110 protein-coding genes and 1 other RNA gene (1 of these 111 running past the window's edge) are annotated in these 108,688 nt (G+C 65.6%); 50 read left to right on the forward strand and 61 right to left on the reverse strand.

Going from position 1 to position 108,688, the window contains the following annotated elements; all coding sequences use genetic code 11:
• On the reverse strand, nt 1–1,520 hold the 5' portion of the coding sequence (gene phaC / locus ACOHWE_RS04510) for a class I poly(R)-hydroxyalkanoic acid synthase (RefSeq protein WP_420664441.1). 283 nt of this gene lie to the left of the window's left edge; the window shows 1,520 of its 1,803 coding nt (coding positions 1–1,520); the start codon lies at nt 1,518–1,520; its stop codon lies off the left edge, out of view.
• 133 nt (nt 1,521–1,653) lie between these two features.
• On the opposite strand from phaC, the gene phaZ reads away from it, so the two are divergent.
• Entirely contained in the window at nt 1,654–2,928 is a 1,275-nt protein-coding gene (phaZ, locus tag ACOHWE_RS04515; protein WP_420664442.1) for a polyhydroxyalkanoate depolymerase, read from the forward strand.
• A 4-nt stretch (nt 2,929–2,932) separates the two neighbouring features.
• Nucleotides 2,933–3,535 (forward strand): DUF6151 family protein, encoded by a 603-nt coding sequence (locus ACOHWE_RS04520; RefSeq protein ID WP_420664444.1) that lies wholly within the window; start codon nt 2,933–2,935, stop codon nt 3,533–3,535.
• A gap of 219 nt (nt 3,536–3,754) precedes the next feature.
• On the opposite strand, the gene ACOHWE_RS04525 is transcribed toward ACOHWE_RS04520, so the two are convergent.
• The 3 genes from ACOHWE_RS04525 to ACOHWE_RS04535 form a co-directional block, all read right to left on the reverse strand.
• Complete coding sequence (locus ACOHWE_RS04525) at nt 3,755–4,180, reverse strand: VOC family protein (protein WP_420664446.1); 426 nt, start codon at nt 4,178–4,180, stop codon at nt 3,755–3,757.
• Nucleotides 4,181–4,268: 88 nt separating this feature from the next.
• Nucleotides 4,269–5,018 carry an alpha/beta fold hydrolase gene (locus ACOHWE_RS04530; protein ID WP_420664447.1) on the reverse strand — a complete coding sequence of 250 codons (750 nt, stop codon included), beginning with the start codon at nt 5,016–5,018 and terminating at the stop codon, nt 4,269–4,271.
• Between the two features lie 80 nt (nt 5,019–5,098).
• The gene (locus ACOHWE_RS04535) at nt 5,099–6,346 is read right to left on the reverse strand and encodes an MFS transporter (RefSeq protein WP_420664448.1); all 1,248 of its coding nucleotides are present in this window, start codon (nt 6,344–6,346) and stop codon (nt 5,099–5,101) included.
• Nucleotides 6,347–6,457: 111 nt separating this feature from the next.
• Between ACOHWE_RS04535 and thrS the strand changes: the two genes are divergently transcribed.
• The 5 genes from thrS to ACOHWE_RS04560 all read left to right on the forward strand — a co-directional run bounded on the left by thrS (nt 6,458) and on the right by ACOHWE_RS04560 (nt 11,213).
• Entirely contained in the window at nt 6,458–8,404 is a 1,947-nt protein-coding gene (gene thrS / locus ACOHWE_RS04540) for a threonine--tRNA ligase (RefSeq protein ID WP_420664449.1), read from the forward strand.
• 223 nt (nt 8,405–8,627) lie between these two features.
• The gene (locus tag ACOHWE_RS04545; RefSeq protein WP_420664450.1) at nt 8,628–8,933 is read left to right on the forward strand and encodes a BufA1 family periplasmic bufferin-type metallophore; all 306 of its coding nucleotides are present in this window, start codon (nt 8,628–8,630) and stop codon (nt 8,931–8,933) included.
• 96 nt (nt 8,934–9,029) lie between these two features.
• Nucleotides 9,030–9,884 (forward strand): MNIO family bufferin maturase, encoded by an 855-nt coding sequence (gene bufB, locus ACOHWE_RS04550; protein ID WP_420664451.1) that lies wholly within the window; start codon nt 9,030–9,032, stop codon nt 9,882–9,884.
• Nucleotides 9,881–10,654 carry an HvfC/BufC family peptide modification chaperone gene (locus tag ACOHWE_RS04555; protein WP_420664452.1) on the forward strand — a complete coding sequence of 258 codons (774 nt, stop codon included), beginning with the start codon at nt 9,881–9,883 and terminating at the stop codon, nt 10,652–10,654. Before bufB ends, ACOHWE_RS04555 begins: the two co-directional genes overlap by 4 nt.
• 4 nt (nt 10,655–10,658) lie before the next feature.
• The gene (locus ACOHWE_RS04560; RefSeq protein ID WP_420664453.1) at nt 10,659–11,213 is read left to right on the forward strand and encodes a DoxX family protein; all 555 of its coding nucleotides are present in this window, start codon (nt 10,659–10,661) and stop codon (nt 11,211–11,213) included.
• A gap of 104 nt (nt 11,214–11,317) precedes the next feature.
• Here ACOHWE_RS04560 and ACOHWE_RS04565 read toward each other — a convergent pair whose 3' ends face one another.
• Both ACOHWE_RS04565 and ACOHWE_RS04570 read right to left on the reverse strand, forming a co-directional pair.
• Nucleotides 11,318–11,686, reverse strand: a complete 369-nt coding sequence (locus tag ACOHWE_RS04565; protein WP_420664454.1) for a hypothetical protein — start codon at nt 11,684–11,686, stop codon at nt 11,318–11,320.
• A gap of 42 nt (nt 11,687–11,728) precedes the next feature.
• Nucleotides 11,729–12,046, reverse strand: a complete 318-nt coding sequence (locus tag ACOHWE_RS04570) for an arsenate reductase family protein (RefSeq protein ID WP_420664456.1) — start codon at nt 12,044–12,046, stop codon at nt 11,729–11,731.
• A 194-nt stretch (nt 12,047–12,240) separates the two neighbouring features.
• On the opposite strand from ACOHWE_RS04570, the gene ACOHWE_RS04575 reads away from it, so the two are divergent.
• Entirely contained in the window at nt 12,241–12,447 is a 207-nt protein-coding gene (locus tag ACOHWE_RS04575) for a cold-shock protein (RefSeq protein WP_420664457.1), read from the forward strand.
• A gap of 132 nt (nt 12,448–12,579) precedes the next feature.
• Here the strand turns inward: ACOHWE_RS04575 and ACOHWE_RS04580 are convergent, their stop codons facing one another.
• Both ACOHWE_RS04580 and ACOHWE_RS04585 read right to left on the reverse strand, forming a co-directional pair.
• Nucleotides 12,580–13,059 (reverse strand): dihydrofolate reductase, encoded by a 480-nt coding sequence (locus ACOHWE_RS04580; RefSeq protein WP_420664459.1) that lies wholly within the window; start codon nt 13,057–13,059, stop codon nt 12,580–12,582.
• Between the two features lie 34 nt (nt 13,060–13,093).
• Nucleotides 13,094–13,927 (reverse strand): thymidylate synthase, encoded by an 834-nt coding sequence (locus tag ACOHWE_RS04585; RefSeq protein WP_420664460.1) that lies wholly within the window; start codon nt 13,925–13,927, stop codon nt 13,094–13,096.
• Between the two features lie 243 nt (nt 13,928–14,170).
• On the opposite strand from ACOHWE_RS04585, the gene ACOHWE_RS04590 reads away from it, so the two are divergent.
• The 3 genes from ACOHWE_RS04590 to ACOHWE_RS04600 all read left to right on the forward strand — a co-directional run bounded on the left by ACOHWE_RS04590 (nt 14,171) and on the right by ACOHWE_RS04600 (nt 17,025).
• The gene (locus ACOHWE_RS04590; protein WP_420664462.1) at nt 14,171–15,097 is read left to right on the forward strand and encodes a HupA family protein; all 927 of its coding nucleotides are present in this window, start codon (nt 14,171–14,173) and stop codon (nt 15,095–15,097) included.
• Nucleotides 15,098–15,208: 111 nt separating this feature from the next.
• The gene (locus ACOHWE_RS04595; RefSeq protein ID WP_420664464.1) at nt 15,209–16,528 is read left to right on the forward strand and encodes a hypothetical protein; all 1,320 of its coding nucleotides are present in this window, start codon (nt 15,209–15,211) and stop codon (nt 16,526–16,528) included.
• Between the two features lie 68 nt (nt 16,529–16,596).
• On the forward strand, nt 16,597–17,025 hold the full coding sequence (locus ACOHWE_RS04600; protein ID WP_420664465.1) for a VOC family protein: 429 nt from the start codon (nt 16,597–16,599) through the stop codon (nt 17,023–17,025).
• A 487-nt stretch (nt 17,026–17,512) separates the two neighbouring features.
• On the opposite strand, the gene ACOHWE_RS04605 is transcribed toward ACOHWE_RS04600, so the two are convergent.
• The 3 genes from ACOHWE_RS04605 to ACOHWE_RS04615 form a co-directional block, all read right to left on the reverse strand.
• Nucleotides 17,513–18,010, reverse strand: coding sequence for a MarR family winged helix-turn-helix transcriptional regulator (locus ACOHWE_RS04605; RefSeq protein ID WP_420664466.1), 498 nt, complete (start codon nt 18,008–18,010; stop codon nt 17,513–17,515).
• Nucleotides 18,011–18,086: 76 nt separating this feature from the next.
• Entirely contained in the window at nt 18,087–18,344 is a 258-nt protein-coding gene (locus ACOHWE_RS04610) for a succinate dehydrogenase assembly factor 2 (RefSeq protein ID WP_420664468.1), read from the reverse strand.
• 3 nt (nt 18,345–18,347) lie between these two features.
• On the reverse strand, nt 18,348–18,755 hold the full coding sequence (locus tag ACOHWE_RS04615) for a helix-turn-helix domain-containing protein (RefSeq protein ID WP_420664470.1): 408 nt from the start codon (nt 18,753–18,755) through the stop codon (nt 18,348–18,350).
• A gap of 96 nt (nt 18,756–18,851) precedes the next feature.
• Here ACOHWE_RS04615 and ACOHWE_RS04620 point away from each other — a divergent pair, with 96 nt between their 5' ends.
• Both ACOHWE_RS04620 and ACOHWE_RS04625 read left to right on the forward strand, forming a co-directional pair.
• Entirely contained in the window at nt 18,852–20,054 is a 1,203-nt protein-coding gene (locus ACOHWE_RS04620; RefSeq protein ID WP_420664472.1) for a pyridoxal phosphate-dependent aminotransferase, read from the forward strand.
• 12 nt (nt 20,055–20,066) lie between these two features.
• Nucleotides 20,067–20,480, forward strand: coding sequence for a hypothetical protein (locus ACOHWE_RS04625; RefSeq protein ID WP_420664473.1), 414 nt, complete (start codon nt 20,067–20,069; stop codon nt 20,478–20,480).
• A gap of 23 nt (nt 20,481–20,503) precedes the next feature.
• On the opposite strand, the gene ACOHWE_RS04630 is transcribed toward ACOHWE_RS04625, so the two are convergent.
• The gene (locus ACOHWE_RS04630) at nt 20,504–21,118 is read right to left on the reverse strand and encodes a hypothetical protein (protein WP_420664475.1); all 615 of its coding nucleotides are present in this window, start codon (nt 21,116–21,118) and stop codon (nt 20,504–20,506) included.
• Nucleotides 21,119–21,512: 394 nt separating this feature from the next.
• Here ACOHWE_RS04630 and ACOHWE_RS04635 point away from each other — a divergent pair, with 394 nt between their 5' ends.
• Together ACOHWE_RS04635 and ACOHWE_RS04640 are read left to right on the forward strand one after the other, a co-directional pair.
• Nucleotides 21,513–22,382, forward strand: a complete 870-nt coding sequence (locus ACOHWE_RS04635) for a delta-class carbonic anhydrase (RefSeq protein WP_420664477.1) — start codon at nt 21,513–21,515, stop codon at nt 22,380–22,382.
• A gap of 169 nt (nt 22,383–22,551) precedes the next feature.
• Entirely contained in the window at nt 22,552–22,923 is a 372-nt protein-coding gene (locus tag ACOHWE_RS04640) for a DUF1428 domain-containing protein (RefSeq protein ID WP_420664479.1), read from the forward strand.
• A gap of 9 nt (nt 22,924–22,932) precedes the next feature.
• On the opposite strand, the gene ACOHWE_RS04645 is transcribed toward ACOHWE_RS04640, so the two are convergent.
• Nucleotides 22,933–24,318: an MATE family efflux transporter gene (locus ACOHWE_RS04645; RefSeq protein WP_420664480.1), complete on the reverse strand. Its 1,386-nt coding sequence runs from the start codon at nt 24,316–24,318 to the stop codon at nt 22,933–22,935.
• A 100-nt stretch (nt 24,319–24,418) separates the two neighbouring features.
• Nucleotides 24,419–25,837 (reverse strand): pyridoxal phosphate-dependent decarboxylase family protein, encoded by a 1,419-nt coding sequence (locus ACOHWE_RS04650; protein ID WP_420664481.1) that lies wholly within the window; start codon nt 25,835–25,837, stop codon nt 24,419–24,421.
• A 345-nt stretch (nt 25,838–26,182) separates the two neighbouring features.
• On the opposite strand from ACOHWE_RS04650, the gene parE reads away from it, so the two are divergent.
• The 6 genes from parE to ACOHWE_RS04680 all read left to right on the forward strand — a co-directional run bounded on the left by parE (nt 26,183) and on the right by ACOHWE_RS04680 (nt 32,525).
• Nucleotides 26,183–28,141 (forward strand): DNA topoisomerase IV subunit B, encoded by a 1,959-nt coding sequence (gene parE / locus ACOHWE_RS04655; protein ID WP_420664483.1) that lies wholly within the window; start codon nt 26,183–26,185, stop codon nt 28,139–28,141.
• Between the two features lie 10 nt (nt 28,142–28,151).
• On the forward strand, nt 28,152–29,195 hold the full coding sequence (locus ACOHWE_RS04660; protein WP_420664485.1) for a GTP pyrophosphokinase: 1,044 nt from the start codon (nt 28,152–28,154) through the stop codon (nt 29,193–29,195).
• 571 nt (nt 29,196–29,766) lie between these two features.
• The gene (locus ACOHWE_RS04665) at nt 29,767–30,531 is read left to right on the forward strand and encodes a hypothetical protein (protein WP_420664486.1); all 765 of its coding nucleotides are present in this window, start codon (nt 29,767–29,769) and stop codon (nt 30,529–30,531) included.
• A gap of 30 nt (nt 30,532–30,561) precedes the next feature.
• Entirely contained in the window at nt 30,562–31,218 is a 657-nt protein-coding gene (locus tag ACOHWE_RS04670; protein ID WP_420664488.1) for a DNA-3-methyladenine glycosylase I, read from the forward strand.
• A gap of 47 nt (nt 31,219–31,265) precedes the next feature.
• Nucleotides 31,266–31,949 (forward strand): hypothetical protein, encoded by a 684-nt coding sequence (locus tag ACOHWE_RS04675; RefSeq protein ID WP_420664490.1) that lies wholly within the window; start codon nt 31,266–31,268, stop codon nt 31,947–31,949.
• A gap of 141 nt (nt 31,950–32,090) precedes the next feature.
• The gene (locus tag ACOHWE_RS04680) at nt 32,091–32,525 is read left to right on the forward strand and encodes a DMT family transporter (protein WP_420664492.1); all 435 of its coding nucleotides are present in this window, start codon (nt 32,091–32,093) and stop codon (nt 32,523–32,525) included.
• Between the two features lie 47 nt (nt 32,526–32,572).
• On the opposite strand, the gene ACOHWE_RS04685 is transcribed toward ACOHWE_RS04680, so the two are convergent.
• Both ACOHWE_RS04685 and ACOHWE_RS04690 read right to left on the reverse strand, forming a co-directional pair.
• Nucleotides 32,573–33,256, reverse strand: a complete 684-nt coding sequence (locus ACOHWE_RS04685; protein ID WP_420664494.1) for an ABC transporter ATP-binding protein — start codon at nt 33,254–33,256, stop codon at nt 32,573–32,575.
• The gene (locus ACOHWE_RS04690) at nt 33,249–34,535 is read right to left on the reverse strand and encodes a lipoprotein-releasing ABC transporter permease subunit (RefSeq protein WP_420664496.1); all 1,287 of its coding nucleotides are present in this window, start codon (nt 34,533–34,535) and stop codon (nt 33,249–33,251) included. The genes ACOHWE_RS04685 and ACOHWE_RS04690 overlap by 8 nt, the downstream gene beginning before the upstream one ends.
• A gap of 264 nt (nt 34,536–34,799) precedes the next feature.
• On the opposite strand from ACOHWE_RS04690, the gene ACOHWE_RS04695 reads away from it, so the two are divergent.
• On the forward strand, nt 34,800–35,300 hold the full coding sequence (locus ACOHWE_RS04695) for an HPP family protein (protein WP_420664497.1): 501 nt from the start codon (nt 34,800–34,802) through the stop codon (nt 35,298–35,300).
• A complete protein-coding gene (locus ACOHWE_RS04700) occupies nt 35,297–35,854 on the forward strand; it encodes a TetR/AcrR family transcriptional regulator (protein WP_420664499.1) in 558 nt (185 codons plus the stop codon). Before ACOHWE_RS04695 ends, ACOHWE_RS04700 begins: the two co-directional genes overlap by 4 nt.
• A gap of 145 nt (nt 35,855–35,999) precedes the next feature.
• Here ACOHWE_RS04700 and proS read toward each other — a convergent pair whose 3' ends face one another.
• Nucleotides 36,000–37,358, reverse strand: coding sequence for a proline--tRNA ligase (gene proS, locus ACOHWE_RS04705; RefSeq protein ID WP_420664501.1), 1,359 nt, complete (start codon nt 37,356–37,358; stop codon nt 36,000–36,002).
• A 284-nt stretch (nt 37,359–37,642) separates the two neighbouring features.
• Here proS and ACOHWE_RS04710 point away from each other — a divergent pair, with 284 nt between their 5' ends.
• The 3 genes from ACOHWE_RS04710 to ACOHWE_RS04720 all read left to right on the forward strand — a co-directional run bounded on the left by ACOHWE_RS04710 (nt 37,643) and on the right by ACOHWE_RS04720 (nt 41,220).
• A complete protein-coding gene (locus tag ACOHWE_RS04710; protein WP_420664502.1) occupies nt 37,643–38,710 on the forward strand; it encodes an AI-2E family transporter in 1,068 nt (355 codons plus the stop codon).
• Nucleotides 38,711–38,714: 4 nt separating this feature from the next.
• Nucleotides 38,715–39,428, forward strand: coding sequence for an HdaA/DnaA family protein (locus ACOHWE_RS04715; RefSeq protein WP_420664504.1), 714 nt, complete (start codon nt 38,715–38,717; stop codon nt 39,426–39,428).
• A gap of 139 nt (nt 39,429–39,567) precedes the next feature.
• A complete protein-coding gene (locus ACOHWE_RS04720; protein ID WP_420664506.1) occupies nt 39,568–41,220 on the forward strand; it encodes a Ppx/GppA family phosphatase in 1,653 nt (550 codons plus the stop codon).
• Here the strand turns inward: ACOHWE_RS04720 and ACOHWE_RS04725 are convergent.
• The 8 genes from ACOHWE_RS04725 to ACOHWE_RS04760 all read right to left on the reverse strand — a co-directional run bounded on the left by ACOHWE_RS04725 (nt 41,217) and on the right by ACOHWE_RS04760 (nt 48,390).
• Entirely contained in the window at nt 41,217–41,645 is a 429-nt protein-coding gene (locus tag ACOHWE_RS04725) for a hypothetical protein (RefSeq protein WP_420664507.1), read from the reverse strand. The genes ACOHWE_RS04720 and ACOHWE_RS04725 overlap by 4 nt on opposite strands.
• Before the next feature lie 48 nt (nt 41,646–41,693).
• Complete coding sequence (locus ACOHWE_RS04730) at nt 41,694–42,689, reverse strand: endonuclease/exonuclease/phosphatase family protein (protein ID WP_420664509.1); 996 nt, start codon at nt 42,687–42,689, stop codon at nt 41,694–41,696.
• Nucleotides 42,670–43,368, reverse strand: a complete 699-nt coding sequence (locus ACOHWE_RS04735; RefSeq protein WP_420664510.1) for a TerB family tellurite resistance protein — start codon at nt 43,366–43,368, stop codon at nt 42,670–42,672. The genes ACOHWE_RS04730 and ACOHWE_RS04735 overlap by 20 nt, the downstream gene beginning before the upstream one ends.
• A gap of 9 nt (nt 43,369–43,377) precedes the next feature.
• On the reverse strand, nt 43,378–43,902 hold the full coding sequence (locus tag ACOHWE_RS04740) for a GNAT family N-acetyltransferase (RefSeq protein WP_420664511.1): 525 nt from the start codon (nt 43,900–43,902) through the stop codon (nt 43,378–43,380).
• Nucleotides 43,899–44,507, reverse strand: coding sequence for a VOC family protein (locus ACOHWE_RS04745; RefSeq protein ID WP_420664512.1), 609 nt, complete (start codon nt 44,505–44,507; stop codon nt 43,899–43,901). The genes ACOHWE_RS04740 and ACOHWE_RS04745 overlap by 4 nt, the downstream gene beginning before the upstream one ends.
• An 87-nt stretch (nt 44,508–44,594) precedes the next feature.
• Entirely contained in the window at nt 44,595–45,083 is a 489-nt protein-coding gene (locus tag ACOHWE_RS04750) for an MAPEG family protein (protein WP_420664514.1), read from the reverse strand.
• 282 nt (nt 45,084–45,365) lie between these two features.
• Complete coding sequence (gene scpA, locus ACOHWE_RS04755; RefSeq protein ID WP_420664515.1) at nt 45,366–47,492, reverse strand: methylmalonyl-CoA mutase; 2,127 nt, start codon at nt 47,490–47,492, stop codon at nt 45,366–45,368.
• Entirely contained in the window at nt 47,458–48,390 is a 933-nt protein-coding gene (locus tag ACOHWE_RS04760) for a hypothetical protein (RefSeq protein ID WP_420664517.1), read from the reverse strand. Before ACOHWE_RS04760 ends, scpA begins: the two co-directional genes overlap by 35 nt.
• 177 nt (nt 48,391–48,567) lie before the next feature.
• On the opposite strand from ACOHWE_RS04760, the gene ACOHWE_RS04765 reads away from it, so the two are divergent.
• Nucleotides 48,568–49,002: a DUF4174 domain-containing protein gene (locus tag ACOHWE_RS04765; RefSeq protein WP_420664518.1), complete on the forward strand. Its 435-nt coding sequence runs from the start codon at nt 48,568–48,570 to the stop codon at nt 49,000–49,002.
• Between the two features lie 112 nt (nt 49,003–49,114).
• Here the strand turns inward: ACOHWE_RS04765 and ACOHWE_RS04770 are convergent, their stop codons facing one another.
• From ACOHWE_RS04770 to ACOHWE_RS04780, 3 genes are all read right to left on the reverse strand, one after another.
• The gene (locus tag ACOHWE_RS04770; RefSeq protein ID WP_420664520.1) at nt 49,115–49,618 is read right to left on the reverse strand and encodes a hypothetical protein; all 504 of its coding nucleotides are present in this window, start codon (nt 49,616–49,618) and stop codon (nt 49,115–49,117) included.
• A gap of 162 nt (nt 49,619–49,780) precedes the next feature.
• Nucleotides 49,781–51,826 carry an acetyl-CoA carboxylase biotin carboxylase subunit gene (locus ACOHWE_RS04775; protein ID WP_420664522.1) on the reverse strand — a complete coding sequence of 682 codons (2,046 nt, stop codon included), beginning with the start codon at nt 51,824–51,826 and terminating at the stop codon, nt 49,781–49,783.
• 131 nt (nt 51,827–51,957) lie between these two features.
• Nucleotides 51,958–52,161, reverse strand: a complete 204-nt coding sequence (locus ACOHWE_RS04780; protein WP_420664524.1) for a hypothetical protein — start codon at nt 52,159–52,161, stop codon at nt 51,958–51,960.
• A gap of 650 nt (nt 52,162–52,811) precedes the next feature.
• Here ACOHWE_RS04780 and ACOHWE_RS04785 point away from each other — a divergent pair.
• Nucleotides 52,812–53,969: a DcaP family trimeric outer membrane transporter gene (locus tag ACOHWE_RS04785; RefSeq protein WP_420664526.1), complete on the forward strand. Its 1,158-nt coding sequence runs from the start codon at nt 52,812–52,814 to the stop codon at nt 53,967–53,969.
• 95 nt (nt 53,970–54,064) lie between these two features.
• On the opposite strand, the gene ACOHWE_RS04790 is transcribed toward ACOHWE_RS04785, so the two are convergent.
• The 6 genes from ACOHWE_RS04790 to ACOHWE_RS04815 form a co-directional block, all read right to left on the reverse strand.
• Nucleotides 54,065–54,409, reverse strand: a complete 345-nt coding sequence (locus ACOHWE_RS04790) for a hypothetical protein (protein ID WP_420664527.1) — start codon at nt 54,407–54,409, stop codon at nt 54,065–54,067.
• A gap of 69 nt (nt 54,410–54,478) precedes the next feature.
• Nucleotides 54,479–54,619, reverse strand: coding sequence for a hypothetical protein (locus ACOHWE_RS04795; protein ID WP_420664528.1), 141 nt, complete (start codon nt 54,617–54,619; stop codon nt 54,479–54,481).
• A gap of 229 nt (nt 54,620–54,848) precedes the next feature.
• Nucleotides 54,849–55,193 carry a DUF6497 family protein gene (locus ACOHWE_RS04800; RefSeq protein ID WP_420664529.1) on the reverse strand — a complete coding sequence of 115 codons (345 nt, stop codon included), beginning with the start codon at nt 55,191–55,193 and terminating at the stop codon, nt 54,849–54,851.
• A 283-nt stretch (nt 55,194–55,476) separates the two neighbouring features.
• The gene (locus ACOHWE_RS04805; protein ID WP_420664531.1) at nt 55,477–55,740 is read right to left on the reverse strand and encodes a DUF7218 family protein; all 264 of its coding nucleotides are present in this window, start codon (nt 55,738–55,740) and stop codon (nt 55,477–55,479) included.
• Nucleotides 55,741–55,821: 81 nt separating this feature from the next.
• Nucleotides 55,822–56,289, reverse strand: a complete 468-nt coding sequence (locus ACOHWE_RS04810; RefSeq protein WP_420664532.1) for a methyltransferase family protein — start codon at nt 56,287–56,289, stop codon at nt 55,822–55,824.
• 7 nt (nt 56,290–56,296) lie between these two features.
• Nucleotides 56,297–57,829 carry an acyl-CoA carboxylase subunit beta gene (locus ACOHWE_RS04815; RefSeq protein WP_420664534.1) on the reverse strand — a complete coding sequence of 511 codons (1,533 nt, stop codon included), beginning with the start codon at nt 57,827–57,829 and terminating at the stop codon, nt 56,297–56,299.
• 196 nt (nt 57,830–58,025) lie between these two features.
• On the opposite strand from ACOHWE_RS04815, the gene ACOHWE_RS04820 reads away from it, so the two are divergent.
• From ACOHWE_RS04820 to ACOHWE_RS04830, 3 genes are all read left to right on the forward strand, one after another.
• Nucleotides 58,026–59,237, forward strand: coding sequence for a multidrug effflux MFS transporter (locus ACOHWE_RS04820; RefSeq protein ID WP_420664535.1), 1,212 nt, complete (start codon nt 58,026–58,028; stop codon nt 59,235–59,237).
• 64 nt (nt 59,238–59,301) lie between these two features.
• Nucleotides 59,302–60,690, forward strand: a complete 1,389-nt coding sequence (locus ACOHWE_RS04825; protein ID WP_420664537.1) for a helix-turn-helix domain-containing protein — start codon at nt 59,302–59,304, stop codon at nt 60,688–60,690.
• A 92-nt stretch (nt 60,691–60,782) separates the two neighbouring features.
• Entirely contained in the window at nt 60,783–61,277 is a 495-nt protein-coding gene (locus ACOHWE_RS04830) for a GNAT family N-acetyltransferase (protein ID WP_420664540.1), read from the forward strand.
• A 355-nt stretch (nt 61,278–61,632) separates the two neighbouring features.
• Here the strand turns inward: ACOHWE_RS04830 and betA are convergent, their stop codons facing one another.
• The 4 genes from betA to ACOHWE_RS04850 form a co-directional block, all read right to left on the reverse strand.
• Nucleotides 61,633–63,288: a choline dehydrogenase gene (gene betA / locus ACOHWE_RS04835; RefSeq protein ID WP_420664542.1), complete on the reverse strand. Its 1,656-nt coding sequence runs from the start codon at nt 63,286–63,288 to the stop codon at nt 61,633–61,635.
• 214 nt (nt 63,289–63,502) lie between these two features.
• Entirely contained in the window at nt 63,503–64,960 is a 1,458-nt protein-coding gene (gene betB, locus ACOHWE_RS04840) for a betaine-aldehyde dehydrogenase (RefSeq protein WP_420664544.1), read from the reverse strand.
• A 60-nt stretch (nt 64,961–65,020) separates the two neighbouring features.
• Nucleotides 65,021–66,529 (reverse strand): choline-sulfatase, encoded by a 1,509-nt coding sequence (gene betC, locus ACOHWE_RS04845; protein ID WP_420664545.1) that lies wholly within the window; start codon nt 66,527–66,529, stop codon nt 65,021–65,023.
• A gap of 118 nt (nt 66,530–66,647) precedes the next feature.
• A complete protein-coding gene (locus ACOHWE_RS04850; RefSeq protein WP_420664547.1) occupies nt 66,648–67,856 on the reverse strand; it encodes a BCCT family transporter in 1,209 nt (402 codons plus the stop codon).
• A gap of 160 nt (nt 67,857–68,016) precedes the next feature.
• On the opposite strand from ACOHWE_RS04850, the gene betI reads away from it, so the two are divergent.
• The gene (gene betI, locus ACOHWE_RS04855; protein ID WP_420664549.1) at nt 68,017–68,592 is read left to right on the forward strand and encodes a choline-binding transcriptional repressor BetI; all 576 of its coding nucleotides are present in this window, start codon (nt 68,017–68,019) and stop codon (nt 68,590–68,592) included.
• Nucleotides 68,593–68,755: 163 nt separating this feature from the next.
• Here the strand turns inward: betI and ACOHWE_RS04860 are convergent, their stop codons facing one another.
• From ACOHWE_RS04860 to ACOHWE_RS04870, 3 genes are all read right to left on the reverse strand, one after another.
• Complete coding sequence (locus ACOHWE_RS04860; protein WP_420664551.1) at nt 68,756–69,676, reverse strand: DMT family transporter; 921 nt, start codon at nt 69,674–69,676, stop codon at nt 68,756–68,758.
• Between the two features lie 87 nt (nt 69,677–69,763).
• Nucleotides 69,764–70,696 (reverse strand): pirin family protein, encoded by a 933-nt coding sequence (locus tag ACOHWE_RS04865; RefSeq protein WP_420664553.1) that lies wholly within the window; start codon nt 70,694–70,696, stop codon nt 69,764–69,766.
• A gap of 104 nt (nt 70,697–70,800) precedes the next feature.
• Entirely contained in the window at nt 70,801–71,403 is a 603-nt protein-coding gene (locus ACOHWE_RS04870; RefSeq protein WP_420664554.1) for a LysE/ArgO family amino acid transporter, read from the reverse strand.
• A gap of 89 nt (nt 71,404–71,492) precedes the next feature.
• Here ACOHWE_RS04870 and ACOHWE_RS04875 point away from each other — a divergent pair, with 89 nt between their 5' ends.
• The 3 genes from ACOHWE_RS04875 to ACOHWE_RS04885 are packed head-to-tail and all read left to right on the forward strand — an operon-like array spanning nt 71,493 to nt 73,967.
• Nucleotides 71,493–72,377 (forward strand): LysR family transcriptional regulator ArgP, encoded by an 885-nt coding sequence (locus ACOHWE_RS04875; RefSeq protein WP_420664555.1) that lies wholly within the window; start codon nt 71,493–71,495, stop codon nt 72,375–72,377.
• A gap of 41 nt (nt 72,378–72,418) precedes the next feature.
• Nucleotides 72,419–73,111 (forward strand): nitroreductase family protein, encoded by a 693-nt coding sequence (locus ACOHWE_RS04880; protein ID WP_420664556.1) that lies wholly within the window; start codon nt 72,419–72,421, stop codon nt 73,109–73,111.
• 16 nt (nt 73,112–73,127) lie between these two features.
• Nucleotides 73,128–73,967, forward strand: coding sequence for a COG3904 family protein (locus ACOHWE_RS04885; RefSeq protein ID WP_420664557.1), 840 nt, complete (start codon nt 73,128–73,130; stop codon nt 73,965–73,967).
• A 57-nt stretch (nt 73,968–74,024) separates the two neighbouring features.
• On the opposite strand, the gene ACOHWE_RS04890 is transcribed toward ACOHWE_RS04885, so the two are convergent.
• A complete protein-coding gene (locus tag ACOHWE_RS04890; RefSeq protein ID WP_420664558.1) occupies nt 74,025–74,765 on the reverse strand; it encodes a YebC/PmpR family DNA-binding transcriptional regulator in 741 nt (246 codons plus the stop codon).
• A 123-nt stretch (nt 74,766–74,888) separates the two neighbouring features.
• Between ACOHWE_RS04890 and ACOHWE_RS04895 the strand changes: the two genes are divergently transcribed.
• Complete coding sequence (locus ACOHWE_RS04895) at nt 74,889–76,664, forward strand: SLC13 family permease (protein ID WP_420664559.1); 1,776 nt, start codon at nt 74,889–74,891, stop codon at nt 76,662–76,664.
• Between the two features lie 357 nt (nt 76,665–77,021).
• On the opposite strand, the gene ACOHWE_RS04900 is transcribed toward ACOHWE_RS04895, so the two are convergent.
• The 3 genes from ACOHWE_RS04900 to ACOHWE_RS04910 form a co-directional block, all read right to left on the reverse strand.
• Nucleotides 77,022–78,800 carry an SLC13 family permease gene (locus ACOHWE_RS04900; RefSeq protein WP_420664561.1) on the reverse strand — a complete coding sequence of 593 codons (1,779 nt, stop codon included), beginning with the start codon at nt 78,798–78,800 and terminating at the stop codon, nt 77,022–77,024.
• Between the two features lie 178 nt (nt 78,801–78,978).
• The gene (locus ACOHWE_RS04905) at nt 78,979–79,791 is read right to left on the reverse strand and encodes a TIGR00282 family metallophosphoesterase (RefSeq protein ID WP_420664562.1); all 813 of its coding nucleotides are present in this window, start codon (nt 79,789–79,791) and stop codon (nt 78,979–78,981) included.
• Nucleotides 79,792–79,865: 74 nt separating this feature from the next.
• Nucleotides 79,866–80,363: a lactoylglutathione lyase family protein gene (locus ACOHWE_RS04910; RefSeq protein ID WP_420664563.1), complete on the reverse strand. Its 498-nt coding sequence runs from the start codon at nt 80,361–80,363 to the stop codon at nt 79,866–79,868.
• Between the two features lie 112 nt (nt 80,364–80,475).
• On the opposite strand from ACOHWE_RS04910, the gene ACOHWE_RS04915 reads away from it, so the two are divergent.
• Nucleotides 80,476–81,363 carry a LysR family transcriptional regulator gene (locus ACOHWE_RS04915; RefSeq protein WP_420664564.1) on the forward strand — a complete coding sequence of 296 codons (888 nt, stop codon included), beginning with the start codon at nt 80,476–80,478 and terminating at the stop codon, nt 81,361–81,363.
• 7 nt (nt 81,364–81,370) lie between these two features.
• On the opposite strand, the gene ACOHWE_RS04920 is transcribed toward ACOHWE_RS04915, so the two are convergent.
• Together ACOHWE_RS04920 and mgtE are read right to left on the reverse strand one after the other, a co-directional pair.
• Nucleotides 81,371–81,928 (reverse strand): 5-formyltetrahydrofolate cyclo-ligase, encoded by a 558-nt coding sequence (locus ACOHWE_RS04920; RefSeq protein ID WP_420664566.1) that lies wholly within the window; start codon nt 81,926–81,928, stop codon nt 81,371–81,373.
• 34 nt (nt 81,929–81,962) lie between these two features.
• On the reverse strand, nt 81,963–83,354 hold the full coding sequence (gene mgtE, locus ACOHWE_RS04925; RefSeq protein WP_420664567.1) for a magnesium transporter: 1,392 nt from the start codon (nt 83,352–83,354) through the stop codon (nt 81,963–81,965).
• A 141-nt stretch (nt 83,355–83,495) separates the two neighbouring features.
• On the opposite strand from mgtE, the gene guaD reads away from it, so the two are divergent.
• Nucleotides 83,496–84,782: a guanine deaminase gene (gene guaD, locus ACOHWE_RS04930; RefSeq protein WP_420664568.1), complete on the forward strand. Its 1,287-nt coding sequence runs from the start codon at nt 83,496–83,498 to the stop codon at nt 84,780–84,782.
• A gap of 93 nt (nt 84,783–84,875) precedes the next feature.
• Here guaD and ACOHWE_RS04935 read toward each other — a convergent pair whose 3' ends face one another.
• The 3 genes from ACOHWE_RS04935 to ACOHWE_RS04945 form a co-directional block, all read right to left on the reverse strand.
• Nucleotides 84,876–86,216 carry an 8-oxoguanine deaminase gene (locus ACOHWE_RS04935; RefSeq protein WP_420664570.1) on the reverse strand — a complete coding sequence of 447 codons (1,341 nt, stop codon included), beginning with the start codon at nt 86,214–86,216 and terminating at the stop codon, nt 84,876–84,878.
• Nucleotides 86,217–86,331: 115 nt separating this feature from the next.
• Nucleotides 86,332–87,123, reverse strand: coding sequence for a histidinol-phosphatase (hisN, locus tag ACOHWE_RS04940; protein WP_420664572.1), 792 nt, complete (start codon nt 87,121–87,123; stop codon nt 86,332–86,334).
• Between the two features lie 248 nt (nt 87,124–87,371).
• Nucleotides 87,372–87,743, reverse strand: a complete 372-nt coding sequence (locus tag ACOHWE_RS04945) for a helix-turn-helix domain-containing protein (protein ID WP_420664574.1) — start codon at nt 87,741–87,743, stop codon at nt 87,372–87,374.
• A 354-nt stretch (nt 87,744–88,097) separates the two neighbouring features.
• Here ACOHWE_RS04945 and ACOHWE_RS04950 point away from each other — a divergent pair, with 354 nt between their 5' ends.
• Nucleotides 88,098–89,066 (forward strand): NADPH:quinone oxidoreductase family protein, encoded by a 969-nt coding sequence (locus tag ACOHWE_RS04950; protein ID WP_420664575.1) that lies wholly within the window; start codon nt 88,098–88,100, stop codon nt 89,064–89,066.
• Between the two features lie 96 nt (nt 89,067–89,162).
• On the opposite strand, the gene ACOHWE_RS04955 is transcribed toward ACOHWE_RS04950, so the two are convergent.
• Entirely contained in the window at nt 89,163–90,050 is an 888-nt protein-coding gene (locus tag ACOHWE_RS04955) for a LysR family transcriptional regulator (RefSeq protein ID WP_420664576.1), read from the reverse strand.
• Between the two features lie 125 nt (nt 90,051–90,175).
• Between ACOHWE_RS04955 and ACOHWE_RS04960 the strand changes: the two genes are divergently transcribed.
• The 3 genes from ACOHWE_RS04960 (at nt 90,176) to ACOHWE_RS04970 (ending at nt 92,016) form a co-directional block, all read left to right on the forward strand.
• Nucleotides 90,176–90,400 carry a DUF1127 domain-containing protein gene (locus ACOHWE_RS04960; protein WP_420664578.1) on the forward strand — a complete coding sequence of 75 codons (225 nt, stop codon included), beginning with the start codon at nt 90,176–90,178 and terminating at the stop codon, nt 90,398–90,400.
• A gap of 264 nt (nt 90,401–90,664) precedes the next feature.
• Nucleotides 90,665–91,441 carry a Bax inhibitor-1/YccA family protein gene (locus ACOHWE_RS04965; RefSeq protein ID WP_420664579.1) on the forward strand — a complete coding sequence of 259 codons (777 nt, stop codon included), beginning with the start codon at nt 90,665–90,667 and terminating at the stop codon, nt 91,439–91,441.
• Between the two features lie 101 nt (nt 91,442–91,542).
• Nucleotides 91,543–92,016: a GNAT family N-acetyltransferase gene (locus ACOHWE_RS04970; RefSeq protein ID WP_420664581.1), complete on the forward strand. Its 474-nt coding sequence runs from the start codon at nt 91,543–91,545 to the stop codon at nt 92,014–92,016.
• Nucleotides 92,017–92,154: 138 nt separating this feature from the next.
• Here ACOHWE_RS04970 and ACOHWE_RS04975 read toward each other — a convergent pair whose 3' ends face one another.
• The 7 genes from ACOHWE_RS04975 to gatC form a co-directional block, all read right to left on the reverse strand.
• Nucleotides 92,155–92,601 carry a hypothetical protein gene (locus ACOHWE_RS04975; RefSeq protein ID WP_420664582.1) on the reverse strand — a complete coding sequence of 149 codons (447 nt, stop codon included), beginning with the start codon at nt 92,599–92,601 and terminating at the stop codon, nt 92,155–92,157.
• A 226-nt stretch (nt 92,602–92,827) separates the two neighbouring features.
• A complete protein-coding gene (rpmG, locus tag ACOHWE_RS04980) occupies nt 92,828–92,995 on the reverse strand; it encodes a 50S ribosomal protein L33 (RefSeq protein ID WP_008554190.1) in 168 nt (55 codons plus the stop codon).
• Nucleotides 92,996–93,181: 186 nt separating this feature from the next.
• An RNA gene (gene rnpB / locus ACOHWE_RS04985) (RNase P RNA component class A) lies at nt 93,182–93,613 on the reverse strand.
• Nucleotides 93,614–93,752: 139 nt separating this feature from the next.
• Nucleotides 93,753–94,430, reverse strand: coding sequence for an N-acetylmuramoyl-L-alanine amidase (locus ACOHWE_RS04990; RefSeq protein WP_420664584.1), 678 nt, complete (start codon nt 94,428–94,430; stop codon nt 93,753–93,755).
• Nucleotides 94,423–95,202 carry a hypothetical protein gene (locus tag ACOHWE_RS04995; protein ID WP_420664585.1) on the reverse strand — a complete coding sequence of 260 codons (780 nt, stop codon included), beginning with the start codon at nt 95,200–95,202 and terminating at the stop codon, nt 94,423–94,425. Before ACOHWE_RS04995 ends, ACOHWE_RS04990 begins: the two co-directional genes overlap by 8 nt.
• 57 nt (nt 95,203–95,259) lie before the next feature.
• The gene (gatA, locus tag ACOHWE_RS05000) at nt 95,260–96,747 is read right to left on the reverse strand and encodes an Asp-tRNA(Asn)/Glu-tRNA(Gln) amidotransferase subunit GatA (RefSeq protein ID WP_420664586.1); all 1,488 of its coding nucleotides are present in this window, start codon (nt 96,745–96,747) and stop codon (nt 95,260–95,262) included.
• An 84-nt stretch (nt 96,748–96,831) separates the two neighbouring features.
• Nucleotides 96,832–97,119 (reverse strand): Asp-tRNA(Asn)/Glu-tRNA(Gln) amidotransferase subunit GatC, encoded by a 288-nt coding sequence (gene gatC, locus ACOHWE_RS05005; RefSeq protein WP_420664587.1) that lies wholly within the window; start codon nt 97,117–97,119, stop codon nt 96,832–96,834.
• A 213-nt stretch (nt 97,120–97,332) separates the two neighbouring features.
• Here gatC and ACOHWE_RS05010 point away from each other — a divergent pair, with 213 nt between their 5' ends.
• On the forward strand, nt 97,333–98,025 hold the full coding sequence (locus tag ACOHWE_RS05010; RefSeq protein ID WP_420664589.1) for a metal-dependent hydrolase: 693 nt from the start codon (nt 97,333–97,335) through the stop codon (nt 98,023–98,025).
• Nucleotides 98,026–98,139: 114 nt separating this feature from the next.
• Here the strand turns inward: ACOHWE_RS05010 and ACOHWE_RS05015 are convergent, their stop codons facing one another.
• Genes ACOHWE_RS05015 through ACOHWE_RS05025 form a run of 3 tightly spaced genes read right to left on the reverse strand, consistent with a single transcriptional unit; the run spans nt 98,140 to nt 100,073 of the window.
• Nucleotides 98,140–98,763, reverse strand: a complete 624-nt coding sequence (locus ACOHWE_RS05015; protein ID WP_420664591.1) for a DNA-3-methyladenine glycosylase I — start codon at nt 98,761–98,763, stop codon at nt 98,140–98,142.
• Between the two features lie 5 nt (nt 98,764–98,768).
• The gene (locus ACOHWE_RS05020; protein ID WP_420664593.1) at nt 98,769–99,617 is read right to left on the reverse strand and encodes an aminoglycoside phosphotransferase family protein; all 849 of its coding nucleotides are present in this window, start codon (nt 99,615–99,617) and stop codon (nt 98,769–98,771) included.
• Nucleotides 99,618–99,623: 6 nt separating this feature from the next.
• Complete coding sequence (locus tag ACOHWE_RS05025) at nt 99,624–100,073, reverse strand: nucleoside deaminase (protein WP_420664594.1); 450 nt, start codon at nt 100,071–100,073, stop codon at nt 99,624–99,626.
• A 139-nt stretch (nt 100,074–100,212) separates the two neighbouring features.
• On the opposite strand from ACOHWE_RS05025, the gene ACOHWE_RS05030 reads away from it, so the two are divergent.
• The 7 genes from ACOHWE_RS05030 to ACOHWE_RS05060 all read left to right on the forward strand — a co-directional run bounded on the left by ACOHWE_RS05030 (nt 100,213) and on the right by ACOHWE_RS05060 (nt 108,652).
• Nucleotides 100,213–101,331 (forward strand): pseudouridine synthase, encoded by a 1,119-nt coding sequence (locus ACOHWE_RS05030; protein ID WP_420664596.1) that lies wholly within the window; start codon nt 100,213–100,215, stop codon nt 101,329–101,331.
• Nucleotides 101,332–101,666: 335 nt separating this feature from the next.
• Nucleotides 101,667–102,551 (forward strand): DUF2927 domain-containing protein, encoded by an 885-nt coding sequence (locus ACOHWE_RS05035; RefSeq protein WP_420664598.1) that lies wholly within the window; start codon nt 101,667–101,669, stop codon nt 102,549–102,551.
• A 177-nt stretch (nt 102,552–102,728) separates the two neighbouring features.
• Complete coding sequence (gene dtd, locus ACOHWE_RS05040; RefSeq protein WP_420664599.1) at nt 102,729–103,175, forward strand: D-aminoacyl-tRNA deacylase; 447 nt, start codon at nt 102,729–102,731, stop codon at nt 103,173–103,175.
• Between the two features lie 486 nt (nt 103,176–103,661).
• The gene (locus ACOHWE_RS05045) at nt 103,662–105,248 is read left to right on the forward strand and encodes an ABC transporter substrate-binding protein (RefSeq protein WP_420664601.1); all 1,587 of its coding nucleotides are present in this window, start codon (nt 103,662–103,664) and stop codon (nt 105,246–105,248) included.
• A 1-nt stretch (nt 105,249) separates the two neighbouring features.
• Complete coding sequence (locus ACOHWE_RS05050) at nt 105,250–106,206, forward strand: ABC transporter permease (protein ID WP_420664602.1); 957 nt, start codon at nt 105,250–105,252, stop codon at nt 106,204–106,206.
• On the forward strand, nt 106,203–107,018 hold the full coding sequence (locus tag ACOHWE_RS05055; protein ID WP_420664603.1) for an ABC transporter permease: 816 nt from the start codon (nt 106,203–106,205) through the stop codon (nt 107,016–107,018). Before ACOHWE_RS05050 ends, ACOHWE_RS05055 begins: the two co-directional genes overlap by 4 nt.
• A complete protein-coding gene (locus ACOHWE_RS05060; RefSeq protein ID WP_420664604.1) occupies nt 107,015–108,652 on the forward strand; it encodes an ABC transporter ATP-binding protein in 1,638 nt (545 codons plus the stop codon). Before ACOHWE_RS05055 ends, ACOHWE_RS05060 begins: the two co-directional genes overlap by 4 nt.
• Nucleotides 108,653–108,688: the final 36 nt, after the last annotated feature.

Here is a 108,688-nt window from a genome sequence, read left to right on the forward strand (position 1 = left end):
CGCGCCCCCATCTGCTGCACGCCCCGGTAGCAGTCCTTCCAGCGCGCGATATGGTCTGTCTCGCAGGTGACGGCAAGCAGCGGCACGTCGACGTCGCTGACATGCAGCGTCTCGCCCAGCATCTTGAAGCCGTCACGCGCAAACTCGTTGCGCTGGCACAGGCCGCGCAGATACTGCATCGCCATCCGGCCAGGCAGGTTGGCGCCATCGCCGTTCCAGTAGAGCAGGTCGAAGGCGGGCGGGGTCTGGCCCATCATGTAGCTTTTCACCGCCGGGCCATAGACCAGGTCCTTGGAGCGCAGGAAGGAAAAGGTGCGCGCCATGATCCAGGAGCGCAAGAGGCCGTCGCCGGCCACCTCCCGCTCGATGCCGTCGATGAAGTCGTCCTGCAGGAAGGGGGTAAACTCGCCCTGGTCGTCGAAATCGGTAAGCGCGGTGAAGAAGGTCGCCGATTTCACCGGCTTCTCGCCGCGCTTCTTCAGCAGCGCCAGGGTGAGCGCTAGCGTGGTGCCCGCGATGCAGTAGCCCACAGTGTTGACCTGGGGCACCCCGCAAATCTCCTTCACCGTGTCGATCGCGGCCAGGTAGCCCTCCTCAATATAGTCCTCCAGACCGGTCTCGGCATAGCTTGCGTCCGGATTGACCCAGCTCACCACGAACAGAGTGTAGCCCTGCTCGGTCACCCATTTGATGAAGCTGTTCTGCGCCTTCAGGTCGAGGATGTAGAATTTGTTGATCCAGGGCGGGAACAGCACGATCGGGGTCTCGTGCACTGTGTCGGTCACCGGCTTGTACTGGATCAGCTCCATCATCCGGTTACGGAACACCACATCGCCCGGCGTGGTGGCGATGTTGCCGCCAAGCTCGAATGCGTTTTCGTCCGCAAGCCGCACCACCAGCTCGCCGTTGTTGGCCTCGAGATCGGAAACCAGGTTTTCCAGCCCGTCAATGAGCGACTGCCCCTCGGTTTCCACCGCGCGCTCCAGCGCGTCGGGGTTGGTGGGAAGGAAGTTGGTGGGCGACATCATCTCGATGATCTGCTCGGCGAAATAGCCGAGCCGCTGCTTGTCCTTGCCCTCAAGGTCGCTCGCTGTGTTCACCGCCTCGCGGATGGCCTCGGCATTGGTGAGATACTGCTGCTTGACGTAGTTAAAGAAGGGATTGCTGTGCCACAGCGGGTTGGCAAAGCGGGGATCGGCCGGGCCGCCCTCCGCGGCCTCCTCGCCGGCGGCGGCCATCGCGCGCTGCGCCTCGGCGAAATTCATCACCGATTTGCTCCAGTATTCGACCTGGTGCTCCATCAGCTTGGCCGGGTTTTGCAGCGCCTCAGCCCAGTAGGCCGTCGCTGCACGTGCAAAAAGCTCTTGATTCGGAGCGTCCAGAGCCGGGTCGTGCGACGACTTCTGGGCCATCACCGTGATCAGCCGCTTGGAGAGCTCCTCAACGCGTGCCAAGTTTTCCCTAAGCTTTTCAACTTGCTCGGGGTTGGGTGCAGCGGTGAGCTCTTCACTTGTTGTCATTTAAATAAATCCCCCATAGGCTTTCTGCTGTGCAGAATACGCATCTGCTGATTTCAGGGCAAAGCTGCGATTATTCCAGTCTTCCGATTTTTGCGGTCCCTTAACGCCGGTGCGGAGTTCGTTGGAGGCGAGCATGCGATACATGATGACCTACGACCTGATGGAAACGGTCCGCAACACAAACCAATGGCTGGGTGCGACCGCGCTTTCCATGGCATCCTATCCAATTTTCGCGGCCTTGCCAAATCCGGCGCTGAGCTGGATGGCAGCCTGGGGTGAAGTCACCGAACGGACTTATCAGCGCATGGTTGTGAAGCCGGACTGGGGCATCCATACCTATACCGGCGAGGATGGCAAGGACCATCTGGTCGATATCGTGACAGTGGCGGAAAAGCCTTTTGGCGATCTGATCCACTTCCGCGTGAGCGGCCGCGAGGAGCAGCCGCGCAAGGTGCTGCTGGTGGCGCCGATGTCAGGCCACTACGCGACGCTGCTGCGCTCTACCGTGAAGAGCCTGCTGGTGAACTGCGAGGTCTATGTCACGGATTGGCACAATGCCCGGGGCATCCCGGTTTCGGCCGGCAAGTTCGACGTTGAGGATTACACGCTTTACCTCGTCGACTTCATGCGCGAACTGGGTCCCGACACTCACGTGGTCGCGGTCTGCCAGCCGGCCCCGCTGACGCTGGCCGCCACGGCCTACCTGGCGGAACAGGACCCCAAGGCGCAGCCCTCTTCGCTCACGCTGATCGGCGGCCCGGTCGATCCCGACGCCACCCCTACCGAGGTGACCGACTTCGGCCGCCGGGTTACCATGGGCCAGCTGGAGGAGACGATGATCCAGCAGGTCGGCTACAAGTACAAGGGCGTCGGCCGCAAGGTTTACCCCGGCCTGCTGCAGCTCGCCTCCTTCATGTCGATGAACGCGGAGCGCCACAGTCAGGCCTTCATGGACCAGATCCAGCGGGTGTCCCGCGGTGAGGCGTCGGACCATGACGCCCATAACCGCTTCTACGACGAATACCTCGCCGTAATGGACATGCCCGCCGAATTCTACCTGTCGACGGTGGAACGGGTCTTCAAGAAGCGCGAGATCGCCCGCAACGCCTTCGTTGTGAACGGCCACAAGGTGGATATCGGCAAGATCACCGATGTGGCGGTGAAGACGGTCGAAGGCGCCAATGACGACATTTCTGCCCCCGGCCAATGCGTCGCCGCGCTCGATCTTCTGACCGGGCTGCCAGAGGAGAAGAAAGCGAGCCACGTGGAGCCCGGCGCGGGCCACTACGGCATTTTTGCAGGCCGCAGCTGGCGCGACAATATCCGGCCGCTGGTGATCGGCTTCATGAACGCCAATAGCCGCAAACCCGTGCGCGCACGGGCCGCCAACAGCAATACGGCGGCCTGATCCGATGGCGGCGGGAGGGGCGTCGCGGGATGCGGCGGCAGGAGGGCTGGCGTTTTCCTGCCATTGCGGCGCGCTGGCCGGGCATGTCCCGGCGCTGGGGGTGAAGGCAGGCACGCGCATCGCCTGCCACTGCGCCGACTGCCGCGCCAATGAGCTCTATCACGGTCAGCCGGACCCGGCGCCGGAACCAGTGGACCTGTTCCAGCTCTCCCCCGATGCAATCACCATTACCCAAGGCGCGCAGCACTTGAAGGCGATCCGGCTCAGCCCGCGCGGGCCGTTGCGCTGGTATGCGGCCTGCTGCGGCACACCCTTTGCCAATACGCTGGCCTGGCCCGGCCTGCCCTTTGCCGGCATGCGTGCGGATCTGTTTCAGGACAAGGCGGCCCTCGGAAAGCGGCGGGCGGAAGCCTTCATCCCGCAGACCGGCAAGCCGCCGCGCACGAAAGGCGCAGGCGTGATGGTCTGGAGGGTGCTGAGCCGGATGCTCGCGGCGCGGCTTTCGGGGCGCTGGCGGCAGTCGCCCTTCTTCGATGCGGCGAGCGGAAAGCCGGTGGCGGACGTGCATCTCCTGAGCAGGGAAGAACGCGCGCTGCTCTACCGCTGAGGGCTTAGTGCAGGCGGGGCCCGGCCCGAGCGGGCGCCGGCACGGCCAGCCAGCCAAGCAGCGCGCGGCCCGCTGCTCGTGCTGGCCCTATGCCAAAGGCCACCGGCCCGGTTGTTGCCACTGCCGCCCTCGCCTTCCTTTACGACCTGGCTGCCTTCGATTTTGCCGGATGCAGGCGGAAGCCGGGGTGTCCTTCAAGCCGCCGCCTGCGCACCGCAGTCAGTAGCCGTTCCAGCAGAAGGCGCCATCGGTGCCCAGGGCGGAAAACGGGTTGAAAGCGATCTCCCAGATGTGGCCGTCGGGAGCGCGGAAATAGCCGTGATGGCCGCCCCAGAAGGCATCCTGCGCGGGCTTCAGGATCTCTGCCCCGGCGGCCTCGGCGGCGGCAAGCAGTTCCGCCACCTCTTCCCGGGTGCGGGTGTTGTGGCTGAGCGTGATGGCACCAGCACCCAGCGCCGAGGGCGGCAGGCCGATGTCTTCCGCCAGAGCGTCGAGCGGGTAGAGCCCCAAAGTCTGCGACAGGAGGTCGAAGGCAACCACCCCGTCCGGGCTCTGCGCCCGCCGCCAGCCCAGCGCCTCGTAGAACGCCGCGGCCTCCGCCATGTCCGGCACACCCAGCGTGATCAGGCTTACCCGCTGTTCCATCCTTCGACTCCCCCTGGTTGAAATGTGCTAAGAATAGCACCCCCAGAGCCTCGGAACAATAAGAGAACATCAATGGGCCGCCCCAGCGTCAGACCTCAGCAAGCACCTCGCGCACTGCGGTTTCGATCATCTTGAGGCAGGCGGGATCGGAAAAGCGGTGGTCAGCGTCCTTGACCAGCGCCAGCCGCATCTCCGGGCAAGTCGCGTGGTTCAGCAGCCGCAGCGCAGTTTCGGTGGAGACTGCGGTGTCCGCCGTGCCCTGCAGGCAGCGCACCGGGAACGGCAGGAACAGCGGCGAGCGCAGCACCAGCCGCTTGCGGCCGTCCTCGATCATGCGCTTGCTGATGTGGTAGGGCTCCATGTAGTCGCTGGGCAGCTCGACATAACCTTGGGTTTCCAGCTGGGCCTTCTGGCTGCCTGAAAAATTCGCCCAGTAGCCGTCCTCGGTGAAATCCGGGGCTGCCGCGATGGTGACCATGCCCTTGATCCGCTCCGGCATCGCGCGGGCCAGCAAGAGCGCCTGCCAGCCGCCCATAGAGGAGCCGACCGGCACCACTTCGCCTTCGGTCAGCGCGGTGACCACGGCTAGCGTGTCCTCGTGCCAGTCGCCGATGCAGCCTTCCTCGAAGGTGCCGGAGCTTTCGCCGTGGCCGGAATAGTCGAAGCGCAGGAAGGACTGGCCGCGCGCCTTGGCCCAAGCTTCCAGATGCACCGCCTTGGTGCCCTCCATGTCGGACTTCAGCCCGCCGAGGAACACCACCCAGGGCCCCTGCCCTTCGCTGCGGTGGTAGGCAATGCGGCGGCCCTGGGGCGTTTCCAGATAGTCGGGTTTGGTCATGGCGTCCTCTGTCACTGTCACCGCGCCAGACTGCCCTGTTCGGCGCGGCAGGAAAACCCCGTTTGCAATGGTTTAGCGGCTTAATCTCCTTCGGCTTCCTCCAGCCCCAAGGCCGCGGGCAGGGCGGCAAGCGCCATGGCGGCAAACAGGAGCAGCACCGCCTGTGGCCCCAGGAGCGACAGCGCGCCGCTGAGCGCGCCCGCAGCGAGGAGCAGCGTGCCGATCACCGTGTTGGCGACCGCCGCCCAGGCGGAGCGTGCGTCCTCGGGCGCAATGTCCACCAGGTAGGTCGAGCGCCCCTGCCGCACGCCGTGGTAGGCGATCATCAGCACAAACAGCACCGCGGGCATCGCCCAGACCTGCTGCGCAAGCCCGGCCCAGGCCAGCGCCACCGCAGCAACCATTGCTGCCGCGCCGATCGCGCTCACCGCCATCAGCACCCGGCGCGAGGAGCGGTCGGCCAGCCGCCCCCAGACCCAGGAACTCACCAGCGAGGCAACCGCCGAGGCCAGCACCAGCGCGCCAAGCTGGCCGAGCTGGCCGCCCTCTCCGCCGGTGAGCATCACCAGGTACGGCGGCGCGAGCGCGGTAGAGACCAGAAGCCCGCGCACCAGAATGAACCGCCAGAGGTTGCGGTTGCCCTTCAGGATCGAGAAGTCGAGTCCGCCCCCGCCCTCCGCCGGTTCGCTGTCCTCTTCCTCCAGGGTGGAGAACAGCGCCGCCGCGGCGAACCACAGGCAGGCGGCGAGGCCGATGGCGCCCGCCACCAGCGCGACGCTGCGGCCCAGGCCGCTGAGCAGCAGAAGCGCAAACAGGATCACGCCCGCCGCCGCCGCGGAACCGGCCAAGCCGGTGATCGCGCCGCGCCGGGTCTCGCCCACGGTCTTGCCAAGGATGTCCTTGTAGGAGACCGAGCACATCGCCCGGGCCAGCGCCAGAAGCGCGAGCGCCGCGCAGACCGCAAGCCCCGCCGCCCAGCCTTGAAGCAGCAGCGCCACCATCGCAATCCCCGCCGCCGCCGCACCCTGCACCGCCGACCCGCCGGCCCAGGCCCATTTACGCTGCTTCATCCGCGCAACCCAGCCCGCGAGGATGATCTGCGGCAAGAGCGCCCCCGCCTCGCGAAGCGGCACCAGCGCTGCAATGAAAACGGAAGGAGCACCCAGCGCGGTCAAAAGCCAGCTCAGCACCAGCTTGGGGTCGATCAGCCCGTCGGCGACCTTGGTCATCGCAAGGGAGGCCGCATGGCGCAGCCCGTTGCGCGCCTCGGCCGCGTTTGACGCCTCCCCGTCGCCGGTAAGCCTGCGAAAAACTTCAATTGCCGCCATCCCCTAGCCACCCTCCGGCTTGACTTGCCTGCGCCCGGGCTTCACATAGCGCGCAGACCAAAACCCGCAACCGGGCGTTCAGTGGGCGCCAAACCGACGAGGAGAGCCGAATTGGCCCAGATCTCTCTCACCTTCCCCGATGGCAATGCACGATCCTATGACGCAGGCGTTACGCCCGCGCAGGTGGCCTCCAGCATTTCCACCTCGCTGGCCAAGAAGGCCATCTCCGCCACCGTCAACGACCAGCATTGGGACCTGCAGTGGCCGATCGAGACCGACGCCACCATTGCCATCCACACCATGAAGGATGAGGCGCAGGCCAACGAGCTTATCCGCCACGATCTGGCTCACATCATGGCGCGCGCGGTGCAGGAAATCTGGCCCGACACCAAGGTCACCATCGGCCCGGTGATCGAAAACGGCTGGTATTACGACTTCGACCGCGAAGAGCCCTTCACCCCGGAGGATCTTGGTGCCATCGAGAAAAAGATGAAGGAAATCATCAACCAGCGTGATGAGGTCCGCACCGAGGTGTGGGAGCGCGACCGCGCGATCCAGCATTACACGGACAACAACGAACCCTATAAGGTCGAACTGATCGAGAGCATCCCCGGCGATGAGCCGCTGCGGATGTACTGGCACGGCGACTGGCAGGACCTGTGCCGCGGCCCGCACCTGCAGCACACCGGCCAGGTGCCCGGCGACGCCTTCAAGCTGATGTCGATTGCGGGCGCCTACTGGCGCGGAGACTCGTCGCGCGCCATGCTGCAGCGGATCTACGGCGTTGCCTTCACCGGCAAGGAGAAGCTGAAGGCGCACCTCACCATGCTGGAAGAGGCCGCCAAGCGCGACCACCGCAAGCTGGGCCGCGAGATGGACCTGTTCCACATGCAGGAGGAAGCCCCGGGCCAGATCTTCTGGCACCCGAACGGCTGGACCATCTACACCGAGCTTCAGAACTACATGCGCCGCAAGCAGCGCGCCGACGGCTATGTCGAGGTGAATACCCCGCAGGTGGTCGACCGCAAGCTGTGGGAGGCGTCGGGCCACTGGGACAAGTATCAGGAGCACATGTTCATCGTCGAAGTGGACGAGGAACACGCGCGCGAGAAGACCATCAACGCGCTGAAGCCGATGAACTGCCCCTGCCACGTCCAGGTCTACAACCAGGGCCTCAAATCCTACCGCGACCTGCCGCTGCGGATGGCGGAATTCGGCTCCTGCAACCGCTACGAGCCCTCGGGCGCGCTGCATGGCATCATGCGGGTGCGCGGCTTTACCCAGGACGATGCGCATATCTTCTGCACCGAAGACCAGATCGAAGCGGAATGCGCCAAGTTCATCGACTTCCTGTCCTCGGTCTACAAGGATCTGGGGTTCGAGGAATTTGAGATCATGTTCGCCACCCGTCCGGAAAAGCGCGTCGGCAGCGAAGAAAGCTGGGATCATGTCGAGGCAGCGCTGGAAAACGCCATCAAGAAGACCGGCAACGCCTATACTCTGGACCCGGGCGAAGGCGCCTTCTACGGCCCCAAGCTGGACTTCAAACTGACCGATGCCATCGGCCGGGTCTGGCAGTGCGGCACCTTCCAGGTGGACCCTAACCTGCCGGAGCGTCTGAATGCCAATTACATCGGCGAGGACGGTGCCAAGCACCGCCCCTACATGCTGCACCGCGCCTGCCTGGGCTCCTTTGAGCGCTTTATCGGCATCCTGATCGAAAACCATGCAGGCAAGCTGCCGTTCTGGCTGGCCCCGCGGCAGGTCGTGGTCGCCTCGATCACTTCGGATGCGGATGACTATGTCCAGGAGGTTGTTGCCAACCTGCAAAAGGCCGGCGTGCGCGCCGAGGCCGACATCCGCAACGAGAAGATCAACTACAAGGTCCGCGAGCATTCAGTGGGCAAGGTTCCGGTCATTCTCGCCGTCGGCCACCGCGAAGTGGAAGAGCGTACCGTCTCCGTCCGCCGCCTGGGCGAGAAGCAGACCAAAGTCGAGAGCCTTGAGAATGTTACAAAGACCCTGGCGGCGGAGGCGACCCCGCCCGATCTTCTGTAACAATTCTTGCCAAACCGGCAGCATGCGGCCCCCATCCGGGGGCCGTTTTGTTGCGCAGGGGCGAAAAACTGCCTGAAGACAGCCCGCTGCGCGCGCCCGCGCCATAACAAATGCTGACACGGGCGTGAGACACAGGGTCGTGACTTAAGTTCGCTTCAACCGCGCGCTAGGGTTTCCGTGTCATACCCGACACCGCAAGCAAAACCGAAAAGGACTTACCGAGATGTCGAACACCGCAAAATCCCTGGCCGTCGCAGGCGCCGTCGCCGCCGCCATGGCTGCCGCATCGGCCGTCCCCGCTGCCGCGGGCACCAAGGAAAAGTGCTACGGCGTTTCGCTGGCAGGCCAGAACGACTGTGCGGCAGGCCCCGGCACCACCTGCGCCGGAACCTCGACGATGGACTACCAGGGCAACGCCTGGACTCTGGTGGACGCAGGCACCTGCGAGGAGATCGAGCTGCCCCAGACGGCGGACGGCACCGAGCGCAAAGGCTCGCTCGAGCCGCTGGAACGCGACCTGCCCGCATAGGTGCGCAACGGTTCAACAGGGGGCGGGAGACGGCAATTCCCGCCCTTTTTGCATCTGCCCGCCCGCCATTGACCGATCCTTGCGACAGGAGCCGACATGCTGGACGCCGCCGCACGCAAACGCCTCCCCGCCGCGCCGGGCGTGGGCTACAAGCCGCAGCATTTCTCCGATCTGCTGGCGGAGCCGGGCGCGGTTGAGTGGCTGGAAGTCCACGCCGAGAACTACATGGGCGGCGGCGGCCGCCCGCTGGCCCAGCTGCGCCACCTGGCCGGCCGCTTTCCCATTTCGGTGCATGGCGTGGGCCTGTCGATCGGCGGCGAGGGCCGGCTCGACGCAGACCATCTGGCGCGGCTGAAGCACCTCATGGGCTGGCTGCAGCCTGCCAGCTTTTCCGAACACTTGGCCTGGTCCACCCATGACAGGCATTTTTTCAATGACCTGCTGCCCCTGCCGTACACAGACGCCACGCTGTCGCGGATCTGCGGCCACATCGCTGAAGTGCAGGAAGCGGTCGGACGGCAAATGCTGCTGGAAAATCCTTCGAGCTACCTGAGCTTTGCGGAAAGCACCTGGTCCGAGCCGGAATTCCTTGCCGAAATCGCCCGCCGCACCGGTTGCGGGCTGCTCTTGGATGTGAACAACGTCTTTGTCTCCGCCACCAACCTCGGCTTCTCGCCGCAGGGCTATATCGACGCCTTCCCGCTCCAACAGGTGGGCGAAATCCACTTGGGCGGTCATGACGAGGATGAGGACGGCGCCGGCGGCCCGCTCCTGATCGACAGCCACGGGCGTGAAGTGGCTGATCCGGTCTGGGCGCTTCTGGACTACACGCTTGCCCGCTCCGGCCCAAAACCGGTGCTGATCGAATGGGACAACAACGTGCCGGAATGGGACGTGCTGGCGGCCGAGGCAGCGCGCGCGGCGGCGGCGCTGGAAAGGGTGCCCGCATGAGCGTCAGCCAATTCCAGTTTGCCCGCGCCCTTATGGACCCCGGCGCGCCGGTGCCCCAAGGCTTGCTGGATCACCGTGCCCGCCCTGCGGGCCGCCGGTTCGACGTCTACCGCAACAATGTCACCGTCTCCCTGATCGAAGCGCTGCACAGCGCCTTTCCGGTGATTGCCAAACTGCTGGGCAAGGAGAATATGGATGGGATCGCACGGCTTTATGTGCGCGCGCATCCGCCCGCCTCGCCCCTGATGATGTTCTATGGCGCCGAGTTCCCCGCCTTCCTGGAAGCGATGCCGCAGGTGGCGCATCTGGGTTATCTGGGCGACGTGGCCCGGCTGGAACTGGCCCTGCGCCGCGCCTATCACGCCGTCGACGCCGATCCGATCCTGCCCGAAACCCTGGGCGCGCTTGCACCCGAAGAATTGATGGCGGCGGCCATGGCGTTTGCCCCGGCGGTGCAGGTCCTGCGCTCGCGCTGGCCGGTGTTTTCGATCTGGCGCTACAACACCGAAGATGGCGCACCGAAACCGCAGCCGGGCGGAGCGGATGTGCTGATCACCCGGGCGGAATTCGACCCCGCCCCGGCCCAGCTGCCGCCCGGCGGTGCTGCCTGCGTTGAAGCGCTGATGGCGGGCAAAAGCCTTGGCGCGGCGCTGGACCGCGGCGCGGCGGCAGACGCCCCCGGCTTCGACCTCGGCGCCACGCTGGCCCTGCTCCTGCAAGGCGGCGCGATTACCGCACTGAACACTTCCGGAGAGACCACTGAAGGGTAAACCCATGCACGCACTCGTCTCCTTCCACCAGGCCATCTTCACCCCCGTCGAGCGGGCAGGAGACCGGCTATTGCCGCTGGCTGCGCGCTTCGTCTTTGCCGCGACGCTGCTGGTCTACTTCTGGAATTCCGGACTTACCAAGCTGGGCGGCGGGCTTTCGGGACTGTTCACGCCTTCGATCGGCGCTTACAGCCAGATCTTCCCGAAACAGCTTGAGGCCGCGGGCTATGACGTCTCCCAGTTCGGCGCCTTTCACACCCTGGTGGTGCTGGCGGGAACCTATGCTGAGTTCCTGCTTCCTCTTTTGATCGTGATCGGCCTGTTCACCCGGCTGGCCGCGCTTGGCATGATCGGCTTCATCGTGGTGCAGTCGCTCACCGACATCTTCGGCCATGGCGCTACCGACACCAAGACGCTCGGCGCGCTGTTCGACCGCTTCCCGGACGGGGTAATCCTGGATCAGCGGCTGTTTTGGGTATTCCTGCTTACCTATCTGGTGGTGCGCGGTGCCGGGGCGCTGTCACTCGATGCGCTGATCAGCCGCCGTGTCGAGGATTGAGGCATGGGATCCGGCAGGCCAAGAGCCCCCCGCCCGGCTGACCGCGGAGCCGTTTGCTTCGCGGAGCAGTGAATGAAAAGTCATGGATCACCGGGGCGCACGGTTCAGAAATGCGCCTTGGGCTCGTCCGGCTTCCCTGCGGCCAACGCCAGCAGCCCCGCCGCCAGCGCAAAAGTCAGCGGGAAGATGGTGAAGACATTGAAGCCGAACCCCGCATACATTGCAGCGGCAGAGCCCAGCAGAAGCACCCCGCCCCACAGCGCCCGCGCCGTCGCCATCGCGCCGCCCGCGATCGCCAGCAGCGGCGCCAGAACCGCCATCAGCCGCAGCTGAAAAACATTCTCCACCTGCCCTGCCAGGCCCTCCACCGGACCGAAATACTCAACCGCCGCGGTATAGCCGTAGCCCGCGAAACCCACGATCATGGCGAACAGCCCCGCCACGATTCCCAGCACCAGCGCCGCATTGCGCATGTCTCTTCTCCCGCTGTTCAGACAGGCGACATAAGCACGCGCTCAAGCCACGCCAAGGGCCGCTTGCGTGGTCTTGTCCCACCCAAGATAGAGCCTACCCCCCGCGTCGATCAGCGGCCGCTTCATCAGAGCAGGGTGCGCCTCAAGCAGCTCCAGCGGCGGGCGCACGCGCTCGGATTCTTCCAGGCTGCGCCACGTGGTGGAGCGTGTATTGACCAGTTTTTCACCAAATTCCGCCAGCGCCGCCTGCAATAACGGCGCCGGGACCGCCTCTGCCCTGACGTCAACCAGATCGGCTTTCGGAAATAGTTTCAATGCCTTGCGGCAGGTATCGCAGTTTTTCAGCCCGTAGATCTTCATGCTTGCTCCAACTTCCGCCGCCGGCGGCTCACAATTTACGGTGGAATACACCAGTTTTCCTTGATTTTTGGCCAACCCGTGTAAAACTCGAAGGCGTCTGCCCCATTGCCATTCGCAACGCAGGCGTGCGGCGGGGCAGTGCGTGCCCATTTGGCATGCCAAGGCGAAGTGCAAAGTAGAAGGAGACACGGGAAATGCCAAGTGGCACCGTGAAATGGTTCAACACCACCAAAGGCTACGGCTTTATTGAGCCCGATGAGGGCGGCAAAGATGTGTTCGTGCACATTTCCCAGGTTGAGCGGTCCGGCATGTCAGGCCTGGCCGACAACATGAAGGTGAATTACCAGCTGACCGAAGGCCGCGACGGCCGCCAGATGGCCAGCGAACTCAAACCTTCCTGACCCCGCATCCGGTGCGCTGCGCCTGACAGGGCGCAGACGCCCGCGCCTGATCGCGCGGCGAGATAACTGCGCCCGCCAAATTCGCAAAGCTGCACCGCCCGGCCCGCAGGCCGGCACCGTGCAGCTCGCATCTCAGCGGCGGCGAAAGTACTCGTGCAGTACACAGGAAGGATCCTCCTCCCGCAGCACTGTCTCGCCGGTGGGTTGCCAGTCGTTCGCCGCAAACTCGGGAAAGTAGGCATCCGCATCCTCCACAGTCACACCGATTTCGGTGATCAGCAGCCGGTCGGCAATGCCCAGCATGGCGCGGTAGATACCCTCTCCACCAATGCCATAGACGCGCCGGCAACCTTGAGCATAGGCTTCCGCCACCGCGGCTTCCACCGACGGCAGCACCTGCGGTGCGGCATCGGGGTTCGAGGACACCACCAGATTCAGCCGGTTCTTCAGCGGCTTGACCGGCAGGCTGTCCCAGGTGTTGCGGCCCATGATCAGGGCGCCGCCCAGAGTTTCGCGCTGAAACGCCTTCAGGTCTTCGGGTGCGTGCCAAGGGATGGTGTTGTCCTTGCCGATGGCACCATTTTGCGCCCGGGCCGCGATCAGGGTGATCATCGCCTGCTTCCTCCTGCCAGTTCTGCGCGGGGTCTCAGACCGCCACCGGCGCCTTGATTGCCGGGTCGGGATCATAGTTCAGGATCTCGAAGTCCTCGTAGCGGAAGTCGAAAATCGAGGTGACCTGCCGCTTGATCCTCAGCTGCGGCAGCGGCTTGGGCTCCCGGGACAGCTGCAGGCGCACCTGCTCCACATGGTTGGAATAGATATGCGCATCGCCCATGGTGTGGATGAAATCGCCCGGCTCGTAGCCGGTCACATGCGCGAGCATCACCTGCAGCAGCGCGTAGGACGCGATGTTGAACGGCACGCCAAGGAACATGTCGGCCGAGCGCTGGTAGAGCTGCAGGTGCAGCTTGCCGCCCAGGATACGCACTTGCCATAGCGTGTGGCAGGGCGGCAGCGCCATCTGCGGCACATCGGCCGGGTTCCAGGCCGTTACGATCAGGCGGCGGCTGTCGGGGCTCTTCCCGATCATCTCCACCAGCCCGGCAATCTGGTCGACGCTGCCCGCGCGGTAGAGCGGCTCTTCCCCTGTGTGCCCCTCCAGCGGCTCCAGCCGCGGAAAGCGGCGCCACTGGTGGCCGTAGACCGGGCCAAGATCGCCGTTCTCATCCGCCCACTCGTCCCAGATCGAGACGCCGTTCTCCTTCAGGTAGCCGATATTGGTGTTACCGGAGAGGAACCACAGAAGTTCGTGGATGATCGAGCGCAGATGCAGCTTCTTGGTGGTAACCAGCGGAAAGCCCTCGGCCAGCGGATAGCGCGCCTGCAGGCCGAAACAGGACAGCGTGCCGGTACCGGTACGGTCGCTCGAGGCAACGCCATGGTCGAGAATCTGCCTCAACGCATCGTGATATTGCCGCATCAGTGCCCCTTTCTGTTTCCATGCCGGTCCCTGGTGCTCCGCATACCTGCTGCCGCGGAATTCTCCAAGAGAGAATGAAGCCGCCCCCCCCGGCGGGCTGCACCGCCTCCCCCAAGGCAGCGTATGCCCGCAAAACGGTAGCGCATCCGCCACGGTCGCCCCGATTTGCCCCCGGGCGATTGACTTTGACGCGCCCGGCGCGAAAGGTGCGGGCCAACAAGAAGATAACTGAGGTATGGGCAGATGAGGCGTTTTTGGCTGGGGCTCGCCGCAGCGGGGGCACTGTCGGCGTGCGGCAATGGAAACCCGTTTCTCGAAGACACGGGCGATACCAGCGAGCCTGGCGACACAGCCAGCATCGTACCGGCCGAAGTGGCAGGAGATGTTGACCGGATCTCCTACAATTCTGCCACCCAGACGCTGGTTATTTCCGGCGTGGGCCTGGACGAAACCCCCTTCTCCTCCTCCTATGTGCGCAAGCCCGCACTCGACCGCGGCGGTTACGAGGCCTACACCGTTCAGGACAGTTCGCTCGACCGCCATTCCACCGCGTATGTCCGCGAAATCGAGGGCGGCTACGCCGTCGCCGTCGCAACCGGCGGCCAGTTCGGTTACTTTATGGCGGGCACGGATTTCGGCCGGTCCGGCAATTATTCCGCTCCCACGGCCGATCAGCCCTCTGGCGGCATCGTGAGCTACGCAGGCAGCTACGTCGGCCTTCTGGACGAACCCGGCGACGGCGGTGATTTGCTGCCGGTGGCCCCCGGCACCCCGGACGAAGTGCGCCCTGTCCAGGCTGCCGAGATCACCGGGGATGCTTTCATCAACGCGGATTTCTCGGACAACCGCGTGAACGGCACGATCTACAACCGCCAGATCACCGACTATCCCGGCACCACCGTCGAGACCCTTCTGCTGGCCCCCACGGACATCACCGGCGAGGGCACTTTCAGCGGTGAAGTCGCGACGCAGGATGACGGCGAACCGGGCAGCGTCGGCACCTACGCCGGTATCTTTGCGGGCGAAAATGCGGCCTCCGTCGCCGGGTCGCTTTATGCAAAAGACCATATCGAGGCTGCGGGCAGCGGAATCGAGGAATACGGGGTCTTCGTGCTTGGCCAATGCGGCGGCGCCAATAGCGATCCGGTCTGCGACCAGCCTGTCCCCTGAACCATGCGAGCGGCTATTGCGGCGTTCGCAGGCCTCTTCTTCCTGGCCGCCCCCCCTCAGGCCGATGAACCTGCGGCACCACAAGCGCATCTGACCCTTGATCAGGGTCAGATGCTGGCTATGCATGCATTGCGGGCCGGCAAGCCCGATCTGGCCCTGGAGGTTTCGCAGGCACTGTTGCAGGCGGACCGGAAGAACGCTGCCGCTTGGCATCTGCAGGCCGCCGCGCATGCTCAGGCCGGGCGCCTTGCCGCAGGACGCAGGGCCGCGGCCCAGGCCTTCCGTTTTTCGCGGGACAGCCGCGGCAAGTTCCAGATGGCGCAACTGGCGTCACGGCTGGCACTGCAAAGCGGCAGCCCGACGCTGGCGCAGTACTGGCTGCGGCGCACCGCAGTTCACGCACCCGACGAGAAATCCGTGCGTTTGATCGCGCGCGACTACAGGCTTTTGCGGCAAATTAATCCCTGGTCTTTCCGGTTGCGCAGCGAGGCGAAGCCCTCCACCAACGTCAACAACGGCTCGGACGACACGCTGCAGATCATCGACGGCGCTCCTTCCGCGCAAGGGCGGTACGGCCCGCGGGCAGTGGCTCTTTCGGGAACCATCGGAATTGCGGATGCAACGCTCAGCCGGCGTCTCCGGGAAAATCGGACCAGCGTGACGTCGATCAACGCGCGGCTGTACCTGCAGCGAGTGGCCCTGTCCGGAGAGGCCAAGGCAAAAGCCGCGGAACTGGCGCGGCTTACCCGAACCACGATGCCGCGAAACTCCGAATTTGCCAGCACTTACGCGGCGCTCACCCTCGCCCACGCCTTTGCGATCGGCGACCCGGACAAGGGCAGTACAGCCCGCATAGCCTTGACCGCCGCGACCTCGTGGTACGGCGGGGAGCGTGGCTATGACCTGATTAAGCTGGCAGGCAGCCGCAGCTGGCAGGCCGCGGCCTCCACCCGCGTCGAGCTGAACGCCAGCGCCGAGCAACGTATCAAACCGCGCCACCCGGGGCTGGATGCCACCGTGCTGAGTGCCGGCGCCGGTCTGAGCCGGAAACTGGCGGACGGCAGCAGCCTCAACCTGACGCTCGGGGTGCGGGACACTGCAGCCGGTCATGTCAACAGCACCTTCCGCACCGCAACCGTCCGGCTGGGGTATTCCCCTGCAAAATCCTTCGGGCCGGTGAACCTCAGCACCAGCCTGATTCTCGGCCAGTCCGACTACCCGATCTACTACGGCGGATTTCCGGCCCAGTCCCTGCCCGGCGGACGGCAGGACATGTCGGCCTATGCGGATCTGAACCTGTTCTTCGAGCGTTTCGATTACGCGGGATTCGCTCCGATGCTGCGGTTGCGCGGCGGCAAGCGCAGCTCCAATCACAACCGCTTTGACAGCACCGAATTTTCCGTTTCTCTCGGCATTGAAACCACGTTCTAAACCTTTAGGTCTCAGACAAACAGGTGCCGCAGTGCCGCCCACCTCCCTCACAACAACAGGAGATCCACATGCCGCTCAAATACCTGCACACCATGGTCCGGGTGAAGGACCTGGAAAAATCGATGGCATTTTATGAACTTCTCGGCCTGAAGGAGACCAAGCGCCACGAGAACGAAAAGGGGCGCTTCACCCTGGTGTTCATGGCGCCTCCGGGCCAGGAGGAGGCGCCGGTGGAACTGACCTACAACTGGGACGGCGATGACGGGCTGCCCAGCGACAGCCGCCATTTCGGCCATCTCGCCTACGGGGTGGATGATATCTATGCCACCTGCCAGCACCTGATGGACAATGGCGTCACCATCAACCGGCCGCCGCGCGACGGGCATATGGCATTTGTGCGGTCGCCCGACAATGTCTCGATCGAGCTGCTGCAGAACGGCGAGCGGAAACAGCCGCAGGAGCCTTGGGCCAGCATGGAAAACACCGGCCACTGGTAGCCCCCCCCGGCCCGGGCCGTCTGCCAGACCTGACTGCCCTGCAAAGTTGTCTGTAGACGGGCCACGGGCCTCTCCAGTCCGCAATACGCCGGAGGGTCTTCGGCCCGGCACAAGCTGCAATGGCCGCGTTCCGGGGGCGCCGGAGCGCCTCCCGGCTGTACGCGCGCCCTCGCCGGAAAGTCATGTGCGCCCCGTCCGCGCAAGATTTCGCCCGCCCGGTGCACCGGGTCGCGGCGGCAGACGCGGCGCGGCGTACCGGGCAGGGCCACCCCTCGGGGCGCTGCCGCGTCTGATCTCGATGCTGGGAAAACCGGTAAGCTTGCGAAAATGGGCGGTTACTTCTGCAACCTCGCACCCGCGGCCCGCGAAACCGGACCCAGGCGGCGCACCCATTTAAACTTGTGGAGCCATCTGCTCCCCTCGCGGCCCCCGGCGTTTCGCCCGCTGCCGCGCTGCCTTCCGGGGCAATGTGCCCCAAACGGCGCTCTCAATAGATGTAGCGGATCTGGTCCGACCAGTAGCGTTCAACCCGCTTCAGCGAGGCGGTGATATCCTCGATTCCCTCCGAGGAAATCACCCCCTTGCCTTCCAGCCCCTCCGCATGGCGCGAGAATAGGGCGGAGACGATGTCGCGGATCTCCCGGCCGCGCGGGGTCAGGCGGACCCGCACCGAGCGGCGGTCGATCTCGCAGCGCTGGTGGTGCATATAGCCCATTTCCACCAGTTTCTTCAGGTTATAGCTGACGTTGCTGCCCTGATAGTAGCCGCGGCTTTTCAGTTCTCCGGCGGTGACCTCGTTGTCGCCGATATTGAACAGCAGCAGCGCTTGCACCGCGTTGATTTCGAGCACGCCGACCCGCTCGAATTCGTCCTTGATCACATCCAGCAGCAGCCTGTGAAGACGCTCCACCAGGGCGAGCGCTTCCAGGTAGCCAGTCATGAACCCCTTGCGGTCCTGCTGGCCGATTGGCTTTTCCATACTCATTCGCATCTCCGACTCGAATTTGCTCGAGGAACAGAATGCGGAAAATTCCCGAAAAATCGGTTAAGCTGGGATTTTATTATTTTTGGTAGATTTGCGATATGTCGTGGATAAGACCTCGGTAACCTTCTGCGGGCTCCGCCTGGCCGGTCACCCACTGGTAAAGGTCCTGATCGTTCTCGTGCAGCAACTGGTCGTAGAGATCCAGCCGCGCCTCGTCCATCGTGTCCAGATTGGCCGCGGCGAAGGCGGACAACAGGATGTCCATCTCCTTGATGCCGCGGCGCATGGAGCGCATCTGCAACCGCTTCAGGCGGGTTTCACGCGTCTCAGGCATGGTTCACACCTGCGGTTCGGCAGCGGCATTCAGCAGGTTGCGCAGCTTTTTCTCCAGCCGGGCGGCGCGGTCGGCGTTGCTGCGCATCTCGCCGCGCAGATCGCGCAGTTCCTTCAGAATGCCGGCGAAATCGCTCGCCGCCAGATCGCCGTCAAGCGGCTCCGCCATGCCCTCGCCCTCGCCGGTCAGCAGCCAGGACATCGACACGTTGAGGACGCCAGCCAGCATCGTCAGCTTGTTGGCGCGCGGTTCGCTCAGGTCCTGTTCCCATCCCGCAAGCGTCGATTTCTTGATGCCCAGACGGCGCGACAGCTGCGCCTGGCTCATCCCCGCGGCTTCGCGGGCGGCGGCGACGCGATCGCCGAATGTGGCTGCATCAGGGCCGTACCAATCCGTTTCCTGCTGTTCCATCGTCCGTTCTCCTATTCGTTGAGCTGATGCTGCTTGAAGGCTGTCCGGGCGCACCCTATGACAGTTCCAGAGAACATACAAACCGGGGCACAGCCTATGTCTTTCCTGTCCGAGACACTCTCGCGCGTCAAACCGTCACCGACCATTGCGATGACCGCTAAGGCGGCTGAGCTGAAAGCCGCCGGCCGCGACGTGATCGGGCTGAGCGCCGGGGAGCCGGATTTCGACACGCCACAGAATATCAAGGACGCCGCGGTGGCGGCGATTGCCGCGGGCAAGACCAAATACACCGCCCCCGACGGTATCCCCGAGCTGAAGCAGGCAATCTGCGCCAAGATGAAGCGGGATCACGGTCTGGACTACACACCGGCCCAGGTTTCGGTCGGCAGCGGTGGCAAGCAGACGCTATACAACGCGCTGATGGCAACGCTGAACGCCGGCGATGAGGTAGTAATTCCCGCGCCCTACTGGGTGAGCTACCCGGATATGGTACTGCTTGCGGGCGGTACCCCGGTGGTGGCGGAGACGGCGCTGGAGAATAAGTTCAAGCTGACCGCGGAACAGCTGGAAGCGGCGATAACGCCCAAGACCAAGTGGTTCATCTTCAATTCGCCCTCCAACCCCACCGGCGCGGGCTACAGCCGCGGCGAATTGAAGGCCCTGACCGACGTGCTGCTGCGCCACCCGCATGTTTGGGTCATGAGCGACGACATGTACGAACATCTCGCCTATGACGGATTCGAGTTCTGCACACCTGCGCAGGTGGAACCGCAGCTCTATGACCGCACACTCACCTGCAACGGCGTCTCCAAGGCCTATGCAATGACCGGCTGGCGCATCGGTTATGCCGCGGGCCCCGAGAAACTAATCGCGGCCATGCGCAAGGTGCAGTCGCAATCCACCTCCAACCCCTGTTCGGTGAGCCAATGGGCCGCGGTGGAGGCGCTGAACGGCACGCAAGGCTTTCTTGCGCCCAACAACGAGCTGTTCGTCCGCCGCCGCAATCTGGTGGTCGAAATGCTGAACCAGATCGAAGGCATTTCCTGCCCCACGCCTGAAGGCGCCTTCTACGTCTACCCCTCCATCGCCGGGCTGATCGGCAGGGCCACGCCCGCGGGCAAGGTCATTGAGACAGATGAGGATTTCGCCACCGCGCTTCTGGAGGAGGCCGATGTCGCCGTGGTCTTTGGCGCCGCATTTGGCCTGTCGCCGAACTTCCGGGTGTCTTATGCCACATCGGACGAGGCTCTGACCGAGGCCTGCACCCGCATCCAGAAATTCTGCGCGGCGCTGACCTGAGGGAGGAAGGGTATGAGCGCCGATCTGCCGGAATATTTCTTCCGCGTCCGTGAGAACGGCGCCTTTGTTTTCCGCGTGGAAAGCGAGACCCGCCAGCGCCGGATCGAGATGGATCAGATCGCGGTGGTGAACATCCGCAACGGCGAGATCAAGCCGCACGGGCCGCGCGAACTGAGCGCGCGCGACAAGGCAGAGATCCGGGCCTGGATGGAGGCGCGCGCCGCGGCGCTGGCGGAACGCGACCTGGACGACATCCGCCGCGCCATCGACCATCTGAACCTGACCGCGCATTGGGCCAACAGCCGCGCTTCCGCGGAGCAGCTTGAGGAGGTGACTGACCAGCTTCTGCTGGCCATGCACGACCTCCGCAGCGTGCTGGTGCGCAAGAAGGCCGAGCGGCTGGGCGCGGAGCGCGGCGAAGACTGAGCGCCGCCGCGCGGCCTGAGCTGTCAGTCGCAGATACTTGAACGCACGGAAATCCGCCCCTCCAGCGGCGGGGCTAGCGGCGCAGGTCCTGCCGCGGTACCGCGATTGAGTTGCCGCATCCCAAAACGCACGAAGCGTTGGTCCAAGTCCTCCTCCGTCTCCAGCACGAAGCGCTCCGGCAGCCGCCCCGAAGGCACCGCCCAGCGCCCATGCAGGCCCAGCCGCTCGCGCGGGGTGGCGTGCAGGCGGAAGGCATTGAGGTTGGGCTGCACCTGCCCCTGCCCGTCTGAGGCGATACGGCCGGTCTGGCAGATATATTGCGCTTGCACCTCCGCCCGCAGAGCCCCGCCTGGTGTCACCTCGGTCAGGGTAACGAGATGCCCGGCTTTGATCCCGGCCCCGAGAACGCCGAAGCGCAGAACTTCGGCCAGCGCCACACGCCGCGTCCCGGGCCCGAAGAGCGCGCCCTCCCCTTGCCAGTCCCGGCCGGCTGCAACGTGCAGGCTGTAGCGGCCGGGCGGCACCAGCACCCGGAAGAAGGTCCCGCCCTCAGCAATGGCCGCGAGCACCGGGGCGTTGGTTTCCGGGTCGTGCAGCGTCAGGTAATAGCCTGCGCCTTCGGGGCCCTTTAGTTGCAACGGGAAAACCGCTGGCAGGCCCGTGCTCTGCCAGAGCAGGCCCCGCGGCGGGGGCTCTTCCGCGCTCCCTGCCCCCGGCCCCAGCCAGAGCGCCGCAAAAAGGTGCACCAAGAGCATCAGAACAGCCCGTCGGCCGGAAGACTCCCGGAGTTTCCGAAAGGCGCGTGACGATCTCATGTCTTGCCCCAAGGCGGTGAGGATACCGCTCAGTATAGCACGGCCGAGCCTCCACAGCGGCCATTTGAGGCAGACTTTGCTCTAAATGCGAAAATAACCCTCAGGTTGATTAAGGTGCCATTAATGCAACCTAAATACCACGATCCCAGGGCTTGCCGGCCGACCGCCGCCAGCCCTTCCCCGATCAACCCGCGTCCGTCTTTCAAAAGGTAGAGATATGTTCAAACCGCTTCCCGCGCTAACCATCGCCGCCCTGTTCTCTTTTGCCCAGACCAGCGCCGTGCTTGCAGTCGACGGCTCCGCAGGACATGTGCCGGATAATGTGATCGCCGCCCAGCGCGCAAAACTGGCGGAGAGCACCGCGGGTGCCGTATTCGGGCCGCAGTCGCCACGCGATATCGACGCTGCCGCAGGCACCAATCCACGCCACTTCAGCACTGCGCCGGAATATACGCGGATGAACCTTTGCAACATCCATTTCCACGAAAGCGCCGAACATCGGGGCGGCGAGTTCACCCGCTATGCCGGCAATGGCGATGGCAAGGGGTATGGCACCGGGTATCTCTACGATGGCGAGCTGAGCGCGGCGGAGCGCGCGCCTCTGGACCACCCCATCGGCACCGGCAAACATGGCGGGCTGGAGCCCGGCGATACCATTGAGCTGCACTACGTTCACACGACCGCCCAAGTGGAACCCGGCCCGACACTTGGCGCTTGCCTGAGCGATGCGGTGATGAATCCGCAGCTGCGGGTTGAGGCGCAGGTCTTTGTGCTGGTGAACGACGAGAGCGCTCTGGATTTCAGCCACCTGACAGCGCTCGGCAAGCGCAGCGTGCTGCATCAGGCACTCAACATCCCCAGCAATACCGGTACGCCGGTGGTTTATGCAGGCTCCACCACCGGCCCCAGCTACAACGAGGCGGGCTCACCGCTCGAGGTGACTTGGAGCGTGCGGCCCAAGGTGGCCCGGGTGAATATTCACTCGGTGGGAAGATGGCTGGATAGCAACGTCTTTGAGGAGGATCACGCGCATGGCGTGCGCAACCTGGTGCTGAACCCGGCGCTGCTGTCGGAGATCACGCGCTGACGCCCGCCGCTCAGCATCCGGTGATACGTCTCCGCATCATGGCTGACCCGCCGCCTGCGCGCCCCTAGGCTCAGCTGCCGCCGGCCTGCCCGGCGCAGCGGGCCCCGGTCACGCGGCGCGGCGGATATGATAGCATGGTCCGCGCCGCTGCCGCTAAGGAGGCATTCCCATGCATATCGCCGGTTTCGTGATACCCGTGCCCGAAGAGAACCTCGAGGCGTACCGCGGCTGGGCAGCGGCCAGCGCCCGGCTGCTGCGCGACCTCGGCTGCCTCGAAATCGTCGAGGCCTGGGAGGATTATGTCCCCGACGGCGAACTGACCGATTTCCGCCGCGCGGTGGATGCGCGTGTGGAGGAGAAAATCGTCTTCACCTGGCAAGTCTGGCCCAGCCGCGCGGTGCTGGAGGCGGCGGAGAAGAAGATGCAAGAGGATTCGCGTTTCGATATCCCGGCCGATGCTCCCTTTGACCGCAGCCGCCTGATTCTTGGGACCTTCACACCGCTGCACGTTATGGGCCGCGGTGAAACCGCAGGGGGCTGACGCCCCGCCTCAGGCGCGCGCGGGAACACCCGCCTTGTGAATTGAACGGCTCCAGAAGCGGTGCATCAGGAAGATGCCTGCGGCAGTGAGCCCCGCGACCAGCCCCATCCAGATGCCGATGCCGCCCCAGCCGAGCACGAAGCCCAAAACATAGGATGCAGGGATACCTACCGCCCAGTAGCTGAACGCGGCAATCACCATCGGCACGGCGGTATCCTGAACCCCGCGCAGCAGCCCCAGCGCCACCGCCTGCATCCCATCCATCATCTGGAACAGTGCCGCTGCCGCCAGGAGCCCGGTACCCGTGGCCATGATCGCCGCGCGCTGGGGCTCGGCCCGGTCAAGGAACAGCGAGATCAGTGCCTCGGGAATGGTCAGGAACAGGCTGACGCCCACCACCGACATTGCCAGCGACAGCGCCATCACGACCTTGCCGCCGCGCGCCATATGGGCCTGGTCGCGGCGCCCGAAGGCATTGCCCGCGCGGATGGTGGCGGCGTTGGACAGCCCCAGGTGCACCATGAAGGTGAGACCCGCGAGCGACAGCGCGATGCCATGGGCCGCCAGCGCCACGGTGCCAAGCCAGCCCATCATCATGGCCGAGGCGGCAAACAGGCTGGTCTCGCTGAGGGTGGTCAGCCCGCTCGGCACCCCAACGCGCACCACCTTCCACAGCATCTCCCAATCCGGGCGGTGGAAGTTCTTCAGCAGTTCATGTTCCGGCAGCACCTTCAGCGCATAGATCAGCACCGCCAGCAGGGAGACGCTGTGGGTGGCGAGGGAGGCCACCGCCGCGCCCTCGATCCCCAGCTCCGGCGCGCCCCAGTGGCCGAAGATCAGCGCGTAATTCACCAGCGCGTTCACTCCGGCCGCCAAAAGCGTGATCCAGAGCACGATCTGGGTGCGCTCCAGCGCCGCGAGATAGGACTTCATAACCATGACCAGAAGTGCCGGCACCAGCGCCCAGCCCGCGATGCGCAGATATCCGGCGGCGAGCTGCGCCACCTCAGGCTCCTGCCCCAAGAGTTTAAGGATCGGCCCGGACCACCACAGAAGCGGCATCGCGGCGGCGGCATAGGCCAGTGACAGCCACAGGCCCATACGGGTGCTACGGCGGATCTGGCGCTCCTCGCCTGCTCCTGCGGCGGCAGCCACCATCGGCATCACCGCAAAGGAAAAGCCGGAGCCGAGAATGAACAGGATGAAGAAATAGGTCGAGCCCAGCGTCACCGCCGCAAGCGCCTCGACGCTGTACCAGCCCAGCATCACCGTATCGGTTAGGCCAATGGCGAACTGCGCTACATGGCCGCCGATCAGCGGCAAGCCAAGCACGGCAATGGCGCGCACGTGCGCCGCGAGCGGCATCTCGGCCGGGGGAGTGATGCGGGTATCCATGTGCCCATGCTTTAGGCAGACCCGCCTGTTCCGGCAAGAGCGGAAATCCCCGCTTACGCCCGCGTTTGTGAGCGGTGGCAAACGCGCCGCCGCTCCAGGGTCAGCCCGCGGCGGCCTCCCGCGCGACGGCGGCGATGGCCGCGGAGACGTCGCCGGGCCGGCTTCGGTGGTTGGTGATCGCCGCGCGCAGCACCACGATGCCGTTCGCCCGGGTGGTGGAAAACACCGCCTCGCCGCTTTCCTGCAAGGTCTGGGCAATGCGGGCGTTCAGCGCCGATTGCGCCCCGGCCGCAAGGTCGGCCCGCGCGGTGAAAACGCAGACGTTGGAGACCACTGGTGCGCTCAGTGCCATCCGCGGTTGCGCCGCAATTTCCGCTGCCATCTGCGCGGCAAGCTCGCAATTGCCGGTGATAGCTTCGCTGAACGCAGCCTCGCCATAGGTTTCCAGCGCGGTCCAGACCTTCAGCGCCCGGTTGCCGCGGCTGAGGTCGATGCCGTAGTCGCAGAACCAGGGCTCCCCGCCCGCCAGCCCGCGCTCGGCACCCTCAAGGTAGGAGGGGCGCGCGGCAAAGGCCGCCCGGTGCTCTTCCTCGTTGCGCAGCAACGCCATGCCGCAGTCATAGCCCACGTACATCCACTTGTGGAAATCCAGCGCGATGCTGTCGGCGCGGCCGATGCCATCGCTGAGCGCGCGCCATGGCTCGGCGGCGATGCGGGTCCAGGCGCCGAAAGCCCCGTCCACATGCAGCCAGAGGCCCAGCTCTGCCGCAGCATCGGCCAGCGCCTCCAGATCGTCGAAGAGGCCAAGGTCCACCGATCCGGCGGTGCCCACCACCAGGAAAGGCCGTGCCCCCGCGGCGCGGTCCGCCTCCACCATCGCGGAAAGTGCCACGCGGTCCAGCTGCCCATCCTTCAGCGGTACCCTGCGCAGATTGTCCGAGCCAATACCCAGAAGCTCCACCGCCTTCAGCGTTGCGTTATGCACGCCCTCGCCCGCATAGGCCGTGAGCCGCACCGCGCCCTGCCCGGCCTTGCGCAGATCGCCAAGCGCCCGCACCCGCGCGGCCTGAAACGCAATCACCGTCGCCTGCGAGGTTCCGGTGACCAGCACGCCGCTGGCGCCCTCGGGCATGCCCATCTTCGCACGGGTCCAGTCGATGACAGCGCGCTCCATGTAGTTCGCCCCGTGGTCGCGCCCGCCCATATTGGCATTGACTGCCGCCGCGGCGAGCGCGCTGATCAGGTCGGAGGCCAGCCCCGAGCCCTGCACCCAGCCCCAGAATCGCGGATGCGTGTTGCCGCCGTGGTAGGGCAGCACGTCCGAAATGATCCGGTCCACCGTCTCCTGTGGCCCCCGTGCCTCGGCTGTCACCGCGTAGCGTGCACCGATGTCGTCCGGCACCGGCTGCCAGGGGCGCTGCGCGGCCTGCTGCATCTGGTCCAGCGCCGCCTCCAGCATCCGCTGCGCCTCCGCCCGGAATGCATCCCAATCCTGCGTCTTGATTCCCTTGCCGGCCACCCGCGCGTCCTCCTCCTGCCAATCGCTGGCAGAGGTGTATCCCGCAGTCTCCTGAGCCGCACGGAAAATATCGGCGCGGGCGGAAACCGGAACTATAGTTTGATGCATTGAGAACCGTGGCTGCCCCGGAGCGACGGGAAAGCTGCACAACCCTGCACCTTGCTTCCTCCGGTCTCGCCGGTCTTCGGGATTGCCCCCGGTAAAACGGCGGAGACGCTTCGCAGCCTCGCGCAGCCGGACGATGCCCCCGGGCTCTTATCCACAGCCCTCCGGCCCCTCTTTCACCCGGTCCGGCTTCCTGCCATAATACGCCCCAATCAAGACCAAGGAAGAGCAGTTCCCCACATGGCCGAAGACCTCCTCAGCACGCCCGCCGCCGAGACCTATGACGCCTCCTCGATCGAGGTCCTGGAAGGCCTGGAACCGGTCCGCCAGCGCCCCGGCATGTATATCGGCGGCACCGACGAGCGCGCGCTGCATCACATGGTGGCGGAGATCCTCGACAACTCGATGGACGAAGCGGTCGCGGGCCATGCCAGCCGCATCGAGGTGGAGCTGCATGAAGACTATTCCGTCAGCGTGCGCGACAACGGGCGCGGCATCCCGATCGACCCGCACCCCAAGTTCCCGGACAAGTCGGCGCTGGAGGTGATCCTCTGCACCCTGCACGCGGGCGGCAAGTTCTCCGGCAAGGCCTACCAGACCTCGGGCGGTCTGCATGGCGTCGGCTCCTCGGTGGTGAACGCGCTGTCGGACCTGATGGTGGTGCAGGTGGCCAAGAACAAGGAGCTGTTCGAACAGCGCTTCTCCCGCGGCATTCCGCAGGGCGGGGTGGAGAAGATCGGCGCCGCTCCGAACCGCCGCGGCACCACGGTGACCTTCCACGCCGACGAGCAGATCTTCGGCCACCACCGCTTCAAGCCCGCGCGGCTGTTCAAGCTGGTGCGCTCCAAGGCCTATCTGTACTCGGGCGTGGAGATCCGCTGGAAATCCGCGATCGACGACGGCGAGACCCCGCAGGAGGCGACCTTCCACTTCCCCGGCGGCCTCAAGGACTACCTGACCGAGGTGCTGGGCAAGGCGACCACCTATGCCGATGCGCCCTTTGCGGGCAAGGTGGAGTTCCGTGAGAAGTTCGGCGCGCCGGGCTACGTGGAGTGGGCGATCAACTGGACACCCGCGCGCGACGGTTTCACCCAGAGCTATTGTAACACCGTCCCCACCCCCGAAGGCGGCACCCATGTCGCAGGCTTCTGGGCGGCGATCCTCAAGGGCATCAAGGCCTATGGCGAGCTGGTCGGCAACAAGAAGGCGGGCCAGATCACCCGCGACGACCTGATGGCGGGCGGCTGCGCGCTGATCTCCTGCTTCATCGCCGACCCGGCCTTTGTCGGACAGACCAAGGACCGCCTGTCGACCGAGGCCGCCGCCAAAATGGTGGAAAACTCGGTCCGCGACCATTTCGACAACTGGCTCGCCGCCGACACCAAATCCGCGGGTGCCATCCTCGACTTCCTGATCCTGCGCGCCGAGGAACGGCTGCGCCGCAAGCAGGAGAAGGAGACCCAGCGCAAGTCCGCCACCAAGAAGCTGCGCCTGCCCGGCAAGCTGACCGACTGCACCTCGAAAGACCGCGCCGGCACCGAGCTGTTCATCGTCGAGGGCGACTCTGCCGGCGGCTCCGGCAAAGGCGCGCGCAACCGGGTCAATCAGGCGCTGCTGCCCTTGAAGGGCAAGATCCTGAACGTGCTGGGGGCTGCGTCGAACAAACTGGGGTCAAACGCTGAGATCAACGACCTGTGTGAGGCGCTGGGGGTCGGGCTGGGGACCAAGTTCAACCTCGACGATCTGCGCTATGACAAGATCATCATCATGACCGACGCGGACGTCGACGGCGCCCATATCGCGTCCTTGCTGATGACCTTCTTCTTCACTCAGATGCGGCCCCTGATCGACGGCGGCCACCTGTACCTCGCCTGCCCGCCGCTGTTCCGCCTGACCCAAGGCGCGAAGCGCGTCTACTGCCTCGACGAGGCCGAGCGCGACATGTGGCTGGAGAAGGGCCTCGGCGGCAAGGGCAAGATTGACGTCTCCCGCTTCAAGGGTCTTGGCGAAATGGACGCCAAGGACCTGAAGGAGACCACGATGGACCCGAAGACCCGCAAGCTGATCCGCGTCACCATCGACGAGGACGAGCCCGGCGAGACCGGCGACCTGGTCGAGCGCCTGATGGGCAAGAAACCCGAGCTCCGCTTCCAGTATATCCAGGAGAACGCGAAGTTCGTGGAGGAGCTGGATGTTTGAGGTTTGAACATTGAAGAAGAAAGAATTCGAAGAGCAGTTCGAAATTATCGCCAAAGACTTAAACAAGTTGCGCACGGCGGCGTTCGGAATAATTTCGAGCGCACTGTCTGATATTGGCATCATCACTCTGCCGATTCAATCGCGCGTAAAAAACCGAGAGAGCGCCTCGAAAAAAATAGATTTAAAAAAGTACAAAGCCCCACTTGAGGAGATGACTGATCTAGTCGGCTTTCGAATCATAACCTACGTTGAAAGCGACGTTGAGAAAATTGAGCAGAAACTTAGAGGTTGTTTCGAAATAGACAGTAAAAACAGCATCGACAAAAGGAAGCCTGAGAAGTTAGACATCGTCGGGTATCGCTCGCTCCACCTCATCTGCAGACTCGGAAAAGAAAGAAGAGAGCTTTCGGAATACAAAAACGTGTGGAACATTGCGTTTGAAATACAAGTAAGGACGATATTAGAGCACGCATGGGCAGAAATTGAGCACAAGCAAAACTATAAGTCTGACGTAGCTCTCCCTCCTAATTTGCAAAGACGATTCGTAATACTTTCTGGCACGCTGGAACTGATTGACAGAGAGCTTTCTGCGATTGTAGACGAAGCTCAAGACTACCAAGATAAAATTAAAAACTCTCCAGAAGAAATCGCAGCAGACACTCTCTCAGAAACATCTCTTTTCACCATTACGGAAAAGGATGCAAAAAATAAGGGAATCACACTCAGAAATGCCCTCTCAACCAACGGAGGCCCAGAACTCCTTGAGGAACTCTTTGAATTTGGAGTAGAAACAAATTCTGAGCTTCAAGAACTCCTCACCACTATCGACGCAGATTCGTACCCTAAATATGAGTCAGAGACTACCGTTTACGGTTACGTGCGGGACGCGATGATAATTTGCGACCCCCATAAATATTTCAAACATTCATTTCACGGGCAGTACGTCATTGAGGAAGGCGAAGCGGTGAAATATAACGCTCTATCGCCCCAAATTACTGATTTTATTAGTCTCGCCGAAAGATATGACGTAGGTATCGTCCCTAATGAGCACTAATTTATTCTAACACAGACTTGGTCACCCCTCGCCCAAAGGCGCGCTTTCCTGCCCCCTCCCGCACCACAAGAACCGCGCCTGACCTTGGGGAGGCGCGAATGCGCCTTCCCGGGGGGGAAGGTCAGGCGCGGGCCGTGCCGCTGCGCACCACGCCCCAGGGGGCACACCGCCGCTGTCACTTTCCAAGGCACCGGCATCAGCGAAGGGCTCCGCCCGTCCGAACCTCAAACGCTCCCCCGGAGCGTTTGCCGCTGCGCGGACCGGTTCGAACTCCCAGGGGAGTGAAGGCCGTCCCGGAAACGCTCCGGGGGAGCGTTTCAGGCCTGAACGGGCGGAGCCCAAGGCGCGCTTTCCTGCACAGGTCATGCAACACAAGGCCCGCGCCTGACCTTGGGGAGGTGCGAATGCGCCTTCCCAGGGGGAAGGTCAGGCGCGGGCCGTGCCACTTCGTGACACTGCCCAGGAGGCACACCGCCCCCCCTGACAGATCCGTGAGGCACCTTGCCCGCGCGGCCCGGCGCTTTCTAGACTGGCCGGAGGGCGCGATGCCCAGCCCTGCGCGGAGCCTGCCATGACCTTCATCGCCGAAAACCAGCTCCTGCTGATCCTGCTCTGCTTTGCCGCGGGGTTTGCCTCCACCGCGCTTCTGTTCCGCAAACCGGCGGGGCACCGGGCGTGGCGTCTGGCGGATCTGGTGTGGGTGCTCCTCGGCGGCTTCGGCGCGCTGGTGGCCGTGGTCTCGGGCATCTATGCCGCCGACACCTCAAAGCTGGAGCGGCAGATCGACATCGCCTATGCCGCGACCTCGGCCTTTGACCGCGACGCCGCGCGCTTCCGGCTGAGGTTCTGCGAGCCCGCCTATGACGCCGATATCGCGGTCTTGTGCGACAAGGTGGAGTTCCTCTCCGCCTCCACCGCGGGCAATGCCGAGCTGCCGCTGTTCATCGCCGTCACCGATGAGGTCGCGCCGCTGCAGGGCCTGCGGCTGCTGCTGCCCGGGCTCGCCGGCGGCCGCGAGATGCAGTCGATGGCCGCCCGCGCCGATGCCTTTGATCCGGAAGCCTTCGTGGTCTTCACCGCGCTCGACACCCCCACCCGCGCGGCGGTGGAGAATATGCGCCGCAAGGTGCCCGCGATTGCCGGCGACTACCTGATCCTCGCCCGCGCCTATGACGCGCTGATCGGGCAGGTCGCCAAGCTGAAACGCGAATGGGAGGTGCTGCAGGACAGCCGCCACATCCTCGCGCTGCACCTGATTGCGCTGTGCCTGGTGAGCTTTGCGGCGCCCTTCCGCCTGGGCAAATCACTGGTGGAGTTGCGCAAGGACCGCAGCTAACCTCAAGGCAAAACGGAGGCACGGCAGGCCATGCGGACATTCGAGGAGATCCACGCCATTGCGGCCGGACGCCACGGCGGGCCGGCGGCGCTGGAGGCGCGTCTGGTGCGGCCCGACCCGGAAGTGAGTGCCCTGCCCGAGGACCGCTGGCTGTCGGTCATGACAAAATGCGTCTTTCAGGCCGGCTTTAACTGGCAGCAGATCGAAGACAAATGGCCCGCTTTTGAGGCCCGCTTCCACAGCTTCGACCCCGATGCCTGCGCCTTCATGAGCGAGGAGGAGTTCGACAGCCTGCTGCAGGACAAGGCGCTTGTGCGCAACGGTGCCAAGCTCGCCTCCGTGCGGCAGAACGCGGGCCTGATCCAGGAGCTGCGCAGCGAGGGCGGCGCGGGCGCGGTGCTGGGCGGCTGGCCATCGGAGGATTACGCGGGTCTATTGGACATGCTGAAGACGCGCGGCAGCCGCCTGGGCGGCCTTACCGGGCAATATGCAATGCGCTTTGCCGGACGCGACAGCTTCATCCTCAGTCAGGACGTAACCGCGCGTCTGATCGCGGAAGGGGTGACCGAAAAGCCTGCAACTTCCAAGTCTGCCCTGAAGGCGGTGCAGGCGGCGTTCAACACCTGGAGGGCGCAGTCCGGCCGCTCGCTGAGCGAGATCAGCCGGGTTCTCGCGTTGAGCCTCTGAGCCATGCCCGGCCCTTTGCAATCCAGCCTCCCGGGAAGGACCGCGCCATGATCCTGCGGCTGCTGCTTGTTGCCGCCCTGCTGCTGAGCGGCTGCGGCCGCCCGCTGACCGAGAGCGAACGCGTCTTTCTCGGCGGGCTGCATGGCGCGTCCTTAGATGCAGAGCGGGTGCGGATCGTGCGCGGCGCGCCGCTCCGGGCAATCACCTTCCGCCGTATGCCGAGGCCCCGGTTGACCTGCCGCGAGAAGATCATGCCGCCCGTGAAGGACGAAATCGTCACCTCTTCGCCGGCAGCTCTGGCGCTGTTCAACCGCATCTTCTTCGTAGAACGCTGGTACCTCGACGACTATCTGCCGGAATACCCGCAGAGGATCTCGCTGGTAGAGGCGATGCTGCTGGCGCATGAGGTCACCCATGTCTGGCAGTGGCAGAACCGCAGGCAGACCGGCTACAGCCCGCTGCGCGCCGCGGCGGAGCATGGGCGGCGCAATGACCCTTACCTGTTCGACTTGGAAGGTAACGGAGATTTCCTCACCTACGGTTATGAACAGCAAGGCGCGATCATGGAGGAATACGTGTGCTGCCGCGCGCTGGCGCCCGATGCTGCCCGCACGAGGCGGCTGCACGCGATGATCGGCGGCACGGTGCCCCTGAGCCCGCTGCCCGCAAAGCGGGAAAGCGATGTCTACCTGCCCTGGGACGGCGTGGAACTGAAGGGTATCTGCGACTGAGAAGGCGATTTTCCCGGCATAGGGTAAGGCACGGAAATCATGGGTTCCCGGGCTAGCGTTTACCCTGAATTCCGGCATTGCGCCCGCCCCGGCCGGGGCCTATCGTCCGCCCTGCCTACCACCGCCGGACAGGAGCCAGCCATGACCCAATACGCCCTCATCATGCTCGCCGCCGGGCTGGGCATCCCGGTACTGGCGGCGTTGAATGCGGCTCTTGGCAGGATGGTCGGCTCTCCGGCCTCGGCCGCGGTAGTGCTGTTCATCGTGGCGCTGATTTCGGCCGCGGCCTATTGCCTGCTGGCCGGGCCACAGGCGCTGGCAAAGATCCCCGCCGCACCCAAGCATCTGTTTCTCGCGGGCGTGCTGGTGGCATTCTACGTGCTGTCGATCACCCATGTGGCGCCGCATTTCGGAGTCGGCAACGCGGTGTTCTTCGTGCTGATCGGGCAGCTGATCTCAGCCGCGGCAATCGACCATTTCGGGCTGTTCGGGGCCCAGGTCAGCCCGCTGACGCTGACCCGGGCAGCCGGAATCTCGGTTATGGCACTGGGAGTATGGATCACCCAGATGGCGTGAGTCTCCAAACCCGCCGCCCGCCGGGCAAGTCGCTCGCCCTGCAGACGTCAGGCCGGTTGCAACATCCCGTTTTCCAGCCGGAGCTGCCGGTCCATCCGCGCCGCAAGCTCCAGGTTGTGGGTCGCGATCAACGCCGACAGCCCGGTGCCGCGCACCAGTTCCATCAGGGCAGCGAACACCTGATCTGAAGTGGCCGGGTCGAGATTACCGGTGGGTTCATCCGCCAGGAGGATGCGCGGCGCGTTGGCAAGCGCGCGGCAGAAAGCCACCCGCTGCTGCTCGCCTCCCGACAGCGCCGCTGGCCGGTGCCCGGCGCGCGCAGCGAGTCCGACACGCGCCAGAAGATCCTCGGCCCGCGCCGCGGCGGACTTCTGTGACGCGCCATTGGCCAGCTGCGGCAGGATGATGTTTTCGGCGGCGGTAAACTCGGGCAAGAGATGGTGGAACTGGTAGACAAAGCCCACTTCCTGCCGCCGAACCCGGGTGCGGCGGCGGTCGCCCCTGCTGCCCACATCCTCGCCCGCGACCCGCACCGAGCCCGCATCCGGCGTGTCCAGCAGTCCCGCGATATGCAGGAGCGTCGACTTGCCCGCCCCCGACGGTGCCACCAGCGCCACCACTTCGCCCGCTTGCAAGGCCAGGTCGGCGCCGCGCAGCACTTCCACCTCGCCGGGGGTGCCGCGCAGGTAGGACTTGGTGATCCCGTCCAGCTCCAGTGTGATCTCACTCATAGCGCAGTGCCTCCACCGGGTTCAGCCGTGCCGCGCGGCGGGCCGGGAAAATGGTCACGAAAAAGGACAGCCCCAGCGCCAGCGCCACCGCCGACAGCACATCGCCGAGCCGCAGTTCGGCCGGCAGCGCATAGATGCCGCGGATCGACGGGTCCCAGACCCCGCCGCCCATCATGTAGTTCACGAAGGAGAAAATCGGGTCGATATAGAGCGCGAACAGGCAGCCCAGAACGACGCCAAACAGCGTTCCAAGCACTCCGGTAAAGGCGCCGCAGATGAAGAACACCCGCATCACCGAGCCTTCGCTGAGGCCGATCGTGCGCAGGATACCGATATCGCGGCCCTTGTTCTTGACCAGCATGATCAGGCCCGAGACGATGTTCATCGCCGCGATCAGCACCAGGATCGAAAGGATGATGAACATAACGTTGTCCTCCACCTCCAGCGCGCGCAGGAATCCACCCGAGGCATCGCGCCAGGTCCAGACCGCAGCCGCGCCGCCCGCCGCCTCAAGAACCGGCAGCACCAGGCCTTCGACGTTTTCCGGGTCTGCCACCATCACCTCGATCTCATCTGCCGCGCCCTCCCGGTTGAAGAAGCTCTGCGCTTCGGCAAAGGGCAGGTACACGCGGGTGCGATCGATGTCATATCGGCCCGCAGTGAAGATGTAGACAATTTCGTAGGCATTCACCCGCGGGCTGGTGCCAAAGGCGGTCTTAATTCCGTTGGGTGAGATCAGTTTGATCTTGTCTCCGATGTTCACGCCCAGCTCCCGCGCCACGCCCGAGCCAAGCGCGATGCCCTCCTCGAAACGGGCCAGATCGCCTAGCGCCTCGCTGCTCTCCGCCACCGCGGGGATGGTGCGGATGTCTCCGGCCGAGATACCGAAGACCTCGACGCCCGCGTTGCGCTGCCGCGCGTTGGCCATTACCTGCCCCTTGACCAAGGGCGCTGCGCGGGTAACGCCGGGCACCGCGGCGATGCGCCCGGCGAGCGCTTCATAATCGCGCAGGGATCGGTCCAGGATGCCCGCCGCGTTCACTTCGCCATGCGAATAGACAGTGATATGGGCATTGGCTCCAAGGATGGTACCGACAAACTCCGAACGGAAGCCCGAGCGCACCGCCAGCGTTGCGATTAGCGCAAAGACCGCAAGCGTGATGCCGATCAGGCTGATCCAAGTCATAACCGAGACCCCGCCCTCAGCTTTGCGGGCACGCAGGTACCGCCAGGCGATCATCCATTCGAAACGGGAAAACGGCGGGGGTGTGGTGGCCATGTGTGCTCCGGTCTATTGCCGTCTCATGAAGTGCGCGCAACCCTATGAGCGGGCAGGAAAAGGGTCAAGCGAATGCCCGTGCGCGGCGGCGGTTCTGTGCTTTTGAATGCAAATGCTGCCAGCACGGATGCGGCTTGGGGCGCCGGAAGGGAGCGCGGTCACGGGAAAGTGGGTTCGCAAATCTTGGAATGACCGTTACAGGGTGGAACGATCATTCCAACTTGCTTGGTGTCGATCCCGGACATATCCACCTCAGGAGCCTTCATGCGCCGTATCCTCTCCCTTGCGCGTCCCCGCGCCCCCCTGTTTCCCGCACTTGCCGCCGGGTTCGGCGGGATTCTTGCCATCGCCAGCTTGTCGCTCCTGCCGCAGCAGGCCGAGCTGATGCTGCTCATGGCGCCCTTCGGTGCGAGCTGCGTGCTGCTGTTCCTGGTGCCCGCCAGCCCGTTGTCGCAGCCCGCCAACGTGATCGGCGGCCATGCGGTGGCGGCGCTGATCGGGCTTGCTGCCAATGCTTTGCTGCCGGACAGCGGCTGGGCCATGGCTCTTGCGGTGGGCTTGGCGATCACGGCGATGGCGCTTCTGCGGCTCACCCATCCGCCCGCGGGCGCCGATCCGCTGGTGGTCTTTGCCAGCGATCCCGGGCTGGGCTTTCTGCTGTTTCCGGTGATTTCGGGCGCGGCGGTACTGGTTGCGATGGCTGCGCTCTACCACCGGCTCAGCGGCGGGCGTTACCCGGTCCGGCCCGGCACACGGGCCGGATGAGCACGATGCAGACGGCGGCGCGGGCCGATATCCTCCCTGCCCTCTCGGAAGTCTTCCGCAGCCACGGCTTTGAGGGCGCCAGCATCGGCCGGATCGTGGCGGCGACGGGGCTCGGGCGCAGCAGCCTCTACCACCTGTTTCCCGGCGGCAAGGAGGAGATGGCGCGGGAAGTGCTCACCCACGTGGACGCCTGGTTTGCGCGCAATATCTTCGAGCCCCTGGAACAGGACGCCCCGGCTCTGGCGCTAGTTCAGATGTTCGACGCGGTGACCGAGTATTTCCGCGAGGGCGGGCGCATATGCCTGGTCGGCGCGTTTGCGCTGGACGGCACGCGTGACCGGTTTGCCGCTGAAGTCCGCGCCTACTTCAGCCGCTGGGTGCAGAGCCTCGCAAGCTGCCTGACCCGGGGCGGCATGGCCGCAGCGGATGCCAGCGCGGCGGCCGCCCAGGTGGTCGCGCTCATCCAGGGTGCCATCGTACTGGCCCGCGCCACCGGCAGCCCAGAGGATTTTCAGCTGGCCCTGCTCGCCGCCCGCGGGCTGTGCCGGCTGTGACGTGCTGCCGCGCCAATGCAGCAGGGCTATTCCGGGAAAGAGATTTTCAAGAGTTTTCCTTTAAACTCCTGGCGGCGCCGCCCCAGCAGGGAAGAAAAAAGGGAGCCGCTTGGCTCCCTTTTTCTTCAGTGCCTTTCCCGGCACCTTAAAATCCGCGGCCGGTCATGTGGCCAGCGTAGATCTCCGCCACTTTCTTCACCGCCTCTTCCGGGCTCAGCTCCTCGCTTTCGCCGGCGCGGCGCGAGGTCAGTTCCACCACGCCGTTCTTCAGACCGCGCGGGCCGACGGTGATGCGCCACGGTAGGCCGATCAGATCCATGGTGGCGAACTTGCCGCCCGCGCGCTCGTTGCGGTCGTCGTAAAGCGGCTCCAGGCCCGCGGCCGTCAGCGCCGTGTAAATCTGGTTGCACGCGGCATCGGCTTGCTCGTCACCCTGTTTCAGATTCACGATGCCGCAGTGGAACGGAGTGACGCCCTCGGGCCAGATGATGCCCTTGTCGTCGTGGCTGGCCTCGATGATGGCGCCCAGCAGGCGGGAGACGCCAATGCCATGCGAGCCCATGTGCACCGGCACCGGCTTGCCGTCAGGCCCCTGCACGGTGGCGCCCATCGCCTCGGAATACTTGGTGCCGAAGTAGAAGATCTGCCCGACCTCGATACCGCGGGCAAAGCGGCGGCGCTCTTCCGGGACCTGCTCCATGAACACCGCTTCGTCGTGGGTCTCATCGGTGCGGGCGTATTTCGACGTGAACTCCTCCAAGACGCCCTGGCACTGATCCACGTTGTCGTAGTCGATGTCCCGGTCGCCAAAGCTGAGATCGGTCACTGCGGAATCGTAGAAAACTTCCGACTCGCCAGTCTCGGCCAGCACCAGGAACTCATGCGTGTAGTCGCCGCCGATCGGCCCGCCGTCGGCGCGCATCGGGATCGCCTGCAGACCCATCCGCTCATACGACCGCAGGTAGCTCACCAGGTGGCGGTTGTAGGCGTGCAGCGCGTCTTCCCGGGTGAGGTCGAAGTTGTAGCCGTCCTTCATGTAGAACTCGCGGCCGCGCATCACGCCGAAGCGCGGGCGGATTTCGTCGCGGAACTTCCACTGGATGTGGTAGAGCGTCAGCGGCAGGTCCTTGTAGCTGGAGACATGCGACCGGAAGATGTCGGTGATCAGCTCTTCGTTGGTGGGGCCGTAAAGCATGTCGCGGCCGTGGCGGTCCTGAATGCGCAGCATCTCCTGGCCGTAATCGTCGTAGCGCCCCGATTCCTTCCAGAGATCAGCCGATTGCAGCGTCGGCATCAGCATCGGAACATGGCCGGCGCGCATCTGTTCTTCATGCACGATGGTTTCAATCTTCTTCAGAACCTTGAAGCCGAGCGGCAGCCAGGAATAGATCCCGGCGGAGGCTTGCTTGATCATGCCGGCGCGCAGCATCAGCCGGTGGCTGACGATCTGGGCTTCGGAGGGCGTCTCTTTCAGAACAGGCAGAAAATAACGGGACAGGCGCATGTCGGTCTCATTCTCACGAAGGTTTCCCGTGCGGTCTAAGGCATCGCCGCCGCACAGGCAATCCGGCATTGCCGGCCGCGCGCGGGCTGTCGTGCCGGGAGCTGCCGCATAGCGGCCTGCCACGACGGCAGCCGGCTTTGCCACAGGCTATCCAGAGGGAATCCCGGTCTATCCCCGGCTTGCCCACAGGCGATTGGCCCCCGCCCCTTGCATGGCCCCCGGCCATGGGGGAAGACTGAAGCGCGGATGCAGACGGCATTACGGTAAAGGCAGGCGGTTCGGCGATGGCTCTTCCGGCACAGAAACAGATGATTTACTGGAGCGTCGCCGCGGCGGTTTTCGTGGTGGTGCTCTGGGCGCTTGGCAATGTGCTGCTGCCTTTTGTGCTGGCTGGCGCCATTGCTTATATGATTGACCCGGTGGCTGACCGGCTGGAGGCCTGGGGGATGAGCCGCGCGGGCGCTACCGCCACCATCACCGTGGGTGCGCTTCTGTTGTTTTTGGCGCTGGTGGTGCTGGTGGTGCCGACGCTGATCTACCAGATGATCGACCTGGCCGAGGTGCTGCCTGAACTTGTGCGCGACGCTCGAACCTTTGCAATCGAGCATTTTCCCTCCATCTTCGAGGAGGATACGCGGTTGCATCAGACGGTGACTTCGATGGCGGAGGCCCTGCAATCGCGCGCAGGCGCGCTGCTGCAATCTGTGGCGGGCTCCGCAGTATCGCTGCTGAATGTCGTGGTGCTTCTGGTGATCGTGCCGGTGGTGTCGGTCTACCTGCTGCTGGACTGGGACCGGATGGTGGCCCGGATCGACGCGCTGCTGCCGCGCGACCACCAGCCGGTGATCCGCCGTCTCGCCCGCGAGATCGACGAGGTGCTCGCCTCCTTCATCCGCGGTATGGGAACGGTCTGCCTGATCCTCGGCACCTATTACGCTGTGGCGCTGATGCTGGTGGGGCTGAACTTCGGCCTGGCGATCGGCTTCATCGCCGGTCTGGTCACCTTCATCCCCTATTTGGGCGCGGTGATAGGCGGCGCGCTGGCGATTGGGCTTGCGCTGTTCCAGTTCTGGGGCGACTGGCTTTCGATCGGGCTGGTTGCAGCGATTTTTGTCGCGGGCCAGGTGATCGAGGGCAATGTCCTCACCCCCAAGCTGGTGGGCGACTCGGTCGGGCTGCACCCGGTGTGGCTGCTGCTCGCGCTGTCGGTCTTCGGGGCGCTCTTCGGTTTTGTTGGCATGCTGGTGGCGGTGCCGGTGGCGGCCGCGTTCGGCGTCATCGCGCGCTTTCTGACCGAACAGTACCTCGACAGCCAGCTCTACCGCGGGAAGAGCTACGGGGACGCGGAATAAGACCATGGCACAGCAGTTGAGCTTCGATCTCCCGGCAAAACCGGCGCTGGGGCGGGATGACTTCTTTGTCGCGCCTTCCAACGCAATGGCGGTGGCGCTGCTGGACCCGGCCTTTGACTGGCCCAGCGGCAAGCTGGTGCTGACCGGGCCCAAGGGATCCGGCAAGACCCATCTGACCCATGTTTGGGCAAGCCAGTCGGGCGCCCGCATCGTCGATGCCGCCCGGCTGCGTCTGGAAACGGTGCCGGACCTCGCGCGCGGGCCGCTGGCGGTGGAGGATGTGCCGCAGATCGCCTGCGACGCGCGGCGGCAGAAGGCGCTGTTCCACTTGCACAACCTTGTTCTGGCAAACGGCCACCAGCTGGTGCTGACCGGACAGTCGGCACCCAACCTCTGGGGCCTGACGCTACCCGACCTGCAAAGCCGGGTGCAGGCCGCCACCCATGCCGAGCTGCAGCCGCCCGATGACCAGCTGCTCGCAGTGGTGCTGGCAAAGCTGTTCAACGACCGCCAGATCGCCCCGAAGCCCGAGGTGATTCCCTATCTGGTGGCGCATATGGACCGCTCCTTTGCCGCCGCCGCGCGCATCGTCGACCGGCTGGACCGGCTGTCGCTGGCAGAAAACCGCACCCTGTCGCGGCCGCTCGCGGTGCGGGTGATGACCGAGCGGCCCGACGTGAGAATTGTGCATGCGGCACCGGCGGCGGCAGCCGGTTGACCGCCCTGCCCCCTTCGCCCATCCTGCCCGCGGATTCTGCGGCGCAAATCCGCCCCGGATTGGCTTCGCTCAGCGGCCGCCACGGATACTGAACAGAAAGACCCGGGCGGCCTGCCCGAACCAAGAGGACGGAGCCGTCATGAACGTGACCCAGGACCCCGCCACCAGCGCCAGCACCGATTGGGGGCCCTTCGGCCGCCCCCTGTTCGACGATCCCGGCGCGCGCGCGCTGTCCCGGGTCGGTGTGGTGGATGTCGGCTCGAACTCGGTCCGGCTGGTAGTGTTTGACGGCGCCGCGCGCAGTCCCGCCTATTTCTACAACGAAAAGATCATGTGCGCTCTGGGCGCTGGCCTGTCGGACTCCGGCCGCCTCAACCCCGAGGGCCGGGCACGGGCACTGTCCGCGCTGCGCCGCTTCCAGGGCCTCGCCCGGGGCATGGATCTGCCGCCACTGTCGGCTGTTGCCACCGCCGCGGTGCGCGACGCCGAGGACGGGCCGGATTTCTGTGCCGAGGTGCTTCGCGAAACCGGGCTGAAGATTCACGTCATCGACGGGCGCGAGGAAGCCCGGCTGTCCGCACAGGGCGTGCTCCTGGGCTGGCCCGGTGCCTACGGGCTGATCTGCGATATCGGCGGCTCCTCCATGGAGCTGGCGGAGATCCACGACGGCAAGGTCGGCCGCCGGGTCACCTCCTCGCTCGGCCCCCTGAAGCTGCGTGACGTGAAGGGCGGCCGCCGCGGACGCAAGAAGCACATCTCCTCGGTGATGGAGGAGCTGAAAGCGGAAATGGGCACCCAGCGCGACCGGCTGTTCCTGGTCGGCGGCAGCTGGCGCGCCATCGCCCGGATCGACATGGCCCGGCGCGGCTACCCTCTGAAGGTGCTGCACGAATACCGCATGTCGGCCTCCGACGTGCGCGAGACCGCGCGTTACATCGAAGAGAAAGACCCTGCTAAGCTGCGCACCGAATGCGGTATCTCGAATACCCGCATGTCACTGGTACCTTACGCGATTGACGTGCTCACCAAGCTGATCAAGACCTTCAAACCCAAGGATATCGCGGTCTCCAGCTACGGCATCCGCGAGGGGCTGCTTTACGAGCAGATGCCGCAGCGCCTGCGCGAGCGCGACCCGCTGATCGAGGCATCCCGCTTTGCCGAGGCCAAGGACGCCCGCATCCCCGGTTTCGGCAAAACGCTCTATGATTTCGTGAGCCCGCTGTTCTCGACCGCCCGGCATGGCAAGAAGCGGCTGGTGAAGGCCGCCTGCCTGCTGCACGATGTGAGCTGGCGCGCCCATCCCGACTACCGCGCCGAGGTGTGTTTCGACAACGCGACGCGCGCGAACCTCGGGGGGCTGAAACACTCGGAACGCGTCTTCCTCGGGCTCGCCCTGCTGCACCGCTACAGCAACAAACGCCACGGCACGGCCTTCGAGCACCTCTACGGGCTCTTGAACGAGCGCGGCCAGGAGGAGGCGGAGATTCTCGGCAGGGCGATGCGCTTCGGCGCAATGCTGATGGTCAACGGCAAGGCCGACATCGGCCGGATGCGCTGGCAGCCCCGCAAGCGGCTCCTTCATGTGGAACTCCCCGCCTCGGCCCGGCCGCTGTACGGCGAAGTGGCGGAATCGCGGCTGCAGTCCCTGGTGAAGGCGCTGGAGGCTGAGGTGACGGTCACCTTCAAGGAAACCGAAGCCGCGCAACCCGGGGAGAGCCTGGATATCAACGGCGGGCAGGACGCTGGCACGCCCGGCCCTGCGGCCCAGGCGCGGGGCGCGGCCCGGGGCTAAATGTCGATTCCGCTGTCCGGCCCCAGCGGCACGCCCCCATCAGGCCCCGCACCCGGGCCTGTATCCGGCTCGGCTTCAGGCTTCGGAGCGTCGGGCTTGCGGCGGATGATGATATCCCCATTGGGCAGCTTTTCCGGCAGCTCGTAGACGCTCCAGTCCTCCACCTCGCGGGCGATTTCCGCCAGCGCGGGGCCCATTTCGCTGAGAAACGCGCCGAGCGTAGGGCCGACCTCCTGCATCAGTCCCTGAAATTCCTCCAGCGCCGGTGCCATCTCCTTGCGCAGGCCTTCCCAGAACATCTCTGCCCCGCGCTGCATCAGGCCGGAGCCGTTTCCGCCGCCATCGGGCGCCCCGCCAGTCTCCTGAGCAGAAAGCGGCGCGGCCAGGGCGGCCAGGATCACGGCGGGCAGGACAATCTGTTTCATGCGTCCAATATAGGCGGTCCGGCGGACAAGTTAAGAACCGGCGGAACGTTAGCGCAGTGCGATATCCAGCGTGACCGGGAAGTGATCCGAGGCATCGAGAAGCGCTTGGCGCAGATCCTCATCCGCGTAGCATTCTGCATCCTCGAACGGGTGCCAAATCCGCCAAACCGGCGAAAACCCCATGAGGCTGCGGGAAATCAGCACATAATCCAGCAGCGCGCAGAAGTAGCGCTGCGTCTCGGTATTGAAAAACCGCGACGTGGTCGGCAGCGATTGCGGGTGCGGCTGCAGCATAGTTTCCGCATGGGGGTCGGTCAGCAGATCGCCCATCACGATCTCCACCGTCGATTGACCGAACAGGCGCTCGTATTCATCAAGCCCCGGCCCGTCGTTGAGATCGCCAAGCACCACCACATGCTCCCCCGCGGCCACATGCTCCGCCACCCGCCGGTGCAGCCAGAGCGCCTGCGCCAGCTGCTTGCGGCGGCTGGAGATGGCGACGCGGGGGATCTCCGAGCCGCTGCGGGCGCTGTGCGGCGCCTTGGACTTCAGATGCGCACCGATCATCCGCAGGCGGGTGCCGCCCCGGGTAGTGACCGCAAGCTCCAGCGGCGGTTTGGAAAACCGCGTCTCGCCCGGCTGCGCGCCTGCGAAGGCTCCTGGCGCGAACACCCCGTCAAACCGCGGCACCGCGTCGCTGGCCCGGGCATCGTGCACCGCATCCAGCACGTCCGGATCGTAGATGAGAGTGATTTCCTGATGGGTGTCATTGGGAAAGCCGCTGACTGCCTCCCGCGCGCGCAGGCCGGCTTCGGCGGCAAAGGCTTCGAGCGCGCGTGTGCTGCGCTGGGTGCGGCCGGTGTTGGGCGCCTCGATCACCATGACCGCGTCCGCATCGAGCCTCTGCAGAACCTGCGCGATGGCGTGGCCCTGGGTGTAACGGTCCACACCGTGCCGGCGCGAGGGCTTCCCATCCAGGATCAGCCTGTCCTCCCGGTCGAAAAGCGCCGAGAACCACTCGATGTTATAGGTCGCCAGACGCATGGGCGCTGGTGCTGCTGATTTCTTCCCAGGCGCGGTTGATGTCGATCATCCGCTTTTCGGCCAGCCGTACTGCCTCCTTGGGGACCCCGCGGGCCAGCATCTGATCGGGATGGGTCTGGCGCACCAGGCGGCGCCAGTGCTTGCGGATTTCTTCCACTGGCATGTCAGGGGTGACGCCAAGCACGGTGTAGGGGTCTTTGGGCGCATCCGGCACGAACCGCGCCCGCAGGGCCTGAAACTGCTGCGGTGACTGGCCGAAGATCCGGCTTACTTCCTCCAGGAACTCGTTCTCGCCCGGGTGGTAAGCCCCGTCCGCCATGGCGATGTGAAAGAGCCCCTCCATCAGGTCGCAGAGCGTCTGCGGATCATCGGCGAACATGCGCTGGATGCGGGCGGCGTACTCCTGGTAGCCCGCCACATCAGTGCGCGCCATATCGAAGACCCTTGCCGCACCGGCTTCGTCCTCCCGGGCAATCTGGAACACCTCGCGGAAGGCCGCAACCTCGTCCCGGGTCACCAGGCCGTCCGCCTTGGCCATCTTGGCCCCGAGCGCAATCACCGCGATAGCAAAGCCAACCGACCGTTCCGGCGGCGCGCGCAGCCGGTCGAATACTTCGGCGAGGCTTTCGCCTTTGGCCAGCGCCGCCAGCGCGTCAGAAATGCGGGACCACAGGGACATAGCGCCAGATTAGGCGTCTTTGCCGCTGCTGTCAGGCCCGCTTTTTCGCGGTGCGGCGAGATTTTTCTGCATCAGCACAAGATCAAGCCACTGCCCATGCTTGTATCCCGCTTCCGGCAAGCGCCCGGCATCGGTGAAGCCAAGCGCGGCGTGGAACGCCTGCGCGCCGGGGTTGGCGCCGCTGATCCCCGCCACGAGCACCCGGATGCCCGAATCCGCGGCCGCCTGCTCCAGCCGCTGCATCAAGGCCCGGCCCAGTCCGCGCCCTTGGGCGCCAGCGGACAGGTAGATCGTCAGCTCCGCGGTATGCTTATAGCCCGGGCCGCTGCGGAAGGCGCCGAAGTAGGCAAGCCCTTCCACCGCGCCGCCGGCCTCTGCCACGAAGTAACGCCCTTTCCGCTCCGCAATCTCTGCCGCGATGGCCTCGGGCGGCTTTTCCACCGTGGTGAAGGTCACCAGCGTGTCGCGCACGATGCGGTTGTAGATGCGGGCGATGGCAACGGCGTCGCCGGGATCGGCCGGGCGCACCGTCATCCGAGCACCCGGGGCCCGTGCGGCGTGTCGAACTCCGCCGCAAGCGCGGGGGTGCCCGGCTCCACCACCACGCGCGGGTCATCGATGATCCGGTCCAACGCCTGCCGCAGCGCCCCGGCCTCGGGATGCGCCAGCACGAGGCGGCGCAGGCGGCAGCCGGACCGCGGGAGCTGCCCGGCGGGCGGCGGGCTCTGCCACTGCAGCACAGCGGGAAACAGGTTGGCGAAGGGCAGCAGCCCATCTTCCGGCACCGTCATCAGCCAGTTCAGACCGCCGCGCTGCATCTGCAGGCAGCGTTGCGCGTGCTCCGGCAGCAGATGCCGCTCCGCCGCCAGGTCCCCGCTGCGGATGATCCAGTTGCTCAGCCGCGGCGGGCCTTCAAAGCGGTCGAGGTTGAACCAGCGCGGCCGTTCCTCCGGCTGCTGTGACGGGTCGATGGCAATGGCCTCGAGGTAGAGCCCGTCTTCCAGCCCGGTCAGGCGGTTGCGGGTGCCAAACCGCGGATGGCTGCCGCCGGGGCCGAGCGTGATGCCCAAAGCTTCTTCCGCATGGGCCACGGCCTCCTCCAGCGTCCCGCCCGCCACGGCCAGATGATCAAGCCTCATTGCACGCCCCTTCCTTTTTGGGGCGAAGACTAACGGCAAAGCGCGGCGGCGCAAGACGGGAATGCAGGCGCCGCCGTCCGGGACGGGTTAGAACCACTGCACCGCCGCCCAGAGGGTGGCGATGACCGTCGGGTAGAATGTACCGGCGAAGCCGAGGGCCCTCAGCGGAGGAGACCGGTGATATCCGGCCCAGAACAGCACCCGCATGAGCGTGAACGACAGGCCAAGCGAAATCGCGACGGCTCCGCCGAGCGTCACGGCGGCAAAGGGCCATAACGCGAGAGCCAGGAGCAGCTGCTCCACCGTGTTGGTAAGAACCCGCTGATCGGTATCGGCGCGCGAGCCCGGCGGCGGAGCCGCGCCATCGATCAGTCTGTCATCGAAGAAACGCCGCTGGGCAAGGCGGCCAATCAGCAACGCGAGAAACACCCCCGGACCCAGCAAGGCGATAGGCAGGGCGGCCGGCGACGGAAGACAGGGCAGGCCCAGCCAAAGAGGCAGTCCGGTGACCGCAACGCCCCAGATCGCTCCCGCTCCCATTCCGGCGAGGATCTGCGCCCGTTCGTGTCCTGCCATGCTGGCTTTCTCCCGCCATAGTGCTGCGCCTGCCAAGGCTTAATACGAAGCGGCGGCGTTTCCAGGGGGCAAGCGTCAGCAAACCGCGGCAGCAGCCCCCCGCAGAGGGAGCCGGAGCGCTCCCGCCCGTCGCCGGGTGCGCCCATGCGCATCCGCTCCCGTTGGGCGGGGCCGCGCGCGCCTGCGGCGCGCGCGGCAGCAGCGGGCCCCTCAGGGGCCCGCTGCGCAGCCCAAGACCGCAGCGGGCGCGGGAGCCCCTGCCCTGCCCGCGGTTTGTTCTGCTTAGCTGCGGGCCTCGCGGATCAGCTTCAGGATGTCCTGCGCCGCCTCCGGGATGTTGGTGCCGGGACCGAAGATCGCCTTGACGCCCTTGGAGTAGAGGAACTCGTAATCCTGCTGCGGGATCACGCCACCGCAGATAACGATGATGTCACCTGCACCTTCCTTCTTCAGCGCCTCCACCAGCTGCGGCGCCAGCGTCTTGTGGCCTGCCGCCTGGCTGGAAATTCCGATCACATGCACGTCGTTGTCGATCGCGTCCTGCGCGGCTTCCTCGGGGGTCTGGAACAGCGGTCCCACGTCGACGTCGAAGCCGATGTCGGCGAAGGCGGTGGCGATCACCTTGGCGCCGCGGTCATGGCCGTCCTGGCCCATCTTGACCACCAGAAGCCGCGGGCGGCGGCCTTCCTCGGCGGCAAAGTCCTCGATCGACTTCTGGATCGCGGCAAAGCCCTCGTCGCCCTCGTAAGCCGCGCCGTAGACACCGGCCAGGGTTTTCACCTCGGCGCGGTGGCGGCCAAATTCCTTTTCCATCGCCATGCTGATTTCTCCGACTGAAGCACGGGCACGGGCCGCCTCTACCGCGGCCTCCAGCAGGTTGCCGCCTTCCTTGGCGCGGCGGGTAAGCTCATCGAGCGCGGCGGTGCAGGCCGCCTCGTCGCGGGTGCCGCGCATCTTCTGCAGGCGGGCGATCTGGGCGTCGCGCACCGCGTGGTTGTCGACGTCGAGGATGTCGATCGGGTCTTCCTTCTCCTTGCGGTACTTGTTGACGCCGACGACCACTTCCTCTCCGCGGTCGATCATCGCCTGGCGGCGGGCAGCGCTTTCTTCGATCCGGAGCTTGGGCATGCCGGACTCGACCGCCTTGGTCATGCCGCCCATCTCCTCGACCTCTTCCATCAGCGCCCAGGCCTTCTCGACCAGCTCGTTGGTGAGGCTTTCGACGTAGTAGGAGCCGGCCAGCGGGTCGACCACGTTAGTGACGCCGGTTTCCTCCTGCAGCACCAGCTGGGTGTTGCGGGCGATGCGGGCGGAGAAGTCGGTGGGCAGCGCGATGGCCTCGTCCAGCGCGTTGGTGTGCAGGGACTGGGTGCCGCCGAGCACCGCCGACATCGCCTCATAGGCAGTGCGGATCACGTTGTTGTAGGGGTCCTGCTCCTGAAGGCTGACGCCCGAGGTCTGGCAATGGGTGCGCAGCATCTTGGAGCGTTCGTTTTTGGCGCCGAATTCGGTCATCACCCGGTGCCACAAGGTGCGGGCGGCGCGCAGCTTGGCGATTTCCATGAAGAAGTTCATGCCGATCGCAAAGAAGAACGACAGGCGGCCGGCGAACTTGTCCACGTCCATGCCGGCCTCCAGCGCCGCACGCACGTATTCGCGCCCGTCGGCAATGGTATAGGCCAGCTCCTGCACCAGGTTCGCGCCCGCCTCCTGCATATGGTAGCCGGAAATCGAGATCGAGTTGAACTTCGGCATGTGGTCGGAGGTATAGCCGATGATGTCCGAGATGATCCGCATCGAAGGCTCAGGCGGATAGATGTAGGTGTTGCGGACCATGAACTCCTTGAGGATGTCGTTCTGGATCGTGCCCGCCAGGACCGACTTGTCGTGGCCCTGCTCTTCACCGGCGACGATGAAAGACGCCAGCACCGGGATCACCGCGCCGTTCATCGTCATCGAAACCGAGACCTTGTCGAGCGGGATGCCGTCGAAAAGGATCTTCATGTCCTCGACGGAGTCGATGGCAACGCCTGCCTTGCCGACATCGCCGACCACGCGCGGGTGGTCGCTGTCATAGCCGCGGTGGGTGGCCAGGTCGAAGGCGACCGAAACCCCCTGCTGGCCTGCAGCCAGGTTGCGGCGGTAGAAGGCGTTGGATTCTTCTGCCGTGGAGAAGCCCGCGTACTGGCGGATGGTCCAGGGCCGGCCGGCATACATCGTGGCCTTGACGCCGCGCGTGAATGGCGCAAACCCCGGCAGGGAGCCCATGTGGGGCAGGTCCCTGGTGTCGTCTTCGGTGTAGAGCGGCTTGACCTCGATACCTTCCAGTGTCTGCCAATTGAGATCCTCAACCGCCCGGCCGCGCAGCTCTTTCTCAGCCAGAGCCCGCCATTCGTCTTTGTTCGTCATCAGGTCTTCCTCTTGTCAGGTCTGTGCGGGGCGGGTTCTGGCCCGCCGCCTGTTTATCCGGATCCTGCACCAGCGTGGCGATGCCGTCGGCACCGGCCGCCAGCCATAGAATGTCATCCGCGTAGGCCTCGCGCAGCGCGGCAGCCTGGGCCTCGCTAAAGGGGCGCCAGCGGCCGCTGCCGTCGGGCAGGCGGGCGGCGGCGGCTGCGGGCAGGCTGGCGCGCATATCCTGCAGGCAAAGGCTTGCGTTAAGCCGCACCCGCGCGTGGGTGCGCGGCGCCGGGAGGCCGGTGAGCGCCGCCAGCTGCGCCTCCGGCCGGGGGCCGAATGTCTCAAACGGCAGCACATGCAGGCGCACCCCGGGCGTGGCGCAGGCAATGTCGGTGATCACGTCGCGCCAGCTGCGCTGCGCAGCTGCCAGCCGCGCCAGCTGCGCTGCAGGCGGCACCTTGTGGCCACGCGCCACCGCATAGGTGAGCGCGGAGGTCCAGTAGCTCTCCAGGCTGCGGATGTTGAGCGCCAGATCCGTCACCGCGCCGCCAAAAGCTTCGGTAAAGCGTGCCATGCGCTCCCCCGCGCCGCAATAGAGCGCGCCAAGGCGCAGGTTTTCCCGCAGGGTGCCGAGCATGTTCTCGTCGCTGATCAGCAGCTGCTGCAGCCCCTCGCTGCGGCAGGCTTCTAGGTGGAGCCGCAGCCGCCCGCCCGCGCGCCGCGCGAGGTTGCGCCCGGTTGCGGCCGCGGGCCCCGGCTGGATACCATGGAACAGCCCGTTCCGGGTACGCTGGGGCCCCCAGACGGCCAGCCCCTGCGGCGCCAGCACGGGCGCGTTTTGGCGCAGGTATTCCTGGAAGGAGGTGGTGGCGCAGCGGTGGGCGCCGGTGTGGAGGATGAGTTTCATCGTGCGACGGGGCCTCTGCTCGGGGGCCGCGGACCGCAGCCCGGTCAAGGGGAATGGCCGGATCATGGCAGGCAACCCCTCTCGAAGCCGTTAACGATGATATTTTTTGCGCTGGTCCCTGGTTTCACGGTCGCATTCGCCGCCGCTGCGCATATATTCAACGGGACAGGAGAAATCATGAGACCCATCCTAACCATTGTTTTGGCAGGCTTTCTTCCTTTGGCCGCCTGGGCCCAGGACGAAGGCGCGCCGGCGCTGGTGCAGCCGGGGCAGGACGCGGTGCTGGAGGATTTCCGCTGGAAGCACCGTCCCGTCGTAGTGTTTGCCGACAGCCCCGAGGACCCGCGCTTCCAGGAGCAGATGGAGCGGCTGACGCAGGGCGCGCAGATGCTTCTGGAGCGGGACGTGGTGGTGCTGACCGATACCGACCCTTCGGCGCGCTCGGCGCTGCGCACGAAATTGCGCCCGCGCGGTTTCATGCTGGTGCTTGTGGGCAAGGACGGCGGCGTGAAGCTGCGGAAACCGCACCCCTGGACGGTGCGCGAGATCACCCGCACCATCGACAAGTTCCCGGAGCGCTTGCGCGAGGTGGAAGAGCGGCGCGGCAGCTGAGCCACCTCTCGGTCCAAGCCGCCTGCGCGCGGCGCAAACGCGGGTCGGGAACTGCGTGAAGGCGCTGGCCGACGCCTTCCCGGCCGCCGCAGCACTTCCGTGAAACCGCAGCCTAGCCGTTGCTGCGCACGTAGATCAGCGCCATCGCCTGCCTGTCCAAGACCAGCATGGCCCGGGTCTCCGGCACAAACACCAGTTTTGACGCCGGATTGCGAATGGCCTGGTAGTAGATCGCCTTGACCAGATCGCTCATGCAGCTGAGACCCGCCAGCCCGGAGTTCAGCACCCCCAGCCCCTGCGGCAGGTCGCGCGACATGATCGCTTCCGTCAAGGCATTGGGGGACTTCCCGGCCACGGCAAACACCACCGGCCGGCCCTCCCCCAGCATCTTCATGCCGGTCTCCAGCGAGCGCGCGCGCTCCACCAGCGAGGTGATCCGCGGGCTTTCGCCGGTGTGGAAGACAGCGGCGGTGCAGCTCATCGAGGAACGGAAGAAATAGGTCTCCCCCAGTTCCACCCAACCCGCAAGCCGGGCGCGCAGCGCCGTCTCCTCGTCCAGCGCGCAGCCGGAAAGGGCGGCCAGGGCGGCCAGCAGGCAGAGCAGTGTGCGCAGCATACGGCACCTTCGAAACGTCAGACGCCGGAAGGTTGCCGGAAAATGCTGAAGATTCGGTGCACGGGGCAGGCCCTGCCGCGGCAGAGCCGCGCCGCAGGCCGGCACCGGCAGGCCGGGCCCAAAGCCCCGCTGCCCGCATGCCTATTCCCGCCCCGTGATGCATCACTCGAATTCCATGATCACATCGTCAACCGCGAGGCTGTCGCCGGGTCCTGCGTTTATCTTGGCGACCACCCCCTGCCGTTCGGCGCGCAGGATGTTTTCCATCTTCATCGCCTCGACGGTGCAGAGCGCCTGGCCCTCCTGGACCTCCTGTCCCACTTCGACGTCGACCTTCACGATCAGGCCGGGCATCGGGCAGAGCAGCATCTTGGAGGTGTCAGGCGCCTGTTTCTCCGGCATCAGCGCCGCGAGTTCAGCCTGGCGCGGGGTGCGCACGTGGACCTTCATATCGGCCCCGCGGGAGCGGATGCGGAAGCCCTGGGTGATCTTGCCGGTCTTCAGCACCAGCGTTTCCCCGTCGACATCGAGCGTCGCCAGCTGATCGCCCGGGGTCCACTCCGAGGTCACGCGAAGCTCGGCCCCGTCCTCGAACTTGACCGTGGCGCCATCCCGGTCTGCCGCGATCACCACGTTGTAGGACTGGTCCTGCAGCGACACCACCCAATCGGTGCCCACCTTGCGCTCGTGGTTATCCATCCGGCCGGACACGCGCGTGCGGCGGATTTCGGCAACCCGGTGCATCGCCGCGCAGGAAGCCGCGATCTTGCGCAGATCATCCTCCGGGAGGGTGGCGCCGTTGAAGCCGTCCGGGAATTCCTCGGCGATAAAGGCAGTGGTCATGTCGCCCGAGACAAATTTCGGATGATCCATCACCGCCGACAGGAACGGCAGGTTGTGGCCGATGCCCTCGACCTCGAAACTGTCGAGCGCGATGCGCATCGCCTCGATCGCCTCCTCCCGGGTCGGCGCCCAGGTGCAGAGCTTGGCGATCATCGGGTCATAGTACATCGAGATCTCGCCGCCCTCGAAGACGCCGGTGTCGTTGCGCACGGCGACATTGCCCGCAGGCGCGTCCCCCTGCCACTTGCCGTTTTCCAGCATCGGGCCGGCCGCGGTTTCCTGCGGCGGGCGGTAGCGGGTCAGGCGGCCGATGGAGGGCAGGAAGTTGCGGTAGGGATCTTCGGCATATAGGCGGTTCTCGATCGCCCAGCCGGTGAGCTTCACGTCCTCCTGGCGCAGCGGCAGCTCGCCGCCATCGGCGACACGGATCATCTGCTCCACCAGGTCAACGCCGGTGATCAGTTCGGTCACCGGGTGTTCCACCTGCAGGCGGGTGTTCATCTCCAGGAAGTAGAAGTTCTTCTCCCCATCGACGATGAACTCCACGGTGCCCGCGCTTGTATAACCCACGGCCTTGGCCAGTGCGACGGCCTGTTCGCCCATGGCGCGGCGGGTTTCTTCGTCGAGGAAGGGCGACGGCGCCTCTTCCACCACTTTCTGGTTGCGGCGCTGGATCGAGCATTCGCGCTCGCCCAGGTAGATGCCGTTGCCATGCTTGTCGCAGAGCACCTGGATCTCGATGTGGCGCGGCTGGGTGACGAATTTCTCGATGAAGATCCGGTCGTCGCCAAAGGAGTTCGCCGCCTCGTTCTTGGAGGACTGGAACCCTTCGCGGGCCTCTTCGTCGTTCCAAGCGATGCGCATGCCCTTGCCGCCGCCGCCGGCGGAAGCCTTGATCATCACCGGGTAGCCGATCTCGTTGGAGATCTTCACCGCCTCGTCAGCGTCGGCAATCAGTCCCATGTAGCCGGGCACGGTGGAGACGCCTGCCTCCTGAGCGATCTTCTTGGAGGTGATCTTGTCGCCCATCGCCTCGATTGCGCCCTTCGGGGGGCCGACAAAGGCGACGCCCTCAGCTTCGAGCGCCTCAGCGAATTTGGAGTTCTCGGACAGGAAACCATAGCCCGGGTGCACCGCCTGCGCGCCGGTTGCGCGGATAGCCTCCATCACCTTGTCGATCACAATGTAGGACTGGTTGGCGGGCGGCGGGCCGATGTGAACGGCCTCATCCGCCATCTTCACATGCAGCGCGTGCCTGTCGGCGTCGGAGTAGATGGCCACGGTCTTGATGCCCATCTTGCGCGCTGTCTTGATGACGCGGCAGGCGATCTCTCCCCGGTTGGCGATCAGGATCTTTTCAAACATAGGCAGTCCCTTGTTTCTTGGTGTTCCGGAACGCAGAACGCCGCCCCCGGAGGCTTTCCGGGCGCGGCGTTTGCGGTGATGTATATGCGGCCGGCAGCGGCCGGCGGGTCAGCGGACGGGAAGCAGGTGCCTCAGCAGCGGTGCGGGTTTTCCTGGCAATAGACGAGGTTTGCGGCTGCGCCGACCGCGGCACCGGTGACCAGGTTGGCGTTGAGCAGCGCCGAACCCGCCGCGCCGGCGCCAGCCCCATAGATGAGCCGCTCGCCCGTGGTGTCGCCACAGGCGGATAGAAGAGCACAGAGCGCCGCTGCCGCGTAAAGAGGTTTTGCCCGCATTCTTGAGATCCTTCTTCGGGGGACATATTATTCCCGCGGGATTTTGCAAGCGGTGCAGGGACTTGCAAGCTACAGCTCAGGCGGGCAGCCGGATCGGCGGAGGCTTGCCACATCCGGGGGGGGATGTGGCAAGCGGTTGCCGCTGCATCAAGGGGGGAAAACGCGGGCAGGCCACAGTTGGGGGCACAGGCCTGCCCGGTCAGGCGTCTGGGCCGGAACAGATGCTCGGCACAGCAGCAAGGTTGCGCTGCTGTGTTCACGATGCCTTTACGGAACGCACCTGTATGCACCGGAGTCCCGCCCCCCCGGATTTTGGCAGGTTCCCGCCCAATATTTGCGATGCCGTGCAGGATCACGCCGACCCGAGTCGCCCCGCTGGGGTTGCGCAGACCGTGGAGCTTTGTAACTTCCTCGTGACAGCTTGCCCGCCCGCCGGGTGATCGGCGTGATCCCGGGCAGCCTCGGTGTGACAAGCTTGCGAGCGCCAGCAAGGGTTTGGGTCGCGGCCTTACGCCGCCGTGCACGGACCGTGAAAATTCGTCACTTCCGCGCGACCGGATTTTCACGGATGATCGCATTGTTGTGACTTCCCCGCTTCTGCGGCGTGTAGCAGCCTCTTTCTTCGGGAGAGAGAGAGGAGGGAATTTCTCATGACACCGCTGGACAGGGGACAGTTGATTTATGGGGCGGCCACGCTTGCGACCGGGGCACTGCTGGCCGGCGCAGCCGCCGCGCAGAGCGATCAGCGCGCTGAGCTTGACGCGTTGCGCGCCCGCATCGAAGCGCTGGAGGCGGCTGCGGCCTCGTCCGCGGGGCCCGGCGATTTCCGGCTCGGCGGCACCACAATCGACATCTACGGCTATGTGAAGGCCGATTTCTTTTACGACTTCGATTTCGATCAGGGCGACAGCGCCTTCGTCAACGTGATCGGCGAGCCCGCCAGCGCCACGAACGGCCGTTTTGACGGTACCATCCGCCAATCGCGCCTGGGCCTCCGCACAAGTACGCAAAGCGCTATCGGCGAAATCCGCGGCCAGCTGGAACTGGATCTGTTCGGAGGCTCGAGCAGCACGCCGGAACTGCGGGTGCGCCACGCCAACGTGGAAATCGGGGAAAACTGGCTGGTCGGCCAAACCTGGACCAACTTCATGCCGATCAACGAATACCCAACCTCGGTTGAGTTCAACGGCCCGGTCGGCATTGCTTTCGCGCGGAAACCGCAGGTGCGCTACAGCAACAGCTTCGACAACGGGTTTGCCTTCAGCGTGTCGGTCGAGGAGAGCGCCGTGCCCTCCAGCGACCCGATCGTGACCGCTGCCGCACAGTTCAGCAACGACCAGTACACGGCGCGGATTGCCGGGCTCTACGGCACCGCCGAAAGCGGCAGCGTGGAGGTTGACCAGACCGGGATCACCCTCTCCGGCGCTGTGCGGCCATGGAGCGGCGGGCTGTTCCAAGTCACCTATGTCACCGGCGAGGCCATCGGCCCGCTGATGATCGGCCTCGCGGACGCCATCGTGGGCGGCCAGGCCAACGATGTTGATGGCTACACGGTGGAGTTCCGCCAGGACGTGGGAGCGGGCTGGAATCTCGGGATTGCCTACGGCAGGGAGGAATACGACCTGCCGACCTCGACCGGGACCCTGTCCTTTACCGAGCTGGAGACCATCCACGTCAACGCCTTCTATGATCTGACCGACAATCTGACCTTGGGGGCGGAGTACATCTTTGGCGAGCGCAACGATGCTGCCACCGGCCGCAGCTTCGACGGCGACCGGGTACAGGTGGCGTTGCAGCTCAACTTCTGAGCCGGGCCGCCGGCCAGGGGCCACAGGGCGCCAGGGCGCGCCGTGCAGAGATGCCTGCGCGGCCGCCGCCGGAATATGCGCCCAAGGCCCAGCCATCAGCCAAAAGCCTCCGGGAAAGACGCACGCGCGGCGCTTTCGTCGATGACCAGCAGCGCCTCGTAGCTTTCCGGGTCAAACGGGTCTTCGGCGGGCAGCACCTCGCGGCCGAACAGCCAGCTGAGGCGGCCTGCATCGAGATTGCCGCGCTCGAAAGGCTGGTCGCCGAACTGCTCCCACAGCGCCTGCATGAACAGGGCATCGGCGCGCCGGTCCACCGCCTTGCGGTCGCGGTAGCGCTCGCGCCGGGTCAGCGGCGTCACCCCCTTGGGGTTCGGGCGGCGGATGGTGAATTGGTAATCTGTCCCCGGCATGCGGCCGGGGAACCCGCGGTGTTTCAGCATCTGGGTGCCTCCAGTCCGGCACCCCGCGGGGCGGCGGGGGCCGGCCGCAGGGCCGGACCCCTGTAGTGTTTACTTGTACTTGCCGGTGAAGACCGGTTCCTGCGAGACCGGCTCGGGCTCGACAACGACGAATTCTTCTTCCTGCTGGGCGCAGGCGGCAACAGCGGCCAGCAGGCCGGCCATGGCGATGAGCTTGATGCTTTTGGACATTCCTGTCTCCTGAATTTGATTGTGAAACCTGCAAGGGACTGGCCCCTCACGTGCCTCAGCCTCATGGTGAAGACGGCGCAAACGCCGTCCGCAGCAAGAATACCGGGGAAAACGGGTAATGCACATGATAATTGCGCCAATTGGCCGCGATGTGACTGCGAAGACGCAAGAAACCGCGCACGCCGCACTGCAGCAACGGGACGACCGGAGGAAAAAATCTGCGGCGTCATCACAGGCCCTCCCACACGCACTCGGCGCCATCGGGGCGGTAGGTTTCAAAAAACTGAGTGGCGGCGCTGTCGCGGCTGCCGAAGGGCAGCGCCCGGTCCGCAAGCGAAATCACCACCCGTGCCGCGGTGAGACCGTTCGCGCGCAGATAAGGCAGAGCAAGCGCGCGGCAGAGGTGATCCATGTCCGGCGCGGCTTCCTCATGGCCAAGGCTGCCGCCCTCGCGTGCAATCGCCGGGGCAATGAAGCGGAAGCGGGCCCAGACCTCGCCCGGCGCGTCGTCCAGCAGAACTTCCGAAAGCGTCACCACCTGCCCCGAAGGCACCGCAGACAGGGGCTGACCCACCTCCGAGGCGGCAGCGGCGGGATGAATTGCTGCCAGACAGGCAGCCAGAGCAGACAGGAAAGCGTGGGAAATAGACGGATATCCGCAGCCCCAGCCCCCGCCGAGGCGGGCTCCTCCGGCCGGGGCTGCTGGCGCTGCGCACCTGGCGCGCGCTGACCATATCCGGCTGCGGCGGATCATGGGGCCGATTCGCCCAACAAGTCAAACATTGATTCGATTGCAGGCAGAGACGCCTGCAGGCGCCCGAATTCCGGGCAGGCAGAAGCCCCCTGCCCGGCCGCGCTCAGCTGTTCCTGAGCGCCTCGATCAGCTCGTCCTTGTTCATGTCCGAGCGCCCCTCGATCTCCAGCTCCTGGGCGCGCGCGTACAATTCGTCCTTGGTCCATTCCTCGTAGGGCGGCTGCTTGCCGCCCTTTTTCGAGGGAGACTGGCTGCTGCTGGCCTGGGCATTGGCGATCCGGGCGGCCTTCTGCTTGGACGCACCGTCCTCGCGCAGGCTTTCGTAGGTCTCGTCGTCCTTGATCGACGGTCCGTGGTCCTTGGTCATAGCGTCCTCCTTTTCTGGAGAACAACCGGCCCAGCGTCCTGGTTCCCGCCCGATCCGGAAGATGCGGCCTGTCCGCCTGTGTCATAGCCACCTCCGCGTCTTTGCGAGATAATCCCGGTAGGCCTGACCGAAGCGGCTGGTGAGATAGGCCTCCTCGCGCAGCACCACGCCGAAATGCAAAAAGGCCCAGACTCCGAGCGCGCCCGGAAGCGCCCAATCGAGGGAAAAGGTCAGCGCCAGCCCGATCTGAAACAGTACCATCCCCAGATACATCGGATTCCGGGAGACCCGGAAAGGACCGCCGCGCACCAGAGCGAGCGCCGGCCGGCGCGGATCCACGTTGGTTTCAGCCGCTTGGAAAGCGCGCACTCCGGACCAGGCCAGCAGCCCCGCCCCGCCCAGCACGGCGATGCCCGGCAACAGGATTGCCGGGCTGCCCGCCGCGGGCAGGAGGCCCAGCGGCACCGCCCACTCCAGCGCCACTGCCAGAAGAGGCGCAGCCACCGACACGGCCGGCGGGTAGACAGCTATGTTCGGCGCGCGTTCCATCAGCCTCTCACAGCGGAATGTTGTCGTGCTTCTTCCACGGGTTCTTCAGCTTCTTGTTGCGCAACGAAGCAAAAGCCCGGCTGACCCGTTTGCGGGTGGAATGCGGCATGATCACCTCGTCGATGAAGCCGCGCTCGGCCGCGACGAAGGGATTGGCGAAGCGGTCTTCGTATTCCTTGGTCTTGGCCGCGATCTTCTCGGGATCGTTCAGATCGGCGCGGTGGATGATCTCGGTCGCGCCCTTGGCGCCCATCACCGCGATCTCGGCGGTGGGCCAGGCGTAGTTGAAATCGCCGCGCAGGTGCTTGGAGGCCATCACGTCATAGGCGCCGCCATAGGCCTTGCGGGTGATCACGGTGACCTTCGGCACGGTGGCTTCGCCATAGGCAAACAGCAGCTTGGCGCCGTGCTTGATGACGCCGCCGTATTCCTGGGAGGTGCCCGGCAGGAAGCCCGGCACGTCGACGAAGGTCAGGATCGGGATCTCGAAACAGTCGCAGAAGCGCACGAAACGCGCGGCCTTGCGCGAGGAGTCGATGTCCAGGCAGCCCGCCAGTACCATCGGCTGGTTGGCGACAACGCCCACGGTCTGGCCTTCGAGACGGATGAAGCCGGTGATGATGTTCTTCGCGAAATCCTCCTGGATCTCGTAGAAATCACCCTCGTCCGCCACCTTGGTGATGAGTTCCTTCATGTCGTAGGGCGTGTTCGGGTTTTCCGGGATCAGCGTGTCGAGGCTGTCCTCCAGGCGGCCCGGCTCGTCAAAGAAGGGGCGCACCGGCGGCTTTTCGCGGTTGTTGAGCGGCAGGAAGTCGACCAGGCGGCGGACTTCGGCCAGCGCTTCGACGTCGTTTTCAAAGGCGCCGTCGGCAACGGAGGATTTCTTGGTGTGGGTGGAGGCACCGCCGAGTTCCTCGGCCGTCACCACCTCGTTGGTCACCGTCTTCACCACGTCGGGGCCGGTCACGAACATGTAGGAGGTGTCCTTCACCATGAAGATGAAGTCGGTCATCGCGGGGGAATAGACCGCGCCGCCCGCACAGGGCCCCATAATCACCGAGATCTGCGGCACCACGCCGGAGGCCATGATGTTGCGCTGGAACACCTCGGCATAGCCTGCAAGCGAAGCAACGCCTTCCTGGATGCGCGCGCCGCCGGAATCATTGATGCCGATCACCGGCGCGCCGTTCTGCACCGCCATGTCCATGATCTTGCAGATCTTCTGGGCGTGGGTTTCGCTGAGCGAGCCGCCGAAGACGGTGAAGTCCTGGGAGAACACATAGACCATGCGGCCGTTGATGGTGCCCCAGCCGGTCACCACGCCATCGCCCGCGGGGCGCTGCTCCTGCATCGAGAAATCGGTGCAGCGGTGGGAGACGAACATGTCGAACTCCTCGAAGCTGCCCTCGTCCAGCAGAAGCTCGATCCGTTCGCGCGCTGTCAGCTTGCCGCGCCCGTGCTGCGCGTCGATGCGGCGCTGTCCGCCGCCCAGCCGCGCGTCCTGGCGGCGTTCCTCCAGCTCGGAAAGGATATCTTTCATGGCACATGTCCCCTGTAGATTTCGGGGCGACCATATCTTGCGGGTGCAGAAAGCCAAAGGCAATATTCGCAAATTTGCAAATACTATGCATAGATCGCGTGCAAACATGGAAATGAGCAAACTCCACGCGCGGCACACTCCCGGCGCGGTGCAACCGGCGATGGACATGGACGTAAGGCTGCTCTAAGCGGTTTGTATGTCCACATATAATGCCCGCCTGACCGGCCACCGCAGCCCGCCGCGCATCTTCACGCTGATCCTACTTGCGGGGCTGTCGGCGCTTGGCATGAACATCTTCCTGCCCTCGCTGCCGGGGATGGCGGAGTATTTCCAGGCCGATTACCGGCTGATGCAATTGTCGGTGGCGCTATACCTTGCAGTCAACGCTGTGGTGCAGATCCTGGTCGGGCCGGTCTCCGACCAGATGGGCCGCCGCCCGGTGCTGCTCGCCAGTATGGTGCTGTTCCTGCTCGCAACGCTCGGCTGCATCTATGCCCCCAGCGCCGAGGTGTTCCTGCTGTTCCGCATGGGCCAGGCGGTGGTGGCGGCCACCATGGTGCTGAGCCGTGCGGCTGTGCGCGACATGTATGACACCGACCGTGCCGCCAGCATGATCGGCTATGTCACTATGGGCATGGCGGTGGTGCCGATGATCGGCCCGGCCATCGGCGGCGTGCTGGACCAGTGGCTGGGCTGGACCGCCAACTTCTGGATGCTGTTTGCGGTGGGGGCGCTCACGCTCGCCATCACCTACGCCGATTTCGGCGAAACTGCGCACAAGAGCGGCAAGACTCTGGCGGCGCAGTTCCGCGAATACCCCGAACTGTTCCGCTCGCCGCGGTTCTGGGGCTATTCGCTGGCCTCAGGGCTCGCCTCGGGCGCCTTCTTTGCCTATCTGGGCGGCGCGCCCTTTGTCGGCAGTGAGGTCTACGGGCTGAACACGGCCGAGCTCGGCATCTATTTCTCGGCCCCGGCGGTGGGCTATTTCGCGGGCAACTTCCTTTCCGGCCGTTACTCCACCCGCATGGGCGTGAACTGGATGGTGCTCTGGGGCTGTGTCGTCAACGGCGCCGGCGTCGCGCTATCCCTGGTCATCGCGGCAGCGGGGCTCGATACGGTGCTCACCTTCTTCGGGCTCATGTGTTTTGTCGGGCTTGGCAACGGCATGGCGATCCCCAACGCCACAGCGGGCGCGATCTCGGTGCGTCCGCACCTGGCGGGCACCGCCTCCGGCCTCAGCGGCGCCATCATGATCGGCGGCGGCGCCGGGCTCAGCGCCTTTGCCGGCTGGCTCCTGGTGCCGGGCTCCACCGCGGTGCCGCTGCTGCTCATCATGCTCGCCACTGCAGTGCTGGGGCTTGCCGCGATCCTGCTGGTGGTCTGGCGGGAAAGGCAGCTTCACACCTGACGCTTGCAGCCGCGGATTTGCAACTATACGGTCCGTCCGACTGGTATTTGCAAAGGCACGCCCGATGGCCACCCAGAAACTCTATGCCGGGGCCAAGCTGCGCGAGATGCGCACCCGGCTGGCGCTGACGCAGAAGGATTTCGCCGCCAAACTTGGTGTTTCCCTGCCCTATCTGAACCAGATGGAGAACAACAACCGCCCGGTCTCGACCACCGTGGTGCTGGCCTTGGCGCAGGAGTTCGGCATGGACGTGACCGAGCTCAGCACGGGCGACAGCGAGCGCCTCGTGAGCGACATGCGCGAGGCGATGGCCGATCCGGTCTTCGCCGATGACGCGCCCCCGCTCGCGGATCTGCGGCTCACCGCTTCCAACGCGCCCGCGCTCGCCCGGGCCTTCCTGACCCTGCACCGCGCCTACCGGCAGACCCACGAGCGGCTCGCTTCTTTGGACGAGGCGCTGGGGCGTGAAGATGCCCGCATCCAGGCAAGCCCATGGGAGGAAGTGCGGGACTTCTTCCACTACTGCGACAACTACATCGATGCGGTGGACCGCGCCGCCGAGCACTTCGCCGATGTGCCCGACATCCGCGCCGCCGCCGTCGCGGCTCTGGAAGCCTGCGGCGTCAGCCTGCAACAGAGCGAGATGACCGGCCTGCGCCGCTTTGATGCGGAGACGCGCACGCTGCACCTCTCCAACCGCTCGGCGCCGCAGACGCAGCTGTTCCAGATGCTGTTGCAGGTGGCACTCCTGCGGCAGAACAAGCTTCTGGAGGCGACGCTCGACTTTGCCCGCTTCCAGAGCGATGAGGCCCGCGCCATTGCCAAGATCGGACTTGCCAACTACTTCGCGGGCGCCGCGCTGATGCCATACCGCCGCTTCCTGGAGGCCGCGCAGGAGTGCCGCCACGACCTGGAGCTGCTGGCGACCCGCTTCACCGCGTCGATCGAGCAGGTGGCGCATAGGCTCTCCACCCTGCAGCGGCCCGGCGCCAAAGGTGTGCCCTTCTTCTTCGTGCGGGTGGATCAGGCCGGCACGATCACCAAGCGGCACTCCGCCACGCGGCTGCAGTTTGCCCGCTTCGGCGGTGCGTGCCCCTTATGGAACGTGCACCGCGCGTTTGAGACCCCTGGCCGCTTCCTGCGCCAGCTGGCGGAGACGCCAGACGGGGTGCGCTACATTTCGCTCGCCCGAGATGTCTCTAAACCGGGCGGTTCCTTCGGCTCCCCGGTGCGCCGCTACGCGATCGCGCTGGGGTGCGAGGTGCGCCACGCGGATGCGCTGGTCTATGCCGACGGGCTCGACGTGAAGAACGACAGCGCCTACGAGCCGATCGGCATCTCCTGCCGCATCTGCGAACGCCGGGACTGCCACCAGCGCTCGGTGCCGCCGCTCGAACGGCGGCTCACCATCGATACCGACCAGCGCGGCGTGCTGCCTTATGAGGTGAGCTGACTGCCTGCCCCTTTTGCAGGCGTTCTGTAAGGAATCTGCCGAGGGCGGTCGAAGATCCCAGGCTTCGCGCCGGGCAGCGGAAGGACAGAAAGATGCAGGTTCGGGTAGCCGGTGAAGCGGAAGCAGAGGAGATCGAGGCGCTGCTCGGGCGCTGTTACCCGGTGCTGATGGCGCCGGCTCACGCGCCGCAGGTGCTGGCGCGCGCCCTGCCCATGATGACCCGCGCCAATAGGGGGCTGCTGGCGTCCGACACCTATTATGCCGCGGTGGAGAACGGCCGGATCACCGGGTGCGGCGGCTGGACCCTGACCCAGCCGGGAAGCGGCGTGCAGGAGCCCGGGCTGGCACATATCCGCCATTTCGCCACCGATCCGGGCTGCTGCGGCCGGGGAATCGGCCGCGCCCTGTTCGAACGCTGCCGCGCCGAAGCCGCGAAGACAGGCGCGGTACGGCTGCAGGTCTTGTCCAGCCTCAACGCCGAACCCTTTTATGCCCGCATGGGGATGGCGCGCATCGAGACGGTCAGCCTCCCCCTCGGCGGAGGCGGGTTTCCGGCAGTGCCAATGGAAATGCCGCTGGGCCGGTAACGGCGCCGGGCGGGCTGCCCGCGGGGCGGCACCGGCCGGCCGGGCTCGTGGAAACGCCGGCAGAATAGCCGGCCCCCGTATTGACTGCCGGGTCCGGCCTGGCCAATGTCCGTTGGCTCCGCAGCTGCACGATATCGCCTTCAACAGACTAAAGCCGGGAATTCTTCGGCCAGCTCATGCGGGGTGCCGGACAACTGTTCGCTCCTTATGCCTAGACTCGCCCCACCCTGGACAACCCCGCGGGCGGCCGCCTCGGTGCGCATCAAAAATAGGCGTCACCGCATTGTTTCCACGCCAGAAAGCATAACGCCCGCCGGGACTGCCGGCAGGCGGTGCCAGGAGCAGCCCTCGGATCTCAGCGTTGCGCTGTGCGCCACTCCGGATGAAACCAGGGCTCCGCATTCGAAGACGGCAGGCGGCGGCCGAGGATATGGTCGGCGGCCTTCTCGCCGGTCATGATCGAGGGGCCGTTGAGGTTGCCGTTGGTGATCCGCGGGAAGATCGAACTGTCGGCGACCCGCAGGCCATCAACGCCGATCACCCGGCATTCGGGATCAACCACGCTCGTCGGGTCATCGGCCGCCCCCATCTTGCAGGTGCCGCAGGGGTGATAGGCGCTCTCCACGTGTTCCTTGATGAAACCGTCAAGCTCATCGTCGCTTTGCACGGCATCGCCCGGCTGGATCTCGTGCTTCACGAAGGGCTGGAAGGCCTCCTGGGCGAAGATCTCGCGGGTGAGGCGGATGCAGGTGCGGAAATCCTCCCAGTCCTTCTCGGTGCTCATGTAGTTGAACAGGATGCGCGGATCGTCCTTGGGATCGGCGGAGCGCAGGGTGACTTCCCCGCGCGAGGGCGAGCGCATCGGGCCGACATGGGCCTGGAAGCCGTGGCCCTCGGCCGCCGCCTGGCCATCGTAGCGCACCGCGATCGGCAGGAAGTGGTACTGGATATCCGGGTAGTCGACGCCGGGCTTCGAACGGATGAATGCCGCGCTTTCGAACTGGTTCGAGGCGCCGAGCCCAGTCTTGGTGAACAGCCACTGCGCGCCGATCAGCCCCTTGCCGAAGAGGTTCCAGTACTTGAACAGGGTAATCGGCTGCGAGCAGGCCATCTGCAAGTACAGCTCAAGGTGGTCCTGCAGGTTCTGCCCCACGCCGGGCCGGTCGGCGACGACATCGATGCCGTGTTCGGCGAGATGCGCCGCCGGGCCGATGCCCGAGAGCATCAGCAGCTTCGGCGAGTTCAGCGAGGAGGCAGAGACAATCACCTCCGCGCGCGCCCGGATTACCTCCAGCTTGCCGCTGCGCTCGACCTCGACGCCGACGGCGCGGCCGTCCTCGATTACGATCCTGCGGGCAAAGGCGCGGATCAGGTCGCAGTTCTCCCGCTTCAGCGCAGGCTTCAGATAAGCATTGGCAGCGGACCAGCGGCGGCCCTTGTAGACCGTCATCTCCATCGGGCCGAAGCCTTCCTGCTGCTCGCCATTGTAGTCATGCGTGACCGGATAGCCCGCCTGGCGCCCGGCCTCGACAAAGGCTTCGTGCAGCGGGTTGTCGCGGGGCCCGCGCGAGATATGCAGCGGGCCGTCGGTGCCGCGCCAGTCCGGATCGCCGCCCTGGCCGCTGTCGTGCCAGGTCTCCATGCGTTTGAAATAGGGCAGCACGTCGGCATAGGACCAGCCCTGGGCGCCGGCCTCGGCCCAATGGTTGTAGTCGCCCGCATGGCCGCGCACGTAGACCATGCCATTGATCGAGGAGGAGCCCCCGACCACCTTGCCGCGCGGGCAGACCAGCCGGCGGCCGTCCAGATGCGGCTCCGGCTCGGTCTTGTAGCCCCAGTCATAGAGGCTCATGTTCATCGGGTAGCTCAGCGCAGCCGGCATCTGGATGAAGGGGCCCGCATCGGTGCCGCCGTGTTCGATCACCAGAACCGACTTGCCGGCTTCGCTCAGCCGGTAGGCCATGGCACAGCCCGCCGAGCCTGCACCGACAATCACATAATCCGCATTCATCACATCTCTCCATCGCGGATTCGGAACGGGTCAAGGATGCCGAAGGCACCGCGCCCTTGCGCGGCCTGTCCTTGAGGCGGTCCGAATCTGCCCCATCATTGGTCTGGTCCGCTGAGGACGCATCGCGCCCTCAGCGGACCTCTCAGCAAAAGCCCAACCTTGATTGCCCTTCCGGGCAACGGGGCGGGCGGGAGGGCGTTGCCCGGAAGGGCAATCAGAACGCCGCTTCGACGTCGCCCATGCGCACGTAAACCGACTTCACCTGGCTGAAGTGGTTGATCGCCTCCTTCGAGTTCTCGCGGCCCACGCCGGAGGCCTTCACGCCGCCAAACGGCGCCTCGACCGGCGCATCGTTGTAGGAGTTGATGAAGCAGCTGCCCGCTTCGAGCTGATCAATCACCCGGTGCGCGCGGGTGAAATCGCGGGTGAAGACGCCCGCGGACAGGCCGAACTCGGTGGCATTGGCGCGCGCGATCGCCTCTTCCTCGGTCTCGAAGTCGAGGACCGACATCACCGGGCCGAAGATCTCCTCGCGCGCGATGGTCATATCGTCGGTCACATCGGCAAAGACGGTGGGCTCGATGAAGAAGCCGGGCATATCGGCGCGGCTGCCGCCGCAGACCAGGCGCGCGCCCTCTGCCTTGCCCTTCTCGATGTAGCCCAGCACGATATCCATCTGCCGCTCGGAGACCATCGGGCCGAAGTTCGTCGCCTCGTCCTGCGGATCGCCCAGCACCGCGCCTTTCACGCGCTCGGCGAGGCGGGCGAGGAATTTCTCCTTGATGCCCTTTTGCACGAAGACGCGGGTGCCGTTGGAGCAGACCTGGCCGGAGGAATAGAAGTTGCCGTTGATGGCGCCACCGACGGCATTGTCGATGTCGGCATCGTCAAAGACCAGCAGCGGAGATTTGCCGCCCAGCTCCATCGTCACGTGCTTCATGCCCTCGGCGGCTGCAGCATAGACCTTCCGGCCCGTGGGCACCGAGCCGGTGAGCGAGACCTTGTTGACGCGCGGATCGGTGACCAGCGCAGTGCCGACCTCGCCCATGCCCTGCACCACGTTGTAGAGGCCCGCGGGCAGGCCCGCTTCATGCAGGATCTCGGCGACCTTCAGCGCACACAGCGGTGTGGTTTCCGAGGGCTTGAACACCATCGAGTTGCCGCAGGCGAGTGCCGGGGCGCCCTTCCAGCAGGCGATCTGGGTCGGGTAGTTCCAGGCGCCGATGCCGACGCACAGGCCGAGCGCCTCGCGCTTGGTGTAGACCCAGTCCTCGCCCAGCGCGATGTGCTCGCCGGTAAGGCTGGCCGCGAGGCCGCCGAAATACTCCAGCGCGTCGGCACCGGAGGTGGCGTCGGCCACCAGCGTTTCCTGCAGCGGCTTGCCGGTGTCGTAGGTCTCCAGCACGCTGAGCTCGTGATTGCGTTCGCGCATGATGTCGGCGGCACGGCGCAGGATGCGGCCGCGTTCGGTGCCGGTCATCTTCGCCCAGGCCTTCTGGGCTTCCTTCGCGGATGCCAGCGCTTGCTCCACAATCGCGGGCGTTGCGGCGTAGACGGTGGCGATCTCCTCTCCGGTCGCGGCGTAGATCACCGGGATCGGGGTGCCGGACGTGTCTTCGACGTAGGCGCCATTGATGAAGTGGCTGGCTTTGGGTTGAGCGGGGTGTGTCATGATTTCATGCCTCCGGCGGGGGTATTATTGGCCAGAAAGCGGGCTGGCCGGTTGCAGGGGTCATTCGCCCCGGGGAAAGCGTTTGCTTTCCTCGAGGGTGTCGAGGTTCATATGATTGCGCATGTAGCGCTCGGAGGCCTTCTGCAGTGGCTGGTAGTCCCAGGGGTAATAGCCGCCCTGGCGCAGGGCCTCGTAGACGACCCAGCGGCGGGCCTGGCTCGCGCGGACGTCGGCGTCGAAGCGGGCAAGGTCCCAGCGGGCCTCGGACTTGGCGCGCAGGGTCTGCAGCGTGCCGGCATGGGCCGGGTCGCCTGCCAGGTTGGTGAGTTCCTGCGGGTCGGCCTCCAGGTCGAAGAGCTGGTCGGGGTCAAGCGCGCAGCGGTTGTACTTCCACTTGCCGTAGCGCAGCGAGACCAGCGGCGCGTAAGAGGCTTCGGCTGCGTATTCGATCGCCACCGGCGCGCTGCGCTCCTCCCCTTGCGCCAGCGGCACAAGGTTGTGGCCGTCGCTCCAGGGGGCAATCTCCTCCATATCGACACCGGCCAGCGCGCCCAGCGTCGGGGTCACGTCGATGGTGGAGACTGGCGTTTCGATCAGGCCCGAGGGCATGTCCGGCGCCGAGATCATCAGCGGCACGCGGGAGGAGCCCTCATAGAAGCTCATCTTGAACCAGAGGCCGCGCTCGCCCAGCATGTCGCCGTGGTCGGAGACAAAGAGGATGATCGCTTCCTGCCGCGTTGTCTCCAGCACCTCCAGAATCTCGCCGATCTTGTCGTCGAGGTAGGAGATATTGGCAAAATAGGCGCGGCGGGCGCGTTTGATGTGGTCTTCGGTGATGTCGAAGCTGCGCCAGTCGTTGGCATCGAAGATGCGCTTGGAATGGTTGTCGTGCTCTTCGTAATCCATCGCCGGGACCTGCGGCAGCAGGTGCTCGCAGTCCTCATACAGATCCCAGTACTTGCGCCGCGCCACGTAAGGATCATGCGGGTGGGTGAAGCTGACGGTCAGCGCCCAGGGGCGGCCGTCCAGCCCGCGCGACAGCTCGTAGAGCTTGGTCTTGGCGTTGTAGGCGACCTCGTCGTCGTATTCCATCTGGTTGGAGGTCTCCGCCACCCCTGCCCCGGTGACGCTTCCCATGTTGTGATACCACCAGTCGATCCGCTCGCCCGGCTTGCGGTAATCGGGCGTCCAGCCAAAGTCGGCCGGGTAGATGTCGGTGGTCAGCCGGTCCTCGAACCCGTGCAGCTGGTCGGGGCCGACGAAGTGCATCTTGCCCGACAGGCAGGTGTAGTAGCCTGCCCGGCGCAGGTGGTGCGCGTAGGTGGGAATATCGGAGCGGAACTCGGCCGCGTTGTCGTAGACGCCGGTGCGCGAGGGCAGCTGGCCCGACATGAAGCTCGCCCGCCCCGGGGCGCAGAGGGGCGAGGCGGTATAGGCGTTGGCAAAGCGGGTGGAGCGCGCAGCCAGCTTCTTCAGGTTCGGCGCATGCAGCCATTCGGCGGGACCATCCGGGAAAAGGGACCCATTCAGCTGGTCCACCATGAGGATCAGGATATTCGGGGCACTCATCGCAAACCTCCCAAGGCGCGGGTCTGGCAAAGGCGCCTGGCGGGCGCAGCGGCACCGCCAGGCAGGTGAGGCCGGGCCGCCTGTTCGGGGAAACGGCGGCCCGGCGGTGGCGCGGCCCTTAGTGGGCGGTCTTAATCTTCTCGAAGTCGAGCAGGTTCTCCTCGGGCGAGGCGGTAATGCTCATGACTTCGTTACGCCTCTTCAGCGCGATATAGCCGAGGCAGGACACATAGAGGCCGATCACCACTGTGCCGATCCACTCGATCTTCAGCCACTGGCTCTGGAAGGCCAGGGTCAGGCCGAACAGAACCACAGCGTTTCCCAGCACGTAAGGCACAGTGCCGAAGCGCTTGGCCGAGAGGTTCAGGTTGTCGGTGTAGAGCCGGATCAGCGAGTCAAACGAGTTGACCACGAAAATGATGCCCACGGCGACCATCGAGACGTTGATCAGCAGCGTCGTCTCGATGCTGTTCAAGTGGTAATAGTACAGCACCGAGAACCACACACCCAGCGGGATCGACGGGAACACCAGCAGCGCTGCCAGCACCTGCCACGTGCGCAGGCCGCCCACGAAGCGCGAGGTGAACTGGCCGATCATGATCGACCAGGCGAACCACCAGAACAGGTAGAACTCGTGGTAGTCGGTCAGCGGCAGCACGAACTTGTGGATGTTCGCGAAATAGCCGCCGATGTTGCTGGCGGTATCGGTGAATTCGCCGAAACCCATGCCGGCATACGCCCACATGCCCGCGATCAGCGCCGCAAACAGAAGCGTGGAGCCAACCGACAGGATACGCACATATTTGATGTCGGTGGACGAGAAGGCGGCAAACAGGATCACCAGGAAAGTGATGACATAGAAGGCCGGGATCACTGTCTCGCCGTCGCCCATGAAGGTGGCGTAATACGGCAGGTAGATCAGGAACAGAGCGCCGGTGAAGGCGCAGGTGCCGATGATCACGATGTTGTTGATCCACTTCACCAGCGGGATCTCAAAGAACTTCACCCGCGGCTCGACCACACAGAAGTAGAACGTGGTGAGGAAGTAGAAGCCCCAGATCAGGAAGCCCCAGAAGCCGAATTCCAGCGCCAGCGGGTTGGTGAACCCATAGGCGGGCTCAGCCGCGGTATCCGCATAGAGCGGGAAGTCCCAGGCCAGCGGGAACATAATCAGGCCCACGTCCAGACCGGAGGTGAACAGGATGGCGATGAAGGTGAAAAGGTGAACGGGGGTCACGCCGACGTTGCGGACGTTCCACCATTTGATCACGCAGAACGCCACCAGCGCAAAGGCCAGCAGAATCCCGAATGAAATAATTGAAGTCATATATCCCTCCCATGTTCTCGGTTTCACACCATTTCGGACATGGTGCGGTTACATAACACAGAGGGCTGAACTTCCAAACAGCTTTTTGAACAGCCATTCAAGTTCCGGACTGACGACAACAACAGTTGAATCTCGCGGGCAAGTGGCGCACAACTTTTGCATGGGCAGAAAACGCATTCGCGACATCCGCAACGAAGAATTGATTGAAGCCACCATCACCGCGGTGCACAAATCCGGCTACTCGGTTGTTACGATGGCAGAAATCGCGCAGGAGGCAGGCGCGTCCGCGGCCTCGATCAACTACTATTTCGGCTCCAAGGAAGGGCTGATGGAAGCCACGATGCGGCACCTTCTGCGCAAGCTGAGGCGGGCGATGATTGAGGGCTATGCAACCGCCAGCACCCCGCGCGAGCGCCTCTATGCGGTCATGGATGCCAACTTCTCGGACGCGCTTTTCACCGTGCCGCAGTGCAGCATCTGGATGCAGTTCTGGGCCAATGCGCCGTATTCGCCGCGGCTGTCGCGGCTGCACCGAATCAACCGCGCCCGGGTGCGCAGCCATTTCCTGGCCGAACTGGGGGCACTGCTGCCGCCGGACCGGGTGGAAACCGCGCGGCAGGCGCTGCAGTGCTACATGGACGGGGTCTGGCTGCAGGCGGCCCAGTCCGAGGACCCCTTGGACCCGGCGGAGGCCCGGGAAGCCGCGCATCTGGTCGTCGATCTCGCCATTCCCTGACCGCGCCCGCCGCCGCGGCGTCCCTGCCTTCCACTTGCTTGAAGGCTCATTTTCGCCTGAAACGCTCCCCCGGAGCGTTTCCAGGACGGCTCAAACTCCCCGCCGGAGGCAGAGGCGCGCCGGCGCCTCCCCCGCTTCCCTCGGCCGCGCGTCCGTTGGCTGCCTAGAGGCTGGTCGCGCTGTTCGGCGGGGTGATCTGACGGCGCTTCAGAACCGCCTCGCGCCAGGAGATGAAGCTGATCGCGGCAAGGATCAGACTGCCGCCCGCGACCACCCAGACATCCACCGGCTCGCCAAAGGCCAGCGCGCCCAGCGCCGTCGCCCAGACCAGCTGCAGGAAGGTGACCGGCTGCGTCACCGTCACCGGCGCCGCGGCAAAGGCCATCGACATGGTGTAGTGTCCGGCAGTAGCGAAACAGGCAACAAGGAACAGGATGCCCAGTTCCCAAAGTGCCGGCGTTACCCAGACAGCGGCGGCAAAGGGCGCAAGGCCGATGGTCACGAAGACCGACAGCATCGCCACAACCACCGCCGGGCTGGTGCCATCCACCGTGCGCTTGGCAATCAGGTAGGAGGCGCCAAAGCAGATCGCGGTGATGAGCATCGCGACATGGCCGGGGGAGACCTCACGGAAACCGGGGCGCAGGATGATCACCGCGCCAATGAGCGCAACGCCGATCGCCGCGATCCGGCGGACGGCCAGCCGCTCGCCAAGGAACAGCGCAGCCCCAAGCGTCACGTAAACCGGAGAGAGGTAGTTCATTGCCGTCACTTCGGCGAGCGGGATGCGGGTCATGGCGAAAAACCACAGGATTACCGCAATGCTGTGCACCGCTCCGCGGCCCGCAAACAGCATCCACAACCGCGGCGTGATCCGCGCGCGGCGCAGCGCGCCTGCCATCGGCAGCAGGAACACCAGCCCCAGAAGATAGCGCAGGAAGGCGGATTGCGCAGGCGGAACCCGGTCGCCCAGGTATTTGACCAGTGCCGTAACGGCGACGAACATCAGCCCCGTAACCACCATCCAGAGAATACCCTTCAAGGGGCTGGCAGCGGGCTTTGCGATCTCTGCTGACTGGCTCATGACGGTGACAGAACACCCAAACGCGGCACCGCACAACCCTTCACATGTAAATCATTTCACGCAAGCTGGACGGCCGCCAGCTGTGCCTCACGGCAGCGGGATGAATTCGCCGGTATCGCCCGCAGGCAGCTGGAACGGGCCGTTCTCCCAGTCGCCTGCGGCCCAGGCGGCCTTCGCCGCCTCGATCCGGTCGCGGGAGGAGGCGACGAAGTTCCACCAGATGTAGCGCGGGCCGTTCAGCGTCTCGCCGCCCAGCACCATCAGCCGCGCGCCCTCTGGCCCGGCGGTCACCGTGATCTCGTCGCCGGGGCGGAACACCATCATCTGTCCGGCCGGGAAGGTCTGGCCCGCGATCTCCACCGCGCCTTCGGTGACGTAAATGCCGCGGTCCTCGTGTTCAGTGGGCAAGGGCAGCTTGGCGCCGGCCTGCAGCACCGCGTCGGCATAGAAGGCCTCGGAGAACAGTGAGGCCGGCGCGCGCTCGCCCCAGGCGCTGCCCAGGATCAGCCGCACCGCCTTGCCCCTGCCCTGCAACAGCGGCAGTTTCTCCTTTCCGTGGTGCTCGAAACTGGCAGGCGCGTCTTCGTGGCTTTCCGGCAGCGCGATCCAGGTCTGGATGCCGAACAGCTTGCTCTGCCCCCTCCGGGTCGCCGCCGATGTGCGCTCGGAATGGGTGACGCCCTGGCCCGCTACCATCCAGTTCACCTCACCGGGGTAGATCATCTGCTGTGTCCCAAGCGAGTCGCGGTGCTCAAACTCCCCTTCATACAGGTAGGTGACGGTGCCGAGGCCGATATGCGGGTGCGGGCGCACGTCGATGCCCTGCCCGGTCAGGAACTCGGCCGGGCCCATCTGGTCGAAGAAGATGAAGGGCCCCACCATCTGGCGGCGCGGCGCGGGCAGCGCGCGGCGCACCTCGAAGCCGCCGATGTCGCGGGCGCGCGGGATCACCACGGTTTCGATCGCATCCACGCCGCCCGCGTCGGGGCATTGCGGCTCCAGTGCCGGGTTCCAGCTCATCGCGCACCTCCTGTCAGCCTCGTGTTCAGGCCAGAGATAGCGCGTTTTTCCGCTCCGGGCAGGGCCGCGGCGCGCACAGCGGATGTGCGCGCCGCTCGGTAGGGTCACAAGGTCAGCAGCTTCGCGGCAATCACCCACATCGTGAGGCCGACGAGCGCGTCCAGCACCTGCCAGGCCCGGGGCTTGGCAAAAACCGGCGCCAGAAGGCTGGCGCCATAGCCGAGTGTGAAGAAGAAGGTGAAGCTTGCAAGGCTCGCCCCCGCAGCAAAGACCAGCGGCTGCGGATACTGGGCGGAAATCGAGCCTAGCAGCACCACGGTATCAAGGTAGACATGCGGATTCAGCCAGGTCAGCGCCAGCACGGTGGCGAGCACCGGCAGCAGAGCGCTTGCCCCTGCCCCGGCCCCGGCCTCCAGCGCCCCGCCGCCCCTCCAGGCCGCACGCAGGCTGCGGGCGCCGTACCAGATCAGGAAGGCCGCGCCGCCAAAGCGCATCGCCTGCTCGAACCACGGCACCGCCAGCGCCAGCGCGCCGAAGCCGAAGACGCCCGCGGTGATCAGCACCGCATCCGAGCCCGCGCAGGTGAGGCAGATCCAGAACACGTGCTGGCGCCGCAAGCCCTGCCGCAGGACAAAGGCATTCTGCGCGCCGATCGCCATGATCAGGCTCAAGCCAAGGGCAAAACCGGCGGTCAGGCTGGGGGGCATGGGCGTCTCCTTTTGTTTTCCATGGTTTGACTAGCCCCGGCGCGCCGATTAATCCAGTTAAAGAGATTAACCTCAGATTAGAGTTTCTAATGCACCTGGACCCTAGCCAGCTTGCCGCCCTCTCCGCCGTTCTGCGGCTCGGCAGTTTTGACGCGGCGGCGCACGCGCTGCGCGTCACGCCCTCCGCAGTCTCGCAGCGGATCAAGGCGCTGGAAGACCGGATCGGCACCGTCCTCGTGCTGCGCGGCGCGCCCTGCACCGGCACCGCTGCCGGGATGCGGCTGGCCAAACATAACGAGGACATCGGCCTTCTGGAATCGCAGCTCGCACGCGAGCTATCGCTGGAGGCCGGCGCGGGTCCGGCCCGCCTGCGGGTGGCGGTCAATGCCGACAGCCTTGCGACCTGGTTCATCGAGGCCATGACGGCCGCCCCCGGTGTGCTGTTCGACCTGGTGATCGACGATCAGGACCACAGCGCCGAGTGGCTGAAACGCGGCGAGGTTTCGGCCGCGGTCACCGCCAGCAGCCGCGCGGTCACCGGGTTTGACGCGCACCCGCTCGGCACCCTGCCATATGTGGCAACCGCCAGCCCCGCCTTCATGGCGCGCCACTTCCCCAATGGCGTCAACGCCAGCGCCGCCGCCCGCGCCCCCTGCCTGATTTTCAACGCCAAGGACATGCTGCAACGGCGCTGGCTGGAGATGAATGTCGCCCCGCAACTTTTGCCGCCCGCGCATTTTCTGCCTTCAAGCCAAGCCTTCGTCGATGCCGCGCTCGCAGGGCTCGGCTGGGGCATGAACCCGGAGGCGCTGGCGGCGCCGCACCTCGCCGCAGGCCGCCTGGTGCCGCTGATAGCAAACACCGCGCTGCCGGTGCCGCTCACCTGGCAGGTGGCCCGGGTGATGGCGCCGGCCCTTGCGGATGTGACCCAAGCCGTGCTGAAGTCCGCCCGCGCTCATCTGCGCCAAGACTGACCATAACGACCAATCCGACAGGACATTCCGAAAGGCCCCGCATGTTTTCCAAATCCGAACTCAGCTACGAACCGATCCCGCTGCCGCACCGCGCGGACTATTCGGACGCGGATATGCAGGCCAAGGCGGCGGAGTTCCTCGCCCATATGAAGAACCGCTGCTCGATCCGCGACTTCTCCGGCCGGCCGGTGCCGCGGGACGTGATCGAGAACTGCATCCGCACCGCGGGCACTGCGCCCTCGGGGGCCAACCACCAGCCCTGGTTCTTTGCCGCGATCTCTAACCCCGAGCTCAAGGCCCGCATCCGTGCCGAGGCCGAGGAAGAGGAGAAGAAGTTCTACGAGGGCGGCGCCAGCGACGAGTGGATCAAGGCGCTGGAGCCGATCGGCACCAATGCCGACAAGCCGCATCTGACCATCGCGCCCTGGCTGATCGTGGTCTTCGGCCAGCGCTGGGGAGAGTTCGACGACGGCACGCGGTTCAAGAACTACTACGTGCCGGAAAGCGTGAACATCGCCACCGGCTTCCTGCTGGCGGCGCTGCATACCGCGGGGCTGTCGACGCTCACCCACACGCCGAACCCGATGAAGTTCCTGAACGGTGCGCTGGACCGTCCGGATTCGGAGAAGCCGACGATGATCATCGCCGTGGGGCACCCCGCCGACAAAGCCACCGTGCCGTCGGTGGCGCGGGTGAAAAAGCCGTTCGACGGCATCTGCACGGTCTACGAATGAGCGGCAGCCCCCCGTTATGAACGGCCACCCGGCCTCCCTGCGCCAGAGCTTCGTCCTGCATTTGGCGCTGCCGCGGGCCGGGCTTCTTATGGGATGGTGGGCGGCGAACCAGCTGGTGAAACTGCCGCTGCCAATGGTCTGGGCACTGATCGCGGCTGACGGGCTGTTCTTCCTGTGGCAATGCCGCGCCTTCCTGCGCAGCGCCGATGCGCATACCCGCGACACCGGCAATCTCGCCCCGGTCTGGGGCGGTTACCTCGCGGTGCTGTTTGCCGGTTTTGCCACTGCCACCCTGTGGTGGGATGCGGTGCTGATCGCCAGCCACGAGGAAACCACGCCTTACGCAGTGAAACGCGCGCAGGACCGGGAGGCGCTCTACCGCCTCACCGTCGCTCCCGGCGGCACCGGGCTGGTATTCGAGGGCGAGATCACCCATGGCCTCACCCGCCGCCTGCGCCACCTTCTGGCAGCAAACCCAAGCGTCACGCAACTGCACCTCAGCGGCGCGGGCGGGCTGATCTACGAGGCCCGCGGCGCCGCCCAGCTGGTGCGCGCCCGCGGACTGGAGACCCGCGCAGGCGGGCTCTGCGCCTCGGCCTGCACGCTTGTTTTCGCGGCAGGCAGCCGCCGCAGCCTGGACACAGGCGGGCAGCTGGGGTTCCACGGCTATGCGCTGATGTTCGAAGGCGGGCTGCCGCAGGTGGACCTCCTGAGGGAGCAGGAGAAAGACCGCGCCTTTCTCCTGGCGCAGGGCATCAGTGCCGAGCTCGCCGGGCGGATCTTTGCGGTGCCCAACAGCGGCCTCTGGGTGCCCGAGGCTGCGGAGCTGCTATCAGGCGGTATGATAACCCCCTGACAACACAAAAAAGCCCGCCAAATGCGGCGGGCCTTAGATAGTGTGCGGCGGCGCGGTTCAAAGCTGCGCCATTACCTCGTCGCTGGCTTCGAAATTGGTGGTGACCCGCTGCACGTCGTCGTCGTCCTCCAGCGCATCAACCAGCTTCATCAGCTTCTGCATGCCTTCGAGGTCCAGCTCCGTGGTGGTGGTCGGCTTCCAGACCAGCTTGGTCGACTCGGATTCGCCCAGCTCCGCTTCCAGCGCGTTCGAAACCTCGTTGAGGTCGGTGTCGGCGCAGTAGACGATATGACCGTCCTCGGAGCTTTCCACGTCCTCCGCGCCCGCTTCAATCGCCGCCATCATCACGGTGTCGGAATCGCCAACGGAGGCCGGGAAGGTGACTTCGCCCTTGCGTTCGAACATGAAGCCGACCGAGCCGGTCTCGCCCAGGTTGCCGCCGTTCTTGGCGAAGGTGGAACGAACGTTGGAGGCGGTGCGGTTCTTGTTATCTGTCATCGCCTCGACAATGACGGCGACGCCGCTGGGGCCGTAGCCCTCGTAGCGGATCTCGTCGTAGTTCTCGGCATCGCCGCCGGTGGCCTTCTTGATCGCGCGCTCGATCACGTCCTTCGGGACGGACTGGCTCTTGGCTTCCTTGACGGCCAGGCGCAGGCGCGGGTTCTTGTCGGGGTCGGGGTCGCCCATCTTGGCGGCCACGGTGATCTCCTTGGCCAGCTTGGAAAACAGTTTCGACCGCGCCGCATCCTGACGGCCCTTGCGGTGCTGAATGTTAGCCCATTTTGAATGGCCTGCCATGGTGCATCCTTGCTGCTGTAACTTTGAATTGGCGCTCATATAGCCCTGCCCCGCCCCTGCTTTCAAGCGCTGGCCCGCGTCTTGGCCCTTGTGCGCCTGCGGGGCGGCGCTAATCATGGCGGCATGACTTTCGATCAGAGCGTTTTGTTTGGCCTTTTTGCCCTCGTCTTTGCCCTCCTCCTGTGGGGGCGCTACCGCTATGACCTCGTCGCCTTCGGGGCGCTGATGGCCGGGGTGGTGCTGGGCGTGGTGCCGTCCGGGGAGGCGTTTTCCGGCTTCGGCCACCCGGCGACGCTGGTGGTGGCGCTGGTGCTCATCGTCTCTGCCGGGCTGGTGCGTTCGGGTGCAGTCTATCTCATTACCCGAACGCTGGTGGATTCGGCGCGCGGGCTTGGCGCGCATATCGCTCTGATGGGCGGGGTGGGTGCGGTGCTCTCCGCCTTCATGAACAATGTGGCGGCGCTGGCGCTCCTGATGCCGGTCGACATCCAGACTGCGCGAAAAGCGGGCCGTGCGCCGGGTCTCAGCCTGATGCCGCTGTCCTTTGCCACCATCCTCGGCGGCATGGCCACACTGATCGGAACCCCGCCCAACATCATTATCGCCGCAATCCGGGAGGAGACGCTGGGCGAACCCTTCCGCATGTTCGACTTCGCGCCCGTCGGTGGCACCGCGGCGCTGGCGGGGCTGGTGTTCGTGGCGCTCGCGGGCTGGCGGCTGATCCCCAGCCGGTCGAATGCGGCAGGTGCTGCCGAGGCGCAGCTGGAACCCTATATGGCCGAGCTGACCGTGCCAGCCGAATCCGAACTCACCGGCAAGCGCCTGGGCGAACTGGATGCGGAGGCCGAGAAGGCCGATGTCGCGATCCTCGGCCTGATCCGCGACGGCAAGCGGCTGTACGGGCGGGCCGCGGCCTCGCTGCTGCGCGAGGGCGACGTCCTGGTGATCGAGGCCGGGCCGGAGGCGCTGGACGAGTTCCGCAGCGCGCTGAAGCTCGATTTCGCCGATGCCGCGCGGCAGGACAAGCTGACCGCGGCGGGCGAAGGGCTGGAACTGGTCGAACTGGTGGTGCCCGAGACCGCCCGGATCAACGGCCGCAGCGCCCAAGCGCTCGGGCTGTCCTGGCGCCAGAACGCGGTGCTCCTGGGACTGGCGCGTCAGGGCCGCCGCCTGACCGGCCACATCCGCCAGACCGATATCCAGCCGGGCGACATCCTGCTGGTCCTCTGTCCGCAAGGCCGCACCGCCGATGTGGCGGAATGGCTGGGCTGCCTGCCGCTGGCCGAGCGCGGGCTGGCGGTCACCGCCGATGACAAGACCTGGCTTGCCATCGGATTGTTCGCCGCTGCGGTACTCGCAGCTTCGGTGGGGCTGCTCTATCTGCCGGTGGCGCTGGGGCTGGTGGCGGTGGGCTATGTGCTGTTCAAGATCCTTCCTATCAGCACACTTTATGACCACGTGGAATGGCCGGTGGTGGTGCTGCTGGGATCAATGATCCCCTTGGGCGCAGCCCTTGAGGCGTCCGGCGGCACCGCGCTGATCGCGGGCGCGCTCAGCACGCTGACCGCGGGGCTTCCCGCCTGGGCGGTGCTCACAGTGCTGATGGTGGTCACGATGACCCTGTCGGATGTGCTGAACAACACCGCAACCGCTATTGTCGCCGCACCGGTAGCGATTCAGATGGCGGACACCCTGGGCGTCTCTCCCGACCCGTTCCTGATGGCGGTAGCGGTAGCGGCGTCAGCGGCGTTCCTCACCCCGATCGGTCACAAGAACAATACCCTGGTGCTGGGGCCCGGCGGCTACCACTTCGGCGACTACTGGCGCATGGGGCTACCACTGGAGGTTCTGGTGATCGCGGTCTCAGTGCCGGCCATCCTGCTGTTCTGGCCGCTGTAGTCCCCGAGCTCTCACGCAGGACTGATGGCCGGGGGCTGTCAGTGCCACGCCCCTGCCACCTGGGGAAAGAATCCGCCTGTCACAAAATTGCCGGCCTGCAGCCCTGGAACGGCCCAGCGCTGCCTGCATTGATGCCTGAGATGCCGTATCAGCCGCGGCCTACACCGCCAAAGCCTGGGACAGCAAAGCTATTGCCGTCGATGCCGCCACTATCGCAAATAGGAAACCATTCCTGAAAACCATAACCTCACCCTGTCTTTATACCCTCCTTCAGATAGGGCTTGTTTTGTTAACCGCATGTAAACACTTCGGCAGTCGGCGAAAATCTGCCGAAAAACGTGACTTCGCGTTGCAGCTTCAGAGCGGCCAGATGAAGGGGATGAGCAGCGACGCCAGCAGGCCGACAGTGAGGTTGAGCGGGATGCCCACGCGCAGGAAGTCGGTGAACTTGTAGCCGCCGGGACCGTAAACCAGCATGTTGGTCTGATAGCCGATCGGCGTTGCGAAGGAGGCCGAGGCCGCCACCATCACCGCCACAACCAGCGGCCGCGGATCGACGCCCATGGCCTGCGCGAGGCCAATGGCAATCGGTGTCACCACCACGGCCACCGCGTTGTTGGAGACCAGCTCGGTCAGCACCGACGTCAGCAGATAGACCGCCCAAACAAGCAGGAACGGCGGCAGCACCGACAGCGACGGCGCGAGGCTCTGCACGATCAGGCGCACCGCGCCCGAGCTCTCCAGCGCCGCACCGATGGCAAGCATGGAGAAGATCAGCGCCAGCAGGCGGCCGTCGACAAAGGAGAATGCCTCGTCCGCGTCGATGCAGCGGGTGACCAGCACCAGCGCCACTGACAGAACCGACAGCATCAGAATTGGCGCCAAGCCCAGCGCCGCCAGGATAACGATGGAAAACAGCGAAAGGATGGCAATCGGCGCGTGGCTGCGGCGGTAGGCGCGCTGGGTCGGCTGGGAGACATCGGCCAGGTCCATTTCCGACGCCAGCCGCTGGATATCGGCGGGCGCGCCTTCCAGCAGCAGGGTATCGCCGATCCGCACCACCAGGTCATCCAGCTGCACGCCGATGTTCTGATTCCGCCGGTGCACCGCCAAAGTGTAGACGCCGTAACGGCGGCGCAGGCGCAGCGCGCCGAGCGTGCGGCCAACCATCCGGCAGCCGGGGGTAATCAGTACCTCCACCGTCTGCGTCTCAACCGCCGAGACCTGATCGACGCGCTTCAGTTCCTTGTTGCTCTGCAGGCTCAGAAGCTCGGTCATCCGCGTGCGCAGCACAACCCGGTCGCCCACCTGAAGCTCCACCCCTTCGAGATTGCGGCGCAGCGACTCGTCGCCGCGGATCACGTCGATCAGCCGCACGCCCGGGCGCTTGAACAGCTGCACACCGGTCACCTCGCGGCCGATCAGGTTGCTGTCGGGCGGGATTACCGCTTCGGTGAAAAACTTCATCCTGGACTTGTCGCTCAGCATCGACGCCATGCTGTCGCGCGCGGGCAGCAGCCGCGGCGCGATGAAACGCAGATAGACCATGCCATAAGCCACGAGAAACAGCCCCAGCGGCGTCACCTCGAAGATGGTGAAGGGCCGAAGCCCCTGGGCACGGGCGACACCGTCGACCAGAAGGTTGGTGGAGGTGCCGATCAGCGTCAGTGTGCCGCCGAGAATCGCCGCATAGCTGAGCGGGATCAGCATCTTGGAGGGCGCTACTTCCAGCGTGCGGGAGATCTGGATGAAGACCGGGATCATCACCACCACCACCGGCGTGTTGGAGACCACGGCTGAGGCCGCCACCACGAAGGCCATCAGCAGCGCGATGGCCAGCCGCGGCCGCACTCCGGCCTGGGTCTTGGCGGCCTGAGTGAAGGCATCCAGCGACCCCGTGCGCACCAGGGCGCCCATGATGATAAACATCGCGGCAATGGTCCAGGGCGCCGGGTTCGACAGCACCGGCAGCGCCTCGCTGTAGGGCAAGACGCCGGTTGCAAGCATCACCGAGACGCCGGTGATCGCCACAACTTCGGTCGGGTAGGTTTCCTTCAGGAAGGCCAGGAACATGGCCAGAACGATCACAAGAGCCAGGATCGCGTTGCCGGTGTCACCAATCTGGAAAAACTGCATATGCCGTGACTAAACCCGTATTCGTGCCCAACCGCCCGGGCGCCGCATGACCCGCCGCCATCGCGCAGTCTCCCCGAGGACCTTTAGCAGCGCAAGAAATTCCGCGCCTTCCCCGCCCTCTTACTGCACCGGGCGATTATTACAACAGGCGGCTGCACCGGGCATGCGGCCTGCGCGCTCAGGGCGCAGCAGGCTCCAGAAGCCCGCCCTGACGCACCATGCGCACCTGCTTGGCGGCACCGGTGCGGTCGTCGGTCTCGACGAAGACGCCCGACAGAGACGCCTCACCATTAGCCGGGGTGAAGCGGGTCTTCGGCATGCCGGTCAGGAAGCGGCGCATCGGCTCGGCCTTTTCCATGCCGATCACCGAGTCGTAATCGCCGCACATGCCGGCATCGGTGATATAGGCGGTGCCGTTGGCGAGCACCTGCGCGTCCGCGGTCGGCACGTGGGTATGCGTCCCCGCCACCAGCGAGGCGCGGCCGTTGCAGAAATGGCCCATCGCCATCTTCTCCGAAGTGGCCTCGCAATGCATATCGACGATCACCGCCTGCGCCAGCCCGCCGCGCGGGTGCGCCTTCAGCACTGCCTCGACGGCGCCGAAGGGATCGTCGAAGGGGCGCTTCATGAACACTTGGCCCAGCACCTGGGTCACCAGCACCTTGCGCCCGCCCGGCGCGTCGAACAGGCGGAAGCCGCGGCCCGGCGCACCCTTGGCAAAGTTAAGCGGCCGGAGGATGCGCGGTTCCCTTTCGATGAACTGCAGCATGTCCTTCTGGTCGAAAGCATGGTCGCCCAGCGTCAGGCAATCGGCGCCCGCGTCCAGGAGGAGCTTGGCGTGCTCGCCGCTCAGCCCCATGCCGTTGGAGGCGTTCTCGCCGTTCACCACCACGAAGTCGAGCCGCCATTCCTGCCTCAGGCGCGGCAGGTTTTCGGTGACGGCACGGCGCCCGGCGCGGCCCATCACATCGCCAAGGAATAGAATACGCATGCGCGGCTGGTAGGCAACGCGGGGCCAAAGAGCAAGGCCCCGCGTCGTTTATTCAACCGGCTGTGGCGCCGCGGTCAGCTGTAGGCGCCGGCCGAATAGGTCAGCTCGTAACCGTGCGAGTAGATCTCGAAGACATTGCCGAAGGGGTCCTCGACATAGACCATGCGGTAGGGCTTCTCGCCCGGAAAATACTCGCACACCGGCATCCGCTGCCTGCCGCCTGCCTCGACGATCTTCTGGACCAAGCCTTCGATGTCCGGGTCCTGCACGCAGAAATGGAAGACGCCATGGCGGCGGTAGTCGAGATTGTCCCCGGGCGCATAGTTCCCCTCGAACTCGAAGAGTTCGATGCCGATGCGGTCGGCGGTGGACATATGCGCGATGCGCAGCTTCCGCCAGCCCGGGCCGAACACGTCGGTGCACATACGGCCGATGCCGCTCTCATCCTCCACCACTTCAGTGGGCTTCATGATGGTGTAGAACCCCATCACTTCGGAATAGAATTCCACGGCCGCGTGCAAGTCTGGAACCGACAGGCCGATGTGGGAAAAGCTCCTGGGGGCCGGAAGCATGAATGTCTCCTTTCGCGTGTTGGGTTGGTCTCTGCTGATCGGGAGATACGCTTGCGCCAACCAAAAGAAAAATTATCATACGTAATGAAATTCATAACAGACCGGACTTGATGTGCTGAACGCGACTTGGCTGGAAACCTTCACGGTGCTGAGCGAGCTGGATAGTTTCACCCGCACCGCGGCCCGGCTGAACATGACCCAGCCGGGGGTGTCGCAGCATGTAAAGAAGCTGGAGCAGCAGGTGGGCCTGCCGCTGCTGGTGCGCCACGGCAAGAGCTTCAGCCTGACCGACGCAGGCGCCGCGCTGGCCGCCCTGGGCCGCCGCCGCCAAGCCGAGGAGGAAGCGCTGCGCCAGGAGCTGGGCCAGGACGATCCCGCCCGCGGGCGGGTGCGCATCGCCTGCCCAGGCGGCCTTGCGGTGCTGATCTACCGCGCGGTGGAGGCGCATCTGGTTCAGGCGCCCGGGCTGAGTCTGTCGCTTGAGGCCGCGCCGCAAACGGCGATCGAGGCGCAGCTTCTGGCCGGGGAGCTGGACCTCGGCATCCTGCACCGCAGGCTGGAGGCACCGCGGCTCGCGGCGGAGCCATTGGGCCGCGACCGGCTGAACCTGATCCTGCCTCCGGGGAGCGATGCCAGCCCGGACTTCGACACGTTGCAGTCTCTGGGGATGATCGGCCACCCGGACGGGGCAGCGCTCGCGGACCGGCTGCTGGGGGTGAACTACCCTGCCTACCGCGGCGCCGCAGGGCTGCGCCAGCGCGCCTTCTTGAACCAGATCGGCCAGATCCTCGACCCGGTGGCGGCGGGGGCCGGCTATACAATCCTGCCGCAGAGCGCGGTTCTGGCGCAGCCCGCCCGGCGCCCCTTTGCGATCGCGGATTTGCCGGAGCCGCTGGACGACAGTCTATGGCTGGTCAGCCAGCACAGCGCGCGCCCGCCTGCCCGCCTCACGGTCTTTGCGGACAGGATCCGCGAGGTTTGCGCAGGTCTGGCCCGCTAGCACGGCGTCAGAACTGCAGAACGCGGCTTTCCGTCACCACCATGTCGAGCGGCTGATCGGTGGGCTCCAGCGGCAGGTTATCGTCCTGCTGAGCGTCGAAGGCAAAACCGATCGCCAGCGTCGCCCGTTTGGCCCGCAGCATCTCCAGCGTGCGGTCGTAGAAGCCGCCGCCATAGCCCAGCCGCCCGCCGCGGCTGTCGAAGGCGACCAGCGGCACGATGAGGATTTCCGGCTCGAAGAAATCGTCCACCTCCGGCACCTGCGCGCCGAAGGGGCCGTCGCGCAGGGGCGCGTCCGGCTGCCAGCGGCTGAACTTCAGCGGCAGGCCCTTGCCGATGATCACCGGCACGCCGACGGGCCCGTGCGCCGCGGCCTCGGCCATAGCGGGCACCGGGTCGATCTCGGTCCGGATCGGCAGAAAACCCGAGAGCGGCACCCCGCGGTAGCCCGCCAGCACTTCCGACAGATGCCCGGCCGCGCCTGGCAGGCCCCGGGCGTGGGCCGCCTTGCGGCGGGCAAAGGCCGCCTTGCGCGCCGCCGCTTTGATCGCACTCAGATCCGTCACTGCTGTATTCCTCCCAGAAGCCCCGAACCGCCCGCTAGAGCAGCACCACCGCGGCCAGCCCCAGGAAGGCGAAGAACCCGACCACATCGGTCACCGTGGTGACGAAGGCGCCGGAGGCCAGGGCCGGGTCGATGCCCATCTTCTCCAATAGGACCGGGATCACCGTCCCCGCGAGCCCGGCTACGACCAGATTGACCACCATCGCGACGGCGATCACCACGCCCAGCATCGGTGAGCCGAACCAAGCAAGCCCCACGATCCCCATAATCACCGCGAAGATCACCCCGTTGATCAGCCCCACCAGCACTTCCCGGCGGATCACCCGCCAGACGTTGGAGCCGGTGAGGTCGCGGGTTGCCATCGCCCGCACTGCCACGGTCAGCGACTGGGTGCCCGCGTTGCCGCCCATCGAGGCGACGATCGGCATCAGCACCGCCAGCGCCACGAACTGGGCAATGGTCTCCTCGAACTGGGCAATCACCAGGGAGGCCAGTACCGCTGTCACCAGATTCACCGCGAGCCATGGGAAGCGGCGCTTGGTGGTGTCGACCACCTTGTCAGACAGCGAGCTTTCTTCGCCCACACCGGCAAGGCGCAGGATGTCTTCCTCGTGCTCCTCGTCCAGCACGATCATAGCGTCATCGATGGTGATGACACCGACCAGGCGTCCCTCGCCATCCACAACGGGGGCGGAAATCAGGTGGTATTGGTTAAAGGCATAGGCGACGTCTTCCTCGTCCTGATCGGCGGGGATCACTTGGAACGTGTCCTCCACCAGATCGGTGAGCGGCACCTCGCGCTTGGTTGCCATGATCCGGCCCAAGGTCACGTTGCCGACCGGATGGGCGCGCGGATCAACCAGGATCACGTGGTAGAACTGCTCCGGCAGGCTGTCTGACTCGCGCATGAAGTCGATGGCCTGGCCGACGTTCCAGTGCTCCGGCGCCATTACCACCTCGCGCTGCATCAGGCGGCCGGCAGAGTTTTCCGGATAGCTCAGCGATTGCTCGACTGCGACCCGGTCGGAATCCTCCAGCGCGCCCAGGATGGCTTCCTGCTGCGGCTCCTCCAGGTCTTCGAGAAGGTCGACGACGTCGTCGCTTTCCAGCTCGCGCACCGCTTCGGCCAAGACCCCGGGCGCGAGTTGCAGGATCACATCCTCGCGGATGCTTTCGTCCAGTTCCGACAAGATCTCGCCGTCGAACTCCCGGTCGTAGAGCTGGATCAGCCGGGTCCGCTCATAGGGGTCGATCTGTTCCAGAAGGTCGGCGATGTCGGCAGCGTGCAGCGGCTCCATCAGTTCGGTCAGCCCGGCCTGATCTCCCGCCTCCACCGCTTCGAGAATGGCGCTGACGCGCTTGCGGTCCAGCTCGTAGGCGTCTTCCTGGGCCGGTTCGGTGCCGGTGATATCGTCGCCGCTGCTCATGCGATCTCGCGCCCCCTTGTGTCTTTGCCTGCAAAATAGAAGAAGCTGTTTCCGGAAAACAATGGGAATGGCATAATTTACCGGTCCCCCGGCGCGCGCCTATCCCGGGCGGAGCGGTTTGGCAAGCAGCGGGGAGCACAGATGAGCGGCGATTTCATTCTGACGGGCCAAGTCCTGAGCTTCCGCCACTCTCCTTTCGATGGCGATGATCCGGGCGCGGCCGCGGTGCTGGCAGAAGCGGTGGCGATTTCCGGCGGCCGTATTGCCGGCACCGGCAGCAAGTCCGAAATGCAGGCGCTGCTGCCCGGCGCGCTTGTCACGGAACACGACAGCAAGCTGATCCTCGCCGGTTTCGTGGACGCCCATGTGCACTACCCCCAGACAGCAATCATCGCAAGCTGGGGCAAGCGGCTGATCGACTGGCTCAATACCTACACCTTCCCGGAAGAGATGCGCTTTGGCAACCGTGCCTACGCCAGGGAGATTGCGGCGCGCTACCTCGATCTCGCCGCCGCGCATGGCACCACCACGGTCTGCAGCTATTGTACCATCCATCCGGAAAGCGCGGATGCCTTCTTTGCCGAGGCGCAGGCCCGCGGGCAGCGGGTGGTGGCGGGCAAGACCTGCATGGACCGGAACGCCCCCGAAGGCCTGCGCGACACGCCGCAGTCGGCCTATGACGAGTCCGCGGCGCTGATTGCGCGCTGGCACGGTGTCGACCGGCTGCACTACGCGATCACCCCACGGTTCTCCCCCACCTCGACGCCCGAACAGCTGGAGGCACTGGGGGCGCTCTGGGCCAAGCATCCCGGTTGCCTGATGCAGACCCACCTCAGCGAACAGACCGATGAGATTGCCTGGGTCAAAACGCTGTTCCCGCAGGCCCGCGACTACCTTGACACCTACGAGGAATTCGGCCTGCTCGGCGCGCGCGGCGTCTATGGCCACGCCATCCACCTGGAGGAGCGGGAGCGCCACCGCCTGCGGGAATATGGTGCCGCGCTGGTGCATTGCCCGACCTCGAATACCTTCATCGGCTCGGGGTTGTTCGACATGGCCGGGCTGATGTCGGAGGGCCATCGGATCGGCCTTGCCACCGACACCGGCGGCGGGTCGAGCTTTTCCATGCTGCGGACGATGGCAGCCGCCTACGAGGTCGGCCAGCTCCGCGGCACGCCCCTGCACGCGGCGCAGCTCCTTTGGCTCGCGACCCAAGGTTCCGCCGCGGCGCTGCGGATCGACGGTATGGCAGGCAATATCGCCGAAGGCATGGAGGCGGACCTGGTGGTGCTGGACCTGGCCTCCACCCCGGCGATCGCGCAGCGTACCTCCCGGGCCGAAGATCTTTGGGAGGCGGTATTCCCGACCATCATGATGGGCGACGACCGGGCCGTCGCCGAGGTCTGGATCGGCGGACGGCGCATCTAGGAGAGGCGCTGGCGCGCCTCTGCCTCCGGCGGGGAGTTTGAGCCGTCCCGGAAACCCTCCAGGGAGCGTTTCAGGCGGAATCGGACGGAATCCCTAACAAGATGATGCGAGCGCCTGCGCCAGCTTGCCATGCCGTTCGATCAGGCGCGGCAGGTCGAGGGTGGTAATCTCGCCGCCGCGGATGATCTGCTTGCCCTCGACGAAGAGGTGCTTCACCTGCGCAGGCCCGGCCAGCAGCAGCGCCGCCGGGTCCCAGCTGCCGCTGGAGGTGATTCCGGAAGTGTCCCAGACCGCGATATCGGCGCGCTTGCCGGGCTGCAGACGTCCGCAGTCTGGGCGGCCCAGCACATCGGCGCCGCCGCGGGTTGCGATCTCCAGCGCCTCATAAGCGCTCATCGCGTCGGCGCCATTGGCCACCCGCTGCAGCAGCAGCGCCTGGCGCGCCTCCCCGCTGAGGCTGGCCATATCGTTGCTGGCGGAGCCATCCACCCCCAGTCCCACCGGCACCCCCGCATCGCGCATCGCGCGCACCGGCGCAATACCGCTGCCAAGGCGGCAGTTCGAGCACGGGCAATGCGCCACGCCGGTGCCGGTTCTGGCAAAAAGATCAATTTCCTGCGGGTTCAGCTTCACGCAATGCGCATGCCAGACGTCATCGCCGGTCCAGCTCAGTTCCTCGGCGTACTGCCCGGGACGGCAGCCGAACTGCGCCTCGGAATAGGCAACATCCTCGTCGTTCTCCGCCAGGTGAGTGTGCAGCATCACGCCCTTGTCGCGGGCCAAGAGGGCCGCATCGCGCATCAGTTCGCGGCTGACGGAGAACGGCGAACAAGGCGCAAGGCCGACGCGGCACATGGAGCCTTCGGAAGAGTCGTGGAAGGCATCCACCACCCGGATCATGTCGTCGAGAATGGCGCGCTCGTTCTCGACCAGGCTGTCGGGCGGCAGGCCGCCGTCGCTTTCGCCGATGCTCATCGCGCCGCGGGTCGGGTGGAAGCGCAGGCCCACCTCGCGCGCCGCCTCGATGGTGTCTTCCAGCCGGGCGCCGTTAGGGTAGAGATAAAGATGGTCGGAACTGAGCGTGCAGCCCGACAGTGCCAGTTCTGCAAGCCCAAGCTGGGCGGAGACGAACATCTCCTCCGGTCCGAAACGTGCCCAGATCGGGTAGAGCCGCTGCAGCCAGCCGAACAGCAGCGTATCCTGCGCGCCCGGCACCGCGCGCGTGAGGTTCTGATAGAGGTGGTGGTGGGTGTTCACCAGCCCCGGCGTCACGACGCAGCCGCGGCCGGAGATCGTCTCGCCCGCGGTCTTCAGCCCCTGCCCCACTTCGGCAATCCGGCCGCCGCGGATCAGCACATCGGCGTCATGCAGCACCCTGCGGTTGTCATCCATGGTAAGGATGGTACCGGCGTTCTGGATCAGGAATTCAGTCATAGTCACACACTCCAGGATCAGCCCGTTTCGTTGGAATGTGTGCAAGGCCGGCGGAAAACGGGCACAAGAACCGGCTTGATGGCAAGCTAGCGCCCGCCCGCCGCCGCGGCAAGTCTCACTCTTTTTGAAGCAGTTTCAACGCAGCCGCGTGAATATCCCCATTGGCAGCCGCCAGAACCTGGCCGCCATCATGCGCCGGGCCGCCCTGCCAGTCGGTGACGATACCGCCCGCCGCCTCGATTACCGCGATCGGGGCCTGGATGTCATATGCATTGAGCCCGGCCTCGATCACCAGGTCGATCTGCCCGGCCGCAAGCAGCGCATAGGCATAGCAATCAGTGCCATAGCGGGTGAGCCGTGCCTCGGCGGCAACGCGCTCGAAAGCGGCACGTTCGGCAGGGGTGCCGACTTCCGGGAAGGTGGTGAAGAGGATTGCCTCCTCCAAGGGCCGCGCGGGGCGGGCGCGAAGGCTCCGCTCGCCCAGCGGCCCGGTCATCATGGCGACTCCCGGCGCACCGGTAAAACGTTCGCCTGTGTAGGGCTGGTCGATCACGCCGAGCACCGGCCCGGTGTGGTCGGCGAGCGCAATCAGAACCCCCCAGGTCGGGGTGCCGCTGAGGAAGGCGCGGGTGCCATCAATCGGGTCCAGCACCCATGTGCGGCCGCTGCTGCCCGCGGCGGCGCCGAATTCCTCGCCCAGAATCGCGTCCCGCGGGCGCAGCTCCGCCAGCACCGCGCGCATTGCTTCTTCAGCGGCGCGGTCGGCGGCGGTGACAGGGTCGAAACCCGCGCTGCGCTTGTTTTCCGCCTCCAGCCCCTCGGCCCGGAAATACGGCAGGATGGCCGCGCGCGCGGCATCGGCCATCCGGTGGGCCACCTCGAGATCGGTGAAAGCGGTGTCTGTCATTTTGACACGGGTGCCATTGCTCAGCCGGATTTTCAAGAGCGAAGACATCCGGCCGCTTCCGCCTGTCAGCTGGTCAGGCAAAATATGCCCGGCCGCCTTTTCACGGTCCGGGCAGATCCCCGTTCAACAAATACCGGCAGCATGACGGCGGCCGGCCGATGCCGCAGCCGTGTCTCCGGACCCGCTGTGAAACCCTGCAATACGGGCCACCGAGCGGGCCGGGGTACGGCCAGGCTCTAACGCTGATTTCAGGCGGCGTCGCTCAGCACCCGCGCCAGCTCGAACAAGCGGCGGCGCTGGTTCTCAGGGATCGCATAGTAGGAGCGGACCAGGTCGAGTGCTTCCTTGTCGCCCATCAGATCCTCGGGCACGGCAGCCTTGTCGGCGGGCGCCTTGGCGTCGTCCTGCAGGCCTTCAAAGAAAAAGCTCACCGGCACGTCGAGGGCGTCGGAAATGTCCCACAGCCGGGAGGCGCTGACGCGGTTTGCACCGGTCTCATACTTCTGGATTTGCTGAAATTTGATGCCCACCTGTTCGGCAAGTTGTTGTTGTGTCATGCCGATAAGCCAGCGGCGGTGACGAATGCGCTTTCCCACGTGCACGTCTACGGGATGAGCCATGCGTTTCTCCTAAGTCTGAAATTCAGGCTGCAGCCCGAAGCGCCCCTAAATCCAACACCTTGACCCGGCGCATCCCATCATATGCCACGAGCAAGCTTCCCCATCTGAGCGTTCCGGGGTCAACCCCTTTGAAAATAGTACAACCCTTGCGATTGAATTCAAGACTGCCATCGCCCGCGCCTGCCGCCGCAGGGTCAACACCATGATTTCATGTATCATTTTTTTAAATGTTTTATTGCCAACTGCCTGCTGATCGCCTACCTCCCCAGAAATAGCGAGGTGTTTCCGGTTTCGGGGGGCCCTCAGAGTGGCCCGGCGAATCGCCCTGATTCCCGCATTAGGTGAGGAGAGAATATGCGCGCTTATCAAATAACCGCCTTTGGCCAGCCGCCTGAGCTGGCGGAAATCCGCTGCCCGCCGCCCGGTCCCGGCGAAGTGGCAGTGGAGGTACGCGCTTGCGGGCTGAACTTTGCCGATCTGCTGATGATGAAGGGCAGCTACCAGGACACCCCGGAGCCGCCCTTTACCCTGGGGCTGGAGGCGGCAGGGATCGTCACCGCTACCGGCGGGGGAGTCACTGAGTTTGCCCCGGGCGACCGGGTGGCCGCCTTCAGCGGCCAGGGCGGGCTGGCCGAAGAAGCGGTATTCGAGGCCTCGCGGCTGGTGAAGATCCCGGATGCGATGAGCTTCGAGCACGCCGCCGCGCTGCAGATCGCCTACGGCACCAGCCACGTCGCGCTGGATCATTGCGCGCGGCTGCAGAAGGGCGAGACACTGCTGGTCACCGGCGCCGCAGGCGGCATTGGGCTGACCGCGGTGGAGATCGGCGCGATGATGGGCGCCCGCGTGATCGCCCAGGCGCGCGGTCCGGAGAAGCTCAAGGTGGCCAAGGCCGCGGGCGCCAGCCACCTGATAGATGCCGGTGAGGACCTGCGCGCGGCGGTTAAGGATCTGGGCGGCGCCGACGTGATCTATGACGCGGTGGGCGGCGATGTCTGGAAGGCCGCGTTCCGCGCCGCCAACCCGGGCGCGCGTCTCCTGCCGGTGGGCTTCGCCAGCGGCGAGGTGCCGCAGATCCCGGCCAACCACCTCCTGGTGAAGAACCTGACCGTGATCGGCTTCTACCTCGGCGGCTACATGAAGTTCCGCCCGGAGGTGGTGCGCGGCTCGCTGGAGACGCTGTTTGCCTGGCACGGCGACGGCCGCATCAAGCCGCATATCAGCCACCTGCTGCCGCTGGAACGGGCGGGCGAAGGGCTGGAACTGCTGCGCAGCCGCAAATCGACCGGCAAGGTGGTTATCACCATGCAGGAGGACGGCTGACAGCGGCCGCGGCGGGAGGCGAATGGCCCCGGCGAAGCCCTCGCGCCCGCCGTTACCTCAAAGGCGCGCCGCTTGCCTTGGGCTGGGCGGCACGCCTCAGCTCGCGGCTCTCAGGGGCACCCGGCGCAGACTGTCGAAGCCCTGGCGGATCACCTGGGCGAGCTCGCCCACATAGGGCGCCCGCATCCGGTCGGAGCCGTAGAGGTTTATGTGCTGCACGGGCAGCGGCGGCAGTGCCCCGCCGTGCTCGATCAGTTCCTGATAGCCGGGCTGGGTGCCCTCGAGCAGCACACCGACCGCCAGATCCGCGCTGATCGTCGCCTCCACAGTGCGGTCTGAATCGCTGTCGAGCGCCATCTCCCACTTGATACCGGCCGCATCCAGCGCCGCGGTGGCCACCGGACGGAAGCTGCAGTTGCGGCAGAAACCAAGCCGCAGAGGCCGCTGCCGCCAGACCGAACCATCGGGTGCCCCGACCCAGCACAGCGGCAAGGTATGTATCGGTTCGCCGCCCTCGGCCTCCCCGGAGCCGGTCTCTGTTGTGAGCACCAGGTCGTAGCTGCCCTTGGCGAATCCGGCCTTCAGCTCCCGGGTGTTGGAAGTCACGAGGTTAACATTCACCCTCGGGAAGCTGACGTTGAAACGCTTCAGAACCTGCGGGATGACGGGGTGCACCACGTCATGCGGCACCCCCAGCACCACCTCGCCCTCGAAGGCCTGATCGGTCAGCCGCCCGATCACCTCGTCGTTGAGCGCCACGATGCGGCGGGCGTAGCCCAGGAGCTGCTCACCCGCCGCAGTGAGCGCGATGCCGCGCCCGGAGCGGTCCAGAAGCGCGAGCCCCAGGAGCTCCTCCAGCCGTTTCAACTGCATCGACACTGCCGATTGCGTCAGGTGCAGGAAGCCTGCGGCGCGGGTCACACCGCCATGGTCGGCCACAGCCACAAAAGACCGCAGCGTGGTGATATCGAGATTGCGTGCCATCACAGCCCCTGATGGTTAGGATCAAAAACATTCGTTTTCAATATATGCCACGAGCGCGCATATTCATCAACACAATTGATCACCCAAGAGGGAAGCATCACAACCCCCACTGAAGGATAGATGTTATGACCACCGCTCCACACACCCGCCCGCTCCCCTGCCCGCCTGTCGCCGCGATCCGCCCAGGGCTGCTCGACCGGTTAAAGCTGCACCTCGCTGTTTGGCGGTCACGCCGCCAGCTGGCCCGGCTCGATGCCCGCGCGCTGGAAGACATCGGTCTTACCCGCTCCGAGGCGGAGGAGGAATCGCGCCGCGCTTTTTGGAGCGCGCCGGACCACTGGCTGCGGTGATCCGCCGCGGCCCCGCCAGGCGCCGCCGCCCCCGCGGCGGCGCTTGGCCATCCGCGAGGGCCGACGCTGACCTGCCCTCCCCAGGGGCCAAAGCTGAGAAGCCGCGCCAACGGGGGGTCCGAAAGGCTCCAAATATCCGCGTTCAACTGCGCTTAAATACTTGAACAGCCGGGCGCTTCACCCGATATTTAGCGGGAACGCTGCCAGCGGCCTGCCTTCGGGCGGGCCCAAGCAGTGAGGGAGACATTCACGGAGACCATCGGTATGGCACAATTCGACACCATCCGGTCTGCTGCCGGCACCCGCGCCGCGCAGATCGACGAGGGCCTGCGGGCCCATATGAACAAAGTCTACGGCACCATGTCCGTGGGCACCTTCATTACCTTCCTGGCCGCCTGGGCGATCTCGGGCCTGGCCGTCACCACTGACCCGGGCAACGCCGTGGCCCAGCTGAGCGCGGACAAGTACCTCACCAGCTTCGGGCACGCGATTTATGCCTCGCCGCTGAAGTGGGTGATCATGTTCGCGCCGCTCGCCTTCGTGTTCGGCTTCGGCGCCGCCGTGAACCGCCTGTCGGCTGCCGCCGCGCAGCTGGTGTTCTACACCTTCGCCGCTGTCATGGGCCTGTCGATCAGCTCGATCTTCCTGGTCTTCACCGGCGAATCCATCGTGCAGGTGTTCCTGGTGACCTCGATCGCCTTTGCCGGCCTGTCGCTCTATGGCTACACCACCAAGAAGGATCTGTCCGGCATGGGCACCTTCCTGATCATGGGCGTGATCGGCCTGCTGGTGGCATCGGTGGTCAACATCTTCCTGGCGTCCTCCGCCATGGCCTTTGCAATCTCGGTGCTGGGCGTTCTGATCTTCGCGGGCCTCACCGCCTATGACACCCAGAACATCAAGAACACCTACCTGCAGATGGCGCATTCGGGCGACCAGGAGTGGCTGGGCAAAGCCGCGATCATGGGCGCGCTGAGCCTCTACCTGGACTTCATCAACATGTTCATGTTCCTGCTCCAGCTGCTCGGCAACCGCGAATAAGCGCACATCCGGGGCTATCAATCTCCAAGGGGCGGGTCCAAAGGACCCGCCCCTTTTGCATTTCAGACACCACATACCTTTTTGACACGGGGATTGCCCCTATGAAGACCGCTGATACCCCACCCGGCGAGGCCCCGCGCCTGCTGCCGCTCCTGAAAGAACTTCACGCGCTGCACGTCGCACACCAGCCCGCGCGCCACCTGGCAGAGCCGGAGGACGACGCGCTGGCCGCCTGGCTCACGGACTGGCTGAGCCAGGAGGACACCTGCGCCCTCGCCGCCGAGGACCCGCAGGGCAGGCTGTCGGGCTACCTGATCTTCACGGTGGAGGCGCGCCCCGCCCTGCCCGTGCGCGCGGCGGAAACGCGGATCATGCTGCAGCACATCGCAGTGGCGGAGACGCAGCGCCGCCAGGGCATCGCCCGGGCACTGATGGCGGAGATGAAGGCCCGCGCCGCGGCGCGCGGCATCACGGTGATCGCCACCACCTACGCTCCCTTCAACACCGCCTCCGCCGCGCTGATGCAGAGCATGGGGCTGGAACCGGTGCTGACGATGGCAGAAGCGCGCCGCTAAGGCAGCCTGCCCCCACAGAAAAGGGGCCGCCCCAACCCCGCTGGCGGCCCCTTACTGGCGCTGATCTCCGGGCGCGGCCTGTACGCGCCTGTGTGCGCCTGACTGCTATCTGCGTGCAGACCGCTACTCGCGCGTGTCTCAGCGCGTCTTCCGGCAGTTCAGTGCCGCCGACAGCGCCACCGTGCCGCGGCGGCTCGCCACCGGCCGCACCGGGCCTTCGGCTTGGCAGCCGGACGCCTTGTCCGCGGCCTCTCGGAAGACCGCCTCCGACACCACGGGAAGCATCGCCCCGGACGCGCTCTCCGGCATGCTGAGCACCGCGAGGCCTGCGCCCTCAGCCTGCACCACCGTCAGCTCCAGGAGCTGCCCGCCATGGCGGAACTGCCAGACCCGCGCCTGTCCGCTTGCAGCCGGTCCCGCCTGACCGCTCTTCGGCAGCAGCGGCAGGCCTGCAGTACCGCCGGAAGCCGCCGCCAGCGGCTGCTCCAGAACCTGCGGCGGCGATGGGACTGCCACCGATTCCCGCGCGCCGGAGGCGGGCACCGCAACCCCGGCCAACACCGCACCGATCAACACAAACCGCATGGAGAACCCGCCCCGGACAAACCCTTTAACAACAGGTTTCACGTTAGCGGCCAAATGCGGCAGGACTGTGCCGAAGGCCGCTCATGCGGGCCGCAAATCCCCCGGCATTTGATGAAAAATCCGGCCAGGCGGGCCGGGCGGGTTCCGGCAGCTGGCCTGGTCGCCCAAAGAAAAAGGGTCCCGCAGCGGCGGAACCCCTCTTCAATCTCGGTCAGGCGATCAAGGATTACTTGATCTTGCCTTCCTTGTACTCGACATGCTTGCGCACGACCGGGTCGTACTTACGCACGACCATTTTCTCGGTCATGGTGCGCGCGTTCTTCTTGGTCACGTAGAAGTGGCCCGTGCCCGCGCTCGAGTTCAGGCGGATCTTGATGGTCGTCGGCTTCGCCATGGTGGTTCTCCTGCGTCCGGAAAGGCAGGGGCCTTTCGGTAAATTCCTATCTGAGCGTCGGCTTTTACCGTGCCCCGCGCCTGTGTCAATAGGCTGCGGACGGGAAAAACCACCCATGAGGCAACAATCGCCCGGCAGCCGCCTGGATCAGGTCCCGACCCGCCATCAGGCGGGAGCCCGGGGCAGACGCGCAGAAGGCCTGTAAGCCGGATCCTGTCCCCCCGGGACCGTGATCCCGGGTTCGACGGCCATTCATCTAGGCGGTGCATCGCTGCACCGCTCAAGCTGCCAACCCGGCCCCTCTCGGCTGAAGCGCGCCTAGCGGCGGTTTCCCGGCTGCCCGGGACCTGCCCGCGCGGGGGCCCTATTTGGCATTGCTCCCGGTGGGGCTTGCCGTGCCGCCCCTGTTGCCAGGGGCGCGGTGGGCTCTTACCCCACCGTTTCACCCTTACCCGCGCGGGCTGATCCCTTGGCGAACCGCAGGGCCGGCGGGCGGTCTGTTTTCTGTGGCGCTTTCCGTCGGGTCTCCCCGCCCGGGCGTTACCCGGCACCGTTGCTTCATGGAGTCCGGACTTTCCTCGCGAAGCTTGCACTCCCCGCGGCCGTCCAGCCTTCTGCGCTCCCGGGACCTATGCGCAGACGGCGGTTTCGTCAAGCTTTGGCTTGCAGATCAGGGGCTTTGCAGCGAAGGGAGGAATACATCTTCCTTCCTCTTGCTGAAAGTATCCCGGAGCGCGAGGCAGAGCCTCGCTTCCCGTCATTCCGGCTGAGCGGAGCAGTTCAGAGACGCAAAATCGGCCGCGGCAAGCGGCCCCCTGCCCCACGGGCGGCAACGCAGGCGGACAGCTGCCAGCAGGGAGGAGTCATCCGCCGCGGCGGTGAAACCCGCAGCGCGGGCGGCTTCCCGGAAAGCGGCGGCGTCCCCGTGCGCAACCGGCGCCCGAGTGGCTGTCCGGGCGGCCAGGCCCTGGCGCTCCAAACGCCGCCAGTCGAATCGCGGCCCAGGGTCGGACTTGCGGCCGGGCGCCATGCAGGAGTGTCCGATCACCCCCTCCGGAGCGATTCCCCAGCGCGCTATGATGCCTGCCAGCAGCACCTCCAGCCGTTCCATCTGCGGTTCGCTGAACGGGTGGTTACCGGTGTTATCGAGTTCGATGCCGATGGAGCGGGAGTTGATGTCAGCCTTGCCGTGCCACTCGCCTGCGCCGGCGTGCCAGGCGCGGGCGTTTTCTTGCACCAGCTGCCAAAGCGTGCCGTCGCCGCCAATCAGGTAATGCGCCGAAACCTCGGCCTGCGGGTCGCAGAGCCGCGCGAGTGCGGCTTCGGCGCTGTCCATCGCGGTATAGTGCAAAACGATCAGGGACGGCGTCAGACCGTCCCTGCGGGGCCCGTGGTTCGGGCTCGGGTGCCAGCGGGCGCCGGGCTGGTCAGCCATTGCCAGCGGTTTGCACCGCGCGCCGGTAGGGCGCGGGATCCCAGCCGCAGGCAAAGCCGTCGCCGTCAGGATCCAGCGCCTTGCGGTCGCGCTCCGGGCCGCCGGCTTCCAGGAAGGCTTCCTGCGCGCGGTCGGCGGAGGCAAATTCCGCGCAATTGCGGGTATGGCGCGCCTGCAGATTGAAGCCAGTGCGGCTGTAGAGGCGCACGCCCTTGGGGTTGCTGGTGCTGAGTGCGAATTTCACGATGTTCGGCGCGCTGCTGCCCTCGCGCTCCGGGACCGGCACGGCTTCGGGGGGGATTTCCTCATACTGGGCGCGCTGCCGCTCCAGCCGGGCGGCATCGCTTTCGATCGTCTGCCGGGCTGCGACCGCCTCGAAGTCGTTCTCATCCGAAATCGCGCGGGTGGCGGAAAGCGGCGGCGGCGGGTTGGAGGGGCCAGCCTGCAGCAGGGCTTCCCCGGAGTTGGCGCGTGAAGCCGCCAGCGCGGCGGCGGCTTCGCGGGCGATGTCGTCGCTGCTGGCCGAGGCGGTAGAGGCATAGCGGCCGGGGGCCGTGCTGGCCCCTGCCCCGCCATCCGCTGTCAGCGGCTCGCTGGAGATCTGCGCGGGTGCCGCCAGCGGCGCGCCAGTGATGGTCGTGCCGGCAGCCGGGGGAGTGGCAAAGGGATCGCCGTCCAGCCCGACGCCTGCGGCACTGTCCGGCACTGCCGGTGCGCAGGCCGCCACGGCAAGGAGGCTGCCTGCGGCGGCAAGGGAGAGGAATGCTCGCATGGGTATCACCTGTCAGCTCTGCTCTATGTAAGGCCCTAGGTTAGGCCGGACGGCGGTTTACCACCATTGCTGCGGTTTGGCCACAAATCCTGCTGCCTGCTCCAGCGCATAGGCGGTGTTCAGCAGATCGCCCTCTTCCCAGGGCTTGCCGATCAGCTGCAGACCCAGCGGCAGACCCTGGCTGTTGAGCCCCGCCGGCACCGCCACACCCGGCAGGCCCGCCAGGTTGACTGTCACGGTGAAGACATCGTTCAGGTACATCTGCACCGGGTCGGCTTCGGTCATCTCGCCAAGGCCAAAGGCGGCGGAAGGCGTGGCCGGGGTCAGAATCGCGTCGACGCCCGCGGCAAAGACGTCCTCGAAGTCTTTCTTGATCAGCGTGCGCACCTTGCGGGCGCGGTTGTAATAGGCGTCGTAGAAGCCCGCCGAGAGCACATAGGTACCGACCATCACCCGGCGCTGCACCTCGTGGCCGAAGCCCTCGGCGCGGGTTTTCTCGTACATCTCGGTAATGCCGTCTCCGGCCTCCAGCGCGGCGCGGTGGCCGTAGCGCACGCCGTCATACCGTGCGAGGTTGGAGGACGCTTCGGCCGGGGCAATCACGTAATAGGCGGGCAGCGCATACTTGGTGTGCGGCAGCGAGATGTCGACGATCTCGGCACCCGCAGCCTTCAGCATCTCGGCACCGTCGGCCCAGAGCTTTTCGATCCCGGCGGGCATGCCCTCCATGCGGTATTCCTTCGGGATACCGATCTTCTTGCCCCTGATGTCGCCGGTCAGCATCGCCTCGAAATCCGGCACCGCGAGGTCAGCGCTGGTGGAATCCTTGGGGTCGTGTCCGCACATTGCTTCCAGCATGATCGCCGCGTCGCGCACCGTCTTGGTCATCGGGCCCGCCTGGTCCAGGGAAGAGGCAAAGGCGACAATCCCCCAGCGCGAGCAGCGCCCGTAGGTCGGCTTGATGCCGACGGTGCCGGTAAACGCCGCGGGCTGGCGGATCGAGCCGCCGGTGTCGGTGCCGGTGGCTGCAAGGCAGAGGTCAGCGGCGACCGCAGCCGCGGAGCCGCCGGAGGAGCCGCCCGGGGTCAGCTGCGCCTCATCATTGCCCCGCCGCCAGGGGTTGACCGCGTTGCCGTAGACCGAGGTCTCATTGGACGAGCCCATGGCAAACTCGTCCATGTTCAGCTTGCCAAGCATCACTGCGCCTGCATCGGCGAGCTGCTGGGACACGGTAGATTCATACTCGGGCTTGAAGCCTTCGAGGATGCCGGAGGCGGCCTGCGACGGCACGCCCTTGGTGCAGAACAGGTCCTTGATGCCGACCGGGAGACCGCACATCGAGGGTGCACTGCCCGCCTTGATCCGCGCATCCGCGGATTTGGCACGCTCCAGCGCGATTTCCGGCGTCTTGTGCACAAACGCGTTCAGCGCATCCGCCGCGCCGATCGCTTTCAGGCAGGCTTCGGTCAGCTCCACCGATGTGGTGTCGCCTTTGCGCAGCGCGTCGCGGGCCTCTGCCAGGGTCAATTTGTTGAGTTCGGTCATATCATCGCCTCTCTTGGGCAAATTTCCTTGGGCAATGCCCGTCTGCAGCGGCAGCCGCCTGGCAGGCAGCGTGCGGAGGGCTGCTTATTCCACCACTTTCGGCACCGCGAAGAAGCCTTCGCGGGCGTCCGGCGCGTTCGACAGCACCTTGTCCTGCTGATTGCCGTCGGTGACCACATCCTGGCGGCGCTTCAGGCGCTGCGGGGTGACCGAGGTCATCGGCTCGACGCCCTCGACATCGACCTCGTTCAGCTGCTCGATGAAGCCCAGGATGGTGTTGAACTCGGCGGCCAGGGCCGGGAGCGCGTCATCCTCGACCTTGATCCGGGCCAGTTTGGCCACCTTGGCGGCGGTGCTTTGGTCAATCGACATGGAAACCCTCATCTCGTGTTACAGAGGCATTTACCGCCGCACCGCCCGGGCCGCAAGCCTGCTGGCCGCCCGCTGCCCGCTTCCCCCTGCAGTCTTGGCAGGCAGCGGTTCCTGCGCGCCGCAATTTTTTGCCCGGCGCCGCATTTTCTTTCCGCGCCGGGCTGCTAGGCTGGGTCCGGGGCGCCGCGGCGCCGGCAATCGGGGAGAAAGACCATGAAGGTGATCTGGCTGGGCCACGGCAGTTTCCGTTTCGAGACCGGGGACAAGGTGCTTCTGCTCGACCCCTGGCTGAGCGGCAACCCGGTACTCCCGCAGGAGCAGCACGAGGCCGCGGTGGAAGGGGCGACCCATATCATCCTCACCCACGTGCATTTCGATCACGTGGTGGACGTGCTTCCGCTCGCCAAGCGGCTGGAGGTGCCGGTAGTGGGGCAGTACGACATGATGGGCTTCTGGGGCGAGACCGAGGAGGTCGAGACCATCGGCTTTAACAAGGGCGGCACGGTCGATCTCGGCGGCGTGCAGCTTGCCATGGTGCCCGCCTCGCACAGTTCCACCTTCAGCACCCAGGACGGGCTGCGCACCGGTGGTTCGGAAGTCGGCTACATGCTGATGGCTGAGGGCAAGACCATCTACATCTCCGGCGACACCGCGCTGATGGCGGACATGGAGTGGATGGGTGACTACTACAAGCCGGACGTGGGCATCCTGTCAGCGGGCGGCCACTTCACCATGGACATGAAGCAGGCCGCATATGCGGCGAAGCGCTATTTCAGCTTCAAGACAGTGATCCCCTGCCACTACAAGAGCTTCCCGGTGCTGGAGCAGGATGCAAGGGACCTGATCGAGGGGCTGCCCGGGACGCAGGTGATCGAGCCCGAGGTGATGAAAGCGATCGAGATCTGAACGCCGCCCCCCGGGTGGCGGCAGCAGGATACTCCCGCCCGTCACCTGATCTGCATTGCAGATCCGCTCCCGTTGGGCCGGGCGCCGGGCTTCGCGGCCCGGCGCGGCGGCGCTTCAGGTTGCAGATTTCAAGCGTGGAACGGTGAAGCCAGCCCGCGCTGCAGCCGCCGTCCCGCGGCAGAGGCAGCCGCGGGCGTGATCGTTGATCAGCCCCATTGCCTGCATGAAGGCAAAAACCGTGGTGGGGCCGACAAACTTCCAGCCGCGTTTCTTCAGCGCCTTGGAGAGCGCCACAGATTCGGGACAGGTGGAGGCAGTCTGCGGCTCGGGCAGGTCTTCCGGCCTGGGTTCGAAACTCCAGAAGAAAGCGGCGAGTGAGCCCGCCTCCGCGACCAGCTCCTGCGCACGGGCGGCATTGTTGATCACCGCCTCGATCTTGCCGCGGTGGCGGACGATGCCCTTATCCTGCAGGAGCCGTTCGACATCCTCCGGACCGAACTTTGCCATCACGGTGTAGTCGAAGCCGGCAAAAGCGGCACGGAAGTTTTCGCGCTTGTCCAGGATGGTGCGCCAGCTGAGGCCGGACTGGAAGCTTTCCAGACAGATCTTCTCGAACAGGCGGATGTCGCCGTCCACCGGATAGCCCCATTCCTCGTCATGATAGCGCAGGAAGTCCGGGGCCGAGGCGCTCCAGGCACAGCGGGGATGGCCATCAGGGGCGGTATAAAGTTCAGCCAAAGTAATCACTCCCTTTCAGAATACGCTTGAAGAAGCGCCGTAAGCAGGTCCGTGTCCGGTCCGGCGGCCAAAGGTTCCCCGAGACGCCAGACAATCGACAGGGCGCATTTGGCCGCGGCCCAGGCCAGCAGGCGCCTGGCAGAACAGCCAAGCCCCGCAGACCATTGGCCGGCCCGGCGGCGGATCACTTCCGGGCTATCGAGCCCGCGCCGGCAGCCCCTGGGGTGACGGAAGGCGTTTGCCAGCTCGTAGCCCGGTTCACCCCACAGCCCCTTAGCATCGAAGGCGCAATATCCGCGCGGGCCGAGCCGGACGTTTTCATGATGGAGGTCGCCATGCAGCGCGCAGGCGTCCGTCTGGGTTGCCAGCAGGCCGAGGAGCAAGCCGCGGCCCTGCTCCAGCCCGTCGCGCAGGGAGCCCGGCGGCAGGCTGTCCCGATGGAAGGCGCGCAGGGCACTGAAGCGGTCTTCGAGCGGCGGGAAAGACGCCTTCTCCCCGCTGGAGCCGGCATGCAGTGAACGGGCAGTTTGCAACAGCTGGCTGTCCGCATGCCGCAGGTCACCGCTGCGGGCGATATCGCCAAGCGAGGGCCCAGGCAGCCACTCGACCAAGGCTGCGCAGGAGTTCACCGAGTACACTTGGGCGGCCTGCGCCTGCGGCGCCTGCCGCAAATAGCCGAACCCAGCCTCTTCGCTGCCCATCTGCCCGCCCCTGTAGACTTTCAGGACAGCCGGGCCGCCGCCGGCACGGGTCACACGCCAGAGCCGCGCAATCGGTGTTTCCGCCAGGAACTCGGGTCCCGACACGCCGAATTCCGCAAGCAGGGCTCCGGAGGGTTGCGGCGAAGCGGCCAAACCGGGTTACCTCCTGCCCGCGAAGAAATCCTTAAGGAGCGCCGCGGCTTCGGCCTCAGCGATGCCGTCATAGACTTCTGGAGCATGATGCGCCTGCGGGTGGGAAAAGACGCAGGCGCCATGCGCCACCCCGCCGGACTTCGGATCCGCGGCGCCGTAGTAGACCCGGCGGATACGGGCGGCGGCGATGGCGGCGGCGCACATGGCGCAGGGTTCCAGCGTCACATAGAGGTCGTAGCCGGCGAGCCGCTCGCTGCCGCGTGCGGCGCAGGCTTCGCGGATCGCCAGGATCTCGGCGTGCGCGGTGGGGTCGTTCAGCTCCCGGGTGCGGTTGCCTGCGAACGCGGCCACCCGCCCGTCCGGCGCGATGAGCACCGCGCCAACGGGAACCTCGCCGCGGTCCGCCGCCTCCCGCGCCTCTGCCAGCGCTTTGTCCATGTGCGATTTGAAAGCCATGCGCTCCCCGGTGTCCGAAGATTTCAAAGTGCCAGGTTCTGCCCGGCGCCACGCCTGCCAGTGTCCGGCCCTCTCTGCACCCTTCCTGCCCGCGATTGCCCGCTTTCGCAAGCCGCCGGAATGCTCTATGGCACGCAGCATGAGCAAAGCACCCGCATCCCCCAAGGGCTCTCCCGCAGGCCAGGCGCCTGAGGGCGACCGTATCGCCAAGGTTCTCTCCCGCTCCGGCGTCGCCTCGCGCCGCGAGGCCGAGCGCATGATCGCCGAGGGCCGCGTCGCGGTGAACGGCGAGACCATCACCAGCCCCGCGCTGAATGTGACCGCCAGGGACCGTATCCTGGTCGATGGCAAGCCCCTGCCCGAAGCTGAGGCGCCGCGGCTGTGGATGTACTACAAGCCGATTGGCCTGGTTACCTCCACCAGCGACGAGAAGGGCCGCAAGACGATATTCGACGAGCTGCCCGACGATCTGCCGCGGGTAATGACCGTCGGGCGGCTCGATCTCAACTCGGAAGGCCTGCTGCTGCTCACCAACGATGGCGCCATCAAACGCAAGCTGGAGCTGCCTTCGACCGGCTGGCTGCGCCGCTACCGGGTGCGCATCAATGGCCGCCCGAAGGACGAGGATTTCGAGCCGTTGCGCAAGGGGCTGGTGATCGAAGGCGAGCGGTTCCAGCCGATGACGGTGACGCTCGACCGCCAGCAGGGTGCTAACGCCTGGCTGACCGTGGGGCTGCGCGAGGGCAAGAACCGCGAGATCCGCCGCGCGATGGAAGACATCGGCTTCAGCGTGAACCGGCTGTTGCGGCTGTCTTACGGGCCGTTCCAGCTCGGCAGCCTGAAGCCCGGCGAAGTCGAGGAGCTGCGCCCCAAGGTTGTGCGCGACCAGCTCGGTCTCGAGAAACCGGACGAGACGCCCGCCAGCCGCCCGGTGCGCAGCCGCGGCGGGAAGCCGGCGGCCAGACCCGGCACCAGTTCCGCGGGCAAGCCGGCCGGCCGGCCGGGCGCAAAACCCGCAGGCAAGCCGGGCGCGCGCTCTGGCAAGAGTGCCGGCGCAGGGCCTGCCGCCGGGGCTGGCAAGACATTCGGCACGCGCGCAAGCAGCAAACCGGGAGCCGGGTCCAGCGGCAAGCCCGGTTTGACAGCAGGCCAGAAACCCGGCGCGCCCGGCCGCGGCAAAGCGTCCGGACCGCGCGGCAGCAGCTCCAGTTCCACCGGCGCGCCGAAAGGCCGCCCCGGCAAGCCGCGCCGCGGCTGATACCCGGCGCCGCCCGTTCGCCCGCGGGCTGATACCCCGCGCCGCCCGCGAGCCCGCTTTGGCACTGGCATGGGCGCCCGGCTTCTCCTAGGGTTCCCTTCAGGACACCGATTGTGCTTGAGGGGGACCGCGCATGCCGCCAGTTGCAACTGCCCAGCATTTGACCGCCGCATCCGCTCGGACGGGCTGAACGCGTGATGCGGCACATGCGTCTTCCTGCGGCCCGCCCGCGCAGACCCTGCTCCTGCCATTACCGCCCCGGCCGTTCCCGCCGGTCTAACCCGGCCGTACGCGCCGGGCTGCTCTGCGGCCTTCTGGCCGTGGCGGCGGCATGTGTGCCTCAGGGGCAGCGGCAGTCGCTGGTGCCGCGGCCGCGGCCCGCCGCGCTGGTCCCGGAGGCACCCGCCCCTTCTGCCGACAGCCAGGAGCTAACGCAGTACTACCGCGTTCTGGAACGCGACCTCTTGACCCGCGGGCTGCTGCGCACCGATGGCGGCGGCCCGGACACACCCTTCGATGCGGAGGATCTGGCGGAGAGCTTCGAGGCGCTGGCCTTCTATGACGAATACGGCGGCAACGGGCTTTCCGGCGGGCTGGGCCGCTGGGCCGGGCCGGTGCGGATCGCAGCGGAGTTTGGACCCTCAGTGCCGCCTGCACGGCGCGCCGCCGACCGCGTCATGCTTCGGGACTATGCGGCGCGGCTGGCGCGGATCACCGGCCACCCTGTCAGCGCCGCTCCGGGCCGGACCAATTTCCATGTCCTGTTCGCCAGCCTCGACGACAGCGCCTTTGTCGCCGAGCGGGTGCGCGAGCTGCTGCCGGGTCTCGGCGCGCGGGAGCTTGCGCTGCTGGCGGCGCCGCCGCGCAGTTATTACTGTCTGGTGGTGGCGGGCGGACCCAAGAGCGACCCGTTCACCTACAGCCGTGGTGTTGCGCTGATCCGGGCCGAACACCCCGATCTGGTGCGGAAGAGCTGCGTGCATGAGGAAGTGGCGCAGGGGCTGGGTTTGCGGAACGACAGCCCGCGCGCGCGGCCTTCGATCTTCAACGACGATGACGAATTTGCGCTGCTGACCAGCTTTGACGAGAAGCTGCTGCGGATACTGTATGACCCGCGCTTGTCCCCGGGGATGAGCGCGGATGAGGCGCGCCCGCTTGTGCGCGCCATTGCCCGTGAACTGATGGGTGAAGCACGCGAAATGGCGGGCGGGCCGCTCTGAACGCCGTCAGGCCAGGGCCGCGTGCGCCAGGGCGGCGGGGCCGGACATGAACGCAGGCGGATTCCGCCCTGCCCCCCCATTGCGCCGCCCTGCGCCCGGTGCCCCGCATCGCCGCGGCTTGCACGCGCGCCGCAGCGGCGTCAGTCTGGTGCAAGAATTCAGAGAAAGGAACGCGGCATGCGCGCAGTGGTGCAACGGGTCCGGGAAGCCTCGGTGTCTGTTGAAGGAGAGGTCATCGGCCAATGCGGCCCTGGCCTGATGGTGCTAGTCTGCGCCATGGCGGGGGACGGCACCGGGGAAGCGGAACAACTGGCCGCCAAGATCGCCAAGCTGCGCATTTTCAAGGACGAGGCGGGCAAGATGAACCGCTCGGTTCTGGAAATCGGCGGCAGCGTCTTGGCGGTGAGCCAGTTCACCCTTGCGGCTGACACCCGGCGCGGCAACCGGCCCGGATTTTCTGCCGCGGCGCCTCCGGCCGATGGTGAGAGGCTTTACGAACATTTCGCTGCCGCCTTGCAGGGGCTGGGGATCAGGACGGCGAAAGGGCGCTTTGGCGCCGACATGCAGGTGAGCCTGGTGAACGACGGGCCGGTCACCATCTGGATCGACACCGCCGCAGAGTGAGCATGTGCGCCCGAAGGCCGGCCTGCGGTGCAGGACAAACAATCCCGATGGGGATTGGCCGCGGCGCGGAACAGGCCCGCCGGTCCTCCGTGCATCGCCGGGGCAATTCCGCCACGGCGAGGCGGCGCGGCTTGGCAGCACTCGCAAAAAGAAAACGAACCCCGCTCAGCAATATGATTCTTCCGGAAAGTGGGTCAGCCCTCCTGACCGGAGCGCCAAATACAGCGCAAAAGACGGCATTCCTCAGCCAAAAAATTTTCTGGTCGCATTCTTGAGATATTTTTGATTTGTAAAGCGCTATGAGCCCAAAAGCGGCACACCGCCAAAGAAAGGCGACACCCGTCTTGGGGCCTTGGGCCGGCGGCACATTCCCTGCCGCCGGAGCCCGCGAATAAATCTTGCGAGGCTGCTGCAAATGCGCAAATCTTGAAAGACCAATCAAGAAAATGAGTGCTGACAGCACCGCACACCAATTGGGAGAACTCCATGAGCGACTATATCCAGTATCTGGCCAGCCAGGCGGCCGCGGGCAAACTGTCCCGCCGCGCCTTCCTCGGCAAGGCAGCCGCACTGGGCTTCACCGCGGTATCCGCAAACCTGCTGATGTCAAATGCAGTGCAGGCAGCCGGTCCGCAGAAGGGCGGCACCATCAAGGCCGCGATCCAGGGCGGCAGCACCACCGACAGCCTGGACCCGGCAACCACCACCAACACCGCGATGACCATGGTCAGCAAGCTGTGGGGCGAGCCGCTGATGGCTCTGGCGCCGGATGGCGGGCTGCAGCCGAAAGTGGCCGAAAGCGTTGAGGCCTCGGCCGACGCCAAGACCTGGACCTTCAAGATCCGCGACGGCGTCACCTTTTCCAACGGCAAGACCGTGACCGCCGAGGACGTGCTCGCCACCATCGAGCGCCACTCGGGCGAGGACACCAAATCGGGTGCGCTGGGTCTGCTGCGCGACATCGCGGCAATGCGGGCCGAGGGCAACGACTTCATCATCGAGCTGAAGACGCCCAACGCCGACCTGCCCTACCTGATGACCGACTACCACCTGCTGATCCAGCCCAATGGCGGCAAGGACGATCCGGCGGCGGCAATCGGCACCGGGCCGTACGTGCTGAAGGACGTCGACATGGGCGTGCGCTTCGTGGCCGAGAAGAACCCGAACTACTGGGATCCCGAACTGGGCCACGCCGACACAATCGAAGTCCTCATCATCAACGATGACACCGCCCGCGTCGCGGCGCTGCAGTCGGGCCAGGTCGACATGATTGACCGGGTGCCGCCGCGCACCGCCAAGCTGGTCGACCGCGCTCCGGGCATCAACGTGCGCTCCACTGCCGGCCCCGGCCACTACGTGTTCATCATGCATTGCAACACGGCGCCGTTTGACAACAACGACCTGCGGCTGGCGCTGAAATACGCGATGGACCGGCAGGAGATGGTCGACAAGATCCTGCACGGCTACGGCTCGATCGGCAACGACAGCCCGATCAACGCCTCCTACCCGCTGTTCACCGAAGCCGAGCAGCGCGAATTCGATCCGGACAAGGCCAAGTTCCACTTTGACAAGTCCGGCCATGACGGCGAGATCCTGCTGCGCACCTCGGACAACTCGTTCCCGGGGGCACCAGATGCTTCGGCGCTGTTCCAGCAGTCCTGCGCAAAGGCGGGGATCAAGCTGAACATCAAACGGGAGCCGAGCGACGGCTACTGGTCCGAAGTCTGGAACAAGCAGCCCTTCTGCACCAGCTACTGGAGCGGCCGCCCGATCCAGGACCAGATGCTGTCGACCGCCTACCTGTCGACTGCGGACTGGAACGACACCCGCTTCTTCAACGAGCAGTTCGACCAGCTCGTGGTGGCGGCGCGCGGCGAGCTGGACGAGGCCAAGCGGACCCAGATGTACGCCGACCTCTCCACCATGATCCGCGACGAAGGCGGGCTGATCTGCCCGATGTTCAACGACTTCATCGGCGCCACCTCAGACCGGCTGGCGGGCTGGGTCGAGAACCATAAGGGCTTTGACCTGATGGACCTCTACGCTCCGATGAAAATGTGGGTTGCGGCCTAACATGTCCCCAGTTGTCCGCCTTCTGGCTCAGCGCATTGCGCTGAGCCTCCTTCTTCTGTTGCTGATTTCGATGGTGATTTTCGCGGGCACGCTGATCCTGCCCGGCGACGTCGCCCAATCCATCCTCGGCCAGGGCGCAACCCCCGAAGCGCTGGCGAACCTGCGCGCTGAGCTGGGGCTGAACGAACCAGCGCTGCAGCGCTATTTTTCCTGGCTGTTCGGCGCCTTGCAGGGCGATCTTGGCACCGCGCTGACCAGCGGCCAGGACATTGCCGACGCGCTGGCCGACCGGTTCAAGAACACTCTTTTCCTCGCCTTCTGGGCCGCCGTCGTGGCCGTGCCGCTGGCGATCTTCCTCGGCCTTCTGGCCGTGCGCTTCAAGGACCGCTGGCCCGACAAGCTGATTTCGGGCGTCACCCTGGCGTCGATCTCGATCCCGGAGTTCCTGATCGGCTACGTGCTGATGTATGTTATCGCCGTGCAGCTGCGCTGGTTCCCCTCGGTCGCCATGATCAACGACAGCATGACGCTCTGGCAGAAGCTCAACTCCATCGCGCTGCCGATTGCCGTGCTCACCCTGGTGGTGCTCGCGCATATGATGCGGATGACGCGGGCCGCAATCCTCAACGTGATGCAGTCGGCCTATATCGAGACCGCCGAACTCAAGGGCCTCAACGCCTTCCAGGTGATCTACCGCCATGCCTTCCCGAACGCGATCGCGCCGATCGTCAACGTGGTGATGCTGAACCTCGCCTATCTGGTGGTCGGCGTCGTGGTGATCGAGGTGGTGTTCGTCTACCCCGGCATGGGCCAGTATCTGGTTGACCACGTTTCAAAGCGCGACGTGCCGGTGGTGCAGGCCTGCGGGCTGATCTTCGCTGCCGTCTACATCGGGCTCAACATGATTGCCGATATCGTCGCCATCCTGTCGAACCCGCGCCTGAGGCATCCGAAATGAAGAATATCCCCATTTCCGCCCTCATCGGGCTGTTCTTTACCGCACTCTACTTCCTGGCCGCGATATTTGCCCCGCTGCTGGCGCCCTACGGCGTCGGCGAGGTGGTGGGCGACGTCTGGGAGCCTTCGAGCGCGGAGTATCTGCTTGGCACCGACAACATCGGCCGCGATCTCCTGAGCCGGATGATCTACGGCGGGCGCACCACCATCTTCATTGCCACCGCGGCGACGATCCTGTCCTTCACCACCGGCGCGGTGCTGGGCTTCATCGCGGCTGAGGCCGGCGGCTGGCTCGACCAGACGCTGTCGCGCTTCGTCGATCTCATCATGTCGATTCCGACGCTGATCTTCGCGCTGGTGGTGCTGTCGGTAACCCCAGTCACCATTCCCATGCTGATCCTGGTGATGGGCCTTCTCGACTCCACCCGCGTCTACCGCCTGGCCCGCGCCGTCGCGGTCGACATCGAGGTGATGGACTACGTCGAAGCCGCCCGCCTGCGCGGCGAACGCACGGTCTGGATCATCTTCCGCGAGATCCTGCCCAACGCGCTGTCGCCGCTGGTCGCCGAGATGGGCCTGCGCTTCATCTTCATGGTGCTCTTTGTCTCCACCCTGTCCTTCCTGGGCCTGGGCGTGCAGCCGCCCGAAGCCGACTGGGGCGGAATCGTGAAGGAAAACAAGGACGGCATCGTCTACGGCATCCCCGCAGCCCTCTTGCCGGCCGTTGCCATCGCCACGCTGGCGATCTCGGTCAACCTGGTCGCTGACTGGGTGCTGAACCGGACAACCTCGCTGAAAGGAGGCCGCGGATGAGCGACGCCCTGCTAAAAGTCCGCGACCTGAAAATCGGCGCAACCGTCTACCCGCCGGGCGAAAAGCCCAGGCCTATCGAGATCGTGCACGGGGTCAGCTTTGACCTAGCGCCCGGCAAGGTGCTGGGGCTGATCGGGGAATCCGGGGCCGGCAAGTCCACCATCGGGCTGGCCTCCATGGCCTACGGCCGCGGCGGCGTGGAGATCACCGGCGGCGAGGTCTGGGTCAACGGCCGCGACATCCTGAAGACCAGCCGCAAGGACGTGCGCCGCTTGCGCGGCGGCGAGGTCACCTATGTGTCGCAGTCCGCCGCTGCCTCCTTCAACCCGGCCAAGAAGATCATGGACCAGGTGGTGGAGGCCGCGGTCGAACAGGGCAAGTTCTCCCGCAAGGAGGCCGAGGCCCGCGCGCGCGCGCTCTTTGCCAAGCTTGGCCTGCCCGACCCCGACAACATCGGCGAGCGCTACCCGCACCAGGTCTCCGGCGGCCAGCTGCAGCGCTGCATGACCGCGCTGGCGCTCTGCCCTGAGCCGGACCTGGTGGTCTTTGACGAGCCGACAACGGCGCTCGACGTGACCACCCAGATCGACGTCCTGATGGCGATCAAGGAAGCGATCCGCGACACCGGCGTAGCGGCTCTTTACATCACCCACGACCTTGCGGTGGTGGCGCAGGTGAGCGACGACATCATGGTGCTGAAGATGGGCGATACCGTGGAATACGGCAGCGTCGATCAGATCATCAACAACCCGCAGGAGGAGTACACCCAGGCGCTGGTCTCGGTACGTTCGATCGAGCATGAGGAAAAGGCCCCCTCGGCGGAACCGGTGCTGAGCGTGCGCAATATCACCGCACGCTACAAGGGTACAAATTTCGACGTTCTGCACAATGTGAACGTCGACCTGTATCCGGGCCAGACCCTCGCGGTGGTGGGTGAATCCGGTTCCGGCAAATCGACGCTGGCGCGGGTGATCACCGGCCTGCTGCCGCCGCGCGAGGGCGAGATCCACTTTGCCGGCCGCACCCTGTCGCCGGACCTCAAGGGCCGCACCCGCGAGGACCTGCGCGAGTTGCAGATGATCTACCAGATGGCGGATGTGGCGATGAACCCGCGCCAGACGGTAGGCACCATCATCGGCCGCCCGCTGGAGTTCTACTTCGGCATGAAGGGCGCCGAAAAGCGCAAGCGCATCATTGAGCTCCTGGACGAGATCGAGCTGGGCAAAGGTTTCATGGACCGTTACCCGGCCGAGCTGTCGGGCGGCCAGAAACAGCGCGTCTGCATCGCCCGCTCGCTGGCGGCCAAGCCCAAAATGATCATCTGCGACGAGGTCACCTCGGCGCTCGATCCGCTGGTGGCGGACGGCATCCTGAAGCTCTTGCTGGAGCTGCAGAAGATCGAGGACGTGGCCTATCTCTTCATCACCCACGACCTCGCCACCGTGCGCGCGATCTCGGACAATATCGCGGTGATGTACCAGGGCCGGGTGCAGCGCTACGGCGGCAAGTCGGAGGTGCTGTCGCCACCGTTTGACGATTACACCGACCTGCTGCTGAGCTCGGTGCCCGAAATGAAGCTGGGCTGGCTGGAAGAGGTCATCGCGCACCGCAAAATGGAAAGCGCGGGCCACTGAATCCCGGCGCCGCATGAACGCCCCCGCCCGGTTGCC

This window comes from Cribrihabitans neustonicus, from assembly GCF_048820895.1.
GTDB classification, from domain to species: Bacteria; Pseudomonadota; Alphaproteobacteria; order Rhodobacterales; family Rhodobacteraceae; genus Cribrihabitans_A; species Cribrihabitans_A neustonicus.

Bases quoted from the DNA above. Each gene is read 5' to 3' on its own strand.
- ACOHWE_RS04955 (WP_420664576.1), bottom strand. From the start codon at position 90,050: ATGGCACGCAATCTCGATATCACCACGCTGCGGTCTTTTGTGGCTGTG.
- ACOHWE_RS04750 (WP_420664514.1), bottom strand. From the start codon at position 45,083: ATGGCAGGACACGAACGGGCGCAGATCCTCGCCGGAATGGGAGCGGGA.
- ACOHWE_RS04670 (WP_420664488.1), top strand. From the start codon at position 30,562: ATGCGGACATTCGAGGAGATCCACGCCATTGCGGCCGGACGCCACGGC.
- ACOHWE_RS04905 (WP_420664562.1), bottom strand. From the start codon at position 79,791: ATGCGTATTCTATTCCTTGGCGATGTGATGGGCCGCGCCGGGCGCCGT.
- ACOHWE_RS04870 (WP_420664554.1), bottom strand. From the start codon at position 71,403: ATGCCCCCCAGCCTGACCGCCGGTTTTGCCCTTGGCTTGAGCCTGATC.
- ACOHWE_RS04935 (WP_420664570.1), bottom strand. From the start codon at position 86,216: ATGACTGAATTCCTGATCCAGAACGCCGGTACCATCCTTACCATGGAT.
- parE (WP_420664483.1), top strand. From the start codon at position 26,183: ATGGCCGAAGACCTCCTCAGCACGCCCGCCGCCGAGACCTATGACGCC.
- ACOHWE_RS04645 (WP_420664480.1), bottom strand. From the start codon at position 24,318: ATGGATACCCGCATCACTCCCCCGGCCGAGATGCCGCTCGCGGCGCAC.
- ACOHWE_RS04685 (WP_420664494.1), bottom strand. From the start codon at position 33,256: ATGAGTGAGATCACACTGGAGCTGGACGGGATCACCAAGTCCTACCTG.
- ACOHWE_RS04710 (WP_420664502.1), top strand. From the start codon at position 37,643: ATGGCTCTTCCGGCACAGAAACAGATGATTTACTGGAGCGTCGCCGCG.
- ACOHWE_RS04960 (WP_420664578.1), top strand. From the start codon at position 90,176: ATGACCACCGCTCCACACACCCGCCCGCTCCCCTGCCCGCCTGTCGCC.
- ACOHWE_RS04720 (WP_420664506.1), top strand. From the start codon at position 39,568: ATGAACGTGACCCAGGACCCCGCCACCAGCGCCAGCACCGATTGGGGG.
- ACOHWE_RS04590 (WP_420664462.1), top strand. From the start codon at position 14,171: ATGAGGCGTTTTTGGCTGGGGCTCGCCGCAGCGGGGGCACTGTCGGCG.
- ACOHWE_RS04820 (WP_420664535.1), top strand. From the start codon at position 58,026: ATGTCCACATATAATGCCCGCCTGACCGGCCACCGCAGCCCGCCGCGC.
- ACOHWE_RS04945 (WP_420664574.1), bottom strand. From the start codon at position 87,743: ATGGCTCATCCCGTAGACGTGCACGTGGGAAAGCGCATTCGTCACCGC.
- ACOHWE_RS04680 (WP_420664492.1), top strand. From the start codon at position 32,091: ATGACCCAATACGCCCTCATCATGCTCGCCGCCGGGCTGGGCATCCCG.
- ACOHWE_RS04610 (WP_420664468.1), bottom strand. From the start codon at position 18,344: ATGCCTGAGACGCGTGAAACCCGCCTGAAGCGGTTGCAGATGCGCTCC.
- ACOHWE_RS04595 (WP_420664464.1), top strand. From the start codon at position 15,209: ATGCTGGCTATGCATGCATTGCGGGCCGGCAAGCCCGATCTGGCCCTG.
- ACOHWE_RS05050 (WP_420664602.1), top strand. From the start codon at position 105,250: ATGTCCCCAGTTGTCCGCCTTCTGGCTCAGCGCATTGCGCTGAGCCTC.
- ACOHWE_RS04615 (WP_420664470.1), bottom strand. From the start codon at position 18,755: ATGGAACAGCAGGAAACGGATTGGTACGGCCCTGATGCAGCCACATTC.
- ACOHWE_RS05060 (WP_420664604.1), top strand. From the start codon at position 107,015: ATGAGCGACGCCCTGCTAAAAGTCCGCGACCTGAAAATCGGCGCAACC.
- ACOHWE_RS04995 (WP_420664585.1), bottom strand. From the start codon at position 95,202: ATGCGAGCATTCCTCTCCCTTGCCGCCGCAGGCAGCCTCCTTGCCGTG.
- ACOHWE_RS04560 (WP_420664453.1), top strand. From the start codon at position 10,659: ATGCACGCACTCGTCTCCTTCCACCAGGCCATCTTCACCCCCGTCGAG.
- ACOHWE_RS04665 (WP_420664486.1), top strand. From the start codon at position 29,767: ATGACCTTCATCGCCGAAAACCAGCTCCTGCTGATCCTGCTCTGCTTT.
- ACOHWE_RS04895 (WP_420664559.1), top strand. From the start codon at position 74,889: ATGACTTTCGATCAGAGCGTTTTGTTTGGCCTTTTTGCCCTCGTCTTT.
- ACOHWE_RS05025 (WP_420664594.1), bottom strand. From the start codon at position 100,073: ATGGCTTTCAAATCGCACATGGACAAAGCGCTGGCAGAGGCGCGGGAG.
- hisN (WP_420664572.1), bottom strand. From the start codon at position 87,123: ATGACAGACACCGCTTTCACCGATCTCGAGGTGGCCCACCGGATGGCC.
- ACOHWE_RS04640 (WP_420664479.1), top strand. From the start codon at position 22,552: ATGCATATCGCCGGTTTCGTGATACCCGTGCCCGAAGAGAACCTCGAG.
- ACOHWE_RS04585 (WP_420664460.1), bottom strand. From the start codon at position 13,927: ATGCGGCAATATCACGATGCGTTGAGGCAGATTCTCGACCATGGCGTT.
- ACOHWE_RS04620 (WP_420664472.1), top strand. From the start codon at position 18,852: ATGTCTTTCCTGTCCGAGACACTCTCGCGCGTCAAACCGTCACCGACC.
- ACOHWE_RS04700 (WP_420664499.1), top strand. From the start codon at position 35,297: ATGAGCACGATGCAGACGGCGGCGCGGGCCGATATCCTCCCTGCCCTC.
- guaD (WP_420664568.1), top strand. From the start codon at position 83,496: ATGAGCGGCGATTTCATTCTGACGGGCCAAGTCCTGAGCTTCCGCCAC.
- gatA (WP_420664586.1), bottom strand. From the start codon at position 96,747: ATGACCGAACTCAACAAATTGACCCTGGCAGAGGCCCGCGACGCGCTG.
- ACOHWE_RS05030 (WP_420664596.1), top strand. From the start codon at position 100,213: ATGAGCAAAGCACCCGCATCCCCCAAGGGCTCTCCCGCAGGCCAGGCG.
- ACOHWE_RS05055 (WP_420664603.1), top strand. From the start codon at position 106,203: ATGAAGAATATCCCCATTTCCGCCCTCATCGGGCTGTTCTTTACCGCA.
- ACOHWE_RS04545 (WP_420664450.1), top strand. From the start codon at position 8,628: ATGTCGAACACCGCAAAATCCCTGGCCGTCGCAGGCGCCGTCGCCGCC.
- ACOHWE_RS04885 (WP_420664557.1), top strand. From the start codon at position 73,128: ATGAACGGCCACCCGGCCTCCCTGCGCCAGAGCTTCGTCCTGCATTTG.
- ACOHWE_RS04535 (WP_420664448.1), bottom strand. From the start codon at position 6,346: ATGGCGGCAATTGAAGTTTTTCGCAGGCTTACCGGCGACGGGGAGGCG.
- ACOHWE_RS04805 (WP_420664531.1), bottom strand. From the start codon at position 55,740: ATGACCAAGGACCACGGACCGTCGATCAAGGACGACGAGACCTACGAA.
- ACOHWE_RS04880 (WP_420664556.1), top strand. From the start codon at position 72,419: ATGTTTTCCAAATCCGAACTCAGCTACGAACCGATCCCGCTGCCGCAC.
- ACOHWE_RS04555 (WP_420664452.1), top strand. From the start codon at position 9,881: ATGAGCGTCAGCCAATTCCAGTTTGCCCGCGCCCTTATGGACCCCGGC.
- ACOHWE_RS04790 (WP_420664527.1), bottom strand. From the start codon at position 54,409: ATGCTGAAACACCGCGGGTTCCCCGGCCGCATGCCGGGGACAGATTAC.
- ACOHWE_RS04725 (WP_420664507.1), bottom strand. From the start codon at position 41,645: ATGAAACAGATTGTCCTGCCCGCCGTGATCCTGGCCGCCCTGGCCGCG.
- bufB (WP_420664451.1), top strand. From the start codon at position 9,030: ATGCTGGACGCCGCCGCACGCAAACGCCTCCCCGCCGCGCCGGGCGTG.
- betA (WP_420664542.1), bottom strand. From the start codon at position 63,288: ATGAATGCGGATTATGTGATTGTCGGTGCAGGCTCGGCGGGCTGTGCC.
- ACOHWE_RS04795 (WP_420664528.1), bottom strand. From the start codon at position 54,619: ATGTCCAAAAGCATCAAGCTCATCGCCATGGCCGGCCTGCTGGCCGCT.
- ACOHWE_RS04950 (WP_420664575.1), top strand. From the start codon at position 88,098: ATGCGCGCTTATCAAATAACCGCCTTTGGCCAGCCGCCTGAGCTGGCG.
- ACOHWE_RS04890 (WP_420664558.1), bottom strand. From the start codon at position 74,765: ATGGCAGGCCATTCAAAATGGGCTAACATTCAGCACCGCAAGGGCCGT.
- mgtE (WP_420664567.1), bottom strand. From the start codon at position 83,354: ATGAGCAGCGGCGACGATATCACCGGCACCGAACCGGCCCAGGAAGAC.
- ACOHWE_RS04605 (WP_420664466.1), bottom strand. From the start codon at position 18,010: ATGAGTATGGAAAAGCCAATCGGCCAGCAGGACCGCAAGGGGTTCATG.
- ACOHWE_RS04695 (WP_420664497.1), top strand. From the start codon at position 34,800: ATGCGCCGTATCCTCTCCCTTGCGCGTCCCCGCGCCCCCCTGTTTCCC.
- ACOHWE_RS04785 (WP_420664526.1), top strand. From the start codon at position 52,812: ATGACACCGCTGGACAGGGGACAGTTGATTTATGGGGCGGCCACGCTT.
- ACOHWE_RS04865 (WP_420664553.1), bottom strand. From the start codon at position 70,696: ATGAGCTGGAACCCGGCACTGGAGCCGCAATGCCCCGACGCGGGCGGC.
- ACOHWE_RS04780 (WP_420664524.1), bottom strand. From the start codon at position 52,161: ATGCGGGCAAAACCTCTTTACGCGGCAGCGGCGCTCTGTGCTCTTCTA.
- ACOHWE_RS05010 (WP_420664589.1), top strand. From the start codon at position 97,333: ATGAAGGTGATCTGGCTGGGCCACGGCAGTTTCCGTTTCGAGACCGGG.
- ACOHWE_RS04775 (WP_420664522.1), bottom strand. From the start codon at position 51,826: ATGTTTGAAAAGATCCTGATCGCCAACCGGGGAGAGATCGCCTGCCGC.
- ACOHWE_RS04770 (WP_420664520.1), bottom strand. From the start codon at position 49,618: ATGCTGCGCACACTGCTCTGCCTGCTGGCCGCCCTGGCCGCCCTTTCC.
- ACOHWE_RS04600 (WP_420664465.1), top strand. From the start codon at position 16,597: ATGCCGCTCAAATACCTGCACACCATGGTCCGGGTGAAGGACCTGGAA.
- ACOHWE_RS04735 (WP_420664510.1), bottom strand. From the start codon at position 43,368: ATGTCCCTGTGGTCCCGCATTTCTGACGCGCTGGCGGCGCTGGCCAAA.
- ACOHWE_RS04900 (WP_420664561.1), bottom strand. From the start codon at position 78,800: ATGCAGTTTTTCCAGATTGGTGACACCGGCAACGCGATCCTGGCTCTT.
- ACOHWE_RS04635 (WP_420664477.1), top strand. From the start codon at position 21,513: ATGTTCAAACCGCTTCCCGCGCTAACCATCGCCGCCCTGTTCTCTTTT.
- scpA (WP_420664515.1), bottom strand. From the start codon at position 47,492: ATGACGAACAAAGACGAATGGCGGGCTCTGGCTGAGAAAGAGCTGCGC.
- ACOHWE_RS04910 (WP_420664563.1), bottom strand. From the start codon at position 80,363: ATGCTTCCGGCCCCCAGGAGCTTTTCCCACATCGGCCTGTCGGTTCCA.
- ACOHWE_RS04520 (WP_420664444.1), top strand. From the start codon at position 2,933: ATGGCGGCGGGAGGGGCGTCGCGGGATGCGGCGGCAGGAGGGCTGGCG.
- ACOHWE_RS04850 (WP_420664547.1), bottom strand. From the start codon at position 67,856: ATGACTTCAATTATTTCATTCGGGATTCTGCTGGCCTTTGCGCTGGTG.
- ACOHWE_RS04715 (WP_420664504.1), top strand. From the start codon at position 38,715: ATGGCACAGCAGTTGAGCTTCGATCTCCCGGCAAAACCGGCGCTGGGG.
- ACOHWE_RS04730 (WP_420664509.1), bottom strand. From the start codon at position 42,689: ATGCGTCTGGCGACCTATAACATCGAGTGGTTCTCGGCGCTTTTCGAC.
- ACOHWE_RS04825 (WP_420664537.1), top strand. From the start codon at position 59,302: ATGGCCACCCAGAAACTCTATGCCGGGGCCAAGCTGCGCGAGATGCGC.
- ACOHWE_RS04815 (WP_420664534.1), bottom strand. From the start codon at position 57,829: ATGAAAGATATCCTTTCCGAGCTGGAGGAACGCCGCCAGGACGCGCGG.
- ACOHWE_RS04765 (WP_420664518.1), top strand. From the start codon at position 48,568: ATGAGACCCATCCTAACCATTGTTTTGGCAGGCTTTCTTCCTTTGGCC.
- ACOHWE_RS04530 (WP_420664447.1), bottom strand. From the start codon at position 5,018: ATGACCAAACCCGACTATCTGGAAACGCCCCAGGGCCGCCGCATTGCC.
- ACOHWE_RS04525 (WP_420664446.1), bottom strand. From the start codon at position 4,180: ATGGAACAGCGGGTAAGCCTGATCACGCTGGGTGTGCCGGACATGGCG.
- phaZ (WP_420664442.1), top strand. From the start codon at position 1,654: ATGCGATACATGATGACCTACGACCTGATGGAAACGGTCCGCAACACA.
- betC (WP_420664545.1), bottom strand. From the start codon at position 66,529: ATGAGTGCCCCGAATATCCTGATCCTCATGGTGGACCAGCTGAATGGG.
- ACOHWE_RS04875 (WP_420664555.1), top strand. From the start codon at position 71,493: ATGCACCTGGACCCTAGCCAGCTTGCCGCCCTCTCCGCCGTTCTGCGG.
- ACOHWE_RS04830 (WP_420664540.1), top strand. From the start codon at position 60,783: ATGCAGGTTCGGGTAGCCGGTGAAGCGGAAGCAGAGGAGATCGAGGCG.
- ACOHWE_RS04625 (WP_420664473.1), top strand. From the start codon at position 20,067: ATGAGCGCCGATCTGCCGGAATATTTCTTCCGCGTCCGTGAGAACGGC.
- ACOHWE_RS04810 (WP_420664532.1), bottom strand. From the start codon at position 56,289: ATGGAACGCGCGCCGAACATAGCTGTCTACCCGCCGGCCGTGTCGGTG.
- ACOHWE_RS04575 (WP_420664457.1), top strand. From the start codon at position 12,241: ATGCCAAGTGGCACCGTGAAATGGTTCAACACCACCAAAGGCTACGGC.
- proS (WP_420664501.1), bottom strand. From the start codon at position 37,358: ATGCGCCTGTCCCGTTATTTTCTGCCTGTTCTGAAAGAGACGCCCTCC.
- ACOHWE_RS04565 (WP_420664454.1), bottom strand. From the start codon at position 11,686: ATGCGCAATGCGGCGCTGGTGCTGGGAATCGTGGCGGGGCTGTTCGCC.
- ACOHWE_RS04570 (WP_420664456.1), bottom strand. From the start codon at position 12,046: ATGAAGATCTACGGGCTGAAAAACTGCGATACCTGCCGCAAGGCATTG.
- ACOHWE_RS04745 (WP_420664512.1), bottom strand. From the start codon at position 44,507: ATGAGGCTTGATCATCTGGCCGTGGCGGGCGGGACGCTGGAGGAGGCC.
- gatC (WP_420664587.1), bottom strand. From the start codon at position 97,119: ATGTCGATTGACCAAAGCACCGCCGCCAAGGTGGCCAAACTGGCCCGG.
- ACOHWE_RS04860 (WP_420664551.1), bottom strand. From the start codon at position 69,676: ATGAGCCAGTCAGCAGAGATCGCAAAGCCCGCTGCCAGCCCCTTGAAG.
- rpmG (WP_008554190.1), bottom strand. From the start codon at position 92,995: ATGGCGAAGCCGACGACCATCAAGATCCGCCTGAACTCGAGCGCGGGC.
- ACOHWE_RS04970 (WP_420664581.1), top strand. From the start codon at position 91,543: ATGAAGACCGCTGATACCCCACCCGGCGAGGCCCCGCGCCTGCTGCCG.
- ACOHWE_RS04675 (WP_420664490.1), top strand. From the start codon at position 31,266: ATGATCCTGCGGCTGCTGCTTGTTGCCGCCCTGCTGCTGAGCGGCTGC.
- betB (WP_420664544.1), bottom strand. From the start codon at position 64,960: ATGACACACCCCGCTCAACCCAAAGCCAGCCACTTCATCAATGGCGCC.
- ACOHWE_RS04580 (WP_420664459.1), bottom strand. From the start codon at position 13,059: ATGATCACCCTGATCGCGGCCCGGGCGCAAAATGGTGCCATCGGCAAG.
- ACOHWE_RS04760 (WP_420664517.1), bottom strand. From the start codon at position 48,390: ATGAAACTCATCCTCCACACCGGCGCCCACCGCTGCGCCACCACCTCC.
- ACOHWE_RS04740 (WP_420664511.1), bottom strand. From the start codon at position 43,902: ATGACGGTGCGCCCGGCCGATCCCGGCGACGCCGTTGCCATCGCCCGC.
- ACOHWE_RS04975 (WP_420664582.1), bottom strand. From the start codon at position 92,601: ATGCGGTTTGTGTTGATCGGTGCGGTGTTGGCCGGGGTTGCGGTGCCC.
- dtd (WP_420664599.1), top strand. From the start codon at position 102,729: ATGCGCGCAGTGGTGCAACGGGTCCGGGAAGCCTCGGTGTCTGTTGAA.
- ACOHWE_RS04990 (WP_420664584.1), bottom strand. From the start codon at position 94,430: ATGGCTGACCAGCCCGGCGCCCGCTGGCACCCGAGCCCGAACCACGGG.
- ACOHWE_RS04690 (WP_420664496.1), bottom strand. From the start codon at position 34,535: ATGGCCACCACACCCCCGCCGTTTTCCCGTTTCGAATGGATGATCGCC.
- ACOHWE_RS05045 (WP_420664601.1), top strand. From the start codon at position 103,662: ATGAGCGACTATATCCAGTATCTGGCCAGCCAGGCGGCCGCGGGCAAA.
- ACOHWE_RS04965 (WP_420664579.1), top strand. From the start codon at position 90,665: ATGGCACAATTCGACACCATCCGGTCTGCTGCCGGCACCCGCGCCGCG.
- betI (WP_420664549.1), top strand. From the start codon at position 68,017: ATGGGCAGAAAACGCATTCGCGACATCCGCAACGAAGAATTGATTGAA.